Origin of the sequence: Mesorhizobium sp. B2-6-2, assembly GCF_006440615.1 — a bacterium.
In the GTDB taxonomy this organism is placed as follows: Bacteria; Pseudomonadota; Alphaproteobacteria; order Rhizobiales; family Rhizobiaceae; genus Mesorhizobium.
Genome location: NZ_VFUG01000005.1, coordinates 277635 through 385734 on the forward strand (window position 1 = coordinate 277635; position 108100 = coordinate 385734).

The following is a 108100-nucleotide window of genomic DNA, read 5'->3' on the forward strand; positions in this document are numbered from 1 at the left end:
CGGCGCGATTGTGCGAGCCGGAAACTGGCAGATAGAAGGCTGCAAAATAAGGAACCAGATTTCAAAAATCGCCTCTGCCAGAAATCTCATTCTCTAACCAGCCGGGAATCCGCCAAGAGGCTTTCCCAGCAGATAACAGAATGTTTCCGCCGGCACCATCTGCCCCCTCGGGCGGCGGAACCATCCATGCGCCTGACACGTTGCATGGCTGTTGTAGGGCGCGGTGGCGTCTTTTCAACCGCCATACGCGCAATCGTCGCAAAAGGAGCCGGCATGATCGAGGACGCGGCAGGACGGACATTGGTCCGGGCGGCAATGAAGGCTCCGTATCTCGAGCGCGACGAGGAGCATGTCCTTGCGCTCCGTTGGAAGGAAGAGAACGACCAGCACGCACTGCACAGGATCACCGTCGCCCATATGCGCCTTGTGATCTCCATGGCTTCGAAATTCCGCCATTACGGCCTGCCGCTCGGCGATCTCATTCAGGAGGGCCATGTCGGCCTGCTCGAGGCGGCCGCCCGTTTCGAACCCGCGCGCGAAGTACGTTTCTCGACCTATGCCACCTGGTGGATCCGCGCCTCGATGCAGGACTACATCCTGCGCAACTGGTCGATCGTGCGCGGCGGCACCAGTTCCGCGCAGAAGGCGCTGTTCTTCAATCTCAGGCGTCTGCGCGCGCGCCTCGCCAACGGCGCCGAGCCTCTCTCCAATGCCTCGCTCTACCGCGAGGTCTCGGCGGCGCTGGGTGTGCCGGAGGCCGACGTGGCGATGATGGATTCGCGCCTGTCTTCCCCCGACAGCTCGCTCAACGCGCCTTTGGCCGACGAGAACGGCGCCGCCGAGCGGATGGATTTCCTGGTCTCCGAAGACCCGCTTCCCGACGAGATCGTCGGCGAGAGGATCGACGTCCAGCGCCGCGCTATCTGGCTGCGGAGCGCGCTCGGCGCGCTCAATGCCCGGGAGCTTCGCATCATCGAAGAGCGCAGGCTGAGCGATGACGGCGCCACGCTGGAATCGCTTGGCGAACAGCTCGGCATCTCCAAGGAGCGCGTCCGCCAGATCGAGGCGCGCGCCATGGAAAAGCTGAAGCTGGCGCTGGTGAAGCAAAACCCTGAATTCCTGGCGGAAGCCGCCTGAAGTTAGTCCAGCTCAAACTCCAAGATAAGAAATTGATTGAATAAGAACACGCCGTCATCGGGGCAATTTTCCTCGGTGATAATTAGGATTGTGAGCTCTTTAACAGACTGTCGCGCCGCAATCGGCTTTTTGACTCCTCCAGATCACACCACATGGGGGATTTGCCATGCTGCGATGCTGCGCGCTGATTGTAGCCTTGATCCTCGTGGGCCTCACGACGTTCGAGGCCCACGCCGATCGAAGGGTTGCCCTTGTGATCGGCAATTCGCAATACCGCGAAATCCCGACGCTCAAGAACCCGGACAAGGACGCGGAGAACGTATCGACGACATTCCGGCTGGCCGGCTTCGAGGTGTTCGCGGCCAAGGACCTCACCAAGCTTCAATTCGAAGAGCGATTCCGCAACTATCTGGCGGCGGCGGACGGCGCCGATCTGGCGGTCGTCTATTATTCGGGGCACGGCTTCCAGATCGGCGGAGAGAACTTCCTGATCCCGGTCGACGCGTCGCTGAAAGATGCGGCCGACATGGAGGTCCAGGCCATCAAGGTCGACGACATATTGCGGCAGCTGCGCTCGAGATCGAAGGTCCAGATGATCATCCTCGACGCCTGTCGCAACGATCCTTTCCCGCGCAAGGACTATTGGTTGCGCGACCAGTTGATCGTCAGCGGCGGCAGCGGCCTTGCGCAGGTGACGGGTTCGCAGAACACGCTGATTGCCTTTGCCACCGAGCCGGGGGCGGTCGCCTATGACGGGTCCGGCGACCTCAGCCCGTTTTCGTCGTCCTTCTCGCGCCGTGCGCTGGCGCCGGACCAGGAGATACGGTCGGTCATGGCGGCCGTCCGCCGCGACGTGGTCAAGGCCACCAACGGCAAGCAGGTTCCGTGGGAGAACTCCTCGCTGATCGACGACGTCGTGCTGATGCGCGGGGCGGAGCAACCCACGCCGCCGTCGTTGGACGCCGAGCAGGGCCAGCAGACGGCGGAACGCGGAATCCAGGTCGCCGATGCCGCCGAGGCGATTGGAAGTCGCGACATCCGCGTCCCGCTCGGCGTCGGTCCGGTTCCGCTGAAACTGGATTTTCCGGCCAAGGATGCCGGGGTCAATCTCAAGCTTGCGAGCTACCCGGCGACCGGAACGCTGTCCCTGCCGGATCGCGTGCTTTCGCCGCAATCGAGCCTGACGGCCGCCGAGCTCGACAAACTGCGCTACGAGCCGCAGATCGGTTCGGTCGCGCCCATCGAAGTCGGCTTCGATATCCGCGCGGGCAACGCGGCCAAGCAGGCGACGATGAAGCTGTCGCCGGACATCGACGCTTGCGACCGGGCAGCCGGCGCGCCGCTCGACTTGCAAGGCGTCGTCCAGGGTCTCACGCCGAATGAGATCGGCGGCGGGGCGGTGGAAGCCTGCGAGGCGGCGGTGAAAACCTATCCCGGCATTGCCCGCTTCCATTACGAGCTCGGCCGGGCGCTTCTGGCGGCCGGCAAGGTCGACGAGGCCAGGAAGGCCATTCAGGATGCGGCCGACAAGGGACATGTGCGGGCGGTCTTCGAACTCGGCTACATCGCCTCGTCCGGAATGGGGACTGCTGTCGATGCCACGAAGGCGAATGGCCTCTATTCGCAGGCGGCCGGCAAGGGGGACCCCTACGCCATGGCCGCCTGGGGACGCGCTATGTTCAATGGCCTCGGCATCCAGCGCGATACCGGCAAGGGACTGGACCTGCTGCTCCAGGCAGCGGCGATGGGGCATGTCGATGCCATGAAGGAGCTCGCGGTGATCTTCAATGAAGGCCGCAACGGCGTGCCCGCCGACCCGGCGCGCGCGCTGGCCTTCCTGAAGGCAGGCATGGAGCGGCAAGACGTTTACGCGATGGGCATCCTGGGCCTTCCCGCGCGCAGCACCCCCGTGGTCATGGCGTGCAAGGCCCCGAAGGTCATCACGAAGATAAAGGTGGTTCGCGTGCCCGTGTCGAAACCGAAGGCCATCACGCGGACAGATCCGGGAAAACCTGAGGTCAGGCCGGAGCCAACGGAAACCGGGAGAGCATCCTGGAGTGGCAGCGACCATGTCGGCGGCGCTGCTCGCACCGGCGGTGGCAGTACCGGCAATGGCGAAGGCGATGGTGGCGACGCCGGTAGCGGCAGTACCGGCGATGGCCAAGGCGACGGTGGCGACACCGGCAGCGACGGCTTGTGACGACGGTTCCCCGCGTCAAATAGCCGACGGCGCCTGGTTGGTCTGAACTCGCGAGCCCCTACCTGTCGGTGACGATCTTGACCTTGTCGCCCGACGACACAGTCGCGCCCGGCGACATGGCGTTGAGCACGCGAAACAGATCGAGCTTGCGATCGACGCCGACCATCTGCGCGGCAAGCGAGCCCATGGTCTGGCCGGCCTGGACGGTGACGACCCTGATATGCAGCGGCTTCAGCGCCGCCTTCTCGGCCGGGCTCAGCACGCGGAAGGAGCCGCTGACCGAGCGCGCCACCGGGTCCAGCGAAGTGCTGGCCGAGGGCGCGGCCGTCAGCAGCCTGTAGACCTGCCCGCCGGCCCGGATCACCGCGATATCGAACTGCCAGCCTTGCGCGCTGGCATGCGCCGTCGCCGCATCGTTGCCGTTGATCGTGTCCTGGCGCACGCTGGCGTCTTCCAGCCCCGCGACCCAGCCGCTGCGGATGTAATCGGTGAGCGAGACGGACTTGTCGATCGCCACGCCGTCGAAGCGGATGGCGATGTCGCCCGGCCCGGTCGCGGTCACGGCGGCCGCCGAATTGTCGATGACGAAGCCGTTCGGCACGGTGAAGGAGACGCCGAGATTGGGATGCATGAAGGTCTGGCCGCGCACATAGCCTTCTTCCGGCGTGTCGCCGTAAAGCAGGCCGTCTATGCCGGCCAGAAATGCGTCGCGGTCGCGCGTGCCGACGCCGGGCGGGCCGAAATTGCGCGCGAGGCGCTGCGCCAGCTCGATACGCTGCGGCGTGTTCGGGTGCGTCGCCAGGAAGTCGAGGCTGGCGTCGGTGGCGCCGCTGACCGAGCGAAAGTCGGTATAGGCTGACATCGACTGCAGGAAGCGGCCTGCCGCATAGGGATCATAGCCCGCCTCGCCGATCGACTTGATGCCGATGGCGTCGGCCTGCAGTTCCTGGTTGCGCGAGAATTGCGCGAGCCTGAGCTTGCCGCGGATGAGCGCCGCCTTGGCGGTCGGGCTGTCGCCGAGCACATCGGAAACCACCTTGGTCGCCAGGCCCTCCTCGGCCTCGAGCTGCTGCCGCTGCAGGCCGTGATTCGCGGTGACGTGCCCCATCTCATGCGCGATGACGGCGGCAAGCTCGGAGGAATCGTTGGCCAGCGCCAGCAGGCCCCGTGTCACATAGAGATAGCCGCCCGGCAGCGCGAAGGCGTTGACGTTGGGCGAGTTGAGGATGGTGATGCGATAGGTCTGGGTCGGGTTGGCCGACACCACCGTCAGATTGCCGACGACCTTGGCCACCATGCGTTCGAGCTTTGGGTCGGAATATTCGCCGCCATAGGTGGCCAGGATGCGCGGGTGCTGGGCCTTCGCCATTTCGGCGAGCTTGGCGTTGGCCACGACATTGTCGACGGTGATCGGCTTGTCGGAAGGTTGGAAGCCGCTCTCCTGCACGTCCGGCGGCGTGAACATCTGGCAGCTCGCCAGCACGGCGACGCTCGCCAGCGCGAGAAATCGTGCCAGCGGCTTCATCCACACCTTCTCAGCGCCGCTCGACAGGTCGGCTTCCTTCCAAATCTTTCGGCAAATCACGGTCCAGCCGGACCAGCATGGCCGGACCTAGCCATACTCCCCCGGACAAGGCAAGCAAACGCCGGATCGCCCATTTGCCGGTTTGGCCATAAATTATGTCCGCTTCCGGGCAACATGTTGTGATCCGGCAACGGTGCCGCCTCGATCGCCGATATAGCGTCTGAACGCATCCGGTCCAGACCGATCGAAGAAATCCTCGGCGGGCCCGGCTGCCGCGATCGTGCCTTCGTCGAGAAATGCCACGTCCTGCCCGATGCGGCGCGCATCTTGCGGCTGATGCGTGACGAACAACACCGTCATTTCGCGCTCGGCATGGATGCCGGCCACAAGGTCCAGCATGTCGTCGCGCAGCGCCGGGCCGAGCGACGCGAAAGGTTCGTCGAGCAGCAAAACGGGCCGGTCGCGCAGCAAGACCCGCGCCAGCGCCACGCGCTGCCGCTCGCCGCCGGAAAGCTCGCGCGGCAGCCGCTTTTCCTTGCCGGCAAGACCAACCCGCGCCAGCGCCTCGGCGACGTCGGCGCGATCGGCGTCGCCGAGTTTCAGCGACGGCGAGCGGCCGAGCCCGACATTGGCTTCGACGGAAAGATGCGCAAACAGATTGTTTTCCTGGAACACCATCGACACCGGCCGCGCCGAAGGCGGCGTGTTTCCGAGATCGTCGCCGCCGATCAGCACCTTGCCCGCATCGGGCGCTTCGAAGCCGGCTATCAGATTGAGCAGCGTCGACTTGCCGGAGCCGCTCGGCCCCATGATGGCGGTGATCCTGCCGGCCGCGAATTCGGCGTCGAAGCGGAAGGAGGATTCGCCATAGCTGAACGAGACGCCATCCAGCGCGACGGCGAGGCCCTTTTGCGCGGCGATGCCGTCGATGCTCGTCGTCATGACTTTCCTTCCTGCCCCAGCCAGTCGGCGGCGATCACCAGCATCAGGCAGACGAGGCCGAGCAGCAAGGCAAGTCCCGCGGCGTCGGCTGTCCGGTAGCTGCTCATGCGCGCCAAAAGCAGATAGGGCAAGGTCTGCACGGAATCGCTCCCGAACAGCGCGATCACGCCGAGATCGCCGAGCGACAGCGCCATGGCGAAGGCGAAGCCGGTCGCCAAGGGCCGCCTCAGCGACGGCCAGTCGATCAGGCTGAGCCGGTTCCAGCCGGATATGCCGAGCGCTAGGCAAAGCCGCTCGTGGCGCTCGCTGGCCGCGTCATAGGCCGGGCGAACGGCGCGGATGGCGAAGGGCATCGCCATCACTGCGTTGACGGCGACGACCATGACCGGCGCGATGGCAAAGACATCGGCGACGTGGCGCAGCGCCAGGAACCAGCCGGCGCCAAGCACGATCGGCGGCACGACGAGCACGAAGCCGGCGCCGGTGTCGGCGGCATGTTCGAGCAGGCCCATGGCCCCGCCTGCCCGGCGCCGCAGGGCCAGCGCGCGCCGTGCCGCGATCAGCGCCAGCGACAGCGTCACGCTGAGCAGCGCCGCAAGCAGGGCAAGGCCGGCGCTGGTGAGGGTGGCGCGGCGCACTGCCGGTTCACCGGCCAACCGTCCGAGATCCGCCCCCAGACCTGAAAGCACGGTCGCCAGCATCGGTCCGGCGACGAACAGCAGGGCAAGCATGATGAGGCCGGCATTCAGCGCGCTTTCGATTCGGCCCGCCGATAGGTAGCGGCGCGGCGCCACCGGCAGATTGGCATCACCGACCGTGTTGGCGCCGAGCCGCGTGAGCGCTGCGACCACGACGAAGGTGAGCGCGATCTGCAGGAGCGTCAGTGTTACGGCCCGCGCGGGATCGAAATCGAAGCGTAGCGCCTGATAGATGGCCACTTCCAGCGTCGTCGCGGCCGGACCGCCGCCCAGCGTCAGCACGATGGTGAAGGAGGTGATGCAGAGCATGAAAACCAGCCCGGCAATCCCCGGCAGGGCCGCGCGCAGCACCGGCCATTCGATCAGCCGGAAGGCCGGCCAGGCATCCATGCCGAGCTGGCTCGCCAGCCGCCACTGGTCGGCGGGAACGGTGCCCAGCGCCTCGAGGAACAGGCGCGTCGCCAAGGGCAGGTTGAAGAAGACATGAGCGACAAGGATGCCGGAGAGGCCGTAGACCCCCGGCCAATCCGCACCGCCAAGTCCGGCGAAGACGCCGGCAAAATATCCGGCCCGACCGTAAAGCGCCAGGACGCCGAGCGCGGCGACGATCGCCGGCAAGGCCAGCGGCACGGTGAACAATTGCAGGATCAGGCGGCGTCCCGGGAAACTTGGGTGCCTCGACAAAGCGCGCGCCACGAGCAGCGCCGGCGCGACCGACAGCAGCGTCGAGAGCGCCGCCTGCCACAGCGTGAAGCGGGCGACGCGCAGGAGATAACTGTCGAAGGCGGCGGCTGCGCCGGAGAGATCGTGCGCGCCTTCGACGGCGAGGCCGACGAAGGCACCGCCGATGAGGATGGCGATGGCCGCCAGCGCGACGACGCCGGCAGTGATGCGGGAGTCACGTGCAGGGTGCACGCTGCACATACAGGGTTCGAGTTAACGCATGCTGCGTTCCTTCGCGTCCCCCTCTGTCCCGCCGGACATCTCCCCCACAAGGGGGGAGATCAGCAGCGCCCGCGCCTCGCTCATTTCTGCAACGTTGCCAGTTGGCGAAACCGCCGATGACGGCCAATCTCCCCCCTTGTGGGGGAGATGTCCGGCAGGACAGAGGGGGGCGCCGTAGAGCGATCATCCTTCGATCAATTGTCCAAAGTTACTTGCTCATCACCGCCAGCCACTCATCCACCCACGCCTTACGGTTGGTGGCGACCTCCTGCGGGCTGAACAGCAAGGTCCTGGTCGGCTTCACCAGTTTATCGAAGGCCGGGTTGAGCGGCTTGTCGGTCTTGCCGGCCGGGAACATCCAGTTGGTCTCCGGAATGACATCCTGGAATTTCGGTCCGGTCATGAAGGCGATGAACTTTTGCGCCAGCGGGTTCTTCGCGCCCGTCTTGGTGATGCCGGCAACCTCGATCTGCAGGTATTCGCCCTCCTCGAAGGAAGCCGCCTGGTAGCGCTCGGTGTTCTCGGCCACGATGTGGTAGGCCGGCGAGGTGGTGTAGGACAGCACCATCGGCGCCTCGCCCTTGGTGAACAGGCCATAGGCCTCGCTCCAGCCCGGCGTCACCGTCAGGACCTTGGTCTTGAGCTTTGCCCAGGCCTCCGGCGCCTTGTCGCCATAGACCGACTTCACCCACAAAAGCAGCCCGAGGCCGGGCGTCGAGGTGCGCGGATCCTGAATGACGATCTTGTCCGTGCCGCCGCCCTCGACCAGCTCCTTCAGGCTCTTCGGCGGGACTTTCAGCTTCTGCGTGTCATAGACGACGGCGAAATAGCCGTAGTCGAAGGGCACGAAAGTGTCGTCGCTCCAGCCTCCAGGCACGTCAATGCCGGAGACTTCGCCATGCGGCGCGAACAGTCCGCTCGCCTTGGCGTCGGCGGTGAGATTGGTGTCGAGGCCGAGCACGATGTCGGCCTTGGTGCCGGAACCTTCGAGCTTGACGCGGTTGAGCAGTGCCACACCGTCTGCCACCGAGACGAATTCGAGATCGCAGCCGCATTCGGCTTCGAATTCCTTCTTCACCGCCGGGCCGGGACCCCAATCGGCGGTAAAACTTTCATAGGTATAGATGGTGAGCTTGTCCTTTGCCTCGGCAGGCGCGACGCCCGCCAGAAGCGAAACAAGGCCGGTTGTGAGAATGAGATGGGACAGTATTGCGCGCATCGGCGCCTCCTTCGTTCGAGTGACAAGGAATTGAGGCGCCGGATGGTCCGAAACGTCTAATCCCTCCGCCGGTACAAACCGGATCAGGTTCAGCGGGTTGGCTTGATCGCCTCTCAGCCGGATCACGTCCGGCACCCCGTTAGAGCGTTTCGACAGATAGGCCCGGTCGAAGCGACGCGCAAGCGGAAGTTTGCCGGGCAGCTAATGTTCGCCGGCAGGCTCGCAGCCGAAGCGCGCGGCATCCCGCTTCCGTTTCGCCCGACGGGCTGGTAAGGGCGACGGCCATGGGCACATTCACCATCCTGCTTGGCGGCGAGCTTATCCGCACGCCCCGGCTCGAACGCCAGATCGAAGGCTCGCGCGTCATCGCCGCCGATGCCGGCATCGGCCATGCCCGCATGCTTGGGCTTGTCCCCGAACTTTGGGTCGGCGATTTCGACTCGGTGCCGGCGAACCTGCCGGGTGATCTCGCCGCCGTGCCGCGAAAAGTCTTTCCGGCCGAGAAGGACATGACTGATGGCGAGCTCGCCATAGCGGAAGCGCTTCAGCGTGGCGCCACCAGCCTCGTGTTGGCCGGTGCCTTTGGCGGCAAGCGCGCCGACCACGCCTTCCTGCATCTGGCGCTGGCCATGCGGCTGGCCGAGGCTGGCACGACCGTGCTGCTGACGAGCGGCGCGCAGGAAGGCGTTCCCATCCTGCCCGGCAAAGCCGGCTTCGACTATGACGACGGCACCTTGTTTTCGGTGCTCGGCCTTTCCGACCTGTCCGGCCTGACGGTCACCGGCGCCAAATGGCCGCTCGACCGCGTCGAGGTGGCGTTCGGTTCCTCGCTCACTATATCAAATGAGGTCAAAGGGCAGCTTGGCATCGCTCTGGAGCACGGCCGGGCGCTGCTTCTGGCCCACCCCTATCCTCTTCCAGAAAGTTGACATGGCGCCGCCACTCCTCAACCTCGACGGCATTAAACTGACCTTCGGCGGCACCCCGCTGCTCGACGGAGCGGCGCTCAGCGCATCCGCCGGCGAGAAGATCGCACTGGTCGGACGCAACGGCTCGGGCAAGTCGACGCTCCTCAAGATCGCCGCCGGGATGATCGAGCCGCAGGACGGCGAGGTGTTCCGCCAGCCTTCGGCCACGGTCCGCTATCTGCCGCAGATGCCGGACATGGACGGCTTCGCCACCGTGCGCGCCTATGTCGAGACCGGCCTCGGCCCAGCCGACGATCCGCACCGCGCCACCTATCTGATGGAACATCTCGGCCTGACCGGCGAGGAGCGGCCGAACGACCTGTCCGGCGGCGAGGCGCGCCGCGCCGCCCTTGCCCGCGTCATGGCGCCGGAACCCGACATCCTGCTCCTCGACGAGCCGACCAACCATCTCGACCTTTCGGTGATCGAATGGCTGGAAGAAGAGCTCGCCCGCACCTCCTCCGCGGTGATCCTGATCTCGCACGACCGCCGCTTCCTCGAACGCGTGACGCGCGCCACCGTCTGGCTGGACCGCGGCCAGACGCGGCGGCTGGACAAGGGCTTTGCGCATTTCGAGGAATGGCGCGACCAGGTGCTGGAAGAGGAAGAGCGCGACCAGCACAAGCTCGGCCGCCAGATCGTGCGCGAGGAACATTGGCTGCGCTATGGCGTGACCGCCAGGCGCAAGCGCAACATGCGCCGCCTCGGCGAGTTGCAAACCATGCGCCAGCGCTTCCGCAGCCATCGCGGCGCAGAGGGCACCGCGACGATGGTGGCCAGCGACGCCGCCGAATCCGGCAAGCTGGTAATCGAGGCCAGGAACATCGACAAGAGCTTTGGCGATCTCACCGTGGTCAAGGGGTTCTCGACCCGCATCCAGCGCGGCGACCGCGTCGGCCTGGTCGGCCCGAACGGTGCCGGCAAGACGACATTGTTGAAGATGCTGACCGGCGAGCTGGCACCGGACGCCGGCACGGTGCGGCTCGGCGTCAATCTCGAGATTGCGACGCTCGATCAGAAGCGCGAGGCCGTCGATCCGCAGGAGACGCTGGCGCATTACCTCACCGACGGACGCGGCGAGAACCTTGTCATCAATGGCGAGCAGCGTCATGTCGTCTCCTACATGAAGGATTTCCTGTTCAAGCCTGAGCAGGCCCGCACGCCGGTGCGCGAGCTTTCCGGCGGCGAGCGCGCGCGGCTGCTTTTGGCCCGCGTGCTGGCCCGGCCGGCGAACCTTCTGGTGCTGGACGAACCGACCAACGATCTCGACATGGAGACGCTGGAGCTGCTGCAGGAGCTTGTCGCGGGCTTTGCCGGAACCGTGATCCTGGTCAGCCACGACCGCGACTTCCTCGACCGCACCGTCACCAGCGTGATCGCGCCGGACGGCGGCGGCCGCTGGATCGAATATGCCGGCGGCTATTCCGACATGCTGGCGCAGCGCGGCGGCTCCAGGCTGGAAGACCGCAAGGCAAGGTCCAAGACCGAGGCGAGCGAGGCTGGACCGAAAGCCGAACCGGCGGCGCCCAAAGGCGCCGCGAAAAAGCTCTCGTTCAAGCAGAAATTCGCACTGGATTCGCTGCCTAGGAAGATCGAAGCGGTGACGGCCTCGATCTCGCGGCTGGAGAACAACATCGCCGACCCGTCCTTCTACGAGCGCGACCCCGCCTCGTTCCAGAAGACTATCGCCGCGCTCGACAAGGAGCGCACGACGCTGGCGGCACTCGAGGAAGAGTGGCTGGAATTGGAGATGCTGCGCGAAGAGATGGAGGGGTGAAGGGCGGTCGCACCTTGCCACAATAGGGGGATGCGCATACTATCTACGCATGTTGCGGAGGTCATCATGCGCAAGATAGCCGCAAATGCGGTCCGTCAGCCTGCAAATCTATCGATCGATTCCCGGCTCATGAAGGAAGCAAAAGGTCTCAATGTGAATGTGTCCCGCGCCGCTGAGGCCGGGATTGCCGAAGCGGTCGCCGCCGAAAAAACACGACTTTGGAAGCTTGAGAACCGCACCACCATGGATGCGTGGAACGACTATGTCGAAAAGCACGGCATTCCACTCAAGGAACATCGGCAGTTCTGATGGCGCGCTATGACGTCTTCGCTGCTGGCGGCACCGAAGGCGTCTACCTTCTCGACGTCCAATCCGACCTGCTGGACAATTTCAAGACACGGGTCGTTGTCCCGCTTCTGCCGATCGCGACAGCTCCGTCCCCGATGCGCAAGCTTCATCCGATCTTTGAGATCAACGGGCGCAAGCTGGTGATGGCTACCCAACTGATCGCCACGGTTTCAACGACCGAGCTCGGCGAAAGCAGGCTGAACCTGACGCGGCATCACGACGAGATCGTCGCCGCTCTCGACATGCTGTTTCAGGGCTTCTAGAGCAATTCCAGGAAAAGTGTGAGCGGTTTTCCGTCCGGAATTGCATAAAAAACAAAGAGATAGGGCGTTTCGTCGTTTCCGTGAAACGCACTAAGCGGCGGCTTAAAACCGCCGCTGCCATCACCCCGATGTCTTCGCCGCCCAGGCCTTCAGCGCCTCGTCGAACACCTTCTCGCCGGGGATGCCCTTTTCCATGGTGAGCAGGGCGCGGCGTCCGGTCTTGTAGACCACCGGCACGTCGATCCAGGCCTGGCCTCTCAGCAGCGTCAGGTTGGCGTCCTCGTCGGCCTTGGTGTCGTTCAGCGCGACGAGGAAGAAGCCGTCGGCGATCTTGGCCGGGATGCCGATCAGAGGGCTGCCGGCATCCTGTTCGGAGCTCTTCATGGCGATGCGCAGGATGTTGTCGACGCCGCCGCCGTCGAACCCTTCCGGCGTCAAGAAGATCATCTCGATGATGTGGCTGGCGGGCAGCGTCTGGTCGGTGTTGCGCCGGATCGTCATGCGCAGCTGGATATTCTTGCCCGGGATCGTCGCCTCGGCGCGGATCGCCGGTTCCGGCGGCAGGTCGCCGCCGGGCGATTCCTGCACAAGCGACCACACGATGCTGCCTGGCTCGGCCGTGCCCTGCTGCGTGCTGGTGCGCTCCTCATAGAAGATCGCCTTCTGCCCGACTGGCACCGTTGCCTCGGCAGTCGCCGGCGCCGGCGCAGCCGGTGTCGTGCCCGCGGGCGGCGGCGTTGTCGCTGCCGCAGGCGGCGTGGCGCCGGCTGCGGGCGGCGTTGCCGCGGTAGCCGCCGGCGGCGTGATTCCGGCTGCGGGCGGCGTTGGATGGGCAGCGTCGGTCGCCGGCGCTCCGGCGGCAGGCGCCTCGGGCGTTGGCGTGGCCGGAGCAGGCGTGGCCGGAGCAGGCGTGGCCGACGCAGGCGGGGTCGTCGCCGGCGGCCGCGAGGTCAGCGCCGCGACGGATTCGCCTTCGCCGATCGTGGCCTGTCCGCCGGCCGGGCCGGGATCGGTCTCCTTGCCCTCGGGCGTCAGGCGTTGCGTGAACTTGTTGGTGTCGGCCGCCTCGCCGGCGCCGGACGCAGCCGGCGCGGCCGCCGTCTCCGTCGCCGGCTTGGCCGGAGCCGGCTTGACCAGCGGCTCCGTCGAGGCCGTCTTGCTGCCACCGCCGCCAAGGCCGAAGAGCGAGCCGAACGCATTCTTGTTCAGCCAGATGCCGTAGCCGCCGCCGGCCAGCACCAGCAGCGCGATGACGGCGGCGATCAAGCCGCCATAGCTGCGCTTGCGCTGTCGCGGCTGTGGTCGCAGGCGCTGGAAGGTATCGGCCGCCGGCTGCTCGTCATTGGCAAAGACATCGCTGCCGTCATCGGCCTCGTCCATGCCCGCCAGGCCTACATCGTCTTCGCGCGGCGACGGCATCGGCGGCGGCGCCTTCTGCCAGGTTGGTTCCGCCTTTGGCGCGGTCTGCCAGTTCGGCTCCGTCCTTGCCGTGTTCTGCCAGGCTGGCTCGTCTTTCGCAGGAGTTTGCCGCGCGGGTTCCGCCTTCGGCACGCTTTGCCAGCTTGGTTCGGTCCTGGCGGGGGCGGGCGACGGCCTGAACGGCTCGGGCTTGAACGGATCCGGCTTGGCGGGCTCAGGCGCCGCCGGCTGGCGGGAATGGCTCGGCTGGTTCTTGTTGCGGTCGATGGAGGAGAAAATATGCTCCAGCTCCGCCAGCGGATCCTCGGCCGGAACGCGTTTGACATACTCGCGCTCGACACTGGAAATGGCGTCTTCCAGCGAGCGCTTCTGCTTGCTGACCACATCGGGCGCAAGCGGCGGGGAATACTCGGCCAGTTTCTTTGCCAGCACCGCGCGGGCGCCGTCGTATATCTGCTTGCGCATCTCGAACGAAGGGTCGGCCTTCTTGTCGAGCTGCTTTTTCAGAACACTAACGAAATCTGCCATGCGTCAGGTGACCTGCATTCTTTTCCCGCCGGCCGCAAATCAGCCATAGCGCCGGGAAGGGCTGTGAAACTAGTCTTGAAACGGGTCGGTCACAAGTATTGTGTCGTCCCGCTCGGGGCTGGTGGAGAGCAACGCCACGGGGGCGCCGATCAGCTCCTCGATATAGCGAACATATTTGACGGCTTGCGCCGGCAAATCGTTCCAGCTTCTGGCGCCGGCCGTGGTTCCCTTCCAGCCTTCGAGCGTCTCGTAGACGGGCTCGACCCGCGCTTGCGCGCCCTGGCTGGCCGGCAGGTAATCGATCGTCTCGCCGTCGAGGCGATAGCCCGTGCAGACCTTGATCTCGTCCAGCCCGTCGAGCACGTCGAGCTTGGTGAGAGCGATGCCCTTGATGCCGTTGACGGCGACGGCCTGGCGCACCAGCACGGCGTCGAACCAGCCGCAGCGGCGCTTGCGGCCGGTGACGACGCCGAACTCGTGGCCGCGCGTGCCGAGGAACTCGCCGATCTCGTTCTTCTGCTCGGTCGGGAACGGCCCTTCGCCGACGCGCGTCGTGTAGGCCTTGGTGATGCCGAGCACATAGCCGATGACGCCGGGGCCCACGCCCGAACCGGCTGCGGCCTGCCCGGCCACGGTGTTGGACGAGGTGACGAAGGGATAGGTGCCGTGGTCGATGTCGAGCAGCGTGCCCTGCGCGCCCTCGAACAGGATGCGTTCGCCGGCGCGGCGCCTGTCGTCGAGCACCTTCCAGACCCGGTCCATGTAAGGCAGGATCTCGGCGGCCACCGAGGTCAGTTCCTGCATGATCGCCTCATGCGTCGCTTCCGCATGACCGAGCCCGCGGCGCAGCGCATTGTGGTGCGTCAGCAGCCTGTCGACCTTCAAGGGCAGCGTTTCCAGATCCGCCAAATCCATCACCCGCACCGCGCGACGGCCCACCTTGTCCTCATAGGCGGGGCCGATGCCGCGGCGTGTCGTGCCAATCTTGGTTCCGGAATTCGAGGCGGCATCTTCGCGCAATCCGTCCAGCTCCCGGTGCAGCGACAGGATAAGCGCGGTGTTTTCGGCTATTTTCAGGCGTTCCGGCGTGACCTCCACGCCCTGCTCCTTGAGCTTCTTGGCTTCGGCGACGAAGGCATGCGGGTCGAACACCACGCCGTTGCCGATGATCGAAAGCTTGCCCTGCCTGACCACGCCGGAGGGCAGCAGCGACAGCTTGTAGACCTTGCCGTCGACGACCAGCGTATGGCCGGCATTGTGGCCGCCCTGGAAGCGCACGACCACATCGGCCCGTTCCGACAGCCAGTCGACGATCTTGCCCTTGCCTTCGTCGCCCCACTGCGAGCCGACGACCACCACATTGGCCATGTTCTTTTCCCTTGAAATGCCGCCCGGGCGGCCTGAAACGACAGGCCTCTATAGCGTCAAGCGGCGGCTGGCGCGACCCTTTCTTTGCCGCCGAAACCATCGCTGGAGCGTGACCCGAACCGAACGTCGGCGAAGCCAAAAAGCGGGAACCGGCTTCCGCAAGTGACCATGCCCCTCAAGGACTTGGATCAAGATGACGCCAACGGCGAGACGTCAACCTGATCCAGGCACAACAAATTCCGGCTTTCGCATCATTTACTTGGAGCCGCCGCCACTCTAAGGCGTGTTGATATTCAGGTCAGGCCGATCCGAAAATGGCGAGTTCCGAGAACCGGAGCGGAGCGTACTTAAAGTACGTGAGCACCGGAAGCGCAGGAAACCGGCATTTGCAGGCCGGCATCACCTGAATATCAACACGCCTTGGGCCGGGCTGAACCCTCGAACACCCTGCAGGGCGGGAACCTCCATGCACCGAGCCGCCTATCTGTTCCTTCTGTCGACCATGCTCTTGTGGGGCGGCAATTCGGTGGCGGGCAAGCTTGCCGTCGGCCATGTCTCGCCGATGACCTTGGTATTCCTGCGCTGGGTGATGGCGGTGCTGATCCTGCTGCCCATCGGCTGGCGGACGCTGCGTGAGGATTGGCCCGAAGTGCGCAGGCACTGGAAGCTGCTTGCCGGGCTCGGCGCTTGCGGCTTCACCATCTTCAACGTCATCTTCTACACGGCGCTCAACTACACGACCGCCATCAACGTCTCGATCGAGCAGGCAGCCATCCCGATCGTCATCATCCTTGCCAATTTCGTGCTGTTCAGGCTGCGCGTGCAGCCTCTGCAGATCGTCGGCGTCGTGCTCACCATCGCCGGCGTCGCGCTGACGGCAAGTCATGGCGACCTCGGCCAGTTGTTGAAGCTCGACCTCAATTTCGGCGACGCCATCATGCTTGTGGCGGTGCTTTGCTACAGCCTCTATTCGGTGGGACTGCGCCTCAGGCCGGCAATCCGCTGGCAAAGTTTCATGCTGGCGCTGTCGATTGCCGCGCTGCTGGTTTCCCTGCCCTTCTTCGTCTGGGAGGTCGCGTCTGGCCGCGTCATCGTGCCGGACGCCCGTGGCTGGGCGCTCACGCTCTACACGGCGCTTGGCGCTTCGGTCGTCTCGCAGGTCCTCTACATCAAGGGCAACGAATTGATCGGCGCCAACCGCGCCGGCCTGTTCATCAATCTGGTGCCGATCTTCGGCACGTTGCTTTCGGTGCTGATCGTCGGCGAGCAGTTTCAGGCTTACCAGGCCTTCGCGCTGGCACTTGTCCTCGGCGGCATTGCACTTGCCGAGTACAGCGGCAGCCGAGCAGCGCTGCAGACAGGATGAATTTCTCAATTTCTTCCCGGCAAGCAGCCATCGGGTGACGGCCATCTCATGAATGCCCCGCTTGCTGATGCAAGCGGGGCGTTTCATGTCTGGACGTTTACTCGCCGCCAACGTCGAAGCGCAGCCGCTTCGCCGAGTCGATCGACTTGTGCGCGCGCACCTGCTCCAGCACTCTTTCCGGGAAGGGCGCATCGAGATAAAGCAGCGCGATCGCATCGCCGCCCGGCCGGTTGCGGCCGAGCTGGAAGTTGGCGATGTTGACGCCGTTCTCGCCGCACACCGTGCCGAGCAGGCCGATGATGCCGGGCGCGTCGGCATTGGTGGTGTAGAGCATGTGCTGGCCGACCTCGGCGTCGAGATTGATGCCCTTGATCTGGATGAAGCGCGGCTTGCCGTCGGAGAAGCAGGTGCCGGCGATCGAGCGCGTCATATGCTCGGTCTTGACGGTGAGCTTGATATAGCCGTCGAACACGCCCGACTTGTCGCGCTTGACCTCGGCGACGATGATGCCGCGCTCCTTCACCATGATTGGCGCCGACACCATGTTGACGTCGGAGACCTGCGGCCGGATGAGGCCGGCAAGCGCAGCGCTCACCAGCGCGCGCGTGTTCATCGTCGCGGTCGAGCCGTCGAACAGGATCTCGACCTCCTTGATCGGATCCTCGGTGACCTGACCGACAAAGGCGCCGAGCACCTCGGCAAGCTTGACGAAGGGTTTCAGCCGCGGCGCCTCCTCGGCTGTGATCGAAGGCATGTTGATGGCGTTGGAGACCGCGCCCTTGATCAGGTAGTCGCTCATCTGCTCGGCGACCTGCAGCGCGACATTCTCCTGCGCCTCGGTGGTCGAGGCGCCGAGATGCGGCGTCGCCACGACATTCTCCATGCCGAACAGCGGGTTGTTCTCGGCCGGCTCGACCTCGAACACGTCGATGCCCGCGCCCGCCACCTTGCCGCTCTTCAGCGCCGCGACCAGGTCCGCCTCGACGACCAACCCGCCGCGGGCGCAATTGATGATGCGCACGCCGTCCTTCATCTTGGCGATCGCCGCCGCATCGATGATGTTGCGCGTCTTGTCGGTCAGCGGCGTGTGTAGCGTGATGAAGTCGGCGCGGGCGAAGAGCTCGTCGAGCTCGACCTTCTGAACGCCGAGCTCCTCGGCGCGGCTGTCCGACAGGAACGGATCGAAGGCGATCACATGCATCTTCAGCCCGACGCCGCGCGTGGCGACGATCGAGCCGATATTGCCGCAGCCGATCACGCCCAGCGTCTTACTGGTGATCTCGATACCCATGAAGCGGTTCTTTTCCCACTTGCCGGAATGGGTCGAGGCATTGGCTTCCGGTATCTGTCGCGCCAGCGCGAAGATCATCGCCACCGCATGCTCGGCCGTGGTGATCGAATTGCCGAAGGGCGTGTTCATCACGATGATGCCCTTGCGGCTGGCAGCCGGGATATCGACATTGTCGACGCCGATACCGGCTCGGCCGACGACCTTGAGCCTGGTTGCCGCATTGATCAGCTTCTCGGTGACCTTGGTCGCCGAGCGGATGGCGAGGCCGTCATACTGGCCGATCACCTCGGCGAGCTTTTCCTTGTCCTTGCCGAGATCGGGCAGATAGTCGACGTCGATGCCGCGATCCTTGAAGATCTGCACGGCGGTGGTGGAAAGTTTATCCGAAACGAGAACGCGGGGCGCCATTGCGGCCTCCTTGACGTGGGAATGGAATGTGTCGGGAAATGGCGGCCCACTGGCCACCATGAAACTCAGGCCGCTGCCTTGAGCGACGCCTTCTGCGTGGCGAAGGCCCAGTCGAGCCAGGGCAGCAACGCTTCGAGATCGGCGGTCTCGACGGTCGCGCCGCACCAGATGCGCAGGCCGGGCGGCGCATCGCGGTAGGAGCCGATGTCGTAGGCGACGCCTTCCTTGTCGAGCGCGGACACGATCCCCTTGGCGAACGCCGCCTGGCCGTCGGCATCGAGCGCCGCCACTTGCGCGTCGGTGAAGGAGAGGCACACGGACGTGTTCGAGCGCGTCGCCGGATCGGCGGCGAGGTGGCCGAGCCACGTCGACTTCTCGGCGAACCGGTCGAGCACCGCAGCATTGGCGTCCGCGCGGGCGATCAGCGCTTCCAGGCCGCCGATCGACTTCGCCCACTGAAGCGCATCGAGATAATCCTCCACGCACAGCATCGACGGCGTGTTGATGGTCTCGCCCTTGAAGATGCCCTCGATCAGCTTGCCGCCCGAGGTCAGGCGGAAGATTTTCGGCAGCGGCCAGGCCGGCTTGTAGGTCTCCAGCCGCGCGACGGCGCGGGGCGACAGGATCAGCATGCCATGCGCGCCCTCGCCGCCCAGCACCTTCTGCCAGGAGAAGGTGACGACATCGAGCTTTTCGAAATCGAGCCTTTGCGCGAACGCCGCCGAGGTGGCGTCGCAAATGGTCAGACCCTTGCGGTTCGTGGGAATGAAATCGCCGTTCGGCACGCGCACGCCCGAGGTCGTGCCGTTCCAGGTGAAGACGACGTCGCGGTCGAAATCGACCTGCGCCAGGTCGGGCAGCTCGCCGTAGCCGGCCTCGAACTTGCGAACATCGGCGAGCTTGAGCTGCTTGACGACATCCGTCACCCAGCCGGAGCCAAAACTTTCCCAGGCGACCATGTCGACGCCGCGCTCGCCGAGCAGCGACCATAGCGCCATCTCGACCGCGCCGGTGTCCGACGCCGGCACGATGCCGATGCGATAGTCCGCCGGAACATTGAGGATTTCGCGCGTCAGCTCGATGGCCTGCTCGAGCTTCGCCTTGCCGATCTTGGCGCGGTGCGAGCGCCCGAGCGCGGCGGCTTTAAGCGCCTCGACCGACCAGCCGGGGCGTTTTGCGCAGGGACCTGAAGAGAAATTGGGGTTTGCCGGACGGAGTCCGGGCTTGGTAAGCGTCGTCATCGTGGTCTATCCTTCCAGATAGTGGCCCCTCGTTGGGGAGGGGTGGCCCACGGACGGCGATATGCGCTCACGCTTCCGGCGTCAAGGGGAAAGTTTTTGTCGCAGCCAGGATACCAGGCGATCACGTGACTTCATGTGCAATAAAAAACGGCGGGCCCAGGCCCGCCGTTGCAATTTCCAGATCCGCCATTCTACCAAAGGTCGTAGCGTAATCCGAGCTTGACCGTCTGGTAGTCGATGCCCTTGTGGATGTTGAATGCGCCGCCGTCATACGCCACATATTTGGCGCCTGGCACCGAAAAATACTCGTAGCCGAGATCGACAGACACGTTTTTGGTCACCTGATAGGACAGGCCGCCACCGATCGAGTACGCAAGATTGAACTTGCCCTCGCTGTCGGTCTGGCCTTCGTACCCAGCGGGGTCGTCGCAGGAAAACCCGCCTGTACCGGCAGAATTAGGGGCAGTCTCAACGCAGTCGCGCGCACCTATGCTCCTATAGTATTTATTGTAGGCGAGACCGATGCCGCCGCCGAGATATGGGGTGATCCCGACATAAGTGCCCAGATCAACATAGCCGTTAGCCATGATGCTGTAGCCTTTGTTGGAGCCGTTGTCGGTGAGGTCGCACGCCTGGGTGGCCGCGACGGAATTGATGGTACCGAAACCATCGTCTACCAGCGTATGTCCGTCGCAGGTCGCCGCCAGCTTGGCGCTCTCTGTGAACTTGTCGGTTGGCAGTATCCCGCCGTTCAACTCGACCCGGAGATAGTCGTTGATGTGGTAGCCCATACCGATGCTGCCGGTGAAAAGGCTCGCCTCATCGGTGAAGCTGTTAAGAGGGCCGGAGGATACCTCCTTGTGCTCGAACGGATGGCTGAAGGCATAGCCGGCATCGCCGCGCAGATACCAGCCGGAGCCGACCTCGACCGGCTGGTAGTCCGGCGCCTGGTCGACATAGATCGGCGGATCGTAGTCGGCTGCGAGCGCCGGCGTCATCGGCAACAAGATGGCTGCGGCAAGCGCTGACGCGATACGCGATCTGGATATCATGGTCCCCGGCTCCTGAAATTGGCGCCAACCGCGAACGCGGGCGCCGTTTCAAGGAGCCATTGTTAACCATAGTGGTTAAGTGGCGGTTAAGGATAACAGCCAGTTACCGAATTGATTTCGATCAATATTTACCGGCGTTGCATAACAAAAACCGCCCGGCTGGCGCCGGGCGGCTGACGAACATCGGGATAATAAAGGCGATTACTTGGTGTAGATCGGTTCCGGTTCCGGCTGATAGGCAACCACCGGTGCGGCGCAGCCATTGTTGCCGCCGAACTGGTAGCGCAGGCCGCCGCGCACTTCATGGGTGTTGATGCCGCGATCGAAGCCAGGTCCGGTGCTGCTCACATCCCATTCGAACATGCGGCCGCCCTGGATATGGGTGAAGCGGTAGCCGGCGTCGAGGATCACCCTGTCGGTCAGGCAGTAGGACGCGCCGGCCATGAGAGCATAGGCAAAGCGCCAGTTGGAAGAGCCTGGGTTAGTCTCGGTGGTGTTCGGATCGTGGACCGTGTCCCACTTGACATGCGCGCCGCCGATGCCGGCGCCGACATAAGGCGTGACGCCGTGCCAAGTGCCGATATCGACATAGGCGTTGGCCAGCAGCAGCAGAGCGCTCATCTTCGACACTTCGGTCGAGGTCGAGACGAGGTCCGAGGTCTGGCCGTTGAAGTTCGACTTGAACCAGTAGTCGGCGGTCACATCCGTGCGGAAGTAATCATTGATCTTGTAGCCGACGCCGCCGCCGAGCGAGAAGCCGCCCTTGAGCTTGCCGAAATCGAAGCTCTTGCTGCCGGGCGTGACCGAGCAGTTACAAGGATCGACAGCGTAGGTCATGTAGTCGATGCCGCGCACGGTCGACTTGTGATAGTCGATGTCGCCGCGGATATACCAGCCGCCGATATCGATCGGCTGCTGCTCGACCACCGGCGGAGGCGCCTCCTCGATTTGCGGTTCGGGGAGGTCGGCCGCGAAGAGCGGTCCGGCCAAGCCCGCGAACAGCGCGGCAAGCAATGCCATTCTTGCTGTCTTGAACATTCTGTCACCCCTAAGAAGCCTCGGGACGACTCCCGCCCGAAGATGATTGACCTCGGGTTTGGATAATGAATTGCAAAGGTTAAAAGCCGTTTAACCGTACCGATTAACCACGAATCTATACAATTTTAGAGGGCAGGCCGTTGTCCGATCTGCCCGCCCGGTAGCAAAAAAGCCCGCCTTGGCGGCGGGCTTAGAGGAACTGCGGGACGGTGCTCAGGCGGCGCTGCGGGTGTCCTGCAGGATGCCGACGATGTCGTTGACGACCGCTTCGACCAGTTGCGGGTCATCGCCCTCGGCCATGACCCGGATGAGCGGCTCGGTGCCGGAGGGACGGATCACGAGGCGGCCGGCCTTGCCCAGCCGGTTGCGCGCATCCTCGATGGCCGCCTTGACCGGCGCTTCCTCCAGCGGCTTGCCGCCGGAGATGCGGACATTCTTCAGAAGCTGCGGCACCGGCTCGAACTTCTTCGACAATTCGCTGACCGGCCGGTTCTGCCGCTTGATGCAGGCCAGCACCTGCAGCGCCGAGACCAGGCCGTCGCCGGTGGTCGAGAAATCGGAAAGCACGATATGGCCGGACTGCTCACCGCCGACATTCAAGCCATGCGCGCGCATGTGCTCGACCACATAGCGGTCGCCGACCTTGGTGCGGTGCAGCTGCAGCTTCATGTCGCCAAGAAAGCGCTCCAGCCCGAGATTGGACATCACGGTGGAGACGACGCCGCCGCCGGCCAGCCTCCCGCTCTGGTGCCAGGACTCGGCGATCAGGGCCATGATCTGGTCGCCGTCGACGATGGTGCCGTTCTCGTCGACGATCACCACCCGGTCGGCGTCGCCGTCGAGCGCGATGCCGATATCGGCGCGCACCTCGTGCACCTTCTTCTGCAGGCCGGCCGGATGGGTCGAGCCGCACTCCTTGTTGATGTTGAAGCCGTTCGGCTCGACATTGATCGCCACCACCTCGGCGCCGAGTTCCCACAGCGCCTCGGGCGCCACCTTGTAGGACGCGCCGTTCGCGCAGTCGACGACGATCCTCAGCCCCGAAAGCGACATCGAGCGCGGCAACGTGCGCTTGGCGAATTCGATATAGCGGTCATGCACGCCGTCGACGCGCTTGGCGCGGCCGAGCCCGTCGGAATCGGCGAGCGCCAGCTCGATATCCTTGTCGAGCATGCCTTCGATGCGTTCCTCGATCTCGTCGGAGAGCTTGTAGCCGTCGGGACCGAACAGCTTGATGCCGTTGTCGTAGTAAGGATTGTGCGAGGCCGAGATCATCACCCCGATGTCGGCGCGCAGCGAGCGCACCAGCATGGCGACCGCGGGCGTCGGTATGGGGCCGAGCAGGAACACGTCCATGCCGGCGGCGCACAGGCCCGCCACCATGGCGTTCTCGATCATGTAGCCGGAAAGCCGCGTGTCCTTGCCGAGCACGACGCGATGACGATGATTGCCGCGCTGGAAAGAGAGCCCGGCGGCCATGCCGACGCGCATGGCGATCTCGGCCGTCATCGGAAATTTATTGGCGCGTCCGCGGATACCGTCGGTGCCGAAATACTGACCTGCCATGTGTCTCAAAGTCCCCGTCGGTTTTTCAGCCGCCCGTATTGCCACAAATTGGGCAGCATCCGATCATCAAATTTCGTGATTGTATATTACCAATCCTTAGAAAAACATTGTAGCGCGCGGTGCAAGCGATTCGACAGCCTGTCACCACCTTTGACGTGGCGGCGCTATACCTGCCGGTGCGAGGCTCTTCGGCGCCCCCGCAAACCCTGGCTGGCGGCGAACCGGCAGGCAATTCATCACCTTATCGCGAATAACACACTTTGTGAGGGCGCCTGTGCCGGAAGCATCTGGCGCAACCGGACATTGAGAGCTATTGATTTGGCATAGGGACACTTATTGGCGGCAGCAAGGGAGAAAACGCCATGCTTATTCATAGACTTGCAGCTTTGACGGGTATCGCCGTCGCAACCTTGTTCCTGGCGGCGCCGGCCAACGCGCTGACCATGGCCGAGTGCAGCACCAAGTATAACGCGGCCAAGGATGCGGGAACGCTCGCCGGCCAGACCTGGAACCAGTTCCGCAAGGCCCAGTGCGGCAGCGACGCCACCGCGACCGACACCAAGGCAGCGACCGATACCAAGGCGGCGACCGATACGAAGGCCGCCGACACCAAGCCCGCCAAGAAGACGAAGGCGGCCGCCGCTGCCGACGACGCGGCCAAGGGCCTGAGCTCCAAGGAATGCAGCACCAAATACCAGGCTGCAAAATCCGCCGGCACGCTCAACGGCATGAAGTGGAACGACTTCCGCAAGGCCGAGTGCGGTCCTGGCGCAACCGCCGCGGCTGCCGCCCCGGCCACCGAAACCAAACCGGCCACGACGACCAAGACCTCGACCGCGGCTGCCGACGGCGGCAAGGGCCTGAGCATGGCCGAATGCAGCACCAAGTACCAGGCTGCGAAGACCGCCAACAAGCTGAACGGCATGAAGTGGAACGACTTCCGCAAGGCCGAGTGCGGCGCCGCCGCTGCCGACGACGACACCGTGCCTGCACCGACGGAAGCCACCTATACCAGCGAGCCGGCGAAGCCGAGCGTCGCTGCGCCGAAGGGCGTGACCTTCCCGAAGGCGATTTCGCCGAAATTCGCCACCGAGACCCCGGCCAAGGGCCGCATGCATACCTGCCTCGAGCAGTACTATGCCAACAAGGATGCCAACACGCTGAATGGTCTCAAGTGGATCCAGAAGGGCGGCGGCTTCTACAGCCTGTGCAATGCCAAGCTGAAGAGCTGATCGTTTAGTACAGATTGACGAAAGCCCGCGAGCCGCAAGGCTCGCGGGCTTTTTTGCCGGGCGCGATGTCTAAACCCGGCCCAATTTCAAGCACCTGTTTTCGGTCGTTGCAGCAGTCCGACCAGACTAGAAAGATCGGCGTTGGCGTTGCCGGCGGCCACTGCGCGTCGCATCAGGTCTTGCATCGGTAGGACGAGTTCGGCGCTGACTGCGGCCGACCTGGCGGCATCGACCAGATTGACATAGGCGTCCGCTTGCATGCCCAGATTGGAAACGACATTGCTGGTGTGATCGCCACTGTCGATCTGTTCCGCCCATTTCGGCAGCGCGCCTTGCATTGCCTCAAGCCAGGCGGTCAGCAGCGGCATGAATTCGCGAGCCGGAATTCCGGCTTTGCCTGTCAGCGCCAACGCCTGCAGAACCCCCGCGAACAGGCCGTACATGCCGGCCAGAAGCGAGATGTCGTAGAGCGGTGCGAGGCCAGCGTCCTCGCCAAGATATCGACTGGCACCAAGCGCATCGAGCCGTCCGGAATGAGTTTCGAATGCTTGCCTGGAGCCGCTATAAAGGATCAAGGCATGCTGCCCGCCAATCATCGGCGGCACCGCCATGATACCGCCATCGAGATAGTTGGCGCCGTGCCTTACGGCCCAGTCCGACATCGCCCGCGCCTGGTCGGGCGTACCGTTGGTGAGATTGACCAATGTGCGCCCCGAGAATGCGGCCTCGGCGGTGCCTAACGCCTCATGAACCGTGTCGTAGACCAGGAGGCACGCCACGATCAGCGGGCTCGATCTGACGGCTTCCTCGACATTCTTGGCCACGACAGCGCCTCTGGCCGCCAAAGCCTCCGCCTTTGCCGGGGAACGGTTCCACACGGTCACCTTATGCCCTTTATTCAGAAAGGCATGGGCAAGAGCCGTGCCCATGGCGCCGAGGCCGATTACTGCGATATCGCTCATCCTGCTTCTCCGTGACTTGCTTGCGGGGTTCACGCAGGTACCGGGCTCAGATCCTGGCCAAGGCCGCCGTCGACGGTCAGCCGCGCACCCGTGGTGAAGGTGGCATCGAACGCCAAGAAAAGCACCGCACGCGCCACTTCCTCGGCCGTCCCGTGACGCTTCATCGGCGTGACGGCGTCGCCTATCTTCATGAAGGCCGCGCGCTCTTGGGCGGACGCGCCGGCGACACCCATCGTTGGTGTGTCGATGAACCCTGGGCTGACTACATTGACGCGGATCCGGCGAGGCAGGAGCTCGGCAGCAAGCACCTTGGCAAAGGCACGGAGCGCCGCCTTCGACCCGGAATAGACACTCATGCCGCCGGTGCCGGATTCGTCGGCGATCGACGAGGTGAAGACGATGGCGCCGCCGTCCCTGATCAGCGGCAGCAGGCGCTGCGCGGTGAAGAAGGCGCCTTTGGCATTGACGTTGAAGGTGCGGTCATAGCTCGCCTCGGTGACATGCTCCACCGGTTCAAGATCAGCGACCCCGGCATTGATGTGAAGGAGGTCGATCTGCCCGAGCTTCTGTCCGACTTCCGCCCCGAGCATAGCGATGTCGCCCATGGCGCTGATGTCGGACTGCACGACGTGGGCGCGAGAAAACAGCTTCTCGCGCGCGGCCTCGATATTGCGTTGATCGCGGCCGGTGATCAGGACTTCGGCGCCGCCTTCGACGAGGAGCTCGGCGACAGCCAGGCCCATGCCGTGTGTGCCGCCGATCACCACGGCCTTCTTGTTCGTGTATCGCGTCATGATTTCTCTCTTTTGACAATATCCGTCCGCCAACGGCCTTTGCAGACCGAAGCACGCTACCGATATGATGTTGTGGTGTTCGCCGGTTTCCGACGATGCCAGGAAGCTATGGACCGGCCGAGCTTTTCTCAAGTACCGACAAAAAAGTAAGGTACCCACCGATTGCTCAGAACTGGATGAAACATGGGAAAGAGACAGCCAAATAGTTGCGGACTAGGCCCTGCGCTCGAAGCGATCGGCGGCAAATGGAAGGCGTTGCTGCTCTGGCAGTTGCACAAGGCCCCGGCACGATTCGGTGAGCTGAAGCGCCTTGTGCCCGAAATCAGCGAAAAGATGCTGATTCAGCAGCTCCGCGAGATGGAAGCCGATGGCCTGGTCAATCGCGAAATCTTCGCGGAAGTACCGCCCAGGGTCGAATACTCGATCACCGAATTCGGCGTCGAGCTGGACAATGCGCTGATCCCACTGGCCAGATGGGGCAAAGAATATGCCGGCCGCGCCGCCAGGCAGCGCCAAGGCAAGGCAAGCGCACTCGCGCCGCAGACCCTCTGAGGTGGCTCTAATGCATGTCGCCCAAAAGTGCGCAGCGATTCCGGGACAACGACGTGCAGCAAAACGAGACTTAAAGCGCGTTGCCTGAATCCGGTTCAGCGCGACGCGCGTTAGGTAGCTTCAGACAAAAGAACGCCGCGGGTTTGAAGTCGCGGCGTTCTTCTACAATTCATAACCTGGTCAGCTTGACGGCTGCGGCTCCATGCCGCCTTCGGGCTCGGGGCCTTTCTTGCGGCGGCCGCCGGTGCCGGCCTTCGGCACGGCCGAGCCGCGGCTGGGCGGGGTGTCGTCGCCGAGGTCGCGGGCAGGCTTGTTGCCCGCGATCAGTTGCTTGATCTCGTCGCCGGACAGCGTCTCGTATTCGAGCAGTCCCTCGGCGAGCGCGATCCATTCCTTCTTCTTCTTGGTCAGGATGGTCTTGGCGGTCGAATAGGCGTCGTCGATCAGGCGCCGCACCTCGGCGTCGATGATCTGCGCCGTCTCTTCCGAGATGTTCTGGGTGCGCGCCACCGAATGGCCGAGGAAGACCTCTTCCTGGTTGTCGCCATAGGCGACGTGGCCGAGCTTGTCGGAGAAGCCCCAGCGCGTGACCATGGCGCGCGCCAGCTTGGTCGCCTGCTCGATATCGGAGGAGGCGCCCGACGTGATGTTCTCCTTGCCGAACTTGAACTCCTCGGCGACGCGGCCGCCCATCATGATCGCAAGCCGCGAGATCATGTACTTGTAGCTCATCGAATAGCGGTCGCCTTCCGGCAACTGCATGACCATGCCGAGCGCGCGGCCGCGCGGGATGATGGTTGCCTTGTGCAGCGGATCGGCCGACGGCACGTTGAGCGCCAGGATCGCGTGCCCGGCCTCGTGATAGGCGGTCAGCTCCTTCTCGGCCTGCGTCATCGCCGACGAGCGGCGCTCGGCGCCCATCATGATCTTGTCCTTGGCGTCCTCGAACTCGGCCATGGTGACGAGCCGCTTGTTGCGGCGTGCCGCCATCAGCGCGGATTCGTTGACGAGGTTCATCAGATCGGCGCCGGAAAAGCCCGGGGTGCCGCGCGCAACCACCTTGAGGTCGACATTGGGCGCCAGCGGCACGTTGCGCACATGCACCTTGAGGATCTTCTCGCGGCCGACGATGTCGGGGTTCGGCACCACGACCTGTCGATCGAAACGGCCGGGCCTCAGCAGCGCCGGGTCGAGCACGTCGGGCCGGTTGGTGGCGGCGATGAGGATGATGCTCTCGTTGGACTCGAAACCGTCCATCTCGACCAGCAGCTGGTTCAGCGTCTGCTCGCGTTCGTCATTGCCGCCGCCGAGGCCGGCGCCGCGATGGCGGCCGACGGCATCGATTTCGTCGATGAAGATGATGCAGGGCGCGTTCTTCTTGGCCTGGTCGAACATGTCGCGCACACGGCTTGCGCCGACGCCGACGAACATCTCGACGAAGTCCGAGCCGGAAATGGTGAAGAACGGCACGTTGGCTTCACCGGCGACCGAGCGGGCGAGCAGCGTCTTGCCGGTGCCGGGCGGGCCGACTAGGAGCACACCGCGCGGGATCTTGCCGCCGAGGCGCTGGAATTTCTGCGGATCGCGCAGGAACTCGACGATCTCTTCAAGATCCTCCTTGGCCTCGTCGACGCCGGCGACGTCCTGGAAGGTGACGCGGCCATGCGCCTCGGTCAAAAGCTTGGCCTTCGACTTGCCGAAGCCCATGGCGCGGCCGGAGCCTGATTGCATCTGGCGCATGAAGAATATCCACACGCCGAGGATCAGGATCATCGGCAACCACGAGATCAGATAGCCGAACAGCGAATTGGAGCCGTCGGTCTCGGGCTTGGCGGTGATAGTGACGTTCTTGTCCTGCAGCCTGGAGACCAGCGACGGGTCGCCGGGCGAATAGGTCTGGAAGCCGTTGGCGTTGTCCGTGTAGTTGCCGAAGATGCGGGCGCCGGCGATGGTCACGCTTTTGACCCGGCCCGACGCGACGTCCTGCAGGAACTGCGAATAGGCGATATCCGTGGTGGCGCCGCGCGTCTGCGGCGTCTGGAAAAGATTGAACAGGGCTATGAGCAGGACCGCTATGATCGCCCAGAGCGCGAGGTTGCGATAATTCGGATTCATCTATTGTCCCGTTGGCGTCCGCGCGCGGACCCGCGATGATGGATTAGCTTGGGCCTAACATAGGGAGAGCGCCCCCCCTTGCCAAGCAGAACAGCACGTATCGGTTAAGCTTTCGCCCACCCTCGGCCATCATCATGGCGGCGGAATGGCAGTGCCGGCAACGGCGGCGCGCCGACCAGGGCCGCCGCGGCGGCGGCGGGCTCGATGTCGAAGGACGGCAGGAAGCGCGCGAAAGGAGCCACCGCCGGAGCGATCGAGACCGATCGCGAGCCGGCATTGCCGCCCGCAAGACCAAGACATTTGCCGGCGGACCATAGCGCGGGCTCCGCGGCAAGCGCGGCGCGCGAAAGGCTCGGCGGGACATCCTCGCTCAAGAACGCTTTGCCGGCGGCGGCCCCCAGCGGCGCGATCACCAAGTCGCCCGGCCCGTCTTTCAAAGTGATGCGCCGCCGATTGTCCCAGAGCCGGTTGTGCTCCGGTGGCGCGGCCACAGGCAGGTTGCGGTTCTCGCGGCGAAGGAAAATGCCGGTTCGTCGCGCGTCGATAACCGTCCGCGACAATGTGGCGCGAAACGGAGCGGACCGCAGGCGCGAAAGCAGCGCAGCGCAGCGCGTCTCGGCGGCGAGAAACGAGACGCCGCCGACGGTGGCCAACAGGATGCGCAGCGCATGGATGACGGCTTGGCCATCCTCATGTCCGGCAAGCTCGCGATCGAGGCGGATGAGGCCCGGAACCGGCCTGCCGGCAAAGGTGTCGATGAGCGTGGCGGCGCGGCGGCCGACGTCCCGGCGCCCGAAAGCCGCCTGGCCGGCCCGTGCCAGCGCCTGCGCGATACGCTGTTCGCCGTCGCCCTGCGCGAGCTTCGCTCGCACGCGCGGCCGCTCGAAGCGGGCATCGGCATTGGTCGGGTCCTCGATCCAGCCGATGTCGCGGGCCCGCAGCATCTCGCGCAGTGCCGCGCGCCTTGTGCCAAGCAGCGGCCGGACGATCCATGTCCGCCAGTCGAACAGCGTGGCGGGCGCCATGCCGGCGAGGCCTCGGCCCTCATCGTCGCGCGCCTGCCGCATCAGCACCGTCTCGGCCTGGTCGTCGGCTGTGTGGCCGGTCAGGATCAGCTTGATGCCTTCGGCGTCGGCAGCTTCGGCAAGCAGCCTGTAGCGCGCCTCGCGGGCGGCGGCTGCCAGACCGGTCGCGGGCTTGTCGCCGCGCCAGGCAAGAATGCGATGCGCGATGCCGTGCTCGGCGCAGAAGCGTTGAACGAGCCGCGCCTCAGCGGCCGAGTCCGGCCTCAGGCCATGATCGACGGTCACCGCGAGCAGCCTGGCGGCCGATGCGGTCCGGTCGAGGTGATCTTTGAGGAGAAGGAGAAGGGCGGTCGAGTCGCTGCCGCCGGACACGGCTGCAACGGCACCGGTCGAAAGATCCAGGTCGGAGAAAAGGCAGTCCAAAAGGTCAGGTTTGCTGTCAGGCGTCAGCACGACGCCAAGGCCCTTTCCTGCTTGATGCGTTCCTTGAGCGCGCCGGAAACATCGGGATAGCGCTTGCCGATTTCACCGAAGGTGGCGCAGGCGACGTCGTTCTGCTTCAGGCCGACCAGCGAAACGCCAAGTTTGAGCAGCATGTCGGGCGCCTTCTTGGCCTTCGGATAATCCTTGCTGGCGGCGAGGAAGACTTCGGCCGCGTCACGGTATTTCTGCTGCCCGAGCAGCGACTCGCCCAGCCAGTAATGCGCATCAGCCGCCTTGGCGTCCTTGGGGAAGCGGGAAATATGGTCGCGAAAACCCTGCTCGGCGGTCGGATAATCGCCCGACAGGATGAATTGGTAGGAATTGCGATAGAGCTCGTCGGGATCGTTGGTCGACGGCAGGGCCGCCACTTCGGTGCCGCCGGACTTGCTCTTCTTGGCCGGCGTTTCGGCGGGAGGAGCGCCTGCCGTGGGCGCGGGAGCTTCCGCCGGCGCGCTGGCCTGCGGGCCGGTCTCGGCGTTGACCACGTTGCCGTTCTTGTCGACGGTGATGGTGCCGAAATTCTTCGGCGGCGCGCCGGTGATCAGCTTGCCGGGATCGCCGGTCTGCGATTCCACGATGACGTCGCCAACGCTTTTGCCGCCGTTTTGCGAACCGGTGCCGGCCGGCGCCTGCGTCGCCGGGGCCTGGGCGACGCCGTTGTCGGCTCCGGCATCGCCGGTGCCGGATTGACCGGTGCCGGCATTGCCGAGATTGGTGTTGCCGGCATGGCTGTTCCCATCCTGGGGCGCGGCTTCCGATTTCTTCTGCCCGGCCGGTTTGGCGCCTCCTTGGCCCTCGAGCTGCTGGAAACGGAACTCATTGTCTTCCTGCTGCTTGCGGATCTGTTCCTGCATCTGCAGGATCTGGAAATTCATCTCCTCGATCTTGCCGTTCAGCTGGCGCAGTTGGTCTTCCAGACCAGTCACGCCGGCGCCGCCCTCCTGTTGCGCGACCTGCGCCTGTTCCGGCTTCTTCTTGTCGCCGAAGATGCCGAGCGTAGGCAGATGGAAGGTGAACCCGCTGTCGGCGGCCGGCCCGGCACTGTCGGCCGGCGCTGCAAGGCTTGGGAGGCTTGATACGAGCAGCAACGCAAGCGTGCCGCTCAGGACCGTTCTGAAGTGCATTCTGTCTCTCGCGGTGGGTGTTGGCCTGATGCGCCTTTCCAAATCAAACAAGGGGAGGAAGCGCCCTCGCGCTCATAGCAGGACGCGAGACTTCGGCCAAATTTTGTTTCGGTTTGTTGCAAAGGAAAAAGGCGGCCCTGAGGCCGCCTTTCATTTTTGGGATGTTGTATTTTTGTCGCCCGGGACGCCGAGCGCCCTTACCGAAAATCGACCCCGATCTTCGGTGTCATGCGTCAGGAGCCGGCGCCGGAAAGCGTGGTGACGGCGCGGCGGTTCTGCGACCAGCAGGAGATGTCGTCGCAGACCGCGACCGGACGCTCCTTGCCGTAAGAGATCGTCTTCAGGCGGCCGGCGGAGACGCCCTTGGAGACCAGGAAGTCGCGCGTGGCGGCGGCGCGGCGGGCGCCCAGTGCCAGATTGTACTCACGCGTGCCGCGCTCGTCGGCATGGCCTTCGATGACGATCGCATACTGGCGATACTGGTTCAGCCACTGCGCCTGGCGGGCCAGCGTGGTCTGCGCGTCGGCGCGGATCGACGAGGAATCGGTGTCGAAGAAGATGCGGTCGCCGATGTTGACGGTGAAGTCCTGCGCCGAACCGGGCGTCGCGGCGCCGGCACCGTTGAGGCCGAGATCGGCCGCGCTGTTCGGAGTCTTCTTCGAGGCGCAACCGGTAATGGCGAGCGCCATCACGAGAGCGATCATCGCTGGGTTTCTGGTAAGTGCTGCGATACGGCCCATGCCGCCTCTCCTTCGCATATGAATGATTTCGTTGATCACCCAGTAACCACGTTTGGGTTAACCGGCATTCAAGAAACACGGTTAATGTTTGGTTTCGAGCCGCCGTCCGCGACTGCTTGCCCCGCGCTTTACGAAGGGGCGACACTGCGCGCGGACCGTAGGCGGAAATGCGGCCAAAACGCGACCGGGTTGTGAAAAAGGGGAATTGAAGAATTGAGGAATTGAAGAATTGGCGAAAAGGGTCACTTCAATCTCTCCCTCAGATTCACCAGCATTCCATAGATGTGGGCATAGGCTTGCAGCCATTCGTCGCGTTGCGGCTGCGTGATGTAGCCAAGATCAAACGCGTAAGAAATCCACGTTTCCATTTCGCTGCACGATCCCAGAGCCATCGAGATGAACCGCGCGAATTCGGGCCTGGAATGGGTCTGTTTGGCGAAGCCCTCAGCCAGATTGGCGCAGATCGCCTTGCCGGATCGACGCATTTGGTCAGCCAGCGCGTATTGCTCGATTTTCGGGAAAACGAGTGTGGCTCTATGGACGTCGAGGGAAACTGCATAAGCACTCCTATAGACCTCCAGATCCTTCGCGCGCTTGATGTAGCTACCCTCTTTCTCAATTCTTCAATTCTTCAATTCTTCAATTCTTCAATTCTTCAGTTCTTCAATTCTTCAGTTCCTCAGTTCCTATTCAAGCAACGGCGACCAAGCCGGGTCCGAAGCATAGTTCGCCGTCGGAATCTGCTGCTCGTTGCGGCCGGTGAGATCGACCGAGACCAGCTTGGGGCCGCCGGCGGAGTCGCGGAAGAACATCAGCACGCGGCCGTTCGGCGCCCAGGTCGGACCTTCCTGCTGGAAGCCGGAGGACAGGATGCGCTCGCTCGAGCCGTCGGTCTTCATGACGCCGATCTGGAACTCGCCGCCGCTCTGCTTGGTGAAGGCGATGAGGTCGCCGCGCGGCGACCAGACGGGCGTCGAATAGACGCCGTCGCCGAAGGAGATGCGGTGCGGATTGGAGCCGTCCGCGCCCATGACATAGATCTGCGAACGGCCGCTGCCGCCGCCGCGGTCGGAGGTGAAGACGATCTGCGAGCCGTCCGGCGAATAGGAGGGAGAAGTGTCGATCGCGGTCGAATCGGTGAGCCGCGTCGTCGAGCGGCTCCTCAGATCCATGGCGAAGATGTTGGAGTTGCCGTCGTCGCGCAGCAGGCTCATGATCACCTTCTGGCCGTCGGGCGAGAAGCGCGGCGCGAACGTCATGCCGGGGAAGTTGCCCACCAGCTCGCGCTGTCCGGTCTCGATCTGCAGCAGATACACCTTCGGCTGCCCGCTTTCATAGGACATGTAGGTGATTTCCTGCCGGTTCGGCGAAAAACGCGGCGTCAGAACGATCGCGCGGCCGTCCGACAGGTAGCGTATGTTGGCGCCGTCCTGGTCCATGATGGCGAGCCGCTTCTTGCGGGCGTTCTTGGCGCCGGACTCGTCGACGAAGACGACGCGCGTGTCGAAATAGCCTTTTTCGCCGGTGATCCGCTCATAAATGGCGTCGGCGATGATATGGGCGACGCGCCTGGTGTTGGCGTCGTTGGCGAAGAATTGCTCGCCCGCCATCTGCTGGCCCGCAAACGTATCCCACAACCGGTACTGGGCGCGGATGCGGCCGTCGGCTTCCTTGCCGACGCTGCCGGTGACCAGCGCCTGCGCGTTGATCACCTTCCAGTCGTCGAAGCGCGGCGTGGCGTCCGGGCCGGAAATCTTTTCGATGAAGGCGCTCTTGTCGATCGGCGCGAACAGGCCGGACCGCTTCAGGTCGGCGGTGACGATCTCGGTGATCTGCGCGCCCAGCGCATCATTCGACTGAAAATCCGTGATGGCGATCGGCAGCGGTTCGACATTGCCCTTGTTGACGTTGATCTCGACGAGAGCCCATGCCGGCGCGGCCGCGCCAACGAGAGAACCCAGTGCTATTGTCGCGACCATCAGGAGCGGCTTGAGGGTGAATTTCATATCTTCTCGCTTCTCTTCGCTGATTGTGCGGAGGGCAGGCCTCAGAGGCCAAGCATTTCCCTCGGATCGAAAGTGACCTTGATCTGCGCCCAGATGTCCTGCTTTCCGGGAGGAACCTGCAGGCCGGCCATGTTGCATTTCTGGATAGCGCGCACCGCGCTTTCGTCGACCTGGCGGTTTCCGCTCGATTTCTCGACGACAGGCCGGCCGTCCAGCTTGCCGGAGGCGTCGAGATTGAACGAGATCACGGCGATGAGGTCGTCCGAGGCTTCCATGCCCGCCGGGAACGTCCAGCAACCCGCAAGCTGATCGCGCAGCGCCCCTTCCTCCGACTTCGACAGCTTCTGGCCCTGGTCCTTTTCGCCGCCGAGCGAGGCCTGCTGCGTCGAGCGCTTCGCGCCGCCGCCGGACGGCTTCTGCTTGTCCAGCAGGGCGGAAATCTCATCGGCATTGAACTGCTTGTCGTCCGACTTCGGCTTGGAAGATGCTTCCTTCACCGGCTTGTCGGCGTCCTTGCGGTCCGGCGCCTTGGCGCTTTCGGCCTGGGCGGGCTGCGGCTTCGGCCGCGCTTCCGGCGCAGGCGCGGAGTCTGGAAGCTTAGCCTCGTCGGTGGGTTGCTGCTGGGCGATCGCCTCGGCGACGGCGTCGGGCTTCACCTCGTCCTTCGGGATAGCGGCGGTCGTGTCCTTCGGCGGCGTCGGTGTCGGCTGCTTGGCCGGTGTCGGCTTGGGCTCCGTCTGCTTGACCGGCTCGGGCTTGACCTCTTCCTTCGGCGTCGGCGTCGGCGCGACTTCCGTTGCCGGGATCGGCTTCGGCTTTTCCTGCGGCTTGGGCACGTCCTCGACCGCCGGCTTCTCGGTCGGCGTCGGCGCGGGCGGCGGCGCCGCCGTTTTCTCGACCGGCTTCGGCTTGGCTTCGTCCGTCACCGGCTTGTCGGTATCAACGGTGTTCTCGCCGACCTTCTGTGCATTGGGCACGACGTCCGGCCGCTTGGTCGGCAGCGGCGCCGGTTTTTCATGCATCACCGACTTCTTGTCGCCCTGCAGCGTCTGCGGCACGGCTTCCATAGGCACGATGTCGACCGCCACCGACTCCACGTCGGCCGCCGGCATGGCAGGTGGCGACGACAGCGTGAACAGCCCGAAGGCCAGCGCCACCGTATGCAAGATCACCGATGAGGTGAGGCCGGTCCGCATTTGGCGTCTACTGATCCTGTTCCTGCAGCGAGACCAGGCCGATATTCTTGTAGCCGGCCGCCGAAATGCGGGCCATCACCTTCATTGCCGTGCCGTAGTCGGTCGACTTGTCGCCGCGGATGAAGATGCGTTCGTCGTAACCGGTCTTCGAGATCGCCTGCAGCTTGGCTACCAGCTCCTCGATCGGGATCTCGGTCTCCTGCAGGAAAATCTTGCCCGCCGAATCGATCGAAACGGTGATCGGCTGCGTGTCGACATTCATCGCCTTGGCCTGCGTGTCCGGCAGGTCGATCGGAACCCCGACGGTGAGCAGCGGCGCCGCGACCATGAAGATGATCAACAGCACCAGCATCACATCGACCATCGGCGTGACGTTGATTTCAGACATCAGGGCGTGGTGACGGCCGCGCCGCCTATGGCCGCGTCCGCCTCGCCCCGAGCCACTTGCGCCTGCAGCAGACATCCCCATGATCGGTCCTCAGCCCTTCTGCGCTACTTTTTCATCGATTTGGCGCGAGAGTATGGCGGAGAACTCGTCCGCGAAGCCTTCCATGCGCATGCCGATCTTGTTCGCGTCCGATGACAGCTTGTTGTAGGCGATGACCGCGGGAATGGCCGCAAGCAGGCCGATCGCGGTGGCGAGCAGCGCCTCGGCGATACCGGGTGCCACCACCGAAAGGCTGGTGTTCTTCGAGGCGGCGATCGCCTGGAACGACGTCATGATGCCGATGACGGTGCCGAACAACCCGATGAAGGGTGCGGCCGAGCCGGTGGTGGCGAGGAAGCCGAGCCGACCCTCCAGCTTCTCCATCTCGCGCGTCAGCGCCAGGTCCATCGCCTTGTCGATGCGGGTCTGCAGCGCCAGCGCCGATTTCGCGCCCTTTTCGAAACTCTTCTTCCATTCGCGCATGGCGGCGACAAAGATCGCGCCCATGCCGGTGGTCTTGCGATCGGCCAACGTGCGGTAGAGATCCTCCAGCGACTGGCCCGACCAGAACACCTGCTCGAAGCGGTTGAGCGCCAGCCGCATGCGGCTATAGGCGACGAGCTTGTCGATGATGATCGCCCAGGTCCAGATCGAGGCGCAGAGCAGGCCGATCATGACCAGCTTGACCACCCAGCCGGCCTGCATGAACAGGGCCCAGAGCGACAGATGCGCGCCCGGTTCGGCGAGTGCGATATTTTCCATGACTTACGTCCTTAAGATTTTCCGGGCATCGCTGGCGGCTGGCCCATGGGCATTCCTTTGGTCCGATCGCGCGAAGCGCGAAGCTTGCGGGATAGCCCCGAATGCACCGTTTCGCGGCCTTTTCGAGGCAAATATTGGTGAAAGGAAGGCGCACGGATTGCGCCAATCTTCGCCAATTCCTTCATGAACCGTTATGGTTAAGGATGGGTTAGGGCGTCAGGCGCGGCGCATTGCCGCGCATGATCGCGGCCAGCCGGCTAGACGCGACGCAGGGCAAGGCGAGATTCAGGTCAGGCTGAATATCAGCTTGGCCGAGGCATGAAAGCCGCGATCCATTCCTTCGGGAAACGCTTTGGCCGGCCGCTTTCGCCGACGATCGCCGCTTCGACCTTGGCCTCGACCAGCACATCGCCGCCGCGCTTCAATTGCTGGCCCATGAAGATGCGGGCGCCGGAAATATCGTCGGTGCGCGTGTCGATGGTGAGGATATCGTCCATGCGCGCCGGCGAGCGGAAGTCGATCTCCATGCGCCGCACCACCCAGACGATGCGCTCGCCATGCTTGCCGTCCAGGAGTTCGGTGTGGTGGACGCCGGTCAGCCTCAGATAGTCGGAACGGCCGCGTTCGAGGAATTCCAGATAGCGCGCATGATAGACGACGCCGGAGAAATCGGTGTCGGCATAGTAGACCCTGGCCATCAACCGATGGCCGAAATCCGTCAGCGCGCCGGAAAGCCCGGCGCCGAGCGCCGCCGATTCACCATGATCGTCCATCGCGCTTTCCTTTTCAGGCCCGAACAGGCACCTAAAGCCCTCGGGCTTCAGGCATTTTTCTGTGCGTGTCATTGTCCCAAAAACCGCTGCACACCTTTGGGCGACACGCACTGTTTTCGCGCGGGAACGGGATGGCATTGTTGGGCACGATGATCAAGACCTTGATGGCGGCGCTGCTTGCGCTTGGCCCGTTGGCGTTGCCCGCCGCAGCGGCGACCTTCTCGATGAAGCGCGGCCTCAATCTCGACCAGTGGGTCACCTGGCCGGTCGAGGACAGATGGGGCGAGCGCCAGGCGATCCTGCCTTACCCGGAATGGCGCAAATTCCTCAAGGAGGACGACCTTAAGGCGCTCAAGGGCGCCGGCCTCGACTTCCTGCGCATGCCGGTCGATCCTTCGCCATTTCTTTCGGACCGCACCACGGCCCTTCGCGACGACCTCTATGCCAGCGTGCTGGACTCCGCGCGCATGATCAACCGTGCCGGCCTGAAGGTGATCGTCGACCTGCATCTGATCCCCGCCGGCCGCAACCGCAAGATCGGCATGAGCGAGGTGGTGCATGACCCGGCTGTCTTCGATGCCTATGCCGAGCTGGTGCGCAAGATGGCGCGGACGCTGGCAAAGGAGGACCCGAAGCTTGTCGCGCTGGAACTGATGAACGAGCCGCTGGTCGATTGCGACGAGAACGGCACCAACCTTTGGCCCGACCGCCAGAAGCAATTGTTCGCCGTCGCGCGCGCCTCCGCCACCAGGCTGACGCTGGTGCTGAGCGGCGGCTGCTATTCGAACGCGGAGTCGCTGGCCAGGATCGATCCCAAGGCGATCGCCGATGACAACATCATCTGGGCTTTCCACGCCTACGATCCGTTTCTTCTGACGCATCAGGGCGCAAGCTGGGCCGGCGACTTCATTCCCTATGTCACCGGCCTGTCCTACCCGTTGACGGCTGTGCCGAAGGCGCAACTGGACATGACGCTCGACACGATCCGCGACCGGATCAAGGCCGAGGCGCCTTGGGCGCGGCGGAGCGGCCTGCTCGCCTATCTCGACGAGCAGGTGGCGACGATGGACAGTCCTGAAAAGCTGCTTGGCGTGATGGATGCGCCGTTCGCGACGGTGGACGCCTGGGCGAAGGCCAACGGCGTCAAGCCGCAGGACATCACGCTCGGTGAATTCGGCATGATCCGCAAGGAATACGGCAACGGCTTCGTCATGCCGGCCGCATATCGCGCAGCCTATGTGCGCGACATGATCGCCCGCGCCGAGGCGCATGGCTTTTCCTGGTCGGTGTGGAGCTATGGCGGCGCCTTCGGCGTGGTCGACGCCTTCGATGGCGAGAAGGCCGAGCCGGACGTGATGAATATGATCAGGTCTCTGCGCTGACCTGAATATCGACACGCCTCAACCCAGATCGATCTGCAGGATCTCCGGCCGCACGCCGAGACGCACCGGCAGAATGCTGAAGCCCAGCCCGCCCGACACGATCAGATTGCGGTCATTCTCCACGACATGGCCGTAGGCGAAGCGATTGCCATAGTCCGAAGGCACGACCGGCGAATAGCCGAACAGCCGCACTTGTCCGCCATGTGTGTGGCCGGACAAGGTGAGCGATACCTGCAAGGGCACCTTCGGAAAGATGTCCGGTTCATGTGCAAGCAGGATGATCGGCTCGCTCCCCTGGATCTTGGCCAAGGTGCCCGGGAGATCGTCGAAACCCTGGAAACTGTCGCGTCCCTTGGCCTTGTTCGGCAGCAGCGCGAGTTGATCGGCTAGCCCGGCGATCCAGAAACCATGCCCGTCCTTTTCCAGCCGCACGACGTCGTTTTCCAGCACCGGGATGCCGACATGCTCGAGCGCCTTGCGCGCCTGGGTCGGGCCGGCTTCCGCTCGCTGGGCGAAGAAATCCGTCCACCAATCGTGATTGCCGAGGATCGACAGCACGCCGAGCGGCGCCTTCAGCCCCGACAAAGCCTCGGCCCACTCCTCCACCCGCACCCGGCCCGTCACCAGCTTTGTCCCGGCGGTATAGTCACCGAGCAGCACAATCAGATCGGGCTGCAGCGCGTTGGCCTGCTCGGCAAGCGCTGTGATCCGTTCCGGCGTCATCCAGGGCCGGCAGGAGTGGATATCGGCAAGCGCCACGACGCGCAGCTTGAGCCCGGCCGGCCAGTGCGGCGGCGTCAATGCGTAGCGCTTCACATGGGTGAGCAGCATCGGTTCGATGCCGACCGCATAGGCGCTGAGCGACACCATGGCGAAGGCCGAGCCGCTGACAAGGCGCAGGAAAGCGCGTCTGGTGATCAAAGGTCGCCCCAAGCCCTAGGATTGCGTCAGATAGCCTATCTTAAAGGATGCAATTGCGCCCTCAGTCGGGCCGAGCCGCACAGATTCTGCGCAGATCGGCCATTGCGCCACCGAAACGGCGAACAAATCTGCGTTACTCCTCCTGGAACAGGCTGATCTGCTGCTGGGCGATGTCCCTCGGCGGGTCGAGGCCGAGATGGCGCCAGGCGTTGGCGGTCAGCACGCGGCCGCGCGGCGTGCGCTGGATGAAGCCCTGCTGGATCAGGTAAGGCTCGATGATGTCCTCGATCGCGTCGCGCGGCTCGGAGAGCCCGGCCGCGATCGTCTCGATGCCCACCGGACCGCCGCCGAAATTGCGCGCGATCATCGATAGGTAGCGGCGATCGAGCGCGTCGAGGCCGAGCGCATCGACCTCCAGCCTGGTCAGCGCCTCGTCGGCGATCCTCCTGTCGACATGACCGTCCCCGGCGACCGAAGCAAAATCGCGCACCCGGCGCAGCAGCCTGCCGGCGATGCGCGGCGTGCCGCGCGCGCGGCGCGCAATCTCCACCGCCCCATCGTCGCCGAGCGGCATCGACAGGATGCGGGCGCCGCGCCGCACGATCTGCTCCAGCTCCTCGACCGTGTAGAAATTGAGCCGGACCGGGATGCCGAAACGGTCGCGCAACGGATTGGTCAGCAGGCCGAGCCTCGTCGTTGCCGCGACCAGCGTGAAACGGGCAAGGTCGATCTTGACCGAGCGCGCCGCCGGCCCCTCGCCGATGATCAGATCGAGCTGGAAATCCTCCATTGCCGGATAGAGGATTTCCTCGACCGCCGGGTTGAGGCGATGGATCTCGTCGATGAAGAGGACGTCGCGCTCCTCGAGATTGGTGAGCAGCGCCGCCAAATCGCCGGCCTTGGCGATGACCGGACCCGAGGTCGAACGGAAATTGACGCCGAGCTCGCGCGCCATGATCTGAGCCAGCGTCGTCTTGCCGAGTCCCGGCGGCCCGACGAACAGCACATGGTCGAGCGCCTCGCCACGGCTCTTGGCGGCGTCGACGAAGACCTTGAGATTGGCGCGCACCGCCGCCTGGCCGACGAATTCGTCGAGCGACTGCGGCCGCAAGGTCTGGTCGGCATCCTCACCGCGCTTGTCGGGGGCAATGAGGCGGGGCGAAAGGGTCATGCCAGCAGTTCCATCCCCAGAATTGTCCTGGCGGCACGCTGATCGAACGTAACCGTGTGCGAGCAACCCAAATTTCGATTGTGCTCCGCGATCAGCGCATCGGCAAAGTCCACCTGCGGTGAACTCGATCGTTCGAGCGCAACCACGATGGCATCGAAATCCTCAAAAGCCAATGTTTTGACCTTCAACAGCCGCTGGATTGCAGTCTGCACCTGCTCCTTGGGCATCCTGTAGCGCGAGAGCAATGACCAACTGAACTCGACCAGGACGATCAAACTCACAAAGCCGGGTTTTTCTTCGTTAAGACCCAGGCCGAACGCCAGCGCTCTTGCCCGTTGCTCTGCGTCATCGTTCAACACCATTCGAAGCAAAACATTTGTATCGATGCCGACGGATGTCACGCGCCGCCCTCTTGCCCGCTCTTAGGCTTGTCCCCAACTACATGTCGGCCGACGGCATCTCGCACTGCGGCGTCGATCTCTTCCAGCGAGGCTGGGCCACCAGGCGGATCGCCCAGAAATCCAGCAAGATCGGCAAAATCGAGATTGCGCGGTGTCCCGACCAGATAACCGTCCACGACCGTCCAGGCGATCATGTCGCCGGCCTTGAGTGACAATGCGTCCCGAACATCTTTTGGAATTGTAAGCTGGCCCTTCGACGTGAGACTGGCAATTGCGCCCATTCGCTTACTTTCGGAGAAATTTCTTACTGCCCGGATGATAGTCGGAATTTTCTTTTCCAGCAACTATTTCACCGCGCAAGTTCCTTCAGGCCGAAGCGGATCAGCTTGGACGCATCCGCGCCCTCGCCGGCCGATTTCAGCGCCGCGGCAACCGCGTTCGCGGCGATGTCGCGCGAATAGCCGAGATTGACAAGTGCCGAGACCGCATCCGTGATCGGCGCTGCGGCGACGCCTTCGCCAAGCTCCTGCTTGAGCCCGATCGTACCGCTGGCCGCGCCCGCGTAAGCCGGCGCCTTGGTGCGCAGTTCGGTGACGATCCGTTCCGCCACCTTCTTGCCGACGCCGGGCGCGCGGGAAACCATGGCGATGTCGCGCAACGCGATCGCGTTGGCGAGATCGGCCGGCGCCAGCGTCGACAGGATGGCCAGCGCCACCTTGGCGCCGACGCCCTGCACATTGTTCATCAAGAGGCGAAACCACTCGCGCTCCAGCCCGGTCTGAAAGCCATAGAGCCGGATCATGTCCTCGCGCACATAGGTCTCGATGAACAGCACCACCGCCTCGCCAGGCGAGGGCAGCGCGGCCAGCGTGCGCACCGAGCAATGGACGACGTAGCCGACGCCGTGCACGTCGACGACGCAGCTATCATCATCGATCTCGTCCAGCGTGCCTTTCAGCTTGCCGATCATGGATAAGCTCTCTTACGGGTGGGTGTCGGGCGCGATAAGCGTGACATCGGGAAAGTATTTTCTGAAACCTGTCGGATCGCGCGTAAGGATGGGATAGCCTCTGATGACGGCATGAGCACCGATCAAAAAATCGGGCATGACCCTCTCGCGCGGCCCTCCTTGCCGACGATAGAGCAAAAAGGCCCGCGACGCCGCGAAGGCAGCTTCGAATGGCAACCCCTCACGTCGGTATTCATCTTCGGACAACACATCGTCGACTTCTTCGATCGTCTCGTAGCGTATCGAGAACTCTGCATAGATGATCTGATTGATGACGAGGCTGCCGCGCTTGCGGGCAGCCTCTATTTTCGGCCGCGACCATTTCAGCCAGACAGGATCGCGGACCGCGACATCGATAAGCACATTGGTATCGACGAGCGTCGCCAAGATCAGCGATCCCTCGTCAGCGCCATGACGTCATCGGCATTCATCGTCTGATCGCCGCTCCCCTCCAGCCGATCAAGCGCTGCGAGAAAACTGGCAAGCCGTTCACGATCTGCCAGCCGTCCCTTGTCGTGCCGGGGCGTGATCGTGATCTTTCCGCCCTCAATGCCGAAAATGACTTCGCTGTTGGCGACAATGCCGAATGTCTCGCGCAGATCGCGAGGAATGGTCACTTGGCCCTTGCTGGTCACTCGCATTGAAATATCCTTTCTTACAAGTAAGGAATATTCCAACAGACGGAACAAGTCAAGAACAACACTACCCGGCCAGCGCGGCCATGCGATAGGCCGTGCTCGGGCGGTGATGCGCATGGCAGATGGCGATGGCCAAAGCGTCGGCGGCATCGTCGGTGTCGAAGACAGCCCTCGGCATCAGCACCTTCACCATCATGTGGATCTGCTTCTTCTCGCCGTGGCCGACGCCGATAACCGCCTTCTTGACGGCATTGGGAGCATACTCGGCCACCACCAGCCCGGCGCGCGCCGGCACCAGCATGGCGATGCCGCGCGCCTGGCCGAGCTTCAACGTCGCCGTCGCATCCTTGTTGACGAACGTCTGCTCGACCGCAGCCTCATGCGGCATGGTCTGGTGCAGCACCTCGGCCAAGCCGTCATGCAGCTGGCAGAGTCTTGTCGCCAGCGACTCCTTCTCGTCGGACCGCACCGTGCCGGATGCGATGAAGCGCAGCGAATTGCCCACGCTGTCGATAATACCCCAGCCGGTGCGCCTCAGGCCCGGATCGATGCCGATGATGCGAATCGCTTCCCCCATGCGCCAAGTCTAGCCGTGGCGGCAAGCGATGCCAGCAAAATGTGAACAAACCGGAAACAATTGCGATCTCAGCGATTCGCCGAAACGGTGAGACGCTCTAATTCGTCACGCGGCGGATGATTTTCGACAGCCGCGTGAGAAATGCCGGCCTGGACGATGCGACCAGCTTCCACGCCAGGACTGCATTGCCCATGCGCCGCGGCAGGATGCCGATGCAAAGGAACCAGGCCGCCAGCGCGGCCCGCCGTCGCCACGATGCGTTCATTTCCAGACTGGCGGCGGCGCCCGCTCTTGCCAGTCCCAGCCGGGAGTCGGTTGCGACCGGATGCTGGGGCTCGTCGACGCAGAGCGAGGCCAGCCGCTCTTCCAGATGCACCGGGTCGCGAAGGCCGGCATCCGGCGGCACGGTCAAGCCGATCTCGGCCGCCCGGCCGGACAAGGCTTCCAGACGCCGGAAGTCATGCTGCACGCGCCAACGTGCCCGCTCGGCAAGCTTTTCGGCAAAGATCGAATGATTGGAGCCGTGGATGCGGTAGGCGCCAAGGCAGGTGTCGATGGATTTCACCTCTCCGTGCAGCGGCGCGAGCGTTGCGAGATAGCCGTCGGCGCCTTGCCTGAAATCGCCTTCCGGCATCGGCATTATCGTTTCCAGCGCCTCGCGGTCGAACGCCAGCCCGCTTGTCACCGTCGTACGGTACCGCCCTTTGCGCAGCAATTCCGGCACGACGTCGCCTGAATCGAACGGCTGTTCCGGCGGTGGAAAGACATCCTTGATATGCTGGTCCTCATCAACGAGATGCAATCTGAATTGCGCTTGGGCGACATCCGCGTCCCACTCGTCCAACACCTCTGAGACGGCGTTCGGATAGAGATAGTCGTCGGCGTCGAGGAAAAGGACGATCTCTCCGGTGCTCGCCTCGAACCCGGTATTGAACGCAGCCGCATGCCCGCCATTCCTACGCCTCAGGCACGGGCGGATTTTGTCGCCATAGGACTCGATGACGGCCACCGACGCATCCGTCGATGCGTCGTCGACGACGACGACCTCGACATTTCGGTGGTCCTGCTCCAACGCGCTGTCGATGGCGCGTCCTAGGAACTGATCGTAGTTGTAGTTGGGGATGATGATCGATACCGGGATGCGGTCCAATGGCGAATGCACGGGATCAAGCCTCGCAATCTGCTTTGGTCACAGTGACGGTGATTTGTTGCAGAACCGGCTCGGGTCGACCCGGCTGCGGCGAACGGCTCCAACTAGGGGCCTATCGCTTCAAGGCAAGGGGTGATTTTTCTCGAAGGCCGGCACTGCCTTTAATGCGAGACGGCTAGCGCAATATCGAAGAGCGGTCGTGGTCGCAGGCGTTCGACCTGCGGTCAGGTCGCGGCTCGCCAAATCGCGGCTCGCCAAAAACACGGCTCGAACAACGGATGCCGGTTCCGGCTCCCGCGCGACTCTGCCGCGGCGTTGTTGCAAACGCGGTTTCAGCCGCGCGCGAACGCCGTGTTCAAAAGGCTGATCTGGTCGGAAACCGGATTGGCGCGCCGGCTGGGCGCATGCGTCTCGCTGATGACGCCGCCATAGATTTCCTCGTCCATGCGCCGCACCAGCGACTGCAGGCGCAGCGAGCGCGTCACGAGGTCGAGAAAATCCTTGGGCAGCTCGTTCCAGCCAAGCGCCTCGTCATGCGCGGACGCGGTGTCGAGACGCACCTTGGATTTCTCCGAAGCCACTTGGTCGCGCGTCATCTCGCCGGAATTCGCCGCCCGCTGCAAAAGCAGCCAGGAGGCGACCTGCATAAGCCTTGTGGTCAGCCGCATCGATTCGGCCGCATAGAGCGTCGCCGCCGTGCGCGACAATTTCTTGGCTTCGAGCCTGCCCTTGCCATCCAGATATTCGGCGGCCTGTTCGACTAGCCCCATGCCTTCCTGGTAAAGCGGCTTGAAGGATTGGGAGAAAACCCGGCGCTCCGCCAATTTGATGGTTTTCGCGCTGCCCTTCGAAGGCTCGTTCATCGATACGCCCCTGCACTGCCGCAAGCCGATTCGGCATCCTTGCCGACGCGGCCCGCACCCTAAATGACTGAGGCTTGAAAATGCGCTTCGATGCCAATGAAGGCAAGCGCATGTTTAACAAACGGTTAACGCCCGGCCGGTTCCGGCCATCCGCAAGCGGATGGCATCAGCCAGCCGGCAGCGGATAAAAAAAGAGCCGCGGATAAGGCGGCTCTCAGGAGTTTAACAGGGAGGCGTCAAACAAAGTGGCTCCAACCACTCGGTAAGAATCCAGCAAAACTGGATGCGCTTAGTAAACGCCCGTAAAGCTTAATGAACCCTTAACGCGGCGGCGATTTTTTAAGCGAACGCGCTTTCCTGTGCCGGAACAGGACAGCGGATTCGCCGCCCGGATCGTCCGAGCACCGGATTTCGGGCGCCGATCGTGACGGCGTAACATGTTTGCTGCTGCCGCGGCATCGTTCCGAAACACGCGCCACGCAAAAGGCCGCTCCACAAAGGCGGCGCGCAAATCCGCGCCGCTTGAAATCAGGCAGGACATCCGGAGCAAACCATGGATTGGTATTCGATCGTCAAATTCCTTCACGTCGTCTCGGCCGTTTTGTGGGTCGGCGGCGGCTTCGTGCTATTCCTGCTCGGCGTTCTGGCCGAGCGAGCCGGCAACATCGAGGACAAGCTGCTGGCTATACGCGCCAGCGGACAGCTCGGCGGCCGGTTCTTCGCGCCGATGTCGATGCTGACGCTGGTCTTTGGCCTCATCATGTGCGGCTTCTGGGTCGGCTTTGCCGACCTGTGGATCGTCATCGGCCTCGTCGGCTATGCCACGACCTTCTCGATCGGCATGCTGATCTTCAAGCCGACCGGCGAGCGCATGGGCGCCATGATCGCCGAGCAGGGCGTGACGCCGGCCGCCCTCTCCATCGGCCAGCGCATGATGAACTGGGCGCGCCTCGACTATGCGGTGATGCTGGTGATCATCGCCGACATGGTGCTGAAGCCCACTCTGCACGACGTCGGCATTCTTGCCGGCATGGCGATGGTGGTCGCGCTGGGCGCCGCGCTCGCCTTCGGCGGCAGCCGCCAGATGGTGCCGAGCGCCGCCTAGAGCAATTCCAGGAAAAGTGTGGGCGGTTTTCCGTCCGGAATTGCGTAAAAACAAATAGATAGGGCGTTTCGCCGTTTCCGTGAAACGGTGAAACGCACTGAGCGTCGCGATTGTTTGAGCGATGCGGCCGGGTGGCCGCATCGCTTTTACATCAAACCGGCAATGCCGTCCCACAGCAGCTTGACGGCGACCACCGCGACGGTGGCGTAGGTGAACGGATAGAAGATCTCCGGCCGCATGCGCCGCACCAGCCACGCGCCGGCGATGGTCGACAGCGGCGCCAGCGGCATCAGCACCGCCGAAGCGGTGAGATTGGTGGTGTCGAACTGGCCGAGCGCGAAATAGGGGATGAGCTTCAGCGCATTGGTGGCGGCAAAGAAGATTGCCGCCGTGCCCGACAGCACTTTCGGATCGAGCCGGATAGGCAGCGCATAGACCTGGAAGGGCGGGCCGCCGACATGGGCGACGAAGCTGGTGAAGCCGGCGACAGTGCCCCAGAAGGCGGCGGCAATGCGGTTCGGTTCCGCCACATGATCGGCGCCGTGACGGAACTGCAGGTAGATCCAGCGCAGCACGAACACCAACGCGACGGCACCGACGATCAGCCGCACCATCTCCTCGGTGACCAACGCCGCGGTCAGCCAGCCGAGCCCGATCCCGATGATGGCGCCGGGCATCATGTCGACAAGCATCCTGCGGTCGTAGACGCCCCACCAGGTCCACACTGAAACCACGTCCATCAGGCACAGAATCGGCAGCAGGATGGCGGCCGCTTGAACCGGCGGGATGGTCAGAGCCATCAACGGCACGCCGATGAAACCGACGGCGCCGCCGAAACCGCCTTTCGACAGGCCGACAAGGATCACCGCCGGAATGGCGGCAGCATAGAACCACGGGTCGCTGAGCAGGCCTGACATCGGCAAAGGGAAGGTTGGACAAGGCGGGAATTCAGCCATAGCGCAGAACGGCGCCGCCGGGATAGTCATTAATGCCAGCATCCGCTATTGCGGGCCCGATATCGACGTGCGTGGCGATGCTCGTCCGGTCCCCGTCCGCCGCATAGCCGACTGTTCAAGCCGCTCCCTTTGCTCTATGCCGCAATGCAACCATCTTCGCCCCGCATAGGCGAAACCGGGATCGAAGGCCAATGAACGAAGCAACTCCTCCCAACCGCTGCCGCATCGTGCTGATCGCGCCGCCGCTCGTGCCGGCGGAGCAAATCTGCGCGGCGTTCGACGGTGGCGACGTCGCCTCGTTGATCCTGCCCGACAACGGCATGGACGATGCCTCCTTCCAGGCCTTCGCCGAAAGGATAGTGCCGATCGCTCAAGGCGCCGGTGTCGCCGTCATTATTGCCGGCGACAGCCGCATCGCCGGCCGCGTCCAGGCCGACGGCATCCATGTCGAAGTGAAGCCCGCGGAACTCGCCGAGACGATCGAGCGCGTGGCCGGCAAGATGATGGTCGGCGCCGGCGGCGCCAAGACGCGCGACGAGGCGCTGGGGCTCGGCGAGGCGCGGCCCGACTATATGTTCTTCGGCCGTTTCGGCTATGACAACAAGCCGGAGCCGCACCACCGCAACCTCGCGCTGGGCGAATGGTGGGCGGAGATGATTTCGATCCCCTGCATCGTCATGGCCGGCTCCGAGCTTGCCTCCGTCGAGGCGGTGGCCGCGACCGGCGCCGAGTTCGTGGCGCTGTCCAGCGCCGTCTTTGCCGACGGACGTGACCCGCGCGCCGCGATCGCCGCCGCCAACGCGTTGCTCGATGAAACCGCGCCGCGTTTCGAGGACTGACATGCGCCTGCGTGGCCTTTGCCTGACGGTTCTGGCCGGCTTGTTTGCGCAGGCCGCGATGGCGGCCGAGACCGTCCCGCTGCCGCAGCCGCGGCCGCAGACGAGCGCATCGGACAAGAGCGCACCCGACGCAACCAAGCCGGATGCAAGCACGCCGGATAGTGGCATGCCGGAGACTGGCACGCCGGATGAGGGCAAACTGGACACAACCGCGCCGGACGCCGGCGCGCCGGATCCGAGCAGGTTCGGCACGGGCGCGCATATCGACAAGCCGATCCAAAACACCTTGCCGCAACCGGCGACTATGACGCCGCCATCGGCCGACGCCGTCAATCCCGACCGCTTCGGCGCCAAGCAGCCGGACGCCGCCTACGGCGCCTTCCAGCGCGGGCTTTACAAGACCGCCTACAATCTCGCCATGGAGCGCGCCAAGAACGGCGATCCGGCGGCTGAGACGCTCGTGGCCGAAATCCTGTCGCGCGGGCTGGGTGTGCCGCTCAATCCGGCCGAGGCCGCGAAATGGTATGCGCTGGCCGCCGAACAGGGCGTGCCGGAGGCTCAGTTCCAATATGCGCTGGCGCTGCTGGACGGCCGCTATGTGAAGAAGGACGAAAAGGCCGCTTTCGCGCTGATGCAGGCCGCGGCCGAGGCCGGCAACCGGCTTGCCCAGTTCAACTTCGCCCAGTTGCTCGTCCAGCAGGATCCCGGCGATGACGGCCTTGTGAAGGCCGCCGCCTATTACGAGCGCGCCGCCGCCACCGGACTTGCCGATGCGCAATATGCGCTGGCGCAGCTCTACGCCAATGGCGTCGGCGGCAAGCCGCATGACGACGCCCAGGCGCGTCTTCTCCTGGCGCAGGCCGCAAGACAGAACTACGACACCGCGCAGATCGACCTCGCCGCCTGGATGATCGAGGGGCGCGGCGGCGGGCGCGACCTGAAATCGGGCTTTGCCTGGATGAGACGGGCGGCGGAAGGCGGCAATGTCGCCGCCCAGAACCGTCTCGCCAAGCTCTATATGGGCGGCATCGGCACCGATCCGGACCTGATCCTTGCCGGCGCCTGGTACATCGTCGCCCGCCGCGCCGGGCTGATCGACCCGCAGATGGACGATTTCCTGCAGGGCCTCGACGACGAGCAGACCAAGCAGGCGCTGCAGAAGGCAAATCGCCTGCCGTAGGAGCAAATGCAGGAAAAGTGTCAGGCGGTCAGGTTCGGCGACTTCGCCGTGGCCTTCGGTCCGCAATTGCTCCAAAGGAGAAGACTTCGTCACTGCATGTGGTCGAGCACGACCTTGCCGAAGGGCGAGCCATGCTCGAGGTAGCGAAGCGCCGATGCGGCCTCATCCCAGGGAAACACCCTGTCGATCACCGGACGCAGGCCATTGACGGCAATCGCCCGGTTCATTGCCTCGAAGGACTGGCGTGACCCGACCGGAATGCCGCGCGCCGTGACCTGACGGCGGAAGATGTCGAGCGGATTGATCGATCCGTCGTTGCCGCCGAGATAGCCGATGACGTTTATCTGGCCGCAGCGGGCCGCCGCATTGAGCGACTGCACGAAACTGCGTGGACCGCCGACCTCGATGATGTGGTCCGCGCCGCGTCCGTCCGTCAGCCGCAGCACGGCTTCCGCCCATTCCGGATTGTCGCGATAATTCACGCCGTCATGCGCGCCGAGCTCTTTTGCCCGAGCAAGCTTTTCATCGCTGCTCGACGTGACGATAACGTGGGCCCCGGCGCTCTTCGCAAACTGCACGGCGAACAGCGAGACGCCGCCGGTGCCGAGAGTGAGCACCGTCTCGCCCGGCCTCAACTTGCCTTCGGTGAACAGCGCATGCCAGGCGGTCACGCCAGCGCAGGCCAGCGTTGCCGCTTCGACGTCGCTCAGATGGGCGGGCGCGAGCACCGCTGCCTGCTCATCGAGCAGCGCATATTCGCTGAGCATGCCGTCGATCGGCCCGCCACGCTGGTAAGACGCCTCGGCCATGGCGAAGCTGCCGGCTACCCAGCGTTGCCAGAACGTGCCGCAGACACGGTCGCCGATCTTGAATCGGCTGACCTCAGCGCCGACAGCCGCCACCTCGCCGACGCCGTCGGAAAGCAGCACCAAGGGCAGGGTGAACTTCGAATGATAGCTGCCGCGGGCAATTTCGACATCGCGGTAATTGAGCGCGCTCGCCTTGACCTTGACTAGGATTTCCTGGCGCCCCGGCGCCGGCGTCGGCCGTTCAACGAGCTTGAGGTTTTCGATGCCGCCCGGGGCCTGCAGTTCGATCGTGCGCATTTGTTTTCCTTCGACTGGAGTGTCGGCAGGAAAATCGCTTGCGCGGCAGCGGAATTCAAATTCATAATAATCAGAATGATTATGCATCTTGGACATGAACGATGATTGAGGAACTGCGCACCCTCGTCCTCTTCGCCGAGGAAGGTTCCATCCAGAAAGTCGCGCAGCGCCTGCCGCTGACGCAGCCTGCGGTGACCAGGCAGCTGCAGCGGCTGGAGGACTTGCTCGGCACGACGCTGCTCGACCGCCGGCAAAAACCACCGCGACTGACGTCGGCCGGATCCGAAGTGCTCTTGCGCGCCAGGAACATCCTTGCCTCGGTGGAGGCTCTGAAGTCTTTTGCAGCCGAGGCCGAACCGCGAGGCGTGCTGCGACTTGGCCTGGCGCATGGATTGTCCGACGCCAGCGTGGCCAACGTCATCGCCGGCGTCGCTGCGGCGTTTCCAAAAGTCTCGCTGCGTCTGCGGACCGCCTGGAGCGGGGAACTCAGCGATCAATTCGAGCGCGGCCAATTCGACATGGCGATCGTTCTGAGAGCCCCCGGCTATGAGGGTCCGGGCAAGCTTGGCATCGAGCGTCTCAGCGTCATCGCCCGGGCCGGCGGCACGCAGCGCCATCTCGAAGCCGGGTCGCCGATGCCCTGGGTGCTCAGCCCCGAACCTTGCGACGCCCGTCAAAGGCTGCTGTCGGTGATGGGGAGCGACGAACGGCGCCGGCTGGTCGTCTCGGCGGAAATTCAGGATCCCGCGATGCAGATGGAATGGGTTCGTCGCGGACACGGCCTCGGCCTGATGCCGTCGCGGTTGGCGGCGCGCGGAATTCCCGACGGCCTTGCCCTTGTCGACGCCGGCGATCTCGACCTTTCGATGCGGGTCGTGGCGCTCCGCTCCCCACATCTCAACCGCCTGGGAAAGGTAGCGGACGCCATCGCCCAGGCCGTCGGCGAGGCGATCGCGGTCACTGGTTGATACTGGCTCGCCGGGCGCGGCCGTTGCCTGCCTCCCTTGCTACTAAGTGCAATTTGTGGTCTTGGAGGCGCCAAAGCGCGAGCCGCGCCAGAAAAATCTCATTCCGGATCAGTTCATCATGGCCAAGATCAGTGGCAACGAAATCCGTCCCGGCTATGTCATCGAGCACGATGGCGGGCTTTGGGTGGCGGTCAAGACCAACACCGTCAAGCCGGGCAAGGGCGGCGCCTACAATCAGGTCGAGCTGAAGAACCTGATCAACGGCACCAAGCTCAACGAGCGCTTCCGCTCGGCCGAAACCGTCGAGCAGATCCGGCTCGACCTGAAGGATTTTTCGTTCCTCTACGAGCAGGGCGACGCGCTGGTCTTCATGGATACCGAAAGCTACGAGCAGCTCGAACTGGCGAAGGACTTCGTCGGCGAGCGCGCCGCCTTCCTGCAGGACGGCATGATGGTGACGGTGCAGCTTTACGAGGAGCGGCCGATCGGCATTTCGCTGCCCGACCAGGTGACGCTGGCCATCACCGAGGCCGACCCGGTGGTGCGGGGCCAGACGGCCGCCTCCTCCTACAAGCCGGCGGTGCTGGAGAACGGCGTCCGCGTGCTGGTGCCGCCCTTCATCTCGGCCGGCGAGCGCATCATCGTCGACACCAACGAAATCACCTACGTGCGCCGCGCGGATTAACGGCAAGAAAGCAGGAAGAAAAAATGGCGCGTTCCGCTCTCCTCAACGTCATGGTCCAGGCTGCCATGAAGGCCGGTCGCTCGTTGTCGCGCGACTTCGGCGAGGTGCAGAACCTGCAGGTCTCGATGAAAGGCCCGGGCGACTATGTCAGCCAGGCCGACCGCAAGGCCGAAGAGATCGTCTTCGCCGAGCTTTCCAAGGCGAGGCCGGGCTATGCCTTCCTGATGGAGGAGCGCGGCGCCGTCGAAGGCGAGGACGCTCAGCACCGCTGGATCGTCGACCCGCTCGACGGCACCACCAACTTCCTGCACGGCATCCCGGTCTTCTCGGTGTCGATCGCACTCGAGCGCCAGGGCCAGATCGTCGCCGGCGTCGTCTATAATCCGGCGATGGACGAGCTCTACACGGCCGAGCGCGGCGGCGGCGCCTTCATGAACGACCGGCGGTTGCGTGTTGCCGGCCGCTCTAAGCTGACCGACGCGGTGATCGGCTGCGGCGTTCCGCATCTCGGCCGCGGCCAGCACGGCAATTTCCTGATCGAGCTGCGCAACGTCATGGCCGAAGTCTCCGGCGTCCGCCGCCTCGGCTCCGCCGCGCTCGATCTCGCCTATGTCGCGGCCGGGCGCATGGACGGTTTCTGGGAAACCGGCCTGTCGTCCTGGGATATCGCCGCCGGCATTCTTCTGGTGCGCGAAGCCGGCGGCTTCGTCTCCGACATGGATGGCGGACAGGGCATGCTGGACAGCGGCGAGGTGGTCGCCGGCAACGAACTCATCCAGCGCGCGCTGCTGAAAACCGTCAAGAAGCCATTGGCCGCTCGCTGACCAATGCATGTCGTCCAGAAGTGTGCAGCGGTTCTGGGACAACGACATGCATCAAAACAAAGATTTAAAGCGCGTCGCCTCAATCCGGTCCAGCGCGACGCGCTTAAGGCGTTCTTTGCGTCGAAAGGACGCGCTGCTTTAGTCGCAAAACCGCAACCGAAGCTTGAAATACTGGTCCGCGACTGCCCAGATTAGGGTTGCAGGATCATTCATGAACGACGCGCATCCAGATACACAGCTTGAAATCCCCTTTGTCGGGCGCTGGCACTATTCGCGCGCCGAAATGATCGCCGACGGCATCGTCCACGCAGTGGGCATCGTTCTGGCGATCGCCGCCGGCTCGACTTTCCTGGCCCTGGCCGCCTTCCACTCGGGCCCCGGCGAATATGTCGCCGCAGTGTTCTATGTGGTGTCGCTGCTCACCGTGCTCTCGGTTTCGCTGGCCTATAATCTGTGGCCGGTCTCATGGCCGGCGAAATGGATCCTGCGCCGCTTCGATCATGCCGCGATCTATCTCCTGATCGCCGCCACCTACACGCCCTTCCTCGCCCAGCTCGACAACTCGCCGCTGGCGCTGCCCATGATCGTCATCGTGTGGAGCGCGGCGGCGGCCGGCATCGCCATCAAGATGTTCCTGCCCGGCCGGTACGACCGGCTGGCGATCGTCTTCTATCTCGCCATCGGCTGGAGCGGCGTCGTGCTCGCCGGACCGCTGGTCGAGACGCTGCCGACGACCGCGGTCGCGCTGCTTGTCGCCGGCGGCATCGTCTATTCCTGCGGCGTCGTCTTCTTCGCCTGGAAGGGCCTGCGCTTTCACAATGCCGTCTGGCACGGCTTCGTCGTCACCGGCGCCGGTCTCCATCTGGCCGCCATGGTCGACTGCCTCGTCGTCAACCGGTTCTAGCCCTGGAGCAATTTCGGGAAAGTGCGTAGCGGCTAAGTCCGGGGCCTCGGCCGTGGCGTTCCGTTCGGAATTGCGCCAAAACAAGCAAGTGCCGGCGATATTGCCAAGCGCCATTCAATTTGGTCACAATTCCGTTTAGAGTCGCGGCAATTCTGCGGCGGTGGCATCGGAAACGGGGCACGGATGGCTTTTCTCAGATCCTTCGGCAGGCGATCGGACGTCCTGGTCTATGATCCGCACAAGCTGTCGAGCCCGCAGGTCTTCCTGCTCACCATGGTGATCTTCCTGATCATCGTCGCTTTCATCGCCGCCATCCTCACCCGCCAGATCTCGACCGCCTTCTCCAGCAATCCGGGCCTCAACGGACTGATCGTCGGCGTGCTGGCGGTCGGCATCCTGCTTGCCTTCGCCCAGGTCGGGCGGCTGTTTCGCGAGGTGCGCTGGGTCAATTCCTTCCGTGCCGGCTCTGAAACCACCGAGCCGGTGCTTTTGTCGCCGATGAAGGCGATGATCGGCCGCTCGTCGACGATCGCTTTTTCGACCTCCTCGATGCGCACGATGCTGGATTCCATCGCCACCCGCCTCGACGAGAGCCGCGACACCTCGCGCTATCTGGTCGGCCTGCTTGTGTTCCTCGGCCTGCTCGGCACCTTCTGGGGCCTGCTCAACACCATCGCCTCGATCCGCGAGACGATCGAGGCGTTGGACCCAGGCACCGGCGATGCCGCCGCCGTGCTCGATGCGCTCAAGCAAGGCCTGTCGGCGCCGCTCGCCGGCATGGGCACCGCGTTCTCGTCCTCGCTGTTCGGCCTTTCCGGCTCCCTGGTGCTCGGCTTCCTCGACCTGCAGGCCGGCCGCGCCCAGACCCGCTTCTACACCGAGCTCGAGAACTGGCTGTCTTCGGTCACCGATCTGTCGTCGGACATCGTCGTGTCTGAGACGTCTAAAACAGCCGAATCCTCCGAGGACATCCGGCTCTTGTCGGAGCGGTTGCGCAGCCTGCAGGAGAATGGCGGCGGCTCCAATCCGCGCGTCGCCACCGCGATGGCCAATCTTGCCGACGGCATCTCGGGGCTGGTGAAGAACATGCGCTCCGAGCAGCAGATCATGCGCGACTGGGTCGAAGCCCAGTCCGACGAGCAGAAGGCCATGCGCAACACGCTGGAAAAGATCGCCGACGCGCTGAAGAAGCAAGGGGTCCACTGACGTGGCGCTGGCAAGACGGCGCGCCGACCGCCGCATCGACTATTGGCCGGGCTTCGTCGACGCTTTGTCGACGCTGCTGCTGGCGATCATGTTCCTGCTCACCGTCTTCGTGCTGGCGCAGTTCCTGCTCAGCCGCGAGATCTCCGGCAAGGACACGGTTCTCAACCGGCTCAACTCGCAGATCAACGAGCTGACCCAGTTGCTCGCGCTCGAGCGCTCGAATTCGCAGGACAAGGAAGACTCGCTCGCCAATCTGCAGGCCTCGCTGTCGGCGGCGGAAGCGGAAAAGAGCCGGCTCCAGCAATTGCTGGAACAAGGCGCCGGCGCCGGCGATGCCGCCAACCAGCGCGCCACCGCATTGTCCGGCGAGCTCAGCAACCAGCGCCAGATCAGCCAGCAGGCGCTGAGCCAGGTCGAGATCCTCAACCAGCAGATCGCGGCGCTGCGCAAGCAGATCGGCGCGCTGGAAGACGCGCTCAACGTCTCCGAGCAGCGCGACCGCGACTCCAACACCAAGATCGCCGATCTCGGCCGGCGCCTGAACGTCGCGCTGGCGCAGCGCGTGCAGGAACTCAACCGCTATCGTTCCGACTTCTTCGGCCGGCTGCGCGAGATCCTCGCCGACCGCGAGAACATCCGCATCGTCGGCGACCGCTTCGTCTTCCAGTCGGAGGTGCTGTTCCCGACCGGCTCCGACGTGATCAACGACGCCGGCAAGGTCGAGATGAAGAAGCTCGCCGACGCCATCATCGAATTGCAGAAGGAAATCCCGCCCGAGATCAGCTGGGTACTGCGCGTCGACGGCCATACCGACAACAAGCCGCTGTCCGGCACCGGCCGCTATCGCGACAACTGGGAGCTGTCGACCGCGCGCGCCACCTCGGTGGTGAAGTTCCTGATCGAGAACGGCGTGCCGGCCAACCGGTTGGTGGCCGCCGGCTTCGGCGAGTTCCAGCCGCTCGACCCTGCCGACACCGACGAGGCGCGCAGCAAGAACCGCCGCATTGAACTGAAGCTCACCGAACGGTGAGCTATCATCACGCCAAGTCACGGGGAGTTGTTTGTCGGCTGAATACTTAGAGCGCCAAGTCGCCGCGACAAGCGCCGAAAACATTATCTTTTTTTAATTACACATCGCAAATCGACGCACCTAACTTGCCGCGCAGGGCCGGGGTCCGCCGGCGATGCCTCGCATCGCGACGCGACGGAACCGGACGGCCCGAAAGGTCGGAAGACGAAGCGGCGCGGCCGCTCCCTTCCTGGTAGGAGGATGCGCCGCCATGCGCGTTTCAACATCTCTCAAGACAGCAACCCTCGCTGCGGTTCTGATCGCGGCTCCGCTCGCCGGCGCCTATGCGGCCGGGCATCACAGGGGCGGCGCCCTGGACACACCCGATCCGACCGCTATGACCGGACCACGCGTGACGAGCCTGATCGAGCAGATCCAGGGCGTGAACCAGGGCATCACCGACGCCCGCGAAGCGAACAGCATCTCGGCCTCGGAAGCGCAGCACCTGCATACGCGTGCGGCGCATATCAGTCAGGCCGCGCAACATGTCGCGGCTTCGGATCACGGCAGGATACCGTCCGCGCAATATCATGACCTGCTGCGCAGGCTCGACAATGTCGACCAGAGACTGATGAACGACACCGGCAGCAGCTTCATGATGGGCGACGGTTCCGACGGCGGGAATTACCCGAACGGCTAGAGCATTTGCTCCGATCGCAGAGGAAGGGACGACCTGGCGCCCGCGGGACCTGGCCCCGAGGGCGCCCTTTTTCGATCGCGCCGTGCTTCGATTACAGGCCGAGCCAAAGCGCGACGATGGCGAGCACCGCCGGCGCCGTCTGGATGAACAGGATCTTGCGGCTGACGGTCGCCGCGCCGTAGAGGCCGGCAATGGCGACGCAGAGCAGGAAGAACATCTTGATCTGGAACCCGCCGGCGCCGAGATAGAGGCCCCAGATCAGGCCCGCGGCGAGAAAGCCGTTATAGAGACCTTGGTTGGCGGCAAGCACCTTCGAGGCGCTGGCGAATTCCGGCGCCAGTCCGAACGCCTTGCGGCCGCGCGGCGTGTCCCACAACACCATCTCAAGATAGACGATATAGCAGTGGATCAGCGCCACCAGCCCGACCAGGATATTGCCGACCATTGTCCCCTCCGTCCTTCGGACAAGCATTGACCACACGCCGACGCCGCCGCGCAAGATAGGCTGACCCTCGACTCGCCAGCCAGGGTTGCCAAGCTTCGCGCGTTGGTATCTTTTCGCGCCAGCCCCTTGCAGCCGGAACCCGCCATGTCCTTCCACAAACTCGACCAACTCGGCCACAAGCTCGAAGCGCTGGAGCATGCCTTGGCCATCCTCGGCGCCGACGAAGCGACGCATATGGCGGTCGGCGGCGGCGAGAAGCGCGCCGAGGCGATGTCCTCGCTTGCCGGCATGCTGCACCGCCAGGCCACAGCGCCCGAGATCGGCGACTGGATTTCGGCGGCCGAAGCCGAGCCGCTCGGCGAAGAGCAGCAGGCGGCGGTGCGGGAACTGCGCCGCCAATACACCAACCTCACCTGCCTGCCGGTCGAGTTCGTCGAGCGCCAGACGGTGGCGCGCATGCGCTCCGAGCAGCTCTGGCGCGACCTGCGCGCCAAGAACGACTGGGCCGGCTTCCTGCCGGCGCTGGAAGGCGTCGTGACCCTGGTGCGCGAGGAAGCGGCGCTGCGCGCCGACGCCCTCGGCCTAGCTCCCTATGACGCGCTGATGGAACAGTACGATCCCGGCAACCGCGCCGCCGACATCACACCGGTGTTTGCCGAGCTGAAGACCTTCCTGCGCGACTTCCTGCCGCACGCGCTGGCCGTGCAGGATGCGCGGCTGGCAAAGCATCCGCGAAAGCCGCTCTCCGGCAGCTATGCCGTCGAGCGCCAGCGCGAGCTCGGCCTTGCCATGATGGCTGCCGTCGGCTTCGACCTCACCCACGGCTCGCTGTCGGTATCGCATCATCCCTTCTGCGGCGGCGTGCCGACCGACGTGCGCATCACCACCCGCTATAAGACCTTCGACTTCCTGTCGGCGCTGATGGGCGTGCTGCACGAGACCGGCCACGCCCTCTACGAGCAGAACCTGCCGAAAGCCTGGTCGCACTGGCCGCTCGGCAAAGCACGCGGCATGGCCGTGCATGAGAGCCAGAGCCTGTTTGTCGAAAAGCAGATCGGCCGTAACCCGGCCTTCTGGCGCTGGGCGCTGCCGGTGGTCGAGAAACATCTCGGCGAAGCCTGGTCGATCGACGACATCCTGCCGCATGTCCACCATGTCGAGCGCGGCCTGATCCGCGTCGACGCCGACGAAGTCACCTATCCGCTGCATGTCATCCTGCGCTACGAGCTCGAGCAGGAGCTCGTGTCCGGCCGGCTGGAGGTCGCCGACCTGCCCGAGGCCTGGGACGCGAAGATGCGCGATTATCTCGGGCTTTCGACCATCGACAATCCGGCCGACGGCCCGATGCAGGACGTGCACTGGCCGGGCGCCGCCTTCGGCTATTTCCCCTCCTATACGCTGGGCGCCATGATGGCCGCGCAGCAATGGGCGGCTCTGACCAGGGAGCATCCGTCCGCCGACCAGGACCTCGCCAAGGGCGATTTCAACGCCATCAATGAGTGGCGTCGCGCAAAGATCTGGTCGCAAGGCTCGCGCTGGTCAACGCCGGACCTGCTCGAGCGCGCCACCGGCGAGAAGCTCAACGCCGCTTACTTCACCGAGCACTTGAGCAGGCGCTACGGCAACTGACCCGCGGGTCGAAACCAGCTGGGTGCGGCGTGCCTACTCCGCCGCGCCCTTGAAGGCGCTGGCTCCGGTCTCGAACTGCAGCTTGGCGAGCCGCGTGTAGATGCCGCCCTTGGCGACCAGGCTCTGATGCGTGCCTTCCTCGACGATGCGCCCGCCGTCCATGACCAGGATGCGGTCGGCCTTGAGCACAGTCGCCAGCCGGTGCGCGATGACGATGGTGGTGCGGCCGCGCATCAGCCGCTCCAGCGCCTTTTGCACCAGCGTCTCGCTGTCGGCGTCGAGCGCCGAGGTCGCTTCGTCGAGCAGCAGGATCGGCGCGTCGCGCAGGATGGCCCGCGCAATCGCGATGCGCTGGCGCTGTCCGCCGGACAGCGTCACGCCACGCTCGCCGACCTGGCTGTCATAGCCCTTGTCGAGTTTTAGAATGAATTCATCGGCAAGCGCATCCTTCGCCGCCGCTTCGATCTCGGCCTCGCTGGCGCCCGGCCGGCCAAAGCTGATGTTGTCGGCAGCGCTCGCCGCAAAGATGGTGACGTCCTGCGGCACGATGGCTATGCGCTCGCGGATGGCGGCGGGGTCGGCCTCGCGCACATCGACGCCGTCGATGACGATGCGCCCGCCCTCGGGATCGTAGAAGCGCAGGATCAGTGAGAAGACGGTGCTTTTTCCTGCGCCCGAAGGCCCGACAATCGCCACTGTCTCGCCAGGCTTCACCTGGAAGCTCAGGCCGTGCACGGCGGCACGGTCCGGGCGTGCCGGATAGGAGAAGGAGACGTCGTCGAAACTGATGGCGCCTTTCGCCTTGGCCGGCAATGGCAAAGGATCGGCGGGTGGCAGGATCGCCGGCGTCTCTGCCAGGATCTCCGTCAGCCGCTCGGCGGCGCCCGCCGCCTGCGACAGCTCGCTCCAGACCTCCGACAGCGCGCCGAGCGCGCCGGCGGCAAACACCGAATAGAGCAGGAACTGGCCGAGCGTGCCCGGCGACAGCGTGCCGGCAAGCACGTCGCGCGAACCGAACCACAGCACCGCGACCACCGAGGAGAAGATCATGAAGATGGCGAAGAAGGTCAGGAACGAGCGTGCGAACACCGAGGCCCGTGCCGCCTCGAATGCGGCGTCGACAGCGTCTGCAAAGCGGCCGGTGACGAGCTTTTCGTTGGTGAAGGCCTGCAGCGTGCGCACCGCGCCGATCTGCTCGCTGGCATAGGCGGTGGCCTCGGCGAGCGTGTCCTGCGCTTGCCGGGACTTGCGCCGCACCGAGCGGCCGAAGGCGACCAGCGGCAGCACGATCACCGGAATGGCTGCAATGACCAGGCCGGAAAGTTTCGGACTGGTGACGACCATCATCGCCACCGCGCCGAGGCCGAGGATGAGATTGCGCAACGCGACCGAGGCGGTTGCGCCGACCGCCGACTTCACCTGCGTGGTGTCGGCGGCAAGCCGCGACACGATCTCGCCGGAATGCGCGCGATCGAAAAACGCCGGCGACAGCGTCGTGACATGCGAAAAGACGTCGCGGCGTATGTCGGCCACGACCCGCTCGCCGAGCGTGATGACGAAATAGTAGCGGCTGGCCGAAGCGGCCGCCAGCAAGGCCGCCATCAGAACCAGCGCCGCGAAATATTCCGCAATGAAGGTGGAGCTAGCGGCCTGGAAACCATGGTCGATCATGCGCCGCACGGCCATCGGCAAGGCAAGCGTCGTCACCGCCGCCACGATCAGCGAGATGACGGCGCCTATTACCAGCTTCCGGTAGCGGGTAACGTACGGAAAGAGGCTGCGGAGCGGCCGGACCGAGCGTCTGCGCTCGCTTGCGCTGCCACCGATTTCCGCCATGAGCGTTTCCTCTGGCCGCTTGGCGGGACCGCGCTTCAATATGCGCCTGCCGCGGCCTTGTGATTCAATTCCGGCTGATGTATAGGCTCGCCGACCGTTTTAGAAGCCGTGGCTTTTCATTAGCTGCGGCTTCGAGTTTTAAAAAGGGGCGCATCGACGCAGGCCTTCAGGCCCGTTGCCAGCGCCGGCAGCCAGGAAACACGACAATGAAGGCCGATATCCATCCCGACTACCACACCATCAAGGTCGTCATGACCGATGGCACCGAATACCAGACCCGTTCGACCTGGGGCAAGGAAGGCGACACGATGAACCTCGACATCGACCCGACCACGCACCCGGCCTGGACCGGCGGCCAGCAGACCCTGCTCGACCGCGGCGGCCGCCTCTCGAAATTCAAGAAGCGCTTCGAAGGTTTCGGCCTCTAAGCCTTCATCCGCTTTGTCGCAGATCAAAACCCGCCTTCGTGGCGGGTTTTTTGTTGCCAGTTCCGGCAAGAAACAACCTACTCGCCCACCAGCTCCCTCAGCGCCATGCGCTTGTAAGCCGCGATCAGCCTGTCGCCCTCGTCCCGCTCGACCGAGATCGCCAGCCGCACTGCGGCCTCACCCATCTGCCAGACGAGAAACGCGGCCGTCTCCAATTCGATCGGATCGGCATCGGGGCGAATCCGCTTCAGCACCGCGAGCAGGAAATCGGCATTGGCGCGGCTGTCGGCGAGCTCCAATTCGCGCAGCGCCTTGTCGGCTTGCGTGCCCGACCAGATGTCGCGCATCACCGGCTCGGCCAGGAACAGCTGGTAGTAGATATCGACCAGCTCCGAAAACGACCTGCGCAGGCCTTCAGCATCGCTGACATCCTCAAGCGCCGCGGAAATGCAGGCCTGGCTTTCGGCCGTGTAGCGCTCGGCCAGCGCCCAGACGATCGCCCGCTTGTCCGGGAAGAACTGGTAGAGCGAGCCGATCGACACGCCGGCCCGTTCCGCCACCTCGCCCATGCGCATAGCATCGCTACCCTGCTCGGCAATCAAGGCCGAGGCGGCGGCAAGCATGCGCTCGACCCGCTCGCGGCTGCGCTGCTGGCTCGGCGACCGGCGCGGCGAAGCGATTGCCGCCTGATCCGGCTTGGCGGTGACTTTTCCGTCCATGGCTCTCTCCAGGCGATTCTCCGAAACCGACTTGACTCACAAAATACGAGGGTTTATCACATTTTGCAAATATGAGGATTACTCGCATTTTGAATCGAGCAAAACCCGGCATTGGAGCAACTGAGATGATGAAACTTCTTCCCACCCTCACCTTTGTCGCCGCGATCGGCTCCGGCGTCGTCGGCGGCGTCTTCTTCGCCTTCTCGAATTTCGTCATGGCAGCACTTGCCCGGCTGCCCGTCCCAAGCGGCATCGCCGCGATGAATTCGATCAACGTGACGGTGATCACGCCGACCTTCATGACGGCGCTGTTCGGCACCGGCCTCATCTGCCTCGTGTTGATTGCCGGCGTTTTCTTCGGCTGGAGCCAGTCCGGCTCCTACTGGCTGCTTGCCGGTGCCGTGATCTATTTCGTCGGCAATCCGATCGTGACCATGGTCTTCAACGTGCCACTCAATGACGCTTTAGCCGCCGTCGATCCTGCCAGCGCCAACGGCGCCGCCGTGTGGGCGAACCATCTGAGCGAGTGGGTAATGTGGAATCACGTCCGCACGGTCACCGCGATCATGGCGATGGCTTGCTTCATCATGGCATTGATCTGAAGACGGCGGCCCGCGAATGCAAAACCCCCGAAGATTGCGTCCAACTCTCGGGGGTCAGTTCAATCAGGCGGGGTCTTACGATCCTTGCGATCGGCGTGGCCGAGATCCCGCTCCGGATCGATGACATCGCGAACCAGCTGCTTGAGCCTTGCCGCGTCCGGAAAACCGCCGTCGCGCTTGCGCTCCCAGATGAGCTGATCGTTGCAGGAAATAGTGAAGATTCCGCCGGTGCCCGGCACCAGCGTCACTTCGCCGAGATCGGTGCCGAAGGTCGAGAGCAGCTCCTGCGCCATCCAGCCGGCTCTGAGCAGCCACTGGCACTGCGTGCAGTAGGTGATGCGGATGACGGGCAGCGGCTTCTCGCTCATGTCGTGTCGTGTGGCCGGTCAGGCCGCGCTGAGCTTGGCCATCGTCTCATCGTCGACCTCGAAATTGGCGTAGACGCTCTGCACGTCGTCATCGTCCTCGAGGGTGGCGACCAGCTTCATCAGCGACTGCGCCCGCTCTTCGTCGACCGGGACGTTGTTTTGCGGCTGCCAGATTGGCTTGACCGATTCCGCCTCGCCGAGCGCCGCCTCGAGCGACTTCGAAACGTCGCCGAGATTCTCGAAGGCGCAATAGACGGTGTGGCCTTCCTCGTCCGAGTCCACGTCGTCGGCACCGGCCTCGATCGCGGCTTCCATCACCTTGTCGGCGCTGCCGGCCGAGGCCGGATAATAGATCTCGCCGACACGGTTCCACATGAACGACACCGAGCCGGTTTCGCCGAGCGCTCCGCCGGCTTTGGTGAAGGCGGCGCGCACATTGGAGGCCGAGCGGTTGCGGTTGTCTGTCAGCACTTCCACGATCAGCGCCACGCCGCCGGGGCCGTAGCCTTCGTAGCGCACCGCCTCGTAGTTCTCGCCGTCGCCCGTGGACGCCTTGTTGATGGCGCGCTGGATGTTATCCTTCGGCATCGACACCGCCTTGGCGTTCTGCACGGCGAGGCGAAGCCTGGGGTTCATCGATACATCGGGCGTCCCGGTCTTGGCGGCGACGGTGATTTCGCGCGCCAGCTTGGAAAACATTTTCGACCGCACCGCGTCCTGGCGACCCTTGCGGTGCATGATGTTCTTGAACTGCGAATGGCCAGCCATGGCACCCCTGTCGTGTTCGGCTAGAGCACCGCGGCGCGAAGCGAGACCGCTCGCCATCCGCAAAATGCTCGAATTCAAATTTTCAGAACGCCCCGGGCATGCCTGCGAAGGCGCGCGGCGCTCTTTGTCGGAATGGCCGGCTTATAGATAAATCGGCTCAATTCGTCCAGACGCACCGTGATGCCAACGCCTAAGAGGGCCGTTCACCCCTCCAGATCGGATTTCAGCCGATCGAGAATGCTGATGGCGTGGCCGGCATACTGGCTGATCCAGCGGTCGTGGATCTGCTTGATCGGCAGTGCATTGAGGTGGTTCCAGCGCTCGCGTCCCTCGCGCCTCGCCACCACCAGATCGGCCTCCTCCAAGACTTTCAGGTGCATCATCACCGTGCAGCGGTCCATATCCGGGAACGCCTCGCACAGCGCGCCGGTGGTCTGCGGCTGATCCTTCAGGCGATCCAGCAATTCACGCCGGCGCGGATGCGCCAAGGCCTTGAAAACATGGTCGCCGCAGGTTTGACTTGACATGTTATATTTCTATAACATATCGTTTCAGGCGGCAAGGAAGGAGCTGTGGATATGTCCCTTGGTTTCAGGATTTCCGGGCGCATCGGCAAACCGGTCGCCGAAGTCTTCGACGCGGTCGTCAATCCGAAAAAGCTCAGCGGCTATTTCACCACCATCGGCGGCGCCTCGGCGCCGCTTGTCGCCGGCACCACCGTCACCTGGTGGAAGGCAGCGCCGGTGGAGGTCGACGAGGTAACGAAGGACAAGCGCATCGTGCTGCGCTGGGACGCGACAGACGCCGACGGCAAGCCCGCCTACAAGACCCGCATCGAGATGAATTTCGAGCCACTGGAGGACGGCGGCACTTTCGTCACCATCGCCGAGTCCGGCTGGCATGAAGGCGAGGCCGGCCTGAAGAAATCCTACCTCAATTGCGAGGGCTGGTCGCAGATGCTGGCCTGCATGAAGGCCTATCTCGAATATGGCATCAATCTGCGCGACGGCTACTACCGCAGCGAGATGAAGGGCGAGCCGGCCAACGAGACCAACATCTAAGCCCGAGGTCCCGATATCCGGCAGGAGGAGGTCGCCCGATGACGAAAGCAACGCCATTCCTGATGTTCGAGGGAAAGGCCGAGGAGGCCATGGCCCTCTATTGCGAGACCATTCCGGAGAGCCGTGTGCTCGACATCACGCGCTACGGCTCGGGCGAGGACGGGGCGGAAGGAACGCTCAAGCTGGCGCGCGCGTTGATCGGCGGCGTCGAGGTCAGGATCTACAACAGCCCCGTCCACCACGCCTTCACCTTCACGCCGTCCTTTTCCTTCTTTGTCGACTGCTCGTCCGAAGAGGAGCTCGAGCGCATCGTCGGCGTTCTCTCCAAGGATGGCGGCTTCCTAATGCCGACCGGCAATTACGGCTTCAGCCAGCGTTTCGCCTGGCTCAACGACCGCTTCGGCGTCTCTTGGCAGATCAACCTGCCGTAACGACATCCAACGCAATCAAGAGGATCGGCAATGGACACCGAGATTACCGGCTGCATCAACATCGCCATGAAGGTGCCCTCGCACCAATACGAGGCAACGATCGCCTTCTATCGCGATGTTGTAGGACTGAAGCCGTTTACGGCCAAGGCGCCGGCGATCGGTTTCGAACTTGGTCCCAATCGCCTCTGGATCGACGAGGCGCCGATGATGAGCCAGGCTGAAATCTGGCTGGAGCTTTTCACACCGGACTTCAAGAGCGCGGCCTCGCATCTTGCCAAGGTCGGGGTCGTGCGCTGCGACGCAATAGAGCCTTTGGGTGAAGGCTTTCGTGGCGGCCGGATCACCAACCCGGCCAACATCATTCACCCGGTGCGTGAGCCGGACGCCTGGTGAATCCTGCCGGAAAGGAGAACCGTATGGAGCTCAGAGAACCTCCCATCGCCGAAACCGCCATGCTGATCCGTCGGCCGGTCGCTGAGGTGTTCGAAGCGATCGTCGATCCGGCGCTCACCACGAAATTCTGGTTTACCCATTCCAGCGGTCGCCTGGATGAGGACAAGCCGGTCGAATGGGAATGGCGCATGTATGGCGTCTCGACCAAGGTCGAGGTGAGCGAGATCGTCCCCAACGAGAAGATCATCATGCGGTGGAGCGATCCGCCGACCACCGTCGTCTGGACATTCACCGAAATGCCGGATGAAGCGACCTTCCTCGAAGTCCGCAATTTCGGCTTCGCCGGTTCCGCCGATGAGCAGGTGAAGCAGGCTGTCGAATCCACCGGCGGCTTCGCGCTGGTGCTTGCCGGCGCCAAGGCATGGCTGGAACAGGGCCTGGCGCTCGGCCTGATCGGCGACCGTCACCCGAAGGGTGTAGAATGAATTCGTCATGCTAGGGCGGAGCAAGGAGCGAAGCGACGCGCGCAGACCCTAGCATCCATGCCGTGACGCCGACGTTCCGCCGCGTCTCAGGATGATGAATACCCCAGGCGTTCGACAGCTGACACTCAGCCGTTACTCAATTCTGCTCCGCTGCATTCTTCGGCGTGGGTAACGGAATGGATTCTAGGGTCTGCGCTCCGCGTCGCGTCGCTCCGCCCTAGAATGACGAAGTTGTGCCAGCCTCAATGCCCCTCGCCCGGCCCCTGCCTCTTACGCCGCCGTGCCAGCATATTCAGGCCCTCGACCAGCGCGGAAAAACCCATGGCGGCGTAGATGTAGCCCTTGGGCACATGGTAGCCCATGCCGTCGGCGATCAGCGTCATGCCGATCATCAACAGGAAGCCCAGCGCCAGCATGACGATAGAGGGGTTCTTGGCGATGAAATTGGCAAGCGGCGTCGCCGCCAGCATCATCGCGCTCACCGCCACGATCACCGCGATATACATGATGGCGATTTCGTCGGTCATGCCGACGGCAGTGATGATGGAATCGATCGAGAAGACGAGGTCGAGCAGGAGGATCTGGAAGATCGCGCCGGCAAGGCTCATCTGCAGCGTACCGCCGACCATCGTGTCCTGATGATCCTGCGGGTCGACCGTGTGATGGATTTCCTTGGTCGCCTTCCAGACCAGGAACAGGCCGCCGGCGATCAGGATCAGGTCGCGCCATGAAAAGCCGTGGCCGAGGGCGGTGAACACCGGCGTCGTCAATTGCACGATGATCGAGATCGTGGCGAGCAGGATCAGGCGCATGATCAGCGCCGCCGAAATGCCCAGCCGGCGGGCGCGGGCGCGCTGCGCCTCCGGCAGCTTGTTGGTCAGGATAGAGATGAAGATCAGATTGTCGATGCCGAGCACGATCTCGAGCACCACCAGCGTCAAAAGCGCGACCCACGCGGTCGGATCGGAAACAAAATCAAAGTGCGGCGCCAGAAATTCGACAAGCTGCATGAAGGTCGTCCCCTCTACGATCTAGAGCAGTTTTCGCAGGTTTCGTCGCCAGTTAGGTATTGATCTCGCTTATATCAATGTCACGACCAGAAGGACGGCGCCGTTTCTTCCAGCCGCGGTCCGCGACGAAACGGCGCGATTCTCTCGGCAAGCCCGGTGCGATCGGAAATATCGACGCCGACGCCGCAGAGCGTCGCGGGTCCTGACGACGCCTCGAAACGGCCCTTCGGTACCTTGGAAAGGAACCGGTTCAGCGGTTCTTCCTTGTCCATGCCGAGCGAGGAATCATAGTCGCCGCACATGCCGGCGTCCGAAATATAGGCGGTGCCGCCATTGAGGATCTGATGGTCGGCGGTCGGCTGGTGCGTATGCGTGCCGACCACCAGGCTGGCGCGTCCGTCGACAAAATGCGCGAAGCACATCTTCTCCGAGGTCGCCTCGGCGTGGAAATCGATGATGGCCGCATCGGCCTGCTCGCCGAGCGGGCAGGCGGCAAGCTCACGCTCGCCGGCCTGGAAAGGGTCGTCGAGCTCGGGATGCATGAAGACGCGCCCCATGATGTTGGCGACCAGCACACGCGCGCCATTGCGGGCAATGTAGACGCCCGAGCCGCGGCCGGGCGTGCCCCTGGGAAAATTGGAGGGACGCAGGAAACGCTCCTCGCGCGGCGCGAAGATCAGCGCATCGCGCTGGTCCCAGACGTGGTTGCCGGTTGTGACGACATCCGCGCCCGCCGCGAGCGTCTCGCGAAAGATCTCCTCGGTGATGCCGAAGCCGCCGGCCGCGTTCTCGCCATTGACGATGACGAAGTCGAGCTTGAAATCGGAAATCAGCCCCGGCAGCTGTTCCCAGACTGCCGTGCGCCCCGTCTTGCCAACCATGTCGCCGAGGAAGAGAAGTCTCATGCGGCGCTACGCGTACCGAGCGCCCGCGACACCGTTTCCGGCTCCTTGGCGATGACCTGCAAATAGGCCTGTGCCGCCTGGTCCGGCTCTGTTCTGCCCTGCTCCCAGTCTCTCAGCGTGCCGAGCGGAATGCGATAGCGAACCGAAAACTCCTCTTGGGTGAGATGCAAGGCCCGACGGATGACTTTGACACGCGCGACACGCGCCATGCCCGGCCGATCCGTGCCAATCGGCGGATTGTCCTTGTCCGCCAGGGCGCCGGCCTCCGCCTCCGCGTCGCTCATGCTACGCAGACGCTCCCAATCGGATTCAGTCCCTGCGTGCTTGGTCATATGCTTTCTGCTCATGGCGCGTCGCCTTTCTGGCGGAGATCAGTCTTATTAGGTCGCCGCGTTCGGTGTAAACCACCGTCAGCACCAATCCATTGACGATTCCGATGCCAATGAAGCGCTCCTCTTCGTAATCCATGGAGCGATCCGAATAATGCAGAGCATGGATGTCGTCGAACAAGCGTTTGGCATCCGCAAATGCCACACCGTGCTTGGCAAGATTGCTCGTCGCCTTCTGGTCGTCCCATTCGAATTCAAGCATGCCAGCCTACTGGAATTCAGTAGTATTTGCCAGGTGGGCGCCCGCGTCAAGTCGCGAACCGGCGCAATCCGCTTTCGGTCAGTATTTCCGGAATGATGACGTCATGGTTCTCATCCGGCACCCGCTCGACTTCCTGGCAGTCGAAGGCGATGCCAATCAGCCTCGGCGTGATGCCCTTATCGGCAAGCCTGGCAATGGCGCGGTCGTAATAGCCGGCGCCGTAGCCGATACGGTGGCCGCGGCCATCGAAGGCGGCGAGCGGCACCAGCATCAGCGTCGGGTCGAGCACTTCCGCCTCTTCATGCGGCCCGACCGTGCCGAATCCCATCTCGACCATCGGCGCGCCGCGCACCAGCTCGCGAAAGACGATCGTGGTCTTGTCGAGGATCGCCGGCAGGCAGAGCCTGGCGCCCTTTTCGCGCAGCGCGAACATCAGCGGCCGCACATCGACCTCCGAGCGCATCGGCCAGAAGCCCGAGACCACCCGGCCAGGCTCGAAGTCGACTTCTTCCTTCGCGGTCTCGGCCATTTCGAGCGCTATCTCGACGCGCCAGAACTCGTCGAGCGCGTCCCGGCGCGCCAACGCCTCCTTGCGAAGCTGTTTTTTCAGGTCTTTGGAAGGTGACATGCGCCGACGCTAGAAAAGGCCAGATTTGGATGGAGATTTAGGAGCGGCGCTTTCTAGCGCAATTCCAGAAAAAGTGCGCCGTGGTTTTCCTGGAATGCGTCAAAACAGAGAGAAGACGATTGTCTCCCGAAAACGGGAGAGCGACGATCCACACAACCGGTGGAGAGGTCGATCCCGGGTGCCTACAAAGTAGGTGGGCGCCGTGTGAGAAAACCCACGGGTCTTCCCAGGGACAGCTCCCTAAGGATCGATAAGGCCCCGGGGATAAGTTTCTCCTGCCGGGAAGCGCAGACCGCCGCCAACAAATATAGGCCGATGATTAGCCGTGCGCCAGAGAAACGGGTCACCATTTGCGCATAATTCGTCTTGCGGACCGTCTCGATGGGAAGCTGTCCGGCAACCGCCCTTGCGCGGCCCGTCCAGCCTCCTTACGGTCCGCCGCACGGACAGGAGAAAAGATGCGTTTCGAAGGCACTGCGGCTTATGTCGCCGACAAGGATCTGATGGTTGCAGTCAACGCCGCGATCGCGCTGGAGCGGCCCTTGCTGGTCAAGGGCGAGCCCGGCACCGGCAAGACCGAGCTTGCCCGCCAGGTTGCGTCGGCACTTGGGCTGGAGTTCATCGAATGGAACGTCAAATCGACCACCAAGGCGCAGCAGGGCCTCTACGAATATGACGCCGTCTCGCGGCTGCGCGACAGCCAGCTCGGCGACGAACGCTTCAACGACATCGCCAACTACATCAAGCGCGGCAAGCTGTGGGATGCGTTCGCTGCGCAAAAGAAGGTCGTGCTTTTGATCGACGAGATCGACAAGGCCGACATCGAATTCCCCAACGACCTCCTGCAGGAGCTCGACCGGATGGAGTTCTTCGTCTACGAGACCGGCGAGACGATCCGCGCCGAGTTCCGGCCTATCGTTATCATCACCTCGAACAACGAGAAGGAACTGCCGGATGCCTTCCTGCGCCGCTGCTTCTTCCACTATATCCGCTTCCCCGACGTCGACACGCTGCACCGGATCGTCGAGGTGCACTACCCCGGCATCAAGCAGAATTTGGTGCAGGCGGCACTGAGCCAGTTCTACGAGATCCGCGATGTGCCGGGCCTGAAGAAGAAACCGTCGACCTCCGAGGCGCTGGACTGGATTCGCCTGCTGGTCGCCGACGACATCGCGCCCGAGGACCTGCGCGCCGATCCCAAGAACATGCTGCCGAAGCTGCATGGCGCGCTGTTGAAGAACGAGCAGGACGTGCACCTGTTCGAGCGTCTGGCCTTCATGGCCAGACGGCAGCAGCAATAGCGCTTTCCCCGGCTGTGGACCGTTGCCGGCAATCGGTCGCTGCCGCAGCTTCGGACCGAAAGCCCTGGAGGAGAAAAGATGTCCGAGATCGCCATTCGCCCGTTCACGCAGTCCGACCACGCCGACTGGCGGCGCCTGTGGACCGCCTACCTCACCTTCTACGAGACCAAGCTGCCGGACGAGGTCTACGACGTCACCTGGAAGCGTTTGTTCACGGCAGGCGAATTCGAGCCGAAAGGTTTCATCGCCACGCTCGACGGCAAAGCGGTTGGGCTGACCCACTACCTCTATCATCGCTCTTGCTGGTCACTGGTCAACAACTGCTACCTGCAGGATCTGTTCGCCGATCCGGAGGTGCGCGGCAAAGGCGTGGGCGCGGCGCTGATCAAAGCGGTGCAGGACGAGGCCGGCAAGATCGGCGTCAAGAACGTCTACTGGATGACGCACGAGACCAATGCCACGGCGCGCCGGCTCTACGACGGCGTGGCGCGGCGGACCGGATTCATCGAGTACGATTTGCTATAAGGGACTGATGTTCATCCCCTTCTTCCTCGAACTGAAAGCCGCGCGGGTTCCTGTTTCGCTCAGGGAATATCTGTCGCTGCTGGAAGGGCTGGGGGCCGGGCTCGTCGACTATGACGTCGAGGCTTTCTATTACCTGGCGCGCACGGCCCTGGTGAAGGACGAGCGTCATATCGACCGTTTCGACCAGGTGTTTGCGCATGTCTTCAAGGGCGTCGAAGCGCTTGGCGGGCCCGACGCCGTCAATGTCGCCAACATCCCGGAAGAATGGCTACGCCGGCTGGCCGAAAAGCACCTGAGCGAGGAGGAAAAGAAGCTGGTCGAAGCGCTTGGCGGTTTCGAGAAGCTGATGGAGACCTTGAAGCAGCGCCTCGAGGAGCAAAAGGGGCGCCACCAGGGCGGCTCGAAATGGATCGGCACCGGCGGCACCTCGCCCTTCGGCGCCTATGGCTACAACCCTGAAGGCGTACGCATCGGCCAGCATGAAAGCCGCCATCGCCGCGCGGTGAAGGTCTGGGACAAGCGCGAATTCAAGAACTTCGACGACACCGTCGAGCTCGGCACCCGCAACATCAAGGTGGCGCTGAAGCGGCTGCGCCGCTGGGTGCGCGAGGGCGCCGAGGAGGAGTTCGACCTGCCAGGCACCATCCACGCCACCGCCGAGCACGGCTATCTCGACGTCAAAACGCGGCCCGAGCGGCGCAATGCCGTGAAGCTCCTGATGTTCTTCGACGTCGGCGGCTCGATGGACGATCATATACGCGGCGTCGAGGAACTGTTCTCGGCCGCGCGCGCCGAGTTCCGCCAGCTCGAATATTTCTACTTCCACAATTGCCTTTACGAGCGCGTCTGGAAGGACAACCGCCGGCGGCTGGCCGAGACGATCCCGACCTTCGATCTCATCCACAAATACGGGCCGGACTACAAGGTGATCGTCGTCGGCGATGCCTCGATGAGCCCTTACGAGATCGCCCATCCGGGCGGCTCGGTCGAGCACTGGAATCCGGAGGCCGGGAGTGTGTGGCTGGCCCGCCTGTTGCAGCAATGGCCGAACGCGATATGGCTCAATCCCGAAGCCGAGAAGAACTGGCGCTACACGCACTCAATCCAGTTGATCGGCGACATCTTCGGCGGCCGCATGTTCCCGCTGACATTGGCCGGGCTTGAAGCTGCGACCAGGCAGTTGTCGCGCAGGCACTAGTTCCCCGACACAGCGATTTTGAGAGGTTGCCGTTGTCTTGGTGCAAGATTTCCGTTCATTTGGGTGAAATCAGCGCAAACGCCGGGGATTGGTTGAAGCCGCCCCAACGTCGTCATTCTATGGCGGAGCAAGGAGCGAAGCGACGCGGTGCAGACCATAGAATGCCGTGACTTGGCAGCGCCGCCACGGTGCAGAATTCTGCTCCGTTGCACGCCTTGGCAAAGGTAACGGCATGGATTCCAGACGTTATGACCGTGGTCTGGGCGGCGGCCCGTCCTTAGTCTTTGCAGCTGTAAAGCAAACGGGGGTTGCTTCGGGGAGTGCCCGAGCCGAGCCCCAAGCGAAGAAAGGACGGGCCATGACGAAAGATAATGTTTTTTACGTCGGTGTCGATGTGTCGAAAGCCAAGCACGCGATTGCGATTGCCGAGGGTGGCCGAGAGGGGGAGGTCCGCTTCTTCGGCGAGATCGAGGCGACGCCGGCGGCGGTGGAGCGGTTCGTGCGCAAGCTGGAGCAAAAGCATTCTCGCCTGCATTTCTGCTATGAAGCCGGCCCGACCGGTTACGGGCTCTACCGCCAGATCGTCGCGCTCGGCCACCGCTGCGATGTCGTTGCGCCGTCGCTGATCCCCAAGCGCCAGGGCGAACGCGTCAAGACGAACCGGCGCGATGCGGTCAGCCTGGCGCGGCTTTTGCGGGCCGGCGAGTTAAAGGGGATCTGGGTTCCCGACGCGGTGCATGAGGCGGTGCGCGATCTGGTGCGGGTGCGGTCCACGGCGAGCGAGATCTGCGCAAGAAGCGCCAACAACTGCTGTCCTTCCTGCTGCGCCATGGCCGGGTCTTTAGCGGCCACAAGAATTGGAGCTTGGCACATGCCCGCTGGCTGGCGGCGCAGAAATTCGATCATCCGGCCCAGCAGATCGTCTTCCAGGACCAGATCGACGTGATCACCGATGCGCAGGCTCGGCTGGAGCGGCTCGATGCCAAGCTGGCCGAGCTGGTGCCGAGCTGGTCGATGGCGCCGGTGGTGGCGGGCTATCAGGCGCTGCGTGGTGTGTCCTTCATCGTCGCCGTCACTTTCGTCAGCGAAGTCGGTGATGTCCGCCGCTTTGACAATCCGCGCCAGCTGATGGCCTTTCTGGGCCTGGTGCCCTCGGAGCGCTCAACCGGCGACACGGTCAAGCGCGGCGGTCTGACGCTGGCCGGCAACCGCCGCGCCCGCCGCGTCCTGGTCGAGGGCGCCTGGAGCTATCGCTATCCGGCTCGGGTGACGGAACCCATTCGCGCCCGCCTCGAAGGCCTGCCGAAGGCCGTGCGCGAGATCGCCTGGAAGGCACAGACCCGGCTTTGCGGCCGCTACCGGCGCCTGACGGGGGCGGGCAAGAAGACCCCCATCGTCGTTGCGGCGATCGCCCGCGAGATGGCGGCGTTCCTGTGGGCCATCGGCCACCAGGTCGAACCGGTGCGTTGAGATGCAGTGCGCTCCTGCATTGAAGATCAGGATCCCGGCAAGCGTCCCCTTGGCGCGGGCGCCGCCGGATTGAGGGCTCTGCCCGCGCCGGATCTCCGGCAGAAAAACCGGGCAGCACGGCGACGGGATGTGGCCACGGTGGGAATTCCCGTAGACCCTATGTGGCTGGACCCACGGTCCAACGCCCGAATCCAGACAGGGAAAGCCCAAGACGAATTACGGAAGTGCGGTAACCAATCCGCGGATAAGAGTTGGATCAACCGTCGTCTCAAGGCCCATCCCGTCCCCGTGCTGCCCATCAACGAAGGACAAACCTGTGACAAAGGACATGGGGCGGAAAACTTCGTCCATCACTCTTGACCACGGTCATAAGAGGGTCTTCGCGGCGGAGCTTCGCTCCTGCTCCGCCCTGGAATGACGACGTGGTGGGCGTTTCGGCCAATCTCCAACGCGTGCCACCTGCCAACGCCAACAGAACCGACCGTCAAATCCGTGTGCAATGCCACTCGCTCGCTTTCACTGGCGGCTTTTGTAACAGATGCCTATGTTTGGGCGAATATCCTTTGCAAGCAACAACGAGCCGCCAAGGCCGAGGAGATTTCATGGACACCCACGCCTATCCGGTCACCCGCACCGATGCCGAGTGGCGCGCCCGGCTGACGCCGGAGCAGTATGCCGTGATGCGCAACCACGGCACCGAGCGCCCCGGCAGTTGCGCCCTGCTCTACGAGAAGCGCGCCGGCACCTTCTATTGCGTCGGCTGCGACCAGCCGCTGTTCGAATCCAAGCTGAAGTTCGAGAGCGGCACCGGCTGGCCGAGCTTCAACGATCCGGTCCCGGGCTCGATCGAGACCACCGTCGACCGCAGCTACGGCATGGTGCGCACCGAATGCCATTGCGCGCGCTGCGGCAGCCATCTCGGCCATGTCTTCGAGGACGGCCCGCCGCCGACCGGCCTGCGCTACTGCATCAATGGCGTGGCGCTGCGCTTCGAGCCTGCGGCCTGATCTGGGCTTCCAGTCTTCGCAAAGGGCGGCCTCGGCCGCCCTTTTTCATGCTCCATCCGGCTCTACACAACGACCGTTGCGATCAGCCAGAGCGCGGAACCAAGCATCATCAGCTGCGCCTTGAAACCCCCGACCTTCTCCGCGGTCCGCCAGACGGCGACCGTCAGGAAGATGGTGTAGGGAACGGGGAGGAAATGCACCGCCAGCACCAGCCAGAGCGGCAGCTTCAACCCGAGCAGGACCAGCGCCAGCGCCGAGGAGGCGATGTTCAGAATGGTCCCGACCAGCAGCATATCGCGCCAGAACAGCCGGTCGAGCGGAACCTGGCCTCTCCAGCGCGAAGGGAAAAACCCCTCATCGCCCGCGACCTATCGCTGCCCGAGAACTTCGGTCACGGCTTCTTCGAAGCGTGAGCATTCCCGCACCAGCCAGTCGGTCATGGCCGGCCAATTGTCCTCGGCGTAGCAGTTCACCCGCCACATCGAGTTGATGCCGAGACCTTCGCAGCTCTGCTCGGGCCTGAGCTTCAGCCTGGACTCGATCGCCGGCTGGAACGGTTTCAGCCGCGACCAGGACTCCGTGGCGCCGAACTTCTCATTGCGCCCGAAGAAGACGCCGACATGGTTCTGCGCCGGCGCGACATACATCGAAAGGACCAAAGCGAAATCCGGCAGCCCGCGCTGCCAGAACCACGGCCCGCGCCGAGCGAGCCTTTGCCTTTCTTGCGGGTGCCGTTCGGCGAACAGCGCCCAGAAGCCGCGATGGCGGAACTCCGAGGCGCGACGGCCGCCGAAGTCGAATTCGTTCATGGCCGGTCTCCGGCCACGCGCCTCAGACCATGCCGAGGGCGGCCTTGTAGAGATCCAGGATGGACTCTTCTTCCTGGCGCTCGGCCTGGTCCTTCTTGCGCAGCCGCACGATCGTGCGAACCGCCTTGGTGTCGAAGCCGGTGCCCTTGGCTTCGGCATAGACATCCTTGATGTCATCGGAGATCGTCTTCTTCTCTTCCTCGAGCCGCTCGATGCGCTCGATGATGGTGCGCAGCTGGCCGGCGGCTACAGTCTGGCTGGTCTCGGTGATCTCGTCGGCCATTTTTCTCTCCGCGTCTTCTGGAGCAGTGGCGATTCCCGCCACGGCAAATTGGAGCGGGTTCACTGCCCGAGCGGGCGCGGCGGGTCAAGACACTTGTCGAGCGCCTGTGGACGGCTGCTGCCAGCCGCCCTTCAAGCATCGCGCGGCGACCGTCATTTAAATGCGATCAACAGATCCTTCGCATCGATCTGGTCGCCCGCCTTGACCAGAACCTCGGCGATCTCGCCGTCGCGTTCGGCATGCAGCGCGGTTTCCATCTTCATTGCCTCGATCGAAAGCAGCACGTCGCCCGCCTTGACCGCCTGTCCGGGCGCGACGGCAAGCGCCGATACGACGCCGGGCATTGGCGCGCCGACATGCCCCTCATTGCCAGGCTCGGCCTTGCGGCGTGCCTTGGCGGCGGAAGCGCCATGCGCCCTGTCCGGCACCTTGACGCGGCGTGGCTGGCCGTTGAGCTCGAAGAACACGGTGACCATGCCCTTCTCGTCGACATCGCCGAACGCCTGGCAGCGCACCACCAGCGTCTTGCCCTTCTCGATGTCGAGGAAGATCTCGTCTTCCGACTTCATGCCGTAGAAATAGGTCGGCGTCGGCAGCACGCTCACCGGCCCGTAGGTCTCCTGCGCCGCGGCGAAGTCGGTGAATACCTTTGGGTACATCAGCCACGAGGCGAATTCGTATTCGGACAGCTTGCGGTCGAGCTTGCCCTCGATGTCCTTGCGGCTGGCCTTGAGATCGGCGGGCTTTAGCAGCGAGCCCGGTCGAACCGTAATCGGCTTGTCGCCCTTCAGCGCCTTCTTCTGCAGCGCAGCCGGCCAGCCGCCTGGCGACTGGCCGAGATCGCCGCGCAGCATCGACACCACCGAATCAGGGAAGGCGATGTCCTTGGCCGGGTTCTCGACATCGGCGACGGTGAGATCCTGGCTGACCATCATCAGCGCCATGTCGCCCACCACCTTGGACGACGGCGTCACCTTGACGATGTCGCCGAACATCAGGTTGACGTCGTGATAGGCCTGCGCGACCTCATGCCAGCGCGTCTCCAGCCCGAGCGAGCGCGCCTGTTCCTTGAGGTTGGTGAACTGGCCGCCGGGCATTTCGTGCAGGTAGACCTCCGAGGCAGGTCCCTTGAGATCGCTCTCGAAGGCGGCGTACTGGTTGCGCACCGCTTCCCAGTAGAAAGAAATGCGGCGAATCCATTGCGGATCGAGGCCGGGGTCGCGCTCGGTGCCCTTCAGCGCCTCGACGATCGAGCCGAGGCAGGGCTGCGAGGTGTTGCCGGAGAAGGAATCCATCGCCGCGTCGATCGCGTCGGCGCCGCTCTCCACCGCCGCCAGCACCGTCGCCGCCGACAGCCCTGACGTGTCGTGCGTGTGGAAATGGATCGGCAGGTCGGTCGCCTCGCGCAGCGCCTTGAACAGCACGCGCGCCGCGGCCGGCTTCAACAGGCCGGCCATGTCCTTGACGGCGACGATATGCGCGCCGGCCGCCTCCAGCTCCTTGGCCAGCCCGACATAGTATTTCAAATCGTACTTCGCCCGCGCCGGATCGAGGATGTCGCCGGTGTAGCACATCGCCGCTTCTACCAGCTTGCCCTCGGCGCCAACCGCGTCCATGGCGACGCGCATGTTCTCGACCCAGTTAAGGCAGTCGAAGACGCGGAACAGATCGACGCCGCCGGCCGCCGCTTGGCGGACGAAATGCTGGACGACATTGTCGGGATAATTGGTGTAGCCGACGCCGTTGGCGCCGCGTAGAAGCATCTGCAGAAGAAGGTTGGGCGCGGCCTCGCGCACTTTGCTCAGCCGCTCCCATGGATCCTCGGTGAGGAAGCGCATGGCGACGTCGAACGTCGCGCCGCCCCAGCATTCCAGCGAGAGCAATTGCGGCAGCGCCCGCGCATAGGTGCCGGCGATGCCGGCGATGTCATAGGTGCGCATGCGCGTGGCGAGCAGCGACTGGTGGCCGTCGCGCATCGTCGTGTCGGTGACCAGCACCTGTCGCTCCCCGCGCATCCAGGCCGCGAACTTCTCGGGACCCAGCGCGTCGAGCCTCTGCTTGCTGCCGTCCGGAACATGCCCGTTGAGATAGGGCACCACGGGTGCGGCCGCATTCGCCTTCGGCATCGGCCGGCCGCGCGTCTCGGGATGGCCGTTGACGCTGACGTCGGCGAGGTAGTTGAGCAGCTTGGTGGCGCGGTCCCGCCGCTTCACCTGCTCGAACAGTTCCGGCGTCGTGTCGATGAACCTCGTCGTGTAGGAATTGTCGGCGAAGCGCGGGTGATTGATGATCGCTTCGAGGAAGGTGAGATTGGTGGCGACGCCGCGGATGCGGAACTCGCGCAGCGCCCGGTTCATGCGCGAGATCGCCTCGCCGGGCGTCGGCGCCCAGGCCGTCACCTTTTCGAGCAGCGGGTCGTAGAAGCGGGTGATGACCGCGCCCGAATAGGCGGTGCCGCCGTCGAGCCGGATGCCGAAGCCCGCCGCCTCGCGATAGGCGGTGATGCGGCCGTAGTCCGGGATGAAATTGTGCTCCGGATCTTCGGTGGTGATGCGGCACTGCAGCGCGTGGCCGTTCAGCCTGATGTCCTTCTGCGCCGGCACGCCCGATTGCTTCGTGCCGATGGCGAAGCCGTCGAGGATGTGGATCTGCGCCTTGACGATGTCGATGCCCGTCACCTGCTCGGTGACGGTGTGCTCGACCTGGATGCGCGGATTGACCTCGATGAAATAGAACTTGCCGGTGTCGGCGTCCTGCAGGAACTCGACCGTGCCGGCGCCGATATAGCTGGTCTCGCGCGCGATCTTGAGCGCGTAGCCGCAGAGCTCCTGGCGCAGCTCCTCGCTGAGATAGGGCGCCGGCGCGCGCTCCACGACCTTCTGGTTGCGGCGCTGGATCGAGCAGTCGCGCTCGAACAGATGCACCGCATTGCCATGCGTGTCGCCCAGCACCTGCACCTCGACATGGCGGGCGCGCTCGATCAGCTTTTCGAGATAGACCTCGTCCTTGCCGAAGGCTGCCTTGGCCTCGCGCTTGCCTTCCATCACCTCGCGCGCGAGGTCGGCCTCGGCGCGGATGGCGCGCATGCCGCGGCCGCCGCCGCCCCACGAGGCCTTGAGCATCACCGGATAGCCGATCTGCGCGGCGAGCTTCTTCACCTCGTCCATGTCGTCCGGCAGCGGATCGGTTGCCGGCACGACCGGCACGCCGACCTCGATCGCCAGGTTGCGCGCGGCGACCTTGTTGCCGAGCCGGCGCATCGTTTCCGGCTTCGGGCCGATGAAGGTGACGCCGGCCTCGGCGCAGGCCTCGGCAAATTCCGGGCTTTCCGACAGCAGGCCGTAGCCGGGATGGATGGCGTCGGCGCCCGACAGCCTGGCGACCCGGATCACCTCCTCGATCGACAGGTAGCTCTCGATCGGACCCATGTCCTTGGTGAGATGCGGTCCGCGGCCGACCTGATAGCTCTCGTCGGCCTTGAAGCGGTGCAGCGAATATTTGTCCTCTTCCGCCCAGATCGCTACGGTTTTGAGGCCGAGCTCGTTGGCCGCGCGGAACACGCGGATGGCGATTTCGGACCGGTTGGCGACGAGTATCTTCGTGATGGCCAAGGAGTAGGCTCCAGCAGCGGAAGGGAGATGAACCGGCGCAATGATTAACGTGAAAATGCTGCAGCGCAAACAAATTTGCGCGACAGCTAAAACGATTTAAGTCGCCTGTTTGCGCCAAATCGTCATTGCTGTTCTTCGAACACGGATCATGGGTGGTGGACGGGTATTGCCCGGGGCGCGGCGCGGAGCTTCCGGTTGGCCTCGCCCGCAACGAAAATGCCCGGCGCGAGCGCCGGGCATCCCCGAAAAGTCGGCTTGAGTTTGCCGGCTTATTTCTCGAAGTAGCTGTACTTGCCGTCGTCGCCCTTCTTCCATTCATAGATGACATAGTCAGGACGGGTGATGTCGCCCTTGGCGTCGTAGCCGATGTCACCGATGGCGGTCTTCCAGGTGTTGGCCCTGATCGTCTCCGCAACCTTCTGCGCGTCGTCGGCCGAGCCGGTCTTGGCGATGGCCTGGGCGATGATCTGCACCGCGGCATAGGAGTAGAGCGTGTAGGCTTCCGGCTCAAAGCCGTTGGCGCGGAACTTCTCGACGACTTCCTTGGCGGCCGGATTCTTGCGCGGATCCGGAGCGAAGGTGTTGAGCGTGCCGGCAACGGCGTCGCCCGCGATCGAGGCCAGTTCGTTGGAGACGATGCCGTCGCCCGAGAACAGCGGCGCCTTCAGGCCCTGATCGGCCGACTGACGGATGATCAGGCCGGCTTCGGTGTGCAGGCCGCCCCAGTAGATGAGCGTGACGCCGTTTTCCTTCATCTTGGCGATGAGGGCCGAGAAGTCCTTGTCGCCGACATTCACGCCTTCGTACAACACTTCCGTGATGCCGTTGGCGTTGAGGTTCTTCTTGGTTTCGTCGGCGAGGCCCTGACCATAAGGCGTCTTGTCGTGGATGATGGCGATCTTGGCATCCTTGAAGTTCTTGGCGATGTAGTCGCCGGCCACCTTGCCCTGCTGGTCGTCACGACCGCAGGTGCGGAAGGTGTTCCACATGCCGCGCTCGGTGAACTTCGGGTTGGTCGCCGCCGGCGTGATCTCGAGGATACCGTTTTCCTGGTAGACTTCCGAGGCCGGGATCGACACACCGGAGTTGAAATGGCCGTCGACGAACTTGACGCCGTCGGCGACGAACTTGTTGGCGACCGAGATGCCCTGCTTGGGATCGGAGACGTCGTCACCGATCTCGAGCTTGAGCTGCTGGCCATTGACGCCGCCCGCCGCGTTGATGTCGGCGACCGCCTGTTCCGCGCCCTTCTGCAGCTGTGCGCCGAAGGCGGCGTTCGGGCCGGTGATCGGACCGGCGACGCCGATCAGGATGTCAGCGGCCCACGCGCTGCCGCTGAACGCGACGAACGCGGTCAGCGCAACGGCGGACAAGAGTGATTTTTTCATTGAAACGCTCCCATTTACGGAGTGGGCGTGGATGATACTTTCATGCGATGCCCACCCTTATCGCAGAAAGCATAGAATGCCGATTTTCAGGCACTTGTCACGCCGATTCATCCCCGAAACGGCGTAATGGTGAACGTCAACCTTTCGGTTTCCAGCTTAACAAGGAAGCTCTTTCATAGAGCCAGTTATACTGCGTGACCATTTGGTTGGTGCGCGTGTATTGATAGCCGAGGAAGCCCAGTATCATCAGGACGATGGTGTCGACGATATAGTAATGCAGCGAGAACATCGTGCCGCCGAACAAGGCGTGATGGATGAACCTGACGCCGATGCCGAGACCGAGCAGAAAGAAAAACAGCCGCAGATACGTGCTCCAGGTCTGAGCCGCCGCTTTGCCTGTCATCCATGCCGCCCCGCCGCCAAGCAGGCCTGTGACGAACAGAAACTGCCAGATCGTGGCCTCTTCGTAGATAATGCCCTGCATGATTGATGTCCCCAGATCTTAGCATGATCCCGAAAAGTCGCAGACTTTTCGGAGAAGATCATGCTTCAAGAACAAAGCCTTAGAGCGAGATGGCGATCCTGGGAAAGTCATCGCGCTCTAGTGATGTCCGCCTTCGAGATAGGCGGCGCGCACTTCCGGATTGGCGAGCAATTCCTTGCCGGTGCCGCTCATCGTCACATTGCCGTTGACCATGACATAACCGCGCGTGGCGAGCTTGAGCGCGCCGAAGGCGTTCTGCTCGACCAGGAACACGGTCAGCCCCTGCGTCTTGTTGAGCTCGCGGATGGCGTCGAATATCTGCTTGACGATCAGCGGCGCGAGGCCCAGCGATGGCTCGTCCAGCAACAAAAGCTTCGGCCGCGCCATCAGCGCGCGCCCGATCGACAGCATCTGCTGCTCGCCGCCCGACAGCGTGCCGCCGCGCTGGGCGATGCGCTCTTTCAGCCGCGGGAACAGCGTGAACACCCTCTCGACGTCCTCGTCATAATGCTTGAGGTTGTCGAGGCTGGCGCCCATCTGCAGATTTTCCATCACCGTCATGCGCGGAAAGATGCGTCTGCCTTCCGGGGATTGCGCGATGCGAAGCCGTGCGATCTCATGCGTCGGCATCTTGGTGATGTCGGTGCCGGCGAAGGTGATGGTGCCGGTGCGGGCGCGCGGCGCGCCGAAGATGGTCATCATCAGCGTCGACTTGCCGGCGCCGTTGGCACCGATCAGCGCCACGATCTCACCCTGGTTGACGCTGACATCGACGCCGTTCAGCGCCCGGATGTTGCCGTAGTAGGTTTCGACACCCTTGATGTCGAGCAGCGTTGTGCCGGCCATTATTTACGCCCTCCACGCGTCGCGGGCTTGGCCGCCGCTTCCTTCGCCAGCGTCTTCGCCTGGCCGATCCAGTCTTCGCGGGCAATGCGCCCGTCAAAGGCGAGATAGGCTTCCGCGGCCTCGATGTCGGCCTTCTTCCAGGCCGCTATCTGGTCGAAATGGAAGATGCCGTGCTCATTGAGCTTGCGCTCGTTGACCGGGCCGATGCCTTTGATGCGGATCAGGCTGTCAGCCTTGCCGCCGCGTGGCGCGTCGAGGCGATTGGAGATGCCGGCTTTCGCCGGCGCCTTGCCGGGGGCCTTCTTTGCAGGGGCTTTCGCCGTCGGCTTGCCTTTCGCGGCGGCCGACTTTGTCGCTGGCGCTGGAACCGGTTTGCTGGCTATCGATGCGGCGCGCGCGTCGACTTGCGCCGCCTTCGAGGCGCCCTTCGACACAGTGACCCGCTCGCCCTTATTCCCATGTTCGACCGAATCAGAAACCGGCCCGGCCATCATCGAAGCGGAATTTCCCGGCCCATGCGCGGAATCGGGGCCGGTATCGAGCTGCTCGATCACGTCCTCGTCGCCGACCTCGGTCAGCACCGTCTCGACCTCCTCGTCGTCGACGCCGAGATAGGCAGCGATGACGCGCGGATCGGTGCGGACCGACGCCGGATTGCCGTCGGAGATCTTGCGGCCGTATTCGAGCACGACGACATGGTCGGAGATCTGCATCACCACCGACATGTCGTGCTCGATGAGCAGGATCGACGTGCCGGTGCTCTTGATGCCCATCAACAGCTCGTTGAGCGCCGCAGATTCCTTCGGATTGAGGCCGGCGGCCGGTTCGTCGAGACACAGAAGCTCCGGCCCCGTGCACATGGCGCGCGCGATTTCCAGGCGCCGCTGCGCGCCATAGGGCAGGTCGCCGGCCGGATCGTCGGCGCGCTCGACAAGATCGGCCTTCTCCAGCCAGTGCCTGGCGAGCTCGATCGACTCGGCCGAGGCTTGGCGATAGCTCGGAAAGCCGAACAGGCCGAGGAGAGTATAGCCCGAAGCCTTCATCAGCTTGTTGTGCTGCGCGACCAGGAGGTTCTCCAGCAGCGTCATGCCCGAGAACAGGCGGATGTTCTGGAAAGTGCGCGCCACCTTGGCGCGCGCCGGGATCTCGTGGTTGGGCAGGCGCTCGAGCAGATAGGTCGAGCCGTCGTTCCGGTTCAGCGTGATCATGCCTTCAGACGGTTTGTAGAAGCCGGTGATGCAGTTGAACACCGTGGTCTTGCCGGCGCCGTTCGGGCCGATCAGCGCGGTGATCTCGCCGCGCCTGGCCTGGAACGACAGGTCGCCGATGGCGACCAGGCCGCCGAACTTCATCGACAGATGCTCGACCTGCAGGATGAAATCGTTCGAGGAAGGGGTCGCGTTCATCAGCCGTGCCCCTCCTTGGTGAAGGAGCTTGAAACCGCTCTTCGCTCCTTCAGGAAGGCCGTCGGCTCGCGGCTGCCGACGAAGCCGCGCGGCTTCCACAGCATGACGATGACCATGGCCATGCCGAAAAGCAGCATGCGGTAGAGTTCAGGCGTGAAATCGGGACCGAAGACCCGCTTCAGGAAGTCGAGCTCCCGCAACGCTTCGGTGCCGCCGATCATCACCAGCGCCGCTACGGCGATGCCGACCAGCGAACCCATGCCGCCGAGCACGACGATGGCGAGGACAATCGCCGATTCCAGGAAGACGAAGGATTCGGGGCTGACGAAACCTTGCCGCGCGGCGAAGAACGAACCGGCGAAGCCGCCGAACATGGCGCCGGTGGCGAACGCCGTCAGCTTGGTGGTGGTGGTGTTGATGCCGAGCGAGCGGCAGGCGATCTCGTCCTCGCGCAGCGCTTCCCACGCCCTGCCGACCGGCAACCGGCGCAGCCTGATGGTAACGAAGGCGGTCAAAAGACAGAGTCCGAGGATCAGATAGTAAAGGAAGATTTTGTAATAGGCGCTCGACGTGGCGATGTGCAGCACCTTGGCGATGTAGTTCGGGTCCGAGACGTTGAACGACATCAGGCCGAAGAAGGAGACCTTTGGAATGCCGGAAATGCCGGCCGAACCGTTTGTCACCTCGCGCCAGTTGATCAGGACGAGACGGATGATCTCGCCAAAGGCAAGGGTGACGATCGCCAGGTAGTCGCCGCGCAGCCGCAGCACCGGGAAGCCGAGCATGACGCCCCAGAAGGCGGCCATGCAGCCGGCGGCCGGCAGCAGGATCCAGAAGGAGAGGCCGAAATGCGTGCCGAGCAGCGCGTAGGCATATGCGCCAACGGCATAGAAGGCGACGTAGCCGAGATCGAGCAGGCCGGCGAGGCCGATGACGATGTTCAGCCCCCAGGCCAGCATCACATAGATCAGGATCTGGATGCCGAAATTGTCGACCCACTTCAGAGAGCCCTGAAAACCTCCCGCCATCGATCCTGTTACCAGCGCAAGCACCAGCACGACGACGATCGGATAGAGCGCCAGCGCGCTGATGCCCAACGCCGAGAAATGGGCGTGGATGAAGGCCCGGAAATAATACATTACCCAGGCGACGGCATAAATGATCGCCAGCGCCCGCACAAAGCGCGCGTAGCCGGCAAGGTCGGGTCCGAGCAGCCCGTCAAGCGAGCCGGCCAGCACAAACAGCAAGGCTGCGACAACGACCGCGGCTACGAAATAAGGCATCCTGAAGAAGCGTGCCGCCATGGTGTCGGGCAGCAGGCCTGTGTCGATGTCGGCGATCTTCAGGCTGGCCACGAAGGGCTGGCCATAGGCGACATACAGGAAGCGGCCCCCGGCGGTGGCGATGACCACCAGGGCGAGCAGGCCCCAGCGCTGCACCAGGATCAGTTCGTTGGAGATATTCTGATCGGTCCTGAGGCCGATAAACAGCACGAACAGCCCAAGCGCGATGGCACCTGCATAGAGCGCTTCGCGAAAAGCGCGCTGGACTGGAGTAGCGACGGCGTCGCGCTCCGAAGACACGGTAACGGCCATCAGGATCAGACCTTTTCGACTTCAGGCCGGCCGAGGATGCCGGAGGGCAGGAAGATGAGCACGATCGCCAGGATCGAGAAAGCGGCGACGTCCTTATAGTCGATCGAGAAATAGGCCGACCACATGCTCTCGATGAAGCCGATGAGCAATCCTCCCAGCACCGCGCCAGGCAGCGAGCCGATGCCGCCAAGCACGGCCGCCGTGAAGGCCTTCACGCCCGGCACGAAGCCGTCCGAGAACACCACGACGCCGTAATACATCAAGAACAGGGTACCGGCGACGGCGGCAAGAGCTGCGCCCATGATGAAGGTGATGGAGATGGTGCGGTCGACGTCGATCCCGAGCAGCGCAGCCATCTTGCGATCCTGCTCGCAGGCGCGTTGCGCCCGCCCGAGCGCGGTTCGGTTGACCAGATACCAGAAGATCGCCAGCAGCGCGACGGTGACGATCACGATGATGATCTGCTTCAGCGAGATGCTGATGCCGTCGATCGTGTAGACTTGGCTGACCAGCGGCGGGATCGGCTTGTTGCGCGGGCCCTGCGTGACCTGCACGAAATTGGACAGCGCGATCGACATGCCGATTGCGGTGATCAGCGGCGCCAGCCGGAACGAGCCGCGCAGCGGCCGGTAGGCCACCTTCTCGATCGTCCAGTTGTAGAGGCTGGTGAGAAGCATGGCGACGATCATCATGATCAGAAGCGCCACCACGACCGGCACCGAATAGAACAACGCGCCGAGGATCAGGAAGACGATGAGGGCGGTGAAGGCGCCGACCATGAAGATATCGCCATGGGCGAAATTGATCATGCCGATGATGCCGTAGACCATCGTGTAGCCGATTGCGATCAGGCCATAGATAGATCCCAGCGTCAGCCCATTGATAAGCTGCTGGACGAAATACTGCATATTTACGCGGCTCCCCTGGAATGTCGCCCGTTTCCGGGTCGCACTCCTTTTCGTATTTCCCCTAGTCGTAAAGTCTCGAGCCCGGATTGCAACGTGATTTTTCAATCGCCAGGCGTGTTTTGGAAGCACGCCGTCCGATTGTCCGTTTTTCGTACCCGGCCCCCTGGACTATCGCGGACCCTATCATTGGCACAACGCAATGTCTTTGACGATTCGACCTTATGACGAGCTTCGTGTCGAAGAAATCGGCGTCAAAACAAGTTGATGAGAAGAATCCTTGCAACGATCGGGCTGGGTCGTTTCGGATCGCCACCCATTCCGCAAGGTCAGGATTCCGTCGCGTGTGACGGCCATGTGACGGCGAGGCGACACCGTTTGACATCCGCGCCGGGCTCAGTTCCAGATCGTCGACCGCAGGAAGGGCGGCACATCATCGAGCGCCGGGAAAACCGCGTTCGGGGTGTAGTCGGGCAGCGGTTTGCGGCCGGTTCCCCTGTCGATCCAGATGCAGCGGAAGCCGAGGTCGCGGGCGGCGGCGAGATCGAGATGCGGACTGGCACAAATATGCACGACGTCGCCCCGACCGACGCCAAGCGCATTGTGCGCAAAATCGAAGATCTGCCGCGCGGGCTTGTAGGCGCCGGCCTGCTGCGCGGTGATGACGCGGTCTATATGCCCGCCGAGTTGGGCGACATTGCCGGCGATGATGTCATCGTCGGTGTTTGAAATGATGCAAAGCTTGAAACCCTGGGCCTTCAGTGCGCCGAGCGCGGGGACGACCTCGGGGAATGGCGGCATTCGGGAGATGCTGCCGGTCAGCACCTCGATGTCGTCCGGCGAACGGGCGAGCTTCAGCTCCTCCATCGCCAGCCCCAGCCCCTCGCCGGCCACGCTGCGGAAGGATTTGTGAGGCCGCGCGGTCTCGAGCGCGTGCTCGTGCTTGTCGTAGACGCGGATCAGCGTCTGGGGTTCGATATTGGAGGCTGGGTGATTGGCGAGGATCGTGTTGACGGCGGCAAGCAGACCTTCATCCCACTGGATGAGGGTGCCGTAGCAATCGAAGGTCAGCCATTCGGGTTTTGGGCCGGAAAGCATCGATTATCCTTTCTTGACGATCTGATGGAAGGGACCGCTGAACGGGTCGCCTCGCATTGTTTCAGAACCCTGGCATGACCACTCTCGGACGTCAGGCCGATTGGCTGTTGCCGACAATCTGGGCGAGCCCGATACCGGCTGAGGCCGCGAGGCTTATGTGACGATGAATCCATGTGCGAACGGATCGCGGTCGTCGATGAAGATGGTGTTCAACCCTGTCATCCGTGCCCAGCCGCCGATCGAGGGGATGATCGCCGGCTTGCCCGCCACGCTGACCTCTTTTTCGACCCTGCCCTTGAACAGCGAGCCGATAATCGATTCATGCACGAAACTGTCGCCGGCCTTGAGCTTGCCCTTGGCATGGAGCTGCGCCATGCGCGCCGACGTGCCGGTGCCGCAAGGCGAGCGGTCGATCGCCTTGTCGCCATAGAAGACGGCGTTGCGCGCATCGGCCTCGGCATGTCTCGGCTTGCCCGTCCACAGCAGATGCGACAGCCGGTTGATGCCGGGATTCTCCGGATGCACGAAGGAGTATTTCTCGTTGAGGCGCTGGCGCACCACCGGGCTCCAGGCGATGAGGTCGCCGGCGGAGTAATCGGCCATGTCCCGGTAATTCTTCTGCGGCTCGACGATGGCGTAGAAATTGCCGCCATAGGCGACGTCGACGCTGATCTCGCCGAGCACCGGGCAGTCGACGGTCAAGCCTTCGGCATGGAGGAAGGAGGGCACGTTGGTGATGCGCACCTCCTCGACATATTCGCCGACCTGTTTGTATTCGGCGACGACCAGGCCGGCCGGCGTGTCGAGCCTGAGCACGCCCGGCGTCTTCGGCTTCACCAACCCGTGCTCGATGGCCATGGTGACTGTGCCGATGGTGCCATGCCCACACATCGGCAGGCAGCCCGAGGTCTCGATGAATAGGATGGCGATGTCGCAGTCCTCGCGCGTCGGCGGGTAGAGGATCGAGCCTGACATCACGTCGTGGCCGCGCGGCTCGAACATCAGCCCGGTGCGGATCCAGTCATATTCGGCGAGGAAATGCGCTCGCCGCTCCATCATCGTCGCGCCCTCGAGCAGCGGCCCGCCGCCGGCGACCAGGCGCACCGGATTGCCGCAGGTGTGGCCGTCGATGCAGAAGAAGGATTTCTTGGCCATGGTTGCTCTCTTGCTATCAGAACCGTTGCGGGCGGAAAGGGGCGAGATCGAGGGGCGGAGTCTGCCCGAGAACGAGATCGCGGATCAAGCGGCCGGTCGCCGCGGACTGGGTCAGGCCGAGATGGCCGTGACCAAAAGCGTAGTAGACATTCGGCGCGCGCGACGCGCCGATCACCGGCAGGGAATCCGGCAGCGAGGGGCGAAAACCCATCCACTCGCGGCCGCCCGACGGATCGAGCCCGGGCAGGAAGCGCTTCGCCTTCTCCAGCATCGCCTTCGAGCGAGCGAAATTCGGCGGCCGCTCGATGCCGCCGAGCTCGACGGCGCCGCCGACGCGCAAGCCGGTCTCGAGCGGCGTGATGACGAAGCCATGGCCGGAAAAGATCAGCTGCCGTTTCACGTCGAAGGCCGACACCGGCAGCGTCGTGTTGTAGCCGCGCTCGGTTTCAAGCGGGATGCGGTCGCCGAGATCCCTTGCCAGGAGATGGGACCAGGCGCCCGCGGCGATCAGAAGCGTCTTTGACGTCCGCCTGCTGCCGTCGGCCAGAACGATCGTGGCGCCGCTTGCGTCGGCCTCTATGCGCGCGACCCGCGCATGCTCGAAACGGGCGCCGAGCTTTTCCGCATAGGCCCAGATCGATTTGCCGAGCAGCTTCGGATCGGCGACCGTCTTCCAGCCCGGTACGAAGGTGCCCTTGACGAAGCGCGGCGAAAGACCCGGTTGGAGCGCGGCCATCTCTTCGCCCTCGACATGGCGAAAGCCGATGCCGAAGCGCTCGCGCTCGGCCCAGCCGGGCAGCGAGGCGCGGAACTCCGCCTCGCTCTCATAGAATTCCAGCGACCCATCCTCGCGCAGCATCGGCCGCGTGCCGGAGCGGTCGAGCAGCTCCATCCATTCGGCTTCGGCGAGCTTCATCATGCCGGCCTGCGCCGCCAGACTCGCTTCGTGGTGCCTGGCGGCGCCCGCCCGCCAGAAGCGGATAAGCCAGGGCAGCAGCTTGGGCAGATAGGCCGGCGGGATGGTCAACGGTCCGAGCGGGTCGGTGAGCCATTTCGGCAATTGCCGGATCATGCCCTTATGCGCCAGCGGCAGCACGTCGGAGAAGGCGAAGGCGGCGGCATTGCCGGAGCTCGTCTCCTCGCAGATGCCGGTGCGGTCGAAGACGGTGACGCTGCGCCCCGCTTCCGAGAGCAGGGCTGCAGCGCAGATGCCGATGATGCCGCCGCCGATGATGGCGATGTCTTCCGCTTCTCCCCGTGCACCGGCAGAAGATGCCCCAGTGGCGGAGCGCCGCCCCTGTTCCGAGGATTTGGAATTTCGTTGCACGTCGGTGCTGTCCCTTATTCGGCCGCCGCCATCTTCTCCACCGATCGAGGAGACGTCTGCAGCGCCGGCAGCTTCGGCCGCACCGCCAGCGCATCCCGGACGATCTTTTCGACCGCCTTGCGGCGCTCGCCCGACAGCGGCTGGCGCGGCATGCGCACGCGGTCATTGGTACCGATCGCCAGCACTTCGGCAAGCTTGATGTTTTGGACCAGATAGGTCGAGACATCGAGGTCGAGCAAGGGCCGGAACCAGCGATAGATCGCCAGCGCCTCGTCACGGCGGCCCTGCCGCATCAGCTGGTAGATCGCGACCGTCTCGCGCGGGAAGGCGGTGACGAGGCCGGCGACCCAGCCGATGGCGCCAACCGACAGCGCCTCGAAGGCGAGATTGTCGACGCCCGTGAAGAGGTCGTAGCGACTGCCGAAACGGTTGATGATCTCGGTCGAGCGGCGGATGTCGTCGGAGGATTCCTTGATGGCGACGAAGCGGTCGTCCGACGCCAGCTCTTCCATCATGTCGACGGTGACGTCGACACGGTAGGCGAGCCGGTTGGAGTAGATCATCACCGGCAGGTCGCCGGCTTCCGCGACCGCGCGCAGGGCGGCGACCGTCTCTTGCGGGTCGGTGTGGTAGATCGGGCTCGGCACCACCATCAGGCCATCGGCGCCTTCCTTGGCGGCGCGCCTGGCGATAGCAGCGGCCTCACGCGTGCCGGGCTCGTTGACGGTCAGCAGCACCGGCTTGTCGCCGGCGACTTTCCGCGCCGCCTTCAGCACCTCGATCTTCTCGTCAGGCGACAGCATGGGACCTTCGCCGAGCGAACCGCACACGATGATGCCGTCGCAGCCGGCCTCCATCTGCAGCCCGTAGCAGCGCTCCATCTCGGCATGGTCGAGATGGTCGTCGGCGGTGAATTTGGTCGCGACGGCGGGGAAAACTCCGGCCCACATGGCTATTCCTCCTCTGATATATCAGTAATATATCTATTAGGGATTCGCCTGTCAACGCTGAGTCAATTATGATATATGAAAAATATATCAGGAGCCGCCATTGATCTCCCCGCTGATATCCATTGAGGCGAACGCGACCTTCGAGCCGGCGGCAACCAAGGCCTATCGCGCGCTTGAGCACATGATCGTAACGCTCGAGCTGGCGCCGTCGGGCTTCGTCACCGAAGGCGCGCTGATCGAGCGCCTGGGCCTCGGACGCACCCCGGTGCGCGAGGCGATCCAGCGGCTCGCCTGGGAAGGGCTTCTCGACATCAGGCCTCGCGCCGGCATCGCGGTCGCGCCGCTTCACGCCGGCGACTGGCTGCGGGTGCTGGATGCGCGGCGCGGCATCGAGGTGGTGCTCGCCCGCTCGGCCGCCCGCTTCGTCACCCGCGAGGCCGCCGACCTGTTCCATGAAGCAGCCCTGGCCATGCAGAAAGCGGTGATCTCGAGCAATGTGCTTGCCTTCATCCAGGCCGACAAGGCGCTCGACGAAGCGCTGGCGATCGCCGCCGACAATCCCTTCGCGGCACGTGTGGCAGCCCCCTTGCAGACCCACAGCCGCCGCTTCTGGTATCGCTACAAGGCCGATACCGGTCTCGCCGAATCGGCCGAGCACCACGTGGCGCTGATCCGTTCCATCCTCGACGGCGACGAGGAAGCCGCCGCCAAGGACGCCAAGAAGCTGATGGCGCTGCTGCGCGGTCATGCCGAGGTGGCCGCCACGCGCTGAGCAGGACCGGCGCCTGCTCGAGGCATCTCAGCCGCCCGGCTGCCCGACCGCGGTGGCCAGCGTGTCTTCCCACCCGTCGCCGGCGGCCAGGATGCAGCTCTGGCCTTTGACGTCGGTCATCAGGATGGTCCAGGTTCCGCCTGCCGAGACGAACACCTCGAAGACGGCGACTTGTCCGGCCACGCCATAGCCCAGCCGCTTCTCCTCGAATGCCTCCGCCAGCTTCGCGACCAGATAGTCATGGCCGCCGCAGATGACTTGCGCCCGCGCCGGAACTGCCGACAGCGCCATCATGGCGCCAACGGCCGCAAGCTTGACCCATCGAAACGAAAATTCGCGTGCCATGGGGCACCTCCTTTGCCGTCGCATTCCGGCAAAGGGAGGCACATTCGGCCGCCTCAGTGTGCCGGAAGGCTCCAGGCCGGATTGGACGTCTTCATCGCGTCACTCCTTCTGGCTTCCGGTCTGTCGTCGGGAGATCATGACTCCCTGGATTCGATATGGTGAAGCTCTGCTCCGTAAACAAGCGGCGCGGCGGAGAGCGCCTTGCTTGGCGCCACTTGACGCCCGAGCGAAGGAGCCGTTGTGGCGCGCACCCCGGCTCCCCGCCGGTTTCAGGCGCCCGGCATCGCCGCCGTGATCGTCGGGCTGTCCCAGCCCTCGCCGACGGAAAGCACGCAGCTCTGGCCTTTGGTATCGGAGGCGAGCACCGTCCAGCTTCCCTGGTCGGAGACGAAGATCTCGAGCACGACGTTCGGATTGATCAGGCCGCGCCCAGCCTCGGTTTCGTGGAACTTGTCGCCGAGCGCTTTGATGATGTCGGCGCGCGCCGCGCATTGCGCCGCCGCGCTCGCCGGCACGGCTCCAACGGTCATCGCCGTCGCCGCCAACATTGCCGCCACAACAAATCGTGTCATCTGACACCTCCTCGCGCCAGACGAGAACCCCGGCTTGAACCGGCGCTGCTTGGTTGCCTGCACGCATGGCAGGAATACAGCCTAAGGCAGATGGTGGTCTGTTGGTTCCATCACACGGCGATGGAATTATTAGAATATGCGGATGCTCTCGACGTGCCGCGCGTCGAATCATGCACTGGAATTGCGCCGCCATGACACGGCGCCGAAAGCGAGAGTGATGCTTGATAAAAAGAAAGCGCGGCTTGCACCGCGCTTCCTCAGGTCTGCTTCGAAACCGTCGGGCTAGTTCATCGTCGGGATGACGAACTCGGCGCCGTCCTTGATGCCTCGCCGCGCGCCCGCAGCCACGACGTGGCGAGGACGCGCAAACGAGCAAACCGTCGGGCTAGTTCATCGTCGGGATGACGAACTCGGCGCCGTCCTTGATGCCCGACGGCCAGCGCGAGGTGACCGTCTTGGTCTTGGTGTAGAAGCGGAACGCGTCCGGACCGTGCTGGTTGAGGTCGCCGAAGGACGACGCCTTCCAGCCGCCGAACGTGTAATAGGCGATCGGAACCGGGATCGGCACGTTGACGCCGACCATGCCGACCTGAACGCGGCTGGCGAAGTCACGTGCGGCGTCGCCGTCGCGGGTGAAGATGGCGACGCCGTTGCCCATCTCGTGATCGTTGGCGAGCTTGATGGCGTCCTCGTAGCGCGGCGCGCGCACCACCGAGAGCACCGGCCCGAAGATCTCTTCCTTGTAGATGCGCATGTCGGCGGTCACGTTGTCGAACAGGCAGCCGCCCATATAGTAGCCGTTCTCATAGCCCTGCATCTTGAAGCCGCGGCCGTCGACGACGAGCTTGGCGCCTTCCTTGACGCCGATATCGACGTAACCCTTGACGCGCTCCAGCGCCTGCGCCGTCACCAGCGGGCCGAAATCGGCGGACGAATCCGTCGAGGGGCCGACCTTGAGGCTTTCGACGCGCGGCACCAGCTTTTCCATCAGCCGGTTGGCGGTGTCGTTGCCGACCGGGACAGCCACCGAGATCGCCATGCAGCGCTCGCCGGCCGAGCCGTAGCCGGCGCCGATCAGCGCGTCGACCGTCTGGTCCATGTCGGCGTCAGGCATGATGATCATGTGGTTCTTGGCGCCGCCGAAGCACTGCACGCGCTTGCCCGATGCCGTGCCGCGCGAATAGATATAGTGCGCGATCGGCGTCGAGCCGACGAAGCCGATCGCCTTGATGTCCGGATCGTCGAGGATGGCATCGACCACTTCCTTGTCGCCATTGACGACGTTGAGGATGCCGGCCGGCAGGCCGGCCTCTATGAACAGTTCGGCGATGCGGATCGGCACGCCCGGATCGCGCTCCGACGGCTTCAGGATGAAGGCGTTGCCGCAGGCGATGGCCGGCGCGATCTTCCACAGCGGGATCATGGCCGGGAAGTTGAACGGCGTGATGCCGGCGACGACGCCCAGCGGCTGGCGCATCGAATAGACGTCGATGCCGGGGCCGGCGCCGTCGGTGAACTCGCCCTTCATCATGTGCGGAGCGCCGATGCAGACCTCGACCACCTCGAGGCCGCGCTGGATGTCGCCGCGCGCGTCGGCGATCGTTTTGCCGTGCTCGCGCGCCAGTATGTCGGCCAGCTCGTCATAGTCACGGGCGACCAGCTCGAGGAATTTCATCAGCACGCGCACGCGGCGCTGCGGGTTGGTGGCCGCCCATTTCGGCTGCGCCGCCTTGGCGTTCTCGACCGCAGCGCGCAGCTCCGCCTGCGAGGCCAAAGCCACCGTGCCGCGCACGGAGCCGTCCATCGGCTGCATCACATCCTGCTTGCGCCCGCTGGTGCCGGCGACACGCTTGCCGCCGATGAAATGACCGTATTCGATCATGTTGTTCTCTCCCTGTTCTGGTGATGGCGCATTGTCCGCCTTTGCGGCGGCGATGGCAACGCGAGGAAGATCGCAACCGTTGTGCGGAAAATAGACAACGATCCCGAGGTGTGCATTAATTGCCGCAAATGATGGATTGCCTGCCGTGAAGGATTTCATAGGTTGAGTTTTGTCGCGCCCCCTCTGTCCTGCCGGACATCTCCCCCTCTTGGGGGGAGATCAGCAGCTTCACCGACAGCGCTTTCGGCGATTGGCGAAATCCGTCGCGACATCTGATCTCCCCCCTAGAGGGGGAGATGGCCGGCAGGCCAGAGGGGGGCGCGACAGGACGCGGCCTTGATCGTTATCACGAGGACCACCCCCATGAACTGGGATGACGTCCGTATCTTCCTTGCAGTCGCCCGCGCCGGCCAGATCCTCGGCGCGGCCAAGCGCCTTGAGCTCAACCACGCCACCGTCTCGCGCCGCATCGCCGCGCTCGAGGAGGCGCTTCGCACAAAACTCTTCCGCCGCCTGACCACCGGCAGCGAACTGACGCCGGCCGGCGAGCGCTTCCTCGACATAGCCGAGCGCATGGAAGGCGACATGATCGCCGCGCGCTCGACCATTGCCGGCGAGGGCGACGATGTTTCGGGCACGGTGCGCATCGGCGCACCGGACGGCTTCGGCGTCGCCTTCCTGGCAAAGCGGCTGGGCGAGCTGACTGCGCTGCACCGCGAGCTCACCGTCCAGCTGGTGCCGGTGCCGCGCTCCTTCTCCCTGTCGCGCCGCGAGGCCGATATAGCGATCACCGTCGAGCGGCCGAGCGAAGGGCGGCTGGTTGCGGGCAAGCTGGTCGACTACACGCTCGGCCTCTTCGCCTCCCGGACCTATGCCGAAGCCAACGGCCTGCCGAGAGCGCCGGCCGAGCTCGGCCGGCACACGCTGATCGGCTATGTGCCGGACCTCATCGTCAGCCCCTCGCTCGACTATGCCGCCGAGTTCAGCCCCGAATGGCGCACGACCTTCGCTATCTCCTCGGCGCTTGGCCAGGCCGAAGCGGTGCGCTCCGGCGCGGGCATCGGCATCCTCCACACGTTCGTCGCCCGGTCGATGCCGGAGCTGGTGCCGGTCGACATCGTCGCGCCCATCCGCCGCGCCTACTGGCTGGTCTATCATGAATCGGTGCGGTCGCTGCGCCGCGTCCAGCTGGTCGCCAACTTCATCACCAAGGCGGTGGAACGCGAGCGCGGCCTTTTTGTCTAGAACACGATCTAGGACTGCTTGACCGGAACGTTCACGGCACAGAAATCTTGACCGGTCGGCTATGTTCGCGTTGGCATGTGGTTTGCTTTGGAGATTGGCCGAAACGGTCCGGCCTCATCATCCACGGGCGGAGCAAGGAGCGAAGCGACGCGCGCAGACCCGAGGATCCATTCCGTGATGCATGCGCGCTGCTGCGGTGCAGAATTCCGCTCCGCTGCACGCTTCGATCAAGGTCAAGGCATGGATTCCAGGGTCTCCGCGACGCCGCTTCGCGGCTGCTCCGCCCTGGAATGACGAGATTGAGAGGCTTCAGCCAAGCGCCGGCGTTTGCGTCGCAAAAAGAAAAAGATGCATCCCTCGCTGCGGCCGATTCTATCACAGGCAGTTGGTCATCGCCGCCTTGCCAGCGCGAGGCTCTACCGGCAGCTGTCCGGCGACAGCTGGGTCAGGGAAGCGTTCTGAAGCGAGCCCGCCGAAGCAGATGCAAAGCCCCTCAGATAGGCTTCAGATACCGCTCCGGGCTCAGGTCGCGCGCGTTGATCTCCGGCACCCGGTTGGACATGATGTCGGCGAGCACCTTGGCCGAGCCGCAGGCCATGGTCCAGCCGAGCGTGCCGTGGCCGGTGTTGAGATAGAGGTTGGCAACCTCGCTTTGCCCGATCAAGGGCGGTCCATCCGGCGTCATCGGCCGCAAGCCGCACCAGAAGCTCGCCGCCTTGAGGTCGCCGCCGCCGGGGAAGAGATCGCCGACCGAGTGTTCGAGCGTGCGGCGGCGCGATTCCTGCAGGCGAAGGTCATAGCCCGAAATCTCCGCCGTGCCGCCGACCCGGATGCGGTCGCCGAGCCTGGTGATCGCCACCTTGTAGGTCTCGTCCATGACCGTCGACATAGGCGCGGCCTCGACATTGTCGATCGGCACGGTGATGGAATAGCCCTTGACCGGATAGACCGGTATCGGCCGCCCCAGCGAGCGCATGAACTGCGCCGAATAGCTGCCCATCGCCATCACGAAGGCGTCCGCCGATTTCCATCCGCCCTCCGTGAGGACGTTGGTGAGGCGATTGCGGTTCCTGACGATGCGCCGGATGGTCGAGCCGTATTCGAAGATCACGCCGCGCGCCACGCACAGTTCTGCGAGCTTGTCGGTGAACATCTTGCAGTCGCCGGTCTCGTCGCCCGGAAGCCTGAGGCCGCCGACGAATTTCTCACGCACCGCCGCGAGGGCCGGCTCGGCGGCGATACAGCCGTTGCGGTCGAGGATCTCGTAAGGCACACCGTATTTCTTCAGCACCTCGACGTCGCCGCCGGTGCCGTCGAGCTGCTTTTGCTTGCGGAACAGCTGCAGCGTGCCTTTGGTCCGTTCGTCGTAGGTGATGCCGGTCGCCTCGCGCAGCGCCTTCAGCGTGTCGCGGCTGTATTCGGCAAGCGGCACCATGCGCGACTTGTTGAGCGCGTAGCGCTCGGCCGTGCAGTTGCGCAGCATCTTGAGGAGCCAGGTCCACATATTCGGGTCGAAGGCCGGCCGCACGACCAGCGGGCCGTACTTCATCAACAGCCATTTGACGGCTTTGACCGGGATGCCGGGCCCGGCCCAGGGCGAGGCATAGCCCGGCGATATTTCGCCGGCATTGGCGAAGCTGGTCTCGAGCGCCGGCCCCGGCTGGCGATCGTAGACGGTCACTTCATGACCGGCCTCGGCGAGGAAGTAGGCGGTGGTGACCCCGATCACGCCGCCGCCCAGCACGATGACTTTCATTCAAAGCTCCCTCAAAGCCGATCATGCCGCCTGAGACATGGACATTCCCCTGTCTGCCGGATTTTGCGGCACCCGCCAAGTGCTGGGTTATCCGCCGATGTAACGGCGGTGAAAGCGCGCGCCCAGGCTGGTCAATATCTCGTAGCCGATGGTGCCGGCATGGCCGGCCGCGTCGTCGACGCTTTGCGACGGACCGATGAGGTCGACGAGGTCGCCTTCGCCGAGCCGGCCGGCCGGAAGCGCCGAAATGTCGAGGATGATCGAATCCATCGACACGCGTCCGACGAACGGCAATCGCACGCCCTCGAACCAAGCGGCCGAAGCGGCGCGCCGGTGCCAGCCATCGCCATAACCCAGCGAAATGGTCGCGAGATCGAGCGGTTTATCCGCCTGGTGGGTATGGCCATAGCCGATGCCGGCGCCGGCGCCGACCTGCCGTGTCTGCGCCACCTTGGCTTGCAGCCTTATGACCGGCAGCATCGGATTGGGCGCGTGTGGCGTCGGGTTGACGCCGTAGAGCGCGGCTCCCGGACGGGCAAGGTCACAGTGATATGCCGGTCCGAGAAAGATGCCGGACGAGTTGGCCAAGGAGGCGGGCGCCGCGGGCAGCATCCTGCGCAGCCGTTCGAATTCGTGTCGCTGCCTCTCGTTCGCCGCCTGTTGCGGCTCGTCGGCGCGGGCGAGATGGCTCATGACGAAACGAATGTCGACGCCATCGAAGGCGCCGGCCTCCCCCGCGACCGCCTCGACTTCCGCCGGCGCCATGCCGAGTCTGGCCATGCCGCTGTCGACTTGGATGGCGGCGGCAAGGCTTTGGCCCATGCCTCGCGCGATCTCGCGCCAGGCCTTCAGTTGCATGGCGCTGTTGATGACCGGCCAAAGCCGGGCCGCCGCGGCTTCCGGTTCCGAGCCGGGCGGCAGGCCGTTCAGCACGAAGATGTCCGGCCCCGGGCCGATCGCCTTGCGCAGCGCGATGCCTTCGCCGAGCAGCGCGACGAAGAAGATGTCGCAGCCCTCTTTCGCCAGCGCCGATGCCACCTGGGCGGCGCCAAGCCCGTAGCCGTCGGCCTTGAGCACGCCGGCGCAGCGGACTCCATTCAGCCGCGCCTTCAGCCGGCGGTAGTTTTCGCGGATGGCCCCGAGGTCGATCGTCAGGATTGCGCCGGCGGCCGCCTCGCTGACCGATTGGCTGCCGGTCCCGCAGCGTCCTCCCAAAGCATGGCTGGCGTCGTCATCCATGGCGACTCTCCATCATTACATCGACAATCTGTCATCGACGCAGCACCTGCTCTGAGGCTGTCGAGATTCAGGTCAGGCCGAGTCGAAAATGGTGGCTTCCGAGAACCGGAGCGGAGCGTACTTGAAGTACGTGAGCACCGGAAGCGCAGGAAGCCGCCATTTGCAGACCGGCATCACCTGAATATCGACAGCCTCAAGGGACGAGATGCTGGAACGCCGCCACAACCTGCTCATAGACCTTGCGCTTGAACGGCACGATCAGGTCGGGCAGCTCCCGCATCGGCCGCCAGGCCCATTCATCGAACTCGGCCTTATGGCCACCAGGAGGCGGATTGATCTCGATCTCACTTTCGTCGCCCTCGAAGCGGTAGGCAAACCATTTCTGCGTCTGGCCGCGATAGCGGCCCTTGAAGGCGACGCTGACCAGATGCTCCGGCAGGTCGTAATTGATCCAGCGCGGCGCCTCGGCCAGCAGCGACACGCTGCGCATGCCGGTTTCCTCGTAGAGCTCGCGCCCGGCGGCCTCGATCGGCTCTTCGCCCTTGTCGATGCCGCCCTGCGGCATCTGCCATAGCTGCGTCGTGCCGGCAAACTCGCTGTCCGGTTCGGCGATGCGGTGCCCTACCCAGACCAGGCCTGCTTTGTTGAGGATCATCAGCCCAACGCAGGGACGGTAAGGCAGCGTTTCAGGATCGATCGTCTTGGCCATATATCAGCGTTCCAGCCGTCTTTGAGAATGGAGTTCGGCGAGGCGGGTAGGGTTAGCCTTTTTGCGGATCGATGGCCACCGCCGAGATCGGCACGATCTCGATGCCGCGCTTCTTCGCTTCGGCAATCCACGACGTCACCGTGTCAACGGTGATATCGAAGGCCGAACCGATGCCGACGGCGCTGCCCTTGGCCCGCGCCGTCGCCTCCAGGCTGTCCAGCTTCTTGAGGATTTCGCCGCGATCCTGCACGGCATCGATCGCCGTGTCGCCGGCGACGAATGGCACGCCATCCTTCAATGCCAGGTCAGGCGCCACACTGCGCGATGACGAGCCGTCATCGATATAGGCAAGCCCCCGCTTGCCGAGCTCGGCCATGAACGGTTCCATCGCCGAAATGTCGCCCGAGAAGCGGGCGCCCATATAGTTCATGACCCCGGTATAGTTGGTGGTGCGCGACAGCGCCCAGTGCAGGCTCTTCAGGTTCTCGTCCGGGCTGGCCGCGACAGTCAGCGTGTTGCGGCCGGGATTGACGTTGGGGTAATCGAACGGCTCGAGCGGCACCTGCATGACGATCTCATGTCCGCTTTGCCTTGCCGCCTGCATCCAGCGGCCGATGCTGTTGCCTTGCGGCGCGAAGGCCAGCGTCACTTCGGCCGGCAGCTTGGCGATCGCTGCCTGCGTGCCGGTCTGCGAGACGGCGAGCCCGCCGATGACGATCGCCACCCGTGCCCCGCGCGCGCCCGACCAAGGCCGGGCATAGACATCGAAGGGCCGCCGGCCGTCGGCGCCGCGTATCGGCAGCGGTCCGGTGTCGCCGGCCTCGATCAGCGCCCTGTCCGGAATATGGGCGACCTTGAGGTTCTGGCCGAGCGTCGACGGATCGCGAATCACGATCGCGGCCTTCGGCGGGCCGTCGCCTTCTTCGGTCTGGACGTGGATGATCTGCGGGCCGCCGCTCTTCATCGGCGTGCTGGCCTGTGACGCCGCCGCCATCGGAGCCGGCACGGGCGCGGGCGCGGGCGCCGCTGTCGCTGCAGGAGCAGCCTCGGCGGTGACCTTCGGCGTGGAAACGGCGACTTCTTCCGGCTTGCGGAACGGCCTTTCACGGAGCGCAATAGCGCCGGAAACACCGATCACGCCAAGCACGGCCAGCACAGCGATGAGCGAGCCGGAGCCGATGCCGCGCGAGGCCTTGCGCTGAGGCCGGACCGTCTGTCCGAGCGGGCGTTCGATGTCCTTGCCGATCTCAGCCAAGTCGTGTTTCCCCGGAAGCACGCCAGGGTCACTTTTTCGTGACATCTCGCGTGAACTTCGCAATCGCCGGCGCGATACCCAGACGCGTGGCGCCCCAACCGCGGTCCCCGAATCAAACTGCCGGAACCTCGCGGCCCCGGCAGCATTGCATTGCTTCGCGCAGCCGGCCAGAGCCGGACCGCATTACTGGTTCATCACGGCCTTGTCCGGGTTCGGCGGGAACGACGGATCGGTCTTTTCGCCGCGCAGAAGCTGCTCGGCATAGATCAGCTGCAGGTCGTTCTTCGGATCCGGCGGCACATAGGCGGCCGAGCCCGAGCCGGTGGAGCTCTCGTCGGCGCCCTTGATGTGGCCCTTGAGGTCGGATTCGCCGCGGGTCAGGTCGCGGCCCTGCAAATCCGGGGGCAACGGCTGGTCGACCTTAATGTCGGGCGTGATGCCCTTGCCCTGGATCGACTTGCCCGACGGCGTGTAATAGAGCGCCGTCGTCAGCCTGAGCGCGCCGTTCTCGCCGAGCGGGATGATGGTCTGCACCGAGCCCTTGCCGAAGGACTGCGTGCCGACCACCGTGACGCGGCGCAGGTCCTGCAGCGCGCCGGCGACGATTTCCGAGGCGCTCGCCGAGCCGCCATTGACCAGCACGATCATCGGCTTGCCGTTGATGTCGTCGACCTGCTTCGGCTTGGCGTCGAAGCGGGTGACGTCCTTCGGATCGCGGCCGCGCGTCGAGACGATCTCGCCGCGCTTGAGGAAGGCGTCAGACACGCTGACCGCCTGGTCGAGCAGGCCGCCCGGATTGAGGCGCAAGTCGAGCACATAGCCCTTCAGCTTGTCGTTCGGCACCTGCTTCTTGATGTTCTCGATGGCGTTCTCGAGATCGTCATAGGTCTTCTCGGTGAAGGAGGTGATCTTCATGTAGCCGATGTCATTCTCGACCCGGTACTTCACCGCCTTGACCTTGATGACGTCGCGAACCACCGTCAGCTCGATCGGCTTGTCGGCGCCCTGGCGCAGGATGGTGAGCTTGATCGGCGTGTTGACCGGCCCGCGCATCTTCTCGACCGCGTCGTTGAGGGTGAGGCCGCGAACTTCCTCGCCGTCGATCTTGGCGATGTAATCGCCGGAAAGCACGCCCGCCTTGGCGGCCGGCGTGTCGTCGATCGGCGTGATCACCTTGACGAGGTCGTTTTCCATGGTGACCTCGATGCCGAGGCCGCCGAACTCGCCCTTTGTCTGCACGCGCATGTCCTGCGCCTGCTCGGCATTCATGTAGGAGGAGTGCGGGTCGAGTGAGGACAGCATGCCGTTGATGGCGTTCTCGACCAGCGATTTGTCGTCCGGCGGCGTCACATAATTCGCGCGCACGCGCTCGAAGATGTCGCCGAAGATCGCCAGCTGCTTGTAGGTTTCCGAACCCGCAGCATTCGCCGCCGAACCCGGTGCACCGTAAACCAGGCTCATTGCCGATGCGCCCATCAGCGCGCCGGCAAACAGAAGCGACAGTTTCCGCATCATTTCACGTCCTTCCAGAAAATCGGTCCGCCCACCATGGGGCCGGATCGACGGGTTTTCCATCCTTGCGGAACTCAACATAGAGTTCCAGCGCCGCATTTCCATTTCGCGAGGCCGAGGTGCTTGCCACCCGGGCCTCTCCCATCGCGCCGATCGGCTCTCCTGCGAGCACCGACTGTCCGGTCGCGACGCTGATTCTGCTCATCCCCGCCAGAACGACATGATACCCGTCGCCTGCATTGAGGATCAAGAGTTGACCATAGGAGCGAAACGGCCCCGCATAAAGCACGTTTCCATCCGCCGGCGCGGTGACGATGGCTCCCGATTGTGTCGCAACCATGTCGCCTTGCATCGCCGCGCCATTGCCGTCGTCGGCGCCGAAACGCAGCTTGATCTTGCCGATGACCGGCAACGCGATCTGGCCTTGCAATGCCGAGAACGGCGCCGATCCCGTGAGACGGTTCGCTTCCGGCACCGGCAGCGCGGCGAGCTCGGTGGTCGAGGCCGTGGTGTCGTTGTCCGTCGATTTGCGCTCGCCCGCCTTGGCCTGGTCCTGCGCCTTGCGCGCCTTGTCGGCTTCGAGCGAGGCAATCAGGTCCTTGAGGCTGCTCGCCTTCGCCGCCAGCTGCTGCGAGTGCTGCTGCTCTGCCGCCATCGCGGCCTGGGTATCGGCCTGCAGTTTTTTCTTGGCCTCGAGCAGCATGGTGAGCCGCTTCTTCTCCGCCGTCTGGTCCGTGACGGCGGCGGTCAACCTGGCCCGCTCGGCCTCGATCGAGGCCGTTACACGCGTCTGCTCCTTGAGGTCGGCCATCAGCCGATCGGTCTGCTGGCGCAGTTCCGGCACGACGGCGCCGAGCAGGATCGCGCTTCGCACCGACGACAGCGCATCCTCGGGCTTGACCAGGATCGCCGGCGGCGGATTGAGCCCCATGCGCTGCAATGCGCCGAGCACTTCGGCCAGCACGTCGCGCCGCGCCATGAGCGAGGCGCGCAGCTTCTTTTCCTCTGCCTTCAGCCCTTCGAGCTTGGCGCCGATGTCCTCGATGTCCTGACCGAGCTTCTGCTCCGTCATCGCCGACTGGATGAGCGCTGCGGTGATCGAAGCATAGTCCTTGCGCACCGAAGCGATGTCGGCGGCGAGCTTGCCCAGCCGCTCCGACGAGAGCGTGATCTCCTTGGAAACCTGCTCGTATTCGGCCCGGCTCTGATCCGGATCGGGCGCAAGGTCGAGCGAATTTTCGGCCGCCCGAACAGGCCCGAGCGCGACCAGGGCGGCGACAAGGGTCAAGCCGCAGCGGCCGCGCCAGGCGCGCGTAATCGGAGTCCAGCCTTCAGACATCAGGCCTCTAACCTATCCGCCGCTTCGTTAACGAACCATCAACCATGTTGGAAGCACCGCTCAGAGCAATTCCAGGAAAAGTGTGAATTGCGTAAGCACAATAATGACCGTGATGTCGCGCCTTTGAGGCGGAAATCTGGATAGCCATGTGTCTCCTGGTTCTCCGACACAGGGATTTTGAAAGGTTGCCGTTTGTCTTGGTGCAAGATTTTCCGTTCATTTCCGTGAAACCAGCACAAACCGCCGGGGATTGGTTGAAGCCGCCCCCAACGTCGTCATTCTATGGCGGAGCAAGGAGCGCAGCGACGCGCGCAGACCATAGAATCCATTCCATGACTTGGAAGCGCCGCCTCGGTGCAGAATTTTGCTCCGTTGCACGCCTTGGCGAAGGTAACGGCATGGATTCCAGGGTCTTCGCGACGGAGCTTCGCTCCTGCTCCACCCTGGAATGACGATCGCGATGGGCGTTTCGGCCAATCTCCAACGCGTGCCGCCTGCCAACGCAAACAGAGCCGACCGTCAAATCCGTGTGCAGTGCAATTAGAGGCTTCGGCCCTGATTGCGCTGAATAACATCCTGGGTCGACGCAGCGCGGAATTCGCTCTCTTCAGCTCTAAGACCCGGCTCAAGCTCGCCCTTCAGTAGGGCCCACACTTCGTTGCTGCCCTGCAAATCACGACGAACCAGGGAACGGATATGCTCGCCGGCGCGGACATGAATGCTGTTATCTGCGGCCATGACCCAATCCACTGTGTTCGTTGAAAATACGAAAACGCCGCAAATATCGCCACAGCGAATTACGAGCGATGATACGGGTGACCCGCCAGGATGGTCGCGATCCGGTAAAGCTGCTCGCCCAGCATGACGCGTACCAGCTGGTGCGGCCAGGTCAGCGCGCCGAAGGACAGCACAAGGTCGGCCTGCTCGCGCAAGGATCTGTCATGGCCGTCGGCGCCGCCGATGGCGACGACCAGCGCCTTGCGGCCGCCGTCGCGCAACTGGCCGATGCGGCCGGCCAGGTCTTCCGAGGAAAGCGACTTGCCGCGTTCGTCGAGCAGGACGAGAACGGTGCCGGACTGCAATTGGGCTTGCAGCTTCTGGGCTTCCTCGCGGCGGCGCTCGTCGGCGCTCTGTCCGCGGCTCTCGGGGACTTCGACAATGCCGGCAAACTCCAGCCCGACCGCGGGCCCGCCCTTAGCGAAGCGCTCGAAATAGCGGTCGGCGAGTTCTCTCTCGGGGCCGGTCTTCATCCGGCCCACGGCATGAACGGTGATCTTCATCCTCGCCCCGGCGAGCTTGTCCTAACGCGCACCGTGACGGTTCACGGCACGCGGATCAAGGCTCAGTGCAAGGTCTCTTCCTCGAGATCCGGCGCCTGCCACATCTTTTCGAGATTGTAGAATTCGCGGACTTCGGGGCGGAAGACGTGGACGATGATGTCGCCCGAATCGATCAGGACCCAGTCGGCGCCGGCCAGCCCCTCGACGCGTGCCGTGCCGAGGCCGGCATCCTTCAGCGCCTTGAGGAGGTGATCGGCGACAGCCGAGACATGACGGTGCGACCGGCCCGAGGCGATGACCATATAGTCGCCGAGGCTCGATTTTCCCTGAATGTCGATTGAGACGATGTTTTCGGCCTTGGAGTCTTCCAGACTGGCAAGGACTGTGTCGATGGCGAGGGACGCGGCGTCGTTTCCGCTGATCCCTGCCGGCGAAGGCATGATGTCAGCCTTCTTCCGCAGTGCTGTTCTCAGTGTGTTTCCTTTCCCAACAAGAACAACCAAATCACCAGGCAAATCAGGTGACACCACTTAGATAGGCAGAGTTCCGTTGCAGTTTCAAGACGGGCGCCTTCGAAGCGTGATCTCCGCGCGATGTTGAGGAGGCGCTCCGTCAGCCGCAAAAGGCGGGAACCGATGCTAGGCGCACGGGTTATCGGCGCATTGACCAACGGGACACCCGTCATGCCCACCGACCCGCAAAGCGCCCTCATCACCATCCAGGCCGGGCTTGCGCAGCTGAGCACGCTGATCGTCTCCTATTCGTTCTCGGCCGTCGGCGCCGTCATCCTCCTGGTTGTCGGGTATCTCGTCGCCGGGCTTGCCGAGCGCTCGATCTATGCCGGCCTCGGTCACATCCACGGCTTCGATGAGACCTTGCGGCATTTCTTCTCGCAGGTCGTGCGTTACGCCATCCTGATCCTTGTCGTCATCATGGTGCTCGGCCAATTCGGCGTGCAGACCGCCTCCATCATTGCGGCAATAGGCGCTGCCGGCCTGGCCATCGGGCTGGCGCTGCAAGGCACGCTGCAGAACATCGCCGCCGGCATCATGCTTCTGGCGCTCAGGCCTTTCCGCATCGGCGAATATGTCGAGGTCGGCGCGATTGCCGGCACCATCGAGGAGATCGGTCTCTTCGCCACCAAGCTGCGCTCCGTCGACGGTGTCTATGTGATGGCGCCCAACTCGACACTGTGGAACCAGCCGGTGCGCAATTTCACCCGCAACGGCGTGCGACGCACCGACGTCACCTTGAGCATCGGCTCGTGGAACGACATCGACCGCGCGCAAAAGACGCTGCTTGCCATCGCAGCCGCCGAAAAGCGCATCCGGCGCGAACCGGCGCCGATCGCCTTCGTGGCCAGTCTCGGCGACACCACCGTTTCGCTCACCTTGCGCTACTGGACGTCGGCCGCCGACTATTTCTCGACCCAGATCGACATGACCAAGCGCGCCAAGCAGGCCTTCGATACCGAGGGCATCTCGATCCCGCTGCCGCCTCCGGAAATGCCGGCGCCGGAGGCGCGCAAGCAGTAGTCTCGCAACAGCGATTTTCAATCTGCAGGCATCCTGAACCGATTTCGAGGTATCTCGGCTATTGCCGTGATTTCGATCTGCAAGTCCGGACGATAAAGGCGCACGATCTCGACGGTTGTCGTCACGGGATAGGGCTCTGAAAAGAATTCCTTGCGGATATCTCCGGACGCCATGAACCGCTCGATATCGGTCGTATACTGGGTCAGCGACACGATATCGGCCATCTCCCCACCGATAGCCGCGAGCACGGCCTTGATGTTTTCGAGGGTTTGCCGGACCTGAACCCGCATGTCGCCCTTCCCGACAATCTGCCCTTCACGGTCAAGCGAAACTTGGCCTTTAAGGTGAACGAGTTGCCCGCCCTCATGGATTTTCACCATGGAGAACGCGCCAAAAGGCTTCCACACCGTTGCGGGATTATAGCTCTTCGACATCTCTGATCTTGCTCGAATTTGGGCCAAAAAGTCGCGAAGATGCGCAGCTTGTCAATCTTTGACGTGTCGCTGCTGTTCGTCCGGCGCGAAGGCTAGCTCCACCGGCAAGGGCGTCTGCGCCGACATCGGCGCGAAGCTGCCGCTTGGGGCCGCGGGTGTCGGCCGGCCCGCCATCACGCGCCACAGCACGAACAGGCAGAAGGCCGAGGCGATGACGATGCCCACATAGATGAAGGTCGCGGTGCCGAAGACTGCGGAAAGCGCCGTCACCATGCCGGGCACGATGAAGCCGGCCAGCGACCAGGCAAACAGCATCGAGCTCGACAGCGCCAGAAGCTCGTCCTTGCCGGCGCGGTCGGCGGCATGCGCGCTGGAGAGCGCATAGATCGATTCCGACGCTCCGTCCCAGATGAGATAGATCACCACCAGCGCCATCAGCGCGCCGCCGTCGAAGACGATGGCGAGCACGCTGGCGATCGTCGCGAGCGTCGCCGCGCCCGCCAGCACGTAGCGACGGTCGGTGCGGTCGGATATCCAGCCGAGCGGAATCTGCAGGATAAGCGTGCCGACCGGCATCGCCGACAACAGCAGCGCGACGTCGGCCTGGCTGTAGCCCTTGGCGGTGGCATGGATCGGCGCGAAGCCCGATACGATCATCGACAGGCCGCCGACGGCGAGCATGCCGGCCACACCGACCGGCGAGATGCGCCAGGCACGGCGAAGCGCCACCGATGCGGCCTGCGGCGCCGGCGGCTGCGCCAGCCGCGTCATGCCGACCGGCAGGATGGAAAGCGCCGTGAAGGTGATGCCGATCAGCGATGCCGCGGCCGTGTGGATATCGATCACGGCGAGCGTCGCATAACCCACGCCGAGCCCGCCTATATAGGCGACATAGAACACCGCCATCACCCGGCCGCGGATCGAATTCGGCAAGGCATCGTTCAGCCAGCTCTGCGCGACGATGAACAGCCCGCAGATGGCGAAGCCGTAAAGCGCCCGCGCGGCGATCCACAGCAGCGGGACCGGCCCGACGCCGATCGCGGCATTGGAAAGTGCGATCAGCGCCGAGAGCACCATGAAGGCGCGGGCGTGACCCACTCGCTTGACGAGCGGCCCGGTCAGGATGCAGCCGGCCAGACCGCCGGCCGAAAGCCCGGTGACGATCAGTCCGGCCCAGGTCGGGTCGAAACCGTCGGCGCCGAGACGCACCGGGATATAGGCGAACATCAGCCCATTACCGATCGCGATCAGCGCCATCGACACGATGACGCTGGCAATGGCGATAAGCGGCGCTGATTGCGCGGCGCGGGCGAGTTCGGTTGTGGCGGGGTTCTGCTTCAGCATGCTTGTGCAGCTTGGCTTAGCCGCAGGTTAAAAGCCGCCGTAAAAGCGACATGGCGAGCCTTCTCCTTCTCCCCTTGTGGGAGAAGGTGGATCGGCGCGCAGCGCCGAGACGGATGAGGGGTGTTCCAGCGGAGTGAGAC

At 64.0% G+C, this 108100-nt stretch carries 108 protein-coding genes, 1 other RNA gene, 1 pseudogene and 1 riboswitch; of the genes and pseudogenes, 35 read left to right on the forward strand and 75 right to left on the reverse strand.

Annotated elements, in window-relative coordinates; genetic code table 11:
- Positions 1-273: 273 nt before the first annotated feature.
- Both FJ419_RS13865 and FJ419_RS13870 read left to right on the forward strand, forming a co-directional pair.
- Positions 274-1137 carry an RNA polymerase factor sigma-32 gene (locus FJ419_RS13865; RefSeq protein WP_095767541.1) on the forward strand — a complete coding sequence of 288 codons (864 nt, stop codon included), beginning with the start codon at positions 274-276 and terminating at the stop codon, positions 1135-1137.
- A 166-nt stretch (positions 1138-1303) separates the two neighbouring features.
- Positions 1304-3337 carry a caspase family protein gene (locus FJ419_RS13870; protein WP_181170690.1) on the forward strand — a complete coding sequence of 678 codons (2034 nt, stop codon included), beginning with the start codon at positions 1304-1306 and terminating at the stop codon, positions 3335-3337.
- 58 nt (positions 3338-3395) lie between these two features.
- On the opposite strand, the gene FJ419_RS13875 is transcribed toward FJ419_RS13870, so the two are convergent.
- The 4 genes from FJ419_RS13875 to thiB form a co-directional block, all read right to left on the reverse strand.
- Positions 3396-4862, reverse strand: a complete 1467-nt coding sequence (locus FJ419_RS13875) for a M48 family metalloprotease (RefSeq protein WP_140693328.1) — start codon at positions 4860-4862, stop codon at positions 3396-3398.
- A 153-nt stretch (positions 4863-5015) separates the two neighbouring features.
- On the reverse strand, positions 5016-5804 hold the full coding sequence (gene thiQ, locus FJ419_RS13880; protein ID WP_140693331.1) for a thiamine ABC transporter ATP-binding protein: 789 nt from the start codon (positions 5802-5804) through the stop codon (positions 5016-5018).
- Positions 5801-7426: a thiamine/thiamine pyrophosphate ABC transporter permease gene (thiP, locus tag FJ419_RS13885; protein ID WP_140693334.1), complete on the reverse strand. Its 1626-nt coding sequence runs from the start codon at positions 7424-7426 to the stop codon at positions 5801-5803. Before thiP ends, thiQ begins: the two co-directional genes overlap by 4 nt.
- Positions 7427-7655: 229 nt before the next feature.
- Complete coding sequence (gene thiB / locus FJ419_RS13895; protein WP_140693338.1) at positions 7656-8666, reverse strand: thiamine ABC transporter substrate binding subunit; 1011 nt, start codon at positions 8664-8666, stop codon at positions 7656-7658.
- 43 nt (positions 8667-8709) lie between these two features.
- Positions 8710-8815, reverse strand: a riboswitch (TPP riboswitch).
- A gap of 135 nt (positions 8816-8950) precedes the next feature.
- Between thiB and FJ419_RS13900 the strand changes: the two genes are divergently transcribed.
- The 4 genes from FJ419_RS13900 (at position 8951) to FJ419_RS13915 (ending at position 12022) form a co-directional block, all read left to right on the forward strand.
- Positions 8951-9595, forward strand: a complete 645-nt coding sequence (locus FJ419_RS13900; RefSeq protein ID WP_140693341.1) for a thiamine diphosphokinase — start codon at positions 8951-8953, stop codon at positions 9593-9595.
- A gap of 1 nt (position 9596) precedes the next feature.
- The gene (locus tag FJ419_RS13905; RefSeq protein WP_140693344.1) at positions 9597-11411 is read left to right on the forward strand and encodes an ABC-F family ATP-binding cassette domain-containing protein; all 1815 of its coding nucleotides are present in this window, start codon (positions 9597-9599) and stop codon (positions 11409-11411) included.
- Positions 11412-11477: 66 nt separating this feature from the next.
- Entirely contained in the window at positions 11478-11720 is a 243-nt protein-coding gene (locus FJ419_RS13910; protein WP_140693347.1) for a type II toxin-antitoxin system CcdA family antitoxin, read from the forward strand.
- Complete coding sequence (locus FJ419_RS13915) at positions 11720-12022, forward strand: CcdB family protein (protein WP_140693350.1); 303 nt, start codon at positions 11720-11722, stop codon at positions 12020-12022. The genes FJ419_RS13910 and FJ419_RS13915 overlap by 1 nt, the downstream gene beginning before the upstream one ends.
- 120 nt (positions 12023-12142) lie before the next feature.
- Here FJ419_RS13915 and FJ419_RS13920 read toward each other — a convergent pair whose 3' ends face one another.
- On the reverse strand, positions 12143-13969 hold the full coding sequence (locus tag FJ419_RS13920; protein ID WP_140693357.1) for a hypothetical protein: 1827 nt from the start codon (positions 13967-13969) through the stop codon (positions 12143-12145).
- Between the two features lie 69 nt (positions 13970-14038).
- A complete protein-coding gene (locus tag FJ419_RS13925; protein ID WP_140546020.1) occupies positions 14039-15337 on the reverse strand; it encodes an adenylosuccinate synthase in 1299 nt (432 codons plus the stop codon).
- 466 nt (positions 15338-15803) lie between these two features.
- Between FJ419_RS13925 and FJ419_RS13930 the strand changes: the two genes are divergently transcribed.
- Positions 15804-16703, forward strand: coding sequence for a DMT family transporter (locus FJ419_RS13930; RefSeq protein ID WP_140693360.1), 900 nt, complete (start codon positions 15804-15806; stop codon positions 16701-16703).
- Between the two features lie 97 nt (positions 16704-16800).
- Here the strand turns inward: FJ419_RS13930 and serA are convergent, their stop codons facing one another.
- From serA to glmM, 5 genes are all read right to left on the reverse strand, one after another.
- Positions 16801-18402 carry a phosphoglycerate dehydrogenase gene (gene serA, locus FJ419_RS13935; protein WP_140693367.1) on the reverse strand — a complete coding sequence of 534 codons (1602 nt, stop codon included), beginning with the start codon at positions 18400-18402 and terminating at the stop codon, positions 16801-16803.
- A 65-nt stretch (positions 18403-18467) separates the two neighbouring features.
- On the reverse strand, positions 18468-19643 hold the full coding sequence (locus tag FJ419_RS13940) for a phosphoserine transaminase (RefSeq protein WP_140693370.1): 1176 nt from the start codon (positions 19641-19643) through the stop codon (positions 18468-18470).
- Positions 19644-19834: 191 nt separating this feature from the next.
- Positions 19835-20695: an outer membrane beta-barrel protein gene (locus FJ419_RS13945; RefSeq protein WP_140693374.1), complete on the reverse strand. Its 861-nt coding sequence runs from the start codon at positions 20693-20695 to the stop codon at positions 19835-19837.
- A gap of 201 nt (positions 20696-20896) precedes the next feature.
- Positions 20897-21733 carry an outer membrane protein gene (locus tag FJ419_RS13950; RefSeq protein ID WP_140546025.1) on the reverse strand — a complete coding sequence of 279 codons (837 nt, stop codon included), beginning with the start codon at positions 21731-21733 and terminating at the stop codon, positions 20897-20899.
- A gap of 213 nt (positions 21734-21946) precedes the next feature.
- Positions 21947-23299 (reverse strand): phosphoglucosamine mutase, encoded by a 1353-nt coding sequence (gene glmM, locus FJ419_RS13955; protein WP_140546026.1) that lies wholly within the window; start codon positions 23297-23299, stop codon positions 21947-21949.
- A 362-nt stretch (positions 23300-23661) separates the two neighbouring features.
- On the opposite strand from glmM, the gene FJ419_RS13960 reads away from it, so the two are divergent.
- The gene (locus FJ419_RS13960) at positions 23662-24531 is read left to right on the forward strand and encodes a hypothetical protein (protein WP_140693380.1); all 870 of its coding nucleotides are present in this window, start codon (positions 23662-23664) and stop codon (positions 24529-24531) included.
- An 86-nt stretch (positions 24532-24617) separates the two neighbouring features.
- Here the strand turns inward: FJ419_RS13960 and FJ419_RS13965 are convergent, their stop codons facing one another.
- Together FJ419_RS13965 and FJ419_RS13970 are read right to left on the reverse strand one after the other, a co-directional pair.
- Positions 24618-25526, reverse strand: a complete 909-nt coding sequence (locus FJ419_RS13965) for an NAD(P)-binding domain-containing protein (protein ID WP_348642815.1) — start codon at positions 25524-25526, stop codon at positions 24618-24620.
- Positions 25523-26287, reverse strand: coding sequence for an SDR family oxidoreductase (locus tag FJ419_RS13970; protein ID WP_140693407.1), 765 nt, complete (start codon positions 26285-26287; stop codon positions 25523-25525). Before FJ419_RS13970 ends, FJ419_RS13965 begins: the two co-directional genes overlap by 4 nt.
- A gap of 183 nt (positions 26288-26470) precedes the next feature.
- On the opposite strand from FJ419_RS13970, the gene FJ419_RS13975 reads away from it, so the two are divergent.
- Positions 26471-26839, forward strand: a complete 369-nt coding sequence (locus FJ419_RS13975) for a helix-turn-helix domain-containing protein (protein ID WP_140693411.1) — start codon at positions 26471-26473, stop codon at positions 26837-26839.
- Between the two features lie 180 nt (positions 26840-27019).
- Here the strand turns inward: FJ419_RS13975 and ftsH are convergent, their stop codons facing one another.
- The 10 genes from ftsH to ybgC all read right to left on the reverse strand — a co-directional run bounded on the left by ftsH (position 27020) and on the right by ybgC (position 37490).
- Positions 27020-28954 carry an ATP-dependent zinc metalloprotease FtsH gene (ftsH, locus tag FJ419_RS13980; protein WP_095767284.1) on the reverse strand — a complete coding sequence of 645 codons (1935 nt, stop codon included), beginning with the start codon at positions 28952-28954 and terminating at the stop codon, positions 27020-27022.
- Between the two features lie 104 nt (positions 28955-29058).
- The gene (gene tilS / locus FJ419_RS13985; protein WP_140693414.1) at positions 29059-30432 is read right to left on the reverse strand and encodes a tRNA lysidine(34) synthetase TilS; all 1374 of its coding nucleotides are present in this window, start codon (positions 30430-30432) and stop codon (positions 29059-29061) included.
- Positions 30426-31586 (reverse strand): tol-pal system protein YbgF, encoded by a 1161-nt coding sequence (gene ybgF, locus FJ419_RS13990; RefSeq protein ID WP_140693417.1) that lies wholly within the window; start codon positions 31584-31586, stop codon positions 30426-30428. The genes tilS and ybgF overlap by 7 nt, the downstream gene beginning before the upstream one ends.
- Positions 31587-31819: 233 nt before the next feature.
- Positions 31820-32326 (reverse strand): peptidoglycan-associated lipoprotein Pal, encoded by a 507-nt coding sequence (gene pal, locus FJ419_RS13995; RefSeq protein ID WP_095767281.1) that lies wholly within the window; start codon positions 32324-32326, stop codon positions 31820-31822.
- Between the two features lie 242 nt (positions 32327-32568).
- Complete coding sequence (locus FJ419_RS14000; RefSeq protein ID WP_140693420.1) at positions 32569-32946, reverse strand: four helix bundle protein; 378 nt, start codon at positions 32944-32946, stop codon at positions 32569-32571.
- A gap of 66 nt (positions 32947-33012) precedes the next feature.
- Positions 33013-34305, reverse strand: coding sequence for a Tol-Pal system beta propeller repeat protein TolB (gene tolB, locus FJ419_RS14005; protein WP_246673510.1), 1293 nt, complete (start codon positions 34303-34305; stop codon positions 33013-33015).
- A gap of 68 nt (positions 34306-34373) precedes the next feature.
- Positions 34374-35528 (reverse strand): cell envelope integrity protein TolA, encoded by a 1155-nt coding sequence (locus FJ419_RS14010; RefSeq protein ID WP_140693423.1) that lies wholly within the window; start codon positions 35526-35528, stop codon positions 34374-34376.
- 7 nt (positions 35529-35535) lie between these two features.
- Positions 35536-35991: a protein TolR gene (tolR, locus tag FJ419_RS14015; RefSeq protein ID WP_140693426.1), complete on the reverse strand. Its 456-nt coding sequence runs from the start codon at positions 35989-35991 to the stop codon at positions 35536-35538.
- 15 nt (positions 35992-36006) lie between these two features.
- Positions 36007-36717 carry a protein TolQ gene (gene tolQ / locus FJ419_RS14020; protein ID WP_095767277.1) on the reverse strand — a complete coding sequence of 237 codons (711 nt, stop codon included), beginning with the start codon at positions 36715-36717 and terminating at the stop codon, positions 36007-36009.
- A 302-nt stretch (positions 36718-37019) separates the two neighbouring features.
- A complete protein-coding gene (ybgC, locus tag FJ419_RS14025; RefSeq protein ID WP_140634409.1) occupies positions 37020-37490 on the reverse strand; it encodes a tol-pal system-associated acyl-CoA thioesterase in 471 nt (156 codons plus the stop codon).
- A gap of 131 nt (positions 37491-37621) precedes the next feature.
- Here ybgC and FJ419_RS14030 point away from each other — a divergent pair, with 131 nt between their 5' ends.
- Entirely contained in the window at positions 37622-38872 is a 1251-nt protein-coding gene (locus FJ419_RS14030) for a cellulase family glycosylhydrolase (protein ID WP_140693429.1), read from the forward strand.
- Between the two features lie 18 nt (positions 38873-38890).
- Here FJ419_RS14030 and FJ419_RS14035 read toward each other — a convergent pair whose 3' ends face one another.
- From FJ419_RS14035 to FJ419_RS14080, 10 genes are all read right to left on the reverse strand, one after another.
- A complete protein-coding gene (locus FJ419_RS14035) occupies positions 38891-39793 on the reverse strand; it encodes a metallophosphoesterase (protein WP_140693432.1) in 903 nt (300 codons plus the stop codon).
- Between the two features lie 133 nt (positions 39794-39926).
- Entirely contained in the window at positions 39927-40964 is a 1038-nt protein-coding gene (gene ruvB / locus FJ419_RS14040; RefSeq protein WP_140545985.1) for a Holliday junction branch migration DNA helicase RuvB, read from the reverse strand.
- The gene (locus FJ419_RS14045) at positions 40961-41365 is read right to left on the reverse strand and encodes a type II toxin-antitoxin system VapC family toxin (protein WP_140693435.1); all 405 of its coding nucleotides are present in this window, start codon (positions 41363-41365) and stop codon (positions 40961-40963) included. Before FJ419_RS14045 ends, ruvB begins: the two co-directional genes overlap by 4 nt.
- Positions 41362-41709: an AbrB/MazE/SpoVT family DNA-binding domain-containing protein gene (locus FJ419_RS14050; RefSeq protein ID WP_246679205.1), complete on the reverse strand. Its 348-nt coding sequence runs from the start codon at positions 41707-41709 to the stop codon at positions 41362-41364. The genes FJ419_RS14045 and FJ419_RS14050 overlap by 4 nt, the downstream gene beginning before the upstream one ends.
- Before the next feature lie 5 nt (positions 41710-41714).
- A complete protein-coding gene (gene ruvA, locus FJ419_RS14055) occupies positions 41715-42335 on the reverse strand; it encodes a Holliday junction branch migration protein RuvA (protein WP_140693438.1) in 621 nt (206 codons plus the stop codon).
- Positions 42336-42347: 12 nt separating this feature from the next.
- The gene (locus FJ419_RS14060; RefSeq protein ID WP_140634401.1) at positions 42348-42761 is read right to left on the reverse strand and encodes a type II toxin-antitoxin system VapC family toxin; all 414 of its coding nucleotides are present in this window, start codon (positions 42759-42761) and stop codon (positions 42348-42350) included.
- A 2-nt stretch (positions 42762-42763) separates the two neighbouring features.
- A complete protein-coding gene (locus FJ419_RS14065) occupies positions 42764-43015 on the reverse strand; it encodes an AbrB/MazE/SpoVT family DNA-binding domain-containing protein (RefSeq protein WP_140545982.1) in 252 nt (83 codons plus the stop codon).
- Between the two features lie 61 nt (positions 43016-43076).
- Entirely contained in the window at positions 43077-43589 is a 513-nt protein-coding gene (gene ruvC / locus FJ419_RS14070; protein ID WP_140693441.1) for a crossover junction endodeoxyribonuclease RuvC, read from the reverse strand.
- Between the two features lie 97 nt (positions 43590-43686).
- On the reverse strand, positions 43687-44751 hold the full coding sequence (locus tag FJ419_RS14075; protein ID WP_140693444.1) for a glycosyltransferase family 2 protein: 1065 nt from the start codon (positions 44749-44751) through the stop codon (positions 43687-43689).
- Positions 44752-45071: 320 nt separating this feature from the next.
- Entirely contained in the window at positions 45072-45602 is a 531-nt protein-coding gene (locus tag FJ419_RS14080) for a DUF1465 family protein (RefSeq protein ID WP_095767267.1), read from the reverse strand.
- A gap of 553 nt (positions 45603-46155) precedes the next feature.
- Here FJ419_RS14080 and FJ419_RS14085 point away from each other — a divergent pair.
- The gene (locus FJ419_RS14085) at positions 46156-46707 is read left to right on the forward strand and encodes a DUF2269 family protein (protein WP_140693447.1); all 552 of its coding nucleotides are present in this window, start codon (positions 46156-46158) and stop codon (positions 46705-46707) included.
- 146 nt (positions 46708-46853) lie between these two features.
- Here the strand turns inward: FJ419_RS14085 and FJ419_RS14090 are convergent, their stop codons facing one another.
- Positions 46854-47624, reverse strand: a complete 771-nt coding sequence (locus tag FJ419_RS14090; RefSeq protein ID WP_140693680.1) for a sulfite exporter TauE/SafE family protein — start codon at positions 47622-47624, stop codon at positions 46854-46856.
- A 230-nt stretch (positions 47625-47854) separates the two neighbouring features.
- Here FJ419_RS14090 and FJ419_RS14095 point away from each other — a divergent pair, with 230 nt between their 5' ends.
- Together FJ419_RS14095 and FJ419_RS14100 are read left to right on the forward strand one after the other, a co-directional pair.
- Positions 47855-48502 (forward strand): thiamine phosphate synthase, encoded by a 648-nt coding sequence (locus FJ419_RS14095; RefSeq protein WP_140693450.1) that lies wholly within the window; start codon positions 47855-47857, stop codon positions 48500-48502.
- A gap of 1 nt (position 48503) precedes the next feature.
- The gene (locus FJ419_RS14100; RefSeq protein WP_246679206.1) at positions 48504-49682 is read left to right on the forward strand and encodes a tetratricopeptide repeat protein; all 1179 of its coding nucleotides are present in this window, start codon (positions 48504-48506) and stop codon (positions 49680-49682) included.
- A gap of 89 nt (positions 49683-49771) precedes the next feature.
- Here FJ419_RS14100 and FJ419_RS14105 read toward each other — a convergent pair whose 3' ends face one another.
- Entirely contained in the window at positions 49772-50788 is a 1017-nt protein-coding gene (locus FJ419_RS14105) for an NAD(P)-dependent alcohol dehydrogenase (RefSeq protein WP_140693453.1), read from the reverse strand.
- 101 nt (positions 50789-50889) lie between these two features.
- Here FJ419_RS14105 and FJ419_RS14110 point away from each other — a divergent pair, with 101 nt between their 5' ends.
- From FJ419_RS14110 to FJ419_RS14140, 7 genes are all read left to right on the forward strand, one after another.
- Positions 50890-51756: a LysR family transcriptional regulator gene (locus FJ419_RS14110; protein WP_140693456.1), complete on the forward strand. Its 867-nt coding sequence runs from the start codon at positions 50890-50892 to the stop codon at positions 51754-51756.
- 118 nt (positions 51757-51874) lie between these two features.
- Complete coding sequence (gene efp, locus FJ419_RS14115) at positions 51875-52441, forward strand: elongation factor P (protein ID WP_140545972.1); 567 nt, start codon at positions 51875-51877, stop codon at positions 52439-52441.
- 23 nt (positions 52442-52464) lie between these two features.
- The gene (locus FJ419_RS14120) at positions 52465-53265 is read left to right on the forward strand and encodes an inositol monophosphatase family protein (RefSeq protein WP_140693459.1); all 801 of its coding nucleotides are present in this window, start codon (positions 52465-52467) and stop codon (positions 53263-53265) included.
- 211 nt (positions 53266-53476) lie between these two features.
- Complete coding sequence (locus FJ419_RS14125; RefSeq protein WP_140693462.1) at positions 53477-54169, forward strand: hemolysin III family protein; 693 nt, start codon at positions 53477-53479, stop codon at positions 54167-54169.
- 183 nt (positions 54170-54352) lie between these two features.
- Complete coding sequence (locus tag FJ419_RS14130; RefSeq protein ID WP_140634382.1) at positions 54353-55375, forward strand: MotA/TolQ/ExbB proton channel family protein; 1023 nt, start codon at positions 54353-54355, stop codon at positions 55373-55375.
- 1 nt (position 55376) lies between these two features.
- Complete coding sequence (locus FJ419_RS14135) at positions 55377-56405, forward strand: peptidoglycan -binding protein (protein WP_140547078.1); 1029 nt, start codon at positions 55377-55379, stop codon at positions 56403-56405.
- A gap of 250 nt (positions 56406-56655) precedes the next feature.
- A complete protein-coding gene (locus tag FJ419_RS14140) occupies positions 56656-57084 on the forward strand; it encodes a hypothetical protein (protein WP_140693465.1) in 429 nt (142 codons plus the stop codon).
- Between the two features lie 91 nt (positions 57085-57175).
- On the opposite strand, the gene FJ419_RS14145 is transcribed toward FJ419_RS14140, so the two are convergent.
- A complete protein-coding gene (locus FJ419_RS14145) occupies positions 57176-57529 on the reverse strand; it encodes a DUF1304 domain-containing protein (protein ID WP_140693468.1) in 354 nt (117 codons plus the stop codon).
- Between the two features lie 144 nt (positions 57530-57673).
- Here FJ419_RS14145 and FJ419_RS14150 point away from each other — a divergent pair, with 144 nt between their 5' ends.
- On the forward strand, positions 57674-59158 hold the full coding sequence (locus FJ419_RS14150; protein WP_140693471.1) for a carboxypeptidase M32: 1485 nt from the start codon (positions 57674-57676) through the stop codon (positions 59156-59158).
- 33 nt (positions 59159-59191) lie between these two features.
- Here the strand turns inward: FJ419_RS14150 and FJ419_RS14155 are convergent, their stop codons facing one another.
- On the reverse strand, positions 59192-60994 hold the full coding sequence (locus FJ419_RS14155) for an ABC transporter transmembrane domain-containing protein (protein WP_140693474.1): 1803 nt from the start codon (positions 60992-60994) through the stop codon (positions 59192-59194).
- 206 nt (positions 60995-61200) lie between these two features.
- Here FJ419_RS14155 and rpmE point away from each other — a divergent pair, with 206 nt between their 5' ends.
- Positions 61201-61422, forward strand: coding sequence for a 50S ribosomal protein L31 (gene rpmE / locus FJ419_RS14160; RefSeq protein WP_027166741.1), 222 nt, complete (start codon positions 61201-61203; stop codon positions 61420-61422).
- Between the two features lie 77 nt (positions 61423-61499).
- Here the strand turns inward: rpmE and FJ419_RS14165 are convergent, their stop codons facing one another.
- Positions 61500-62141 carry a TetR/AcrR family transcriptional regulator gene (locus tag FJ419_RS14165; RefSeq protein ID WP_140693477.1) on the reverse strand — a complete coding sequence of 214 codons (642 nt, stop codon included), beginning with the start codon at positions 62139-62141 and terminating at the stop codon, positions 61500-61502.
- 125 nt (positions 62142-62266) lie between these two features.
- On the opposite strand from FJ419_RS14165, the gene FJ419_RS14170 reads away from it, so the two are divergent.
- A complete protein-coding gene (locus FJ419_RS14170) occupies positions 62267-62743 on the forward strand; it encodes a DUF1772 domain-containing protein (protein ID WP_140693480.1) in 477 nt (158 codons plus the stop codon).
- Between the two features lie 59 nt (positions 62744-62802).
- On the opposite strand, the gene FJ419_RS14175 is transcribed toward FJ419_RS14170, so the two are convergent.
- From FJ419_RS14175 to FJ419_RS14185, 3 genes are all read right to left on the reverse strand, one after another.
- Positions 62803-63111: a SelT/SelW/SelH family protein gene (locus FJ419_RS14175; protein ID WP_140693482.1), complete on the reverse strand. Its 309-nt coding sequence runs from the start codon at positions 63109-63111 to the stop codon at positions 62803-62805.
- A gap of 18 nt (positions 63112-63129) precedes the next feature.
- Positions 63130-63879 (reverse strand): YebC/PmpR family DNA-binding transcriptional regulator, encoded by a 750-nt coding sequence (locus FJ419_RS14180; protein ID WP_140693485.1) that lies wholly within the window; start codon positions 63877-63879, stop codon positions 63130-63132.
- Between the two features lie 203 nt (positions 63880-64082).
- Positions 64083-64406, reverse strand: coding sequence for a helix-turn-helix domain-containing protein (locus FJ419_RS14185; protein ID WP_140693488.1), 324 nt, complete (start codon positions 64404-64406; stop codon positions 64083-64085).
- Between the two features lie 51 nt (positions 64407-64457).
- Here FJ419_RS14185 and FJ419_RS14190 point away from each other — a divergent pair, with 51 nt between their 5' ends.
- Genes FJ419_RS14190 through FJ419_RS14205 form a run of 4 tightly spaced genes read left to right on the forward strand, consistent with a single transcriptional unit; the run spans position 64458 to position 66249 of the window.
- Positions 64458-64940 carry an SRPBCC domain-containing protein gene (locus tag FJ419_RS14190; RefSeq protein WP_140693491.1) on the forward strand — a complete coding sequence of 161 codons (483 nt, stop codon included), beginning with the start codon at positions 64458-64460 and terminating at the stop codon, positions 64938-64940.
- 38 nt (positions 64941-64978) lie between these two features.
- Positions 64979-65371, forward strand: a complete 393-nt coding sequence (locus tag FJ419_RS14195; protein ID WP_140693494.1) for a VOC family protein — start codon at positions 64979-64981, stop codon at positions 65369-65371.
- 30 nt (positions 65372-65401) lie between these two features.
- On the forward strand, positions 65402-65764 hold the full coding sequence (locus FJ419_RS14200; protein WP_140693497.1) for a hypothetical protein: 363 nt from the start codon (positions 65402-65404) through the stop codon (positions 65762-65764).
- A gap of 23 nt (positions 65765-65787) precedes the next feature.
- Positions 65788-66249: an SRPBCC family protein gene (locus tag FJ419_RS14205; protein WP_140693500.1), complete on the forward strand. Its 462-nt coding sequence runs from the start codon at positions 65788-65790 to the stop codon at positions 66247-66249.
- 242 nt (positions 66250-66491) lie between these two features.
- Here FJ419_RS14205 and FJ419_RS14210 read toward each other — a convergent pair whose 3' ends face one another.
- From FJ419_RS14210 to ssrS, 6 genes are all read right to left on the reverse strand, one after another.
- The gene (locus FJ419_RS14210) at positions 66492-67259 is read right to left on the reverse strand and encodes a TerC family protein (RefSeq protein ID WP_140693503.1); all 768 of its coding nucleotides are present in this window, start codon (positions 67257-67259) and stop codon (positions 66492-66494) included.
- Positions 67260-67339: 80 nt separating this feature from the next.
- The gene (locus tag FJ419_RS14215) at positions 67340-68164 is read right to left on the reverse strand and encodes a YmdB family metallophosphoesterase (RefSeq protein ID WP_140693506.1); all 825 of its coding nucleotides are present in this window, start codon (positions 68162-68164) and stop codon (positions 67340-67342) included.
- Entirely contained in the window at positions 68161-68448 is a 288-nt protein-coding gene (locus FJ419_RS14220) for a helix-turn-helix domain-containing protein (RefSeq protein WP_140693509.1), read from the reverse strand. Before FJ419_RS14220 ends, FJ419_RS14215 begins: the two co-directional genes overlap by 4 nt.
- Positions 68449-68473: 25 nt before the next feature.
- Positions 68474-68755 (reverse strand): BrnT family toxin, encoded by a 282-nt coding sequence (locus tag FJ419_RS14225; protein ID WP_140693512.1) that lies wholly within the window; start codon positions 68753-68755, stop codon positions 68474-68476.
- 46 nt (positions 68756-68801) lie between these two features.
- On the reverse strand, positions 68802-69383 hold the full coding sequence (locus tag FJ419_RS14230; RefSeq protein WP_140693515.1) for a 5-formyltetrahydrofolate cyclo-ligase: 582 nt from the start codon (positions 69381-69383) through the stop codon (positions 68802-68804).
- A gap of 141 nt (positions 69384-69524) precedes the next feature.
- A non-coding RNA gene (gene ssrS, locus FJ419_RS14235) (6S RNA) lies at positions 69525-69680 on the reverse strand.
- Positions 69681-69841: 161 nt separating this feature from the next.
- Between ssrS and FJ419_RS14240 the strand changes: the two genes are divergently transcribed.
- The 5 genes and pseudogenes from FJ419_RS14240 (at position 69842) to msrB (ending at position 74884) form a co-directional block, all read left to right on the forward strand.
- On the forward strand, positions 69842-70684 hold the full coding sequence (locus tag FJ419_RS14240; protein ID WP_140693518.1) for a MoxR family ATPase: 843 nt from the start codon (positions 69842-69844) through the stop codon (positions 70682-70684).
- A 78-nt stretch (positions 70685-70762) separates the two neighbouring features.
- The gene (locus FJ419_RS14245; RefSeq protein ID WP_140693521.1) at positions 70763-71209 is read left to right on the forward strand and encodes a GNAT family N-acetyltransferase; all 447 of its coding nucleotides are present in this window, start codon (positions 70763-70765) and stop codon (positions 71207-71209) included.
- A gap of 7 nt (positions 71210-71216) precedes the next feature.
- Positions 71217-72407 (forward strand): VWA domain-containing protein, encoded by a 1191-nt coding sequence (locus FJ419_RS14250; RefSeq protein ID WP_140693526.1) that lies wholly within the window; start codon positions 71217-71219, stop codon positions 72405-72407.
- Positions 72408-72765: 358 nt separating this feature from the next.
- Positions 72766-73877 (forward strand): annotated as a pseudogene (locus FJ419_RS14255) (IS110 family transposase).
- 602 nt (positions 73878-74479) lie between these two features.
- Positions 74480-74884, forward strand: coding sequence for a peptide-methionine (R)-S-oxide reductase MsrB (gene msrB, locus FJ419_RS14265; RefSeq protein ID WP_040991646.1), 405 nt, complete (start codon positions 74480-74482; stop codon positions 74882-74884).
- 62 nt (positions 74885-74946) lie between these two features.
- Here the strand turns inward: msrB and FJ419_RS14270 are convergent, their stop codons facing one another.
- From FJ419_RS14270 to FJ419_RS14335, 14 genes are all read right to left on the reverse strand, one after another.
- A complete protein-coding gene (locus FJ419_RS14270; RefSeq protein WP_140693534.1) occupies positions 74947-75192 on the reverse strand; it encodes a hypothetical protein in 246 nt (81 codons plus the stop codon).
- A 60-nt stretch (positions 75193-75252) separates the two neighbouring features.
- Positions 75253-75693 (reverse strand): hypothetical protein, encoded by a 441-nt coding sequence (locus FJ419_RS14275; RefSeq protein WP_140693543.1) that lies wholly within the window; start codon positions 75691-75693, stop codon positions 75253-75255.
- A 22-nt stretch (positions 75694-75715) separates the two neighbouring features.
- On the reverse strand, positions 75716-75976 hold the full coding sequence (locus tag FJ419_RS14280; RefSeq protein WP_140546077.1) for a DUF2312 domain-containing protein: 261 nt from the start codon (positions 75974-75976) through the stop codon (positions 75716-75718).
- Positions 75977-76128: 152 nt separating this feature from the next.
- Complete coding sequence (gene pyc / locus FJ419_RS14285) at positions 76129-79587, reverse strand: pyruvate carboxylase (protein ID WP_140693552.1); 3459 nt, start codon at positions 79585-79587, stop codon at positions 76129-76131.
- Between the two features lie 269 nt (positions 79588-79856).
- Entirely contained in the window at positions 79857-80975 is a 1119-nt protein-coding gene (locus FJ419_RS14290) for a branched-chain amino acid ABC transporter substrate-binding protein (protein ID WP_140546075.1), read from the reverse strand.
- 136 nt (positions 80976-81111) lie between these two features.
- Positions 81112-81459, reverse strand: coding sequence for a DUF6867 family protein (locus FJ419_RS14295; protein ID WP_140634337.1), 348 nt, complete (start codon positions 81457-81459; stop codon positions 81112-81114).
- 117 nt (positions 81460-81576) lie between these two features.
- Positions 81577-82305, reverse strand: coding sequence for an ABC transporter ATP-binding protein (locus FJ419_RS14300; protein ID WP_095767235.1), 729 nt, complete (start codon positions 82303-82305; stop codon positions 81577-81579).
- Complete coding sequence (locus tag FJ419_RS14305; protein ID WP_140693558.1) at positions 82305-83711, reverse strand: ATP-binding cassette domain-containing protein; 1407 nt, start codon at positions 83709-83711, stop codon at positions 82305-82307. The genes FJ419_RS14300 and FJ419_RS14305 overlap by 1 nt, the downstream gene beginning before the upstream one ends.
- Entirely contained in the window at positions 83711-85306 is a 1596-nt protein-coding gene (gene livM, locus FJ419_RS14310; protein WP_140693561.1) for a high-affinity branched-chain amino acid ABC transporter permease LivM, read from the reverse strand. The genes FJ419_RS14305 and livM overlap by 1 nt, the downstream gene beginning before the upstream one ends.
- A 5-nt stretch (positions 85307-85311) precedes the next feature.
- Entirely contained in the window at positions 85312-86214 is a 903-nt protein-coding gene (locus FJ419_RS14315; RefSeq protein WP_140634330.1) for a branched-chain amino acid ABC transporter permease LivH, read from the reverse strand.
- Positions 86215-86607: 393 nt separating this feature from the next.
- Positions 86608-87309 (reverse strand): haloacid dehalogenase type II, encoded by a 702-nt coding sequence (locus FJ419_RS14320; RefSeq protein WP_140693564.1) that lies wholly within the window; start codon positions 87307-87309, stop codon positions 86608-86610.
- Between the two features lie 153 nt (positions 87310-87462).
- Positions 87463-88464, reverse strand: a complete 1002-nt coding sequence (locus tag FJ419_RS14325; protein ID WP_140693577.1) for a 4-hydroxyproline epimerase — start codon at positions 88462-88464, stop codon at positions 87463-87465.
- Positions 88465-88480: 16 nt separating this feature from the next.
- Entirely contained in the window at positions 88481-89791 is a 1311-nt protein-coding gene (locus FJ419_RS14330) for an FAD-dependent oxidoreductase (protein WP_140693580.1), read from the reverse strand.
- Positions 89792-89805: 14 nt separating this feature from the next.
- Positions 89806-90741, reverse strand: a complete 936-nt coding sequence (locus FJ419_RS14335) for a dihydrodipicolinate synthase family protein (protein ID WP_140693583.1) — start codon at positions 90739-90741, stop codon at positions 89806-89808.
- A gap of 112 nt (positions 90742-90853) precedes the next feature.
- Here FJ419_RS14335 and FJ419_RS14340 point away from each other — a divergent pair, with 112 nt between their 5' ends.
- The gene (locus FJ419_RS14340) at positions 90854-91513 is read left to right on the forward strand and encodes a GntR family transcriptional regulator (RefSeq protein WP_140693691.1); all 660 of its coding nucleotides are present in this window, start codon (positions 90854-90856) and stop codon (positions 91511-91513) included.
- A gap of 27 nt (positions 91514-91540) precedes the next feature.
- Here FJ419_RS14340 and FJ419_RS14345 read toward each other — a convergent pair whose 3' ends face one another.
- From FJ419_RS14345 to FJ419_RS14355, 3 genes are all read right to left on the reverse strand, one after another.
- Positions 91541-91858, reverse strand: a complete 318-nt coding sequence (locus FJ419_RS14345; protein WP_140693586.1) for a hypothetical protein — start codon at positions 91856-91858, stop codon at positions 91541-91543.
- 269 nt (positions 91859-92127) lie between these two features.
- Positions 92128-92430, reverse strand: a complete 303-nt coding sequence (locus tag FJ419_RS14350) for a hypothetical protein (protein WP_140546067.1) — start codon at positions 92428-92430, stop codon at positions 92128-92130.
- Positions 92431-92815: 385 nt separating this feature from the next.
- A complete protein-coding gene (locus FJ419_RS14355; protein WP_095767225.1) occupies positions 92816-94312 on the reverse strand; it encodes a CoA-acylating methylmalonate-semialdehyde dehydrogenase in 1497 nt (498 codons plus the stop codon).
- Positions 94313-94675: 363 nt separating this feature from the next.
- Here FJ419_RS14355 and FJ419_RS14365 point away from each other — a divergent pair, with 363 nt between their 5' ends.
- Positions 94676-95557, forward strand: coding sequence for a LysR family transcriptional regulator (locus tag FJ419_RS14365; protein WP_140693589.1), 882 nt, complete (start codon positions 94676-94678; stop codon positions 95555-95557).
- Positions 95558-96050: 493 nt separating this feature from the next.
- Here FJ419_RS14365 and FJ419_RS14370 read toward each other — a convergent pair whose 3' ends face one another.
- The 9 genes from FJ419_RS14370 to rsfS form a co-directional block, all read right to left on the reverse strand.
- Positions 96051-97313 carry a D-amino acid dehydrogenase gene (locus tag FJ419_RS14370; protein ID WP_140693593.1) on the reverse strand — a complete coding sequence of 421 codons (1263 nt, stop codon included), beginning with the start codon at positions 97311-97313 and terminating at the stop codon, positions 96051-96053.
- 87 nt (positions 97314-97400) lie between these two features.
- Complete coding sequence (gene alr, locus FJ419_RS14375) at positions 97401-98552, reverse strand: alanine racemase (RefSeq protein ID WP_140693597.1); 1152 nt, start codon at positions 98550-98552, stop codon at positions 97401-97403.
- A gap of 193 nt (positions 98553-98745) precedes the next feature.
- The gene (locus FJ419_RS14380; protein WP_140693600.1) at positions 98746-99261 is read right to left on the reverse strand and encodes an RNA pyrophosphohydrolase; all 516 of its coding nucleotides are present in this window, start codon (positions 99259-99261) and stop codon (positions 98746-98748) included.
- Positions 99262-99313: 52 nt separating this feature from the next.
- Complete coding sequence (locus FJ419_RS14385; protein WP_140693603.1) at positions 99314-100516, reverse strand: divergent polysaccharide deacetylase family protein; 1203 nt, start codon at positions 100514-100516, stop codon at positions 99314-99316.
- Positions 100517-100699: 183 nt separating this feature from the next.
- A complete protein-coding gene (locus FJ419_RS14390; RefSeq protein WP_181164986.1) occupies positions 100700-102031 on the reverse strand; it encodes a S41 family peptidase in 1332 nt (443 codons plus the stop codon).
- Position 102032: 1 nt separating this feature from the next.
- Positions 102033-103367, reverse strand: coding sequence for a murein hydrolase activator EnvC (locus FJ419_RS14395; RefSeq protein WP_140693608.1), 1335 nt, complete (start codon positions 103365-103367; stop codon positions 102033-102035).
- A 540-nt stretch (positions 103368-103907) separates the two neighbouring features.
- Complete coding sequence (locus tag FJ419_RS14400) at positions 103908-104105, reverse strand: transcriptional regulator (protein WP_140693611.1); 198 nt, start codon at positions 104103-104105, stop codon at positions 103908-103910.
- Positions 104106-104164: 59 nt separating this feature from the next.
- Entirely contained in the window at positions 104165-104647 is a 483-nt protein-coding gene (rlmH, locus tag FJ419_RS14405) for a 23S rRNA (pseudouridine(1915)-N(3))-methyltransferase RlmH (protein ID WP_140693615.1), read from the reverse strand.
- A 62-nt stretch (positions 104648-104709) separates the two neighbouring features.
- Entirely contained in the window at positions 104710-105087 is a 378-nt protein-coding gene (gene rsfS / locus FJ419_RS14410) for a ribosome silencing factor (RefSeq protein WP_140646523.1), read from the reverse strand.
- A 243-nt stretch (positions 105088-105330) separates the two neighbouring features.
- On the opposite strand from rsfS, the gene FJ419_RS14415 reads away from it, so the two are divergent.
- A complete protein-coding gene (locus FJ419_RS14415; protein ID WP_095767214.1) occupies positions 105331-106182 on the forward strand; it encodes a mechanosensitive ion channel domain-containing protein in 852 nt (283 codons plus the stop codon).
- Positions 106183-106199: 17 nt separating this feature from the next.
- Here FJ419_RS14415 and FJ419_RS14420 read toward each other — a convergent pair whose 3' ends face one another.
- Both FJ419_RS14420 and FJ419_RS14425 read right to left on the reverse strand, forming a co-directional pair.
- Positions 106200-106616: a RidA family protein gene (locus FJ419_RS14420; RefSeq protein ID WP_140693619.1), complete on the reverse strand. Its 417-nt coding sequence runs from the start codon at positions 106614-106616 to the stop codon at positions 106200-106202.
- A 51-nt stretch (positions 106617-106667) separates the two neighbouring features.
- Entirely contained in the window at positions 106668-107960 is a 1293-nt protein-coding gene (locus FJ419_RS14425) for an MFS transporter (protein WP_140693623.1), read from the reverse strand.
- Positions 107961-108100: the final 140 nt, after the last annotated feature.

Excerpts from the sequence above, each read along its gene's own strand:
- FJ419_RS13865 (WP_095767541.1), top strand. The coding sequence starts at position 274 with ATGATCGAGGACGCGGCAGGACGGACATTGGTCCGGGCGGCAATGAAG.
- FJ419_RS13870 (WP_181170690.1), top strand. The coding sequence starts at position 1,304 with ATGCTGCGATGCTGCGCGCTGATTGTAGCCTTGATCCTCGTGGGCCTC.
- FJ419_RS13875 (WP_140693328.1), bottom strand. The coding sequence starts at position 4,862 with ATGAAGCCGCTGGCACGATTTCTCGCGCTGGCGAGCGTCGCCGTGCTG.
- thiQ (WP_140693331.1), bottom strand. The coding sequence starts at position 5,804 with ATGACGACGAGCATCGACGGCATCGCCGCGCAAAAGGGCCTCGCCGTC.
- thiP (WP_140693334.1), bottom strand. The coding sequence starts at position 7,426 with ATGTGCAGCGTGCACCCTGCACGTGACTCCCGCATCACTGCCGGCGTC.
- thiB (WP_140693338.1), bottom strand. The coding sequence starts at position 8,666 with ATGCGCGCAATACTGTCCCATCTCATTCTCACAACCGGCCTTGTTTCG.
- FJ419_RS13900 (WP_140693341.1), top strand. The coding sequence starts at position 8,951 with ATGGGCACATTCACCATCCTGCTTGGCGGCGAGCTTATCCGCACGCCC.
- FJ419_RS13905 (WP_140693344.1), top strand. The coding sequence starts at position 9,597 with ATGGCGCCGCCACTCCTCAACCTCGACGGCATTAAACTGACCTTCGGC.
- FJ419_RS13910 (WP_140693347.1), top strand. The coding sequence starts at position 11,478 with ATGCGCAAGATAGCCGCAAATGCGGTCCGTCAGCCTGCAAATCTATCG.
- FJ419_RS13915 (WP_140693350.1), top strand. The coding sequence starts at position 11,720 with ATGGCGCGCTATGACGTCTTCGCTGCTGGCGGCACCGAAGGCGTCTAC.
- FJ419_RS13920 (WP_140693357.1), bottom strand. The coding sequence starts at position 13,969 with ATGGCAGATTTCGTTAGTGTTCTGAAAAAGCAGCTCGACAAGAAGGCC.
- FJ419_RS13925 (WP_140546020.1), bottom strand. The coding sequence starts at position 15,337 with ATGGCCAATGTGGTGGTCGTCGGCTCGCAGTGGGGCGACGAAGGCAAG.
- FJ419_RS13930 (WP_140693360.1), top strand. The coding sequence starts at position 15,804 with ATGCACCGAGCCGCCTATCTGTTCCTTCTGTCGACCATGCTCTTGTGG.
- serA (WP_140693367.1), bottom strand. The coding sequence starts at position 18,402 with ATGGCGCCCCGCGTTCTCGTTTCGGATAAACTTTCCACCACCGCCGTG.
- FJ419_RS13940 (WP_140693370.1), bottom strand. The coding sequence starts at position 19,643 with ATGACGACGCTTACCAAGCCCGGACTCCGTCCGGCAAACCCCAATTTC.
- FJ419_RS13945 (WP_140693374.1), bottom strand. The coding sequence starts at position 20,695 with ATGATATCCAGATCGCGTATCGCGTCAGCGCTTGCCGCAGCCATCTTG.
- FJ419_RS13950 (WP_140546025.1), bottom strand. The coding sequence starts at position 21,733 with ATGTTCAAGACAGCAAGAATGGCATTGCTTGCCGCGCTGTTCGCGGGC.
- glmM (WP_140546026.1), bottom strand. The coding sequence starts at position 23,299 with ATGGCAGGTCAGTATTTCGGCACCGACGGTATCCGCGGACGCGCCAAT.
- FJ419_RS13960 (WP_140693380.1), top strand. The coding sequence starts at position 23,662 with ATGCTTATTCATAGACTTGCAGCTTTGACGGGTATCGCCGTCGCAACC.
- FJ419_RS13970 (WP_140693407.1), bottom strand. The coding sequence starts at position 26,287 with ATGACGCGATACACGAACAAGAAGGCCGTGGTGATCGGCGGCACACAC.
- FJ419_RS13975 (WP_140693411.1), top strand. The coding sequence starts at position 26,471 with ATGGGAAAGAGACAGCCAAATAGTTGCGGACTAGGCCCTGCGCTCGAA.
- ftsH (WP_095767284.1), bottom strand. The coding sequence starts at position 28,954 with ATGAATCCGAATTATCGCAACCTCGCGCTCTGGGCGATCATAGCGGTC.
- ybgF (WP_140693417.1), bottom strand. The coding sequence starts at position 31,586 with ATGCACTTCAGAACGGTCCTGAGCGGCACGCTTGCGTTGCTGCTCGTA.
- pal (WP_095767281.1), bottom strand. The coding sequence starts at position 32,326 with ATGGGCCGTATCGCAGCACTTACCAGAAACCCAGCGATGATCGCTCTC.
- tolB (WP_246673510.1), bottom strand. The coding sequence starts at position 34,305 with ATGGTCGCGACAATAGCACTGGGTTCTCTCGTTGGCGCGGCCGCGCCG.
- FJ419_RS14010 (WP_140693423.1), bottom strand. The coding sequence starts at position 35,528 with ATGCGGACCGGCCTCACCTCATCGGTGATCTTGCATACGGTGGCGCTG.
- tolR (WP_140693426.1), bottom strand. The coding sequence starts at position 35,991 with ATGTCTGCTGCAGGCGCAAGTGGCTCGGGGCGAGGCGGACGCGGCCAT.
- tolQ (WP_095767277.1), bottom strand. The coding sequence starts at position 36,717 with ATGGAAAATATCGCACTCGCCGAACCGGGCGCGCATCTGTCGCTCTGG.
- ybgC (WP_140634409.1), bottom strand. The coding sequence starts at position 37,490 with ATGGACGATCATGGTGAATCGGCGGCGCTCGGCGCCGGGCTTTCCGGC.
- FJ419_RS14030 (WP_140693429.1), top strand. The coding sequence starts at position 37,622 with ATGGCATTGTTGGGCACGATGATCAAGACCTTGATGGCGGCGCTGCTT.
- ruvB (WP_140545985.1), bottom strand. The coding sequence starts at position 40,964 with ATGACCCTTTCGCCCCGCCTCATTGCCCCCGACAAGCGCGGTGAGGAT.
- ruvA (WP_140693438.1), bottom strand. The coding sequence starts at position 42,335 with ATGATCGGCAAGCTGAAAGGCACGCTGGACGAGATCGATGATGATAGC.
- FJ419_RS14065 (WP_140545982.1), bottom strand. The coding sequence starts at position 43,015 with ATGCGAGTGACCAGCAAGGGCCAAGTGACCATTCCTCGCGATCTGCGC.
- ruvC (WP_140693441.1), bottom strand. The coding sequence starts at position 43,589 with ATGGGGGAAGCGATTCGCATCATCGGCATCGATCCGGGCCTGAGGCGC.
- FJ419_RS14080 (WP_095767267.1), bottom strand. The coding sequence starts at position 45,602 with ATGAACGAGCCTTCGAAGGGCAGCGCGAAAACCATCAAATTGGCGGAG.
- FJ419_RS14085 (WP_140693447.1), top strand. The coding sequence starts at position 46,156 with ATGGATTGGTATTCGATCGTCAAATTCCTTCACGTCGTCTCGGCCGTT.
- FJ419_RS14090 (WP_140693680.1), bottom strand. The coding sequence starts at position 47,624 with ATGTCAGGCCTGCTCAGCGACCCGTGGTTCTATGCTGCCGCCATTCCG.
- FJ419_RS14095 (WP_140693450.1), top strand. The coding sequence starts at position 47,855 with ATGAACGAAGCAACTCCTCCCAACCGCTGCCGCATCGTGCTGATCGCG.
- FJ419_RS14100 (WP_246679206.1), top strand. The coding sequence starts at position 48,504 with ATGCGCCTGCGTGGCCTTTGCCTGACGGTTCTGGCCGGCTTGTTTGCG.
- FJ419_RS14105 (WP_140693453.1), bottom strand. The coding sequence starts at position 50,788 with ATGCGCACGATCGAACTGCAGGCCCCGGGCGGCATCGAAAACCTCAAG.
- FJ419_RS14110 (WP_140693456.1), top strand. The coding sequence starts at position 50,890 with ATGATTGAGGAACTGCGCACCCTCGTCCTCTTCGCCGAGGAAGGTTCC.
- efp (WP_140545972.1), top strand. The coding sequence starts at position 51,875 with ATGGCCAAGATCAGTGGCAACGAAATCCGTCCCGGCTATGTCATCGAG.
- FJ419_RS14120 (WP_140693459.1), top strand. The coding sequence starts at position 52,465 with ATGGCGCGTTCCGCTCTCCTCAACGTCATGGTCCAGGCTGCCATGAAG.
- FJ419_RS14125 (WP_140693462.1), top strand. The coding sequence starts at position 53,477 with ATGAACGACGCGCATCCAGATACACAGCTTGAAATCCCCTTTGTCGGG.
- FJ419_RS14130 (WP_140634382.1), top strand. The coding sequence starts at position 54,353 with ATGGCTTTTCTCAGATCCTTCGGCAGGCGATCGGACGTCCTGGTCTAT.
- FJ419_RS14140 (WP_140693465.1), top strand. The coding sequence starts at position 56,656 with ATGCGCGTTTCAACATCTCTCAAGACAGCAACCCTCGCTGCGGTTCTG.
- FJ419_RS14145 (WP_140693468.1), bottom strand. The coding sequence starts at position 57,529 with ATGGTCGGCAATATCCTGGTCGGGCTGGTGGCGCTGATCCACTGCTAT.
- FJ419_RS14150 (WP_140693471.1), top strand. The coding sequence starts at position 57,674 with ATGTCCTTCCACAAACTCGACCAACTCGGCCACAAGCTCGAAGCGCTG.
- FJ419_RS14155 (WP_140693474.1), bottom strand. The coding sequence starts at position 60,994 with ATGGCGGAAATCGGTGGCAGCGCAAGCGAGCGCAGACGCTCGGTCCGG.
- rpmE (WP_027166741.1), top strand. The coding sequence starts at position 61,201 with ATGAAGGCCGATATCCATCCCGACTACCACACCATCAAGGTCGTCATG.
- FJ419_RS14165 (WP_140693477.1), bottom strand. The coding sequence starts at position 62,141 with ATGGACGGAAAAGTCACCGCCAAGCCGGATCAGGCGGCAATCGCTTCG.
- FJ419_RS14170 (WP_140693480.1), top strand. The coding sequence starts at position 62,267 with ATGATGAAACTTCTTCCCACCCTCACCTTTGTCGCCGCGATCGGCTCC.
- FJ419_RS14175 (WP_140693482.1), bottom strand. The coding sequence starts at position 63,111 with ATGAGCGAGAAGCCGCTGCCCGTCATCCGCATCACCTACTGCACGCAG.
- FJ419_RS14180 (WP_140693485.1), bottom strand. The coding sequence starts at position 63,879 with ATGGCTGGCCATTCGCAGTTCAAGAACATCATGCACCGCAAGGGTCGC.
- FJ419_RS14185 (WP_140693488.1), bottom strand. The coding sequence starts at position 64,406 with ATGTCAAGTCAAACCTGCGGCGACCATGTTTTCAAGGCCTTGGCGCAT.
- FJ419_RS14190 (WP_140693491.1), top strand. The coding sequence starts at position 64,458 with ATGTCCCTTGGTTTCAGGATTTCCGGGCGCATCGGCAAACCGGTCGCC.
- FJ419_RS14195 (WP_140693494.1), top strand. The coding sequence starts at position 64,979 with ATGACGAAAGCAACGCCATTCCTGATGTTCGAGGGAAAGGCCGAGGAG.
- FJ419_RS14200 (WP_140693497.1), top strand. The coding sequence starts at position 65,402 with ATGGACACCGAGATTACCGGCTGCATCAACATCGCCATGAAGGTGCCC.
- FJ419_RS14205 (WP_140693500.1), top strand. The coding sequence starts at position 65,788 with ATGGAGCTCAGAGAACCTCCCATCGCCGAAACCGCCATGCTGATCCGT.
- FJ419_RS14210 (WP_140693503.1), bottom strand. The coding sequence starts at position 67,259 with ATGCAGCTTGTCGAATTTCTGGCGCCGCACTTTGATTTTGTTTCCGAT.
- FJ419_RS14215 (WP_140693506.1), bottom strand. The coding sequence starts at position 68,164 with ATGAGACTTCTCTTCCTCGGCGACATGGTTGGCAAGACGGGGCGCACG.
- FJ419_RS14220 (WP_140693509.1), bottom strand. The coding sequence starts at position 68,448 with ATGAGCGACGCGGAGGCGGAGGCCGGCGCCCTGGCGGACAAGGACAAT.
- FJ419_RS14225 (WP_140693512.1), bottom strand. The coding sequence starts at position 68,755 with ATGCTTGAATTCGAATGGGACGACCAGAAGGCGACGAGCAATCTTGCC.
- FJ419_RS14230 (WP_140693515.1), bottom strand. The coding sequence starts at position 69,383 with ATGTCACCTTCCAAAGACCTGAAAAAACAGCTTCGCAAGGAGGCGTTG.
- FJ419_RS14240 (WP_140693518.1), top strand. The coding sequence starts at position 69,842 with ATGCGTTTCGAAGGCACTGCGGCTTATGTCGCCGACAAGGATCTGATG.
- FJ419_RS14245 (WP_140693521.1), top strand. The coding sequence starts at position 70,763 with ATGTCCGAGATCGCCATTCGCCCGTTCACGCAGTCCGACCACGCCGAC.
- FJ419_RS14250 (WP_140693526.1), top strand. The coding sequence starts at position 71,217 with ATGTTCATCCCCTTCTTCCTCGAACTGAAAGCCGCGCGGGTTCCTGTT.
- msrB (WP_040991646.1), top strand. The coding sequence starts at position 74,480 with ATGGACACCCACGCCTATCCGGTCACCCGCACCGATGCCGAGTGGCGC.
- FJ419_RS14275 (WP_140693543.1), bottom strand. The coding sequence starts at position 75,693 with ATGAACGAATTCGACTTCGGCGGCCGTCGCGCCTCGGAGTTCCGCCAT.
- FJ419_RS14280 (WP_140546077.1), bottom strand. The coding sequence starts at position 75,976 with ATGGCCGACGAGATCACCGAGACCAGCCAGACTGTAGCCGCCGGCCAG.
- FJ419_RS14290 (WP_140546075.1), bottom strand. The coding sequence starts at position 80,975 with ATGAAAAAATCACTCTTGTCCGCCGTTGCGCTGACCGCGTTCGTCGCG.
- FJ419_RS14295 (WP_140634337.1), bottom strand. The coding sequence starts at position 81,459 with ATGCAGGGCATTATCTACGAAGAGGCCACGATCTGGCAGTTTCTGTTC.
- FJ419_RS14300 (WP_095767235.1), bottom strand. The coding sequence starts at position 82,305 with ATGGCCGGCACAACGCTGCTCGACATCAAGGGTGTCGAAACCTACTAC.
- FJ419_RS14305 (WP_140693558.1), bottom strand. The coding sequence starts at position 83,711 with ATGAACGCGACCCCTTCCTCGAACGATTTCATCCTGCAGGTCGAGCAT.
- livM (WP_140693561.1), bottom strand. The coding sequence starts at position 85,306 with ATGGCCGTTACCGTGTCTTCGGAGCGCGACGCCGTCGCTACTCCAGTC.
- FJ419_RS14315 (WP_140634330.1), bottom strand. The coding sequence starts at position 86,214 with ATGCAGTATTTCGTCCAGCAGCTTATCAATGGGCTGACGCTGGGATCT.
- FJ419_RS14320 (WP_140693564.1), bottom strand. The coding sequence starts at position 87,309 with ATGCTTTCCGGCCCAAAACCCGAATGGCTGACCTTCGATTGCTACGGC.
- FJ419_RS14325 (WP_140693577.1), bottom strand. The coding sequence starts at position 88,464 with ATGGCCAAGAAATCCTTCTTCTGCATCGACGGCCACACCTGCGGCAAT.
- FJ419_RS14335 (WP_140693583.1), bottom strand. The coding sequence starts at position 90,741 with ATGTGGGCCGGAGTTTTCCCCGCCGTCGCGACCAAATTCACCGCCGAC.
- FJ419_RS14345 (WP_140693586.1), bottom strand. The coding sequence starts at position 91,858 with ATGGCACGCGAATTTTCGTTTCGATGGGTCAAGCTTGCGGCCGTTGGC.
- FJ419_RS14350 (WP_140546067.1), bottom strand. The coding sequence starts at position 92,430 with ATGACACGATTTGTTGTGGCGGCAATGTTGGCGGCGACGGCGATGACC.
- FJ419_RS14355 (WP_095767225.1), bottom strand. The coding sequence starts at position 94,312 with ATGATCGAATACGGTCATTTCATCGGCGGCAAGCGTGTCGCCGGCACC.
- FJ419_RS14365 (WP_140693589.1), top strand. The coding sequence starts at position 94,676 with ATGAACTGGGATGACGTCCGTATCTTCCTTGCAGTCGCCCGCGCCGGC.
- FJ419_RS14370 (WP_140693593.1), bottom strand. The coding sequence starts at position 97,313 with ATGAAAGTCATCGTGCTGGGCGGCGGCGTGATCGGGGTCACCACCGCC.
- alr (WP_140693597.1), bottom strand. The coding sequence starts at position 98,552 with ATGGATGACGACGCCAGCCATGCTTTGGGAGGACGCTGCGGGACCGGC.
- FJ419_RS14380 (WP_140693600.1), bottom strand. The coding sequence starts at position 99,261 with ATGGCCAAGACGATCGATCCTGAAACGCTGCCTTACCGTCCCTGCGTT.
- FJ419_RS14390 (WP_181164986.1), bottom strand. The coding sequence starts at position 102,031 with ATGATGCGGAAACTGTCGCTTCTGTTTGCCGGCGCGCTGATGGGCGCA.
- FJ419_RS14395 (WP_140693608.1), bottom strand. The coding sequence starts at position 103,367 with ATGTCTGAAGGCTGGACTCCGATTACGCGCGCCTGGCGCGGCCGCTGC.
- FJ419_RS14400 (WP_140693611.1), bottom strand. The coding sequence starts at position 104,105 with ATGGCCGCAGATAACAGCATTCATGTCCGCGCCGGCGAGCATATCCGT.
- rlmH (WP_140693615.1), bottom strand. The coding sequence starts at position 104,647 with ATGAAGATCACCGTTCATGCCGTGGGCCGGATGAAGACCGGCCCCGAG.
- rsfS (WP_140646523.1), bottom strand. The coding sequence starts at position 105,087 with ATGCCTTCGCCGGCAGGGATCAGCGGAAACGACGCCGCGTCCCTCGCC.
- FJ419_RS14415 (WP_095767214.1), top strand. The coding sequence starts at position 105,331 with ATGCCCACCGACCCGCAAAGCGCCCTCATCACCATCCAGGCCGGGCTT.
- FJ419_RS14420 (WP_140693619.1), bottom strand. The coding sequence starts at position 106,616 with ATGTCGAAGAGCTATAATCCCGCAACGGTGTGGAAGCCTTTTGGCGCG.
- FJ419_RS14425 (WP_140693623.1), bottom strand. The coding sequence starts at position 107,960 with ATGCTGAAGCAGAACCCCGCCACAACCGAACTCGCCCGCGCCGCGCAA.